Source organism: Kribbella jiaozuonensis, assembly GCF_005233875.1.
Lineage (GTDB): Bacteria > Actinomycetota > Actinomycetes > Propionibacteriales > Kribbellaceae > Kribbella > Kribbella jiaozuonensis.
The window spans coordinates 453,699-565,596 of sequence record NZ_SZPZ01000002.1; the positions used below are offsets into that span (position 1 = coordinate 453,699).

At 68.2% G+C, this 111,898-nt stretch carries 116 protein-coding genes (2 of these 116 only partly in view); 63 read left to right on the top strand and 53 right to left on the bottom strand.

Going from position 1 to position 111,898, the window contains the following annotated elements; genetic code table 11:
• Nucleotides 1-1,337: the 5' portion of an HNH endonuclease gene (locus FDA38_RS43410; protein ID WP_137254419.1), read on the bottom strand. The gene continues 298 nt to the left of window position 1, outside the view; only the first 1,337 of its 1,635 coding nucleotides appear in the window; it begins with the start codon at nt 1,335-1,337; its stop codon lies beyond the left edge, outside the window.
• A 48-nt stretch (nt 1,338-1,385) separates the two neighbouring features.
• Entirely contained in the window at nt 1,386-2,225 is an 840-nt protein-coding gene (locus tag FDA38_RS13725) for an alpha/beta fold hydrolase (RefSeq protein ID WP_137254420.1), read from the bottom strand.
• Between the two features lie 40 nt (nt 2,226-2,265).
• Here FDA38_RS13725 and FDA38_RS13730 point away from each other — a divergent pair, with 40 nt between their 5' ends.
• Complete coding sequence (locus FDA38_RS13730) at nt 2,266-2,730, top strand: MarR family winged helix-turn-helix transcriptional regulator (protein ID WP_202877677.1); 465 nt, start codon at nt 2,266-2,268, stop codon at nt 2,728-2,730.
• Between the two features lie 51 nt (nt 2,731-2,781).
• Here the strand turns inward: FDA38_RS13730 and qcrB are convergent, their stop codons facing one another.
• Genes qcrB through ctaE form a run of 4 tightly spaced genes read right to left on the bottom strand, consistent with a single transcriptional unit; the run spans nt 2,782 to nt 7,074 of the window.
• Nucleotides 2,782-4,455 (bottom strand): cytochrome bc1 complex cytochrome b subunit, encoded by a 1,674-nt coding sequence (gene qcrB / locus FDA38_RS13735; protein ID WP_137254421.1) that lies wholly within the window; start codon nt 4,453-4,455, stop codon nt 2,782-2,784.
• On the bottom strand, nt 4,452-5,501 hold the full coding sequence (gene qcrA / locus FDA38_RS13740; protein ID WP_137254422.1) for a cytochrome bc1 complex Rieske iron-sulfur subunit: 1,050 nt from the start codon (nt 5,499-5,501) through the stop codon (nt 4,452-4,454). Before qcrA ends, qcrB begins: the two co-directional genes overlap by 4 nt.
• On the bottom strand, nt 5,498-6,364 hold the full coding sequence (qcrC, locus tag FDA38_RS13745; RefSeq protein WP_137254423.1) for a cytochrome bc1 complex diheme cytochrome c subunit: 867 nt from the start codon (nt 6,362-6,364) through the stop codon (nt 5,498-5,500). The genes qcrA and qcrC overlap by 4 nt, the downstream gene beginning before the upstream one ends.
• Entirely contained in the window at nt 6,361-7,074 is a 714-nt protein-coding gene (gene ctaE / locus FDA38_RS13750) for an aa3-type cytochrome oxidase subunit III (RefSeq protein WP_202877678.1), read from the bottom strand. Before ctaE ends, qcrC begins: the two co-directional genes overlap by 4 nt.
• A gap of 31 nt (nt 7,075-7,105) precedes the next feature.
• Here ctaE and FDA38_RS13755 point away from each other — a divergent pair, with 31 nt between their 5' ends.
• From FDA38_RS13755 to trpD, 3 genes are read left to right on the top strand one after another with little or no spacing between them, the layout of a single operon-like run.
• Nucleotides 7,106-8,023, top strand: a complete 918-nt coding sequence (locus FDA38_RS13755; protein ID WP_137254425.1) for a cytochrome c oxidase assembly protein — start codon at nt 7,106-7,108, stop codon at nt 8,021-8,023.
• A gap of 45 nt (nt 8,024-8,068) precedes the next feature.
• Entirely contained in the window at nt 8,069-8,488 is a 420-nt protein-coding gene (locus FDA38_RS13760; RefSeq protein WP_137254426.1) for an Rv3143 family two-component system response regulator, read from the top strand.
• Between the two features lie 3 nt (nt 8,489-8,491).
• Nucleotides 8,492-9,532: an anthranilate phosphoribosyltransferase gene (gene trpD / locus FDA38_RS13765; RefSeq protein WP_137254427.1), complete on the top strand. Its 1,041-nt coding sequence runs from the start codon at nt 8,492-8,494 to the stop codon at nt 9,530-9,532.
• Nucleotides 9,533-9,574: 42 nt separating this feature from the next.
• Here trpD and FDA38_RS13770 read toward each other — a convergent pair whose 3' ends face one another.
• Nucleotides 9,575-10,570 carry a hypothetical protein gene (locus tag FDA38_RS13770; protein ID WP_233714702.1) on the bottom strand — a complete coding sequence of 332 codons (996 nt, stop codon included), beginning with the start codon at nt 10,568-10,570 and terminating at the stop codon, nt 9,575-9,577.
• A 39-nt stretch (nt 10,571-10,609) separates the two neighbouring features.
• Between FDA38_RS13770 and FDA38_RS13775 the strand changes: the two genes are divergently transcribed.
• Nucleotides 10,610-11,083, top strand: coding sequence for a hypothetical protein (locus FDA38_RS13775; protein WP_137254428.1), 474 nt, complete (start codon nt 10,610-10,612; stop codon nt 11,081-11,083).
• Nucleotides 11,084-11,303: 220 nt separating this feature from the next.
• Here the strand turns inward: FDA38_RS13775 and FDA38_RS43415 are convergent, their stop codons facing one another.
• The 3 genes from FDA38_RS43415 to FDA38_RS13790 all read right to left on the bottom strand — a co-directional run bounded on the left by FDA38_RS43415 (nt 11,304) and on the right by FDA38_RS13790 (nt 15,166).
• Complete coding sequence (locus tag FDA38_RS43415; RefSeq protein WP_137254429.1) at nt 11,304-13,925, bottom strand: DUF2510 domain-containing protein; 2,622 nt, start codon at nt 13,923-13,925, stop codon at nt 11,304-11,306.
• A 142-nt stretch (nt 13,926-14,067) separates the two neighbouring features.
• On the bottom strand, nt 14,068-14,355 hold the full coding sequence (locus FDA38_RS13785; RefSeq protein ID WP_137254430.1) for an Lrp/AsnC family transcriptional regulator: 288 nt from the start codon (nt 14,353-14,355) through the stop codon (nt 14,068-14,070).
• 25 nt (nt 14,356-14,380) lie between these two features.
• Entirely contained in the window at nt 14,381-15,166 is a 786-nt protein-coding gene (locus FDA38_RS13790) for a helix-turn-helix transcriptional regulator (RefSeq protein WP_137254431.1), read from the bottom strand.
• An 84-nt stretch (nt 15,167-15,250) separates the two neighbouring features.
• On the opposite strand from FDA38_RS13790, the gene FDA38_RS13795 reads away from it, so the two are divergent.
• The gene (locus FDA38_RS13795; protein ID WP_137254432.1) at nt 15,251-15,661 is read left to right on the top strand and encodes a hypothetical protein; all 411 of its coding nucleotides are present in this window, start codon (nt 15,251-15,253) and stop codon (nt 15,659-15,661) included.
• On the opposite strand, the gene FDA38_RS13800 is transcribed toward FDA38_RS13795, so the two are convergent.
• The gene (locus FDA38_RS13800) at nt 15,658-17,451 is read right to left on the bottom strand and encodes a DEDD exonuclease domain-containing protein (protein ID WP_137254433.1); all 1,794 of its coding nucleotides are present in this window, start codon (nt 17,449-17,451) and stop codon (nt 15,658-15,660) included. The genes FDA38_RS13795 and FDA38_RS13800 overlap by 4 nt on opposite strands.
• A 180-nt stretch (nt 17,452-17,631) precedes the next feature.
• Between FDA38_RS13800 and FDA38_RS13805 the strand changes: the two genes are divergently transcribed.
• The 6 genes from FDA38_RS13805 (at nt 17,632) to FDA38_RS13830 (ending at nt 24,475) form a co-directional block, all read left to right on the top strand.
• Nucleotides 17,632-18,939, top strand: a complete 1,308-nt coding sequence (locus FDA38_RS13805; protein WP_137254434.1) for an NYN domain-containing protein — start codon at nt 17,632-17,634, stop codon at nt 18,937-18,939.
• A gap of 81 nt (nt 18,940-19,020) precedes the next feature.
• Nucleotides 19,021-19,278, top strand: coding sequence for a hypothetical protein (locus FDA38_RS13810; RefSeq protein WP_137254435.1), 258 nt, complete (start codon nt 19,021-19,023; stop codon nt 19,276-19,278).
• 214 nt (nt 19,279-19,492) lie between these two features.
• Nucleotides 19,493-20,548 carry a C40 family peptidase gene (locus FDA38_RS13815; protein ID WP_137254436.1) on the top strand — a complete coding sequence of 352 codons (1,056 nt, stop codon included), beginning with the start codon at nt 19,493-19,495 and terminating at the stop codon, nt 20,546-20,548.
• A gap of 84 nt (nt 20,549-20,632) precedes the next feature.
• Nucleotides 20,633-22,123, top strand: a complete 1,491-nt coding sequence (locus FDA38_RS13820) for a hypothetical protein (RefSeq protein ID WP_137254437.1) — start codon at nt 20,633-20,635, stop codon at nt 22,121-22,123.
• A complete protein-coding gene (locus tag FDA38_RS13825; RefSeq protein ID WP_137254438.1) occupies nt 22,116-23,360 on the top strand; it encodes a M48 family metallopeptidase in 1,245 nt (414 codons plus the stop codon). The genes FDA38_RS13820 and FDA38_RS13825 overlap by 8 nt, the downstream gene beginning before the upstream one ends.
• A complete protein-coding gene (locus FDA38_RS13830) occupies nt 23,357-24,475 on the top strand; it encodes a glycosyltransferase family 4 protein (RefSeq protein WP_137254439.1) in 1,119 nt (372 codons plus the stop codon). The genes FDA38_RS13825 and FDA38_RS13830 overlap by 4 nt, the downstream gene beginning before the upstream one ends.
• Here FDA38_RS13830 and FDA38_RS13835 read toward each other — a convergent pair.
• Entirely contained in the window at nt 24,472-25,395 is a 924-nt protein-coding gene (locus FDA38_RS13835; protein ID WP_137254440.1) for a TolB family protein, read from the bottom strand. The genes FDA38_RS13830 and FDA38_RS13835 overlap by 4 nt on opposite strands.
• A gap of 1 nt (nt 25,396) precedes the next feature.
• Nucleotides 25,397-27,331: an alpha/beta fold hydrolase gene (locus tag FDA38_RS13840; RefSeq protein ID WP_137254441.1), complete on the bottom strand. Its 1,935-nt coding sequence runs from the start codon at nt 27,329-27,331 to the stop codon at nt 25,397-25,399.
• A 149-nt stretch (nt 27,332-27,480) separates the two neighbouring features.
• Here FDA38_RS13840 and FDA38_RS13845 point away from each other — a divergent pair, with 149 nt between their 5' ends.
• The 4 genes from FDA38_RS13845 (at nt 27,481) to FDA38_RS13860 (ending at nt 31,590) form a co-directional block, all read left to right on the top strand.
• Entirely contained in the window at nt 27,481-27,846 is a 366-nt protein-coding gene (locus tag FDA38_RS13845; RefSeq protein ID WP_137254442.1) for a response regulator, read from the top strand.
• A complete protein-coding gene (locus FDA38_RS13850) occupies nt 27,843-29,588 on the top strand; it encodes a sensor histidine kinase (RefSeq protein ID WP_137254443.1) in 1,746 nt (581 codons plus the stop codon). The genes FDA38_RS13845 and FDA38_RS13850 overlap by 4 nt, the downstream gene beginning before the upstream one ends.
• Nucleotides 29,576-30,223: a response regulator transcription factor gene (locus FDA38_RS13855; RefSeq protein ID WP_137254444.1), complete on the top strand. Its 648-nt coding sequence runs from the start codon at nt 29,576-29,578 to the stop codon at nt 30,221-30,223. The genes FDA38_RS13850 and FDA38_RS13855 overlap by 13 nt, the downstream gene beginning before the upstream one ends.
• A 215-nt stretch (nt 30,224-30,438) precedes the next feature.
• Nucleotides 30,439-31,590 (top strand): alanine--tRNA ligase-related protein, encoded by a 1,152-nt coding sequence (locus FDA38_RS13860; RefSeq protein ID WP_137254445.1) that lies wholly within the window; start codon nt 30,439-30,441, stop codon nt 31,588-31,590.
• On the opposite strand, the gene FDA38_RS13865 is transcribed toward FDA38_RS13860, so the two are convergent.
• The 3 genes from FDA38_RS13865 to FDA38_RS13875 are packed head-to-tail and all read right to left on the bottom strand — an operon-like array spanning nt 31,583 to nt 34,275.
• Nucleotides 31,583-32,554: an EamA family transporter gene (locus FDA38_RS13865; protein WP_233714703.1), complete on the bottom strand. Its 972-nt coding sequence runs from the start codon at nt 32,552-32,554 to the stop codon at nt 31,583-31,585. The two genes, FDA38_RS13860 and FDA38_RS13865, sit on opposite strands and share 8 nt — an antisense overlap.
• A gap of 45 nt (nt 32,555-32,599) precedes the next feature.
• The gene (locus FDA38_RS13870; protein ID WP_137254447.1) at nt 32,600-33,271 is read right to left on the bottom strand and encodes a hypothetical protein; all 672 of its coding nucleotides are present in this window, start codon (nt 33,269-33,271) and stop codon (nt 32,600-32,602) included.
• 26 nt (nt 33,272-33,297) lie between these two features.
• Nucleotides 33,298-34,275 carry a DUF5937 family protein gene (locus FDA38_RS13875; protein ID WP_170989727.1) on the bottom strand — a complete coding sequence of 326 codons (978 nt, stop codon included), beginning with the start codon at nt 34,273-34,275 and terminating at the stop codon, nt 33,298-33,300.
• Nucleotides 34,276-34,342: 67 nt separating this feature from the next.
• Here FDA38_RS13875 and FDA38_RS13880 point away from each other — a divergent pair, with 67 nt between their 5' ends.
• Entirely contained in the window at nt 34,343-35,545 is a 1,203-nt protein-coding gene (locus tag FDA38_RS13880) for an MFS transporter (protein WP_233714704.1), read from the top strand.
• Here the strand turns inward: FDA38_RS13880 and FDA38_RS13885 are convergent.
• The gene (locus FDA38_RS13885; protein WP_137254449.1) at nt 35,505-36,254 is read right to left on the bottom strand and encodes an SDR family oxidoreductase; all 750 of its coding nucleotides are present in this window, start codon (nt 36,252-36,254) and stop codon (nt 35,505-35,507) included. The genes FDA38_RS13880 and FDA38_RS13885 overlap by 41 nt on opposite strands.
• Nucleotides 36,255-36,324: 70 nt before the next feature.
• Between FDA38_RS13885 and FDA38_RS13890 the strand changes: the two genes are divergently transcribed.
• Nucleotides 36,325-37,209: a LysR family transcriptional regulator gene (locus FDA38_RS13890; RefSeq protein WP_137254450.1), complete on the top strand. Its 885-nt coding sequence runs from the start codon at nt 36,325-36,327 to the stop codon at nt 37,207-37,209.
• Here FDA38_RS13890 and FDA38_RS13895 read toward each other — a convergent pair.
• Complete coding sequence (locus FDA38_RS13895) at nt 37,175-38,149, bottom strand: LacI family DNA-binding transcriptional regulator (protein ID WP_137254451.1); 975 nt, start codon at nt 38,147-38,149, stop codon at nt 37,175-37,177. The genes FDA38_RS13890 and FDA38_RS13895 overlap by 35 nt on opposite strands.
• Before the next feature lie 10 nt (nt 38,150-38,159).
• On the bottom strand, nt 38,160-39,878 hold the full coding sequence (locus tag FDA38_RS42205; RefSeq protein ID WP_170989728.1) for a glycoside hydrolase family 36 protein: 1,719 nt from the start codon (nt 39,876-39,878) through the stop codon (nt 38,160-38,162).
• A 102-nt stretch (nt 39,879-39,980) separates the two neighbouring features.
• Here FDA38_RS42205 and FDA38_RS42210 point away from each other — a divergent pair, with 102 nt between their 5' ends.
• From FDA38_RS42210 to FDA38_RS13920, 4 genes are read left to right on the top strand one after another with little or no spacing between them, the layout of a single operon-like run.
• Nucleotides 39,981-41,186: a hypothetical protein gene (locus tag FDA38_RS42210; protein ID WP_170989729.1), complete on the top strand. Its 1,206-nt coding sequence runs from the start codon at nt 39,981-39,983 to the stop codon at nt 41,184-41,186.
• A complete protein-coding gene (locus FDA38_RS13910; RefSeq protein ID WP_137254454.1) occupies nt 41,183-42,421 on the top strand; it encodes an extracellular solute-binding protein in 1,239 nt (412 codons plus the stop codon). The genes FDA38_RS42210 and FDA38_RS13910 overlap by 4 nt, the downstream gene beginning before the upstream one ends.
• Nucleotides 42,418-43,458: a carbohydrate ABC transporter permease gene (locus FDA38_RS13915; protein ID WP_202877679.1), complete on the top strand. Its 1,041-nt coding sequence runs from the start codon at nt 42,418-42,420 to the stop codon at nt 43,456-43,458. The genes FDA38_RS13910 and FDA38_RS13915 overlap by 4 nt, the downstream gene beginning before the upstream one ends.
• Entirely contained in the window at nt 43,455-44,327 is an 873-nt protein-coding gene (locus tag FDA38_RS13920; protein WP_137254455.1) for a carbohydrate ABC transporter permease, read from the top strand. The genes FDA38_RS13915 and FDA38_RS13920 overlap by 4 nt, the downstream gene beginning before the upstream one ends.
• On the opposite strand, the gene FDA38_RS13925 is transcribed toward FDA38_RS13920, so the two are convergent.
• The 6 genes from FDA38_RS13925 to FDA38_RS13950 form a co-directional block, all read right to left on the bottom strand.
• Complete coding sequence (locus FDA38_RS13925; protein WP_137254456.1) at nt 44,311-44,700, bottom strand: STAS domain-containing protein; 390 nt, start codon at nt 44,698-44,700, stop codon at nt 44,311-44,313. The two genes, FDA38_RS13920 and FDA38_RS13925, sit on opposite strands and share 17 nt — an antisense overlap.
• Nucleotides 44,701-44,735: 35 nt before the next feature.
• Nucleotides 44,736-45,368, bottom strand: coding sequence for a response regulator (locus tag FDA38_RS13930; protein WP_137254457.1), 633 nt, complete (start codon nt 45,366-45,368; stop codon nt 44,736-44,738).
• On the bottom strand, nt 45,361-46,605 hold the full coding sequence (locus tag FDA38_RS13935; RefSeq protein ID WP_233714705.1) for a sensor histidine kinase: 1,245 nt from the start codon (nt 46,603-46,605) through the stop codon (nt 45,361-45,363). Before FDA38_RS13935 ends, FDA38_RS13930 begins: the two co-directional genes overlap by 8 nt.
• A gap of 25 nt (nt 46,606-46,630) precedes the next feature.
• The gene (locus tag FDA38_RS13940) at nt 46,631-47,401 is read right to left on the bottom strand and encodes an ABC transporter permease (RefSeq protein ID WP_137254459.1); all 771 of its coding nucleotides are present in this window, start codon (nt 47,399-47,401) and stop codon (nt 46,631-46,633) included.
• Complete coding sequence (locus tag FDA38_RS13945) at nt 47,398-48,312, bottom strand: ABC transporter ATP-binding protein (protein WP_137254460.1); 915 nt, start codon at nt 48,310-48,312, stop codon at nt 47,398-47,400. The genes FDA38_RS13940 and FDA38_RS13945 overlap by 4 nt, the downstream gene beginning before the upstream one ends.
• A 98-nt stretch (nt 48,313-48,410) precedes the next feature.
• Complete coding sequence (locus FDA38_RS13950; protein ID WP_137254461.1) at nt 48,411-50,201, bottom strand: AMP-dependent synthetase/ligase; 1,791 nt, start codon at nt 50,199-50,201, stop codon at nt 48,411-48,413.
• 109 nt (nt 50,202-50,310) lie between these two features.
• On the opposite strand from FDA38_RS13950, the gene FDA38_RS42215 reads away from it, so the two are divergent.
• The 7 genes from FDA38_RS42215 (at nt 50,311) to FDA38_RS13985 (ending at nt 55,839) form a co-directional block, all read left to right on the top strand.
• Nucleotides 50,311-50,754, top strand: coding sequence for a polyketide cyclase / dehydrase and lipid transport (locus FDA38_RS42215; RefSeq protein ID WP_170989730.1), 444 nt, complete (start codon nt 50,311-50,313; stop codon nt 50,752-50,754).
• 4 nt (nt 50,755-50,758) lie between these two features.
• Complete coding sequence (locus FDA38_RS13960; protein WP_137254462.1) at nt 50,759-51,190, top strand: SRPBCC family protein; 432 nt, start codon at nt 50,759-50,761, stop codon at nt 51,188-51,190.
• 4 nt (nt 51,191-51,194) lie between these two features.
• A complete protein-coding gene (locus FDA38_RS13965) occupies nt 51,195-52,532 on the top strand; it encodes an ArsA family ATPase (RefSeq protein WP_137254463.1) in 1,338 nt (445 codons plus the stop codon).
• Entirely contained in the window at nt 52,529-52,909 is a 381-nt protein-coding gene (locus FDA38_RS13970) for a hypothetical protein (protein WP_137254464.1), read from the top strand. The genes FDA38_RS13965 and FDA38_RS13970 overlap by 4 nt, the downstream gene beginning before the upstream one ends.
• Nucleotides 52,900-53,871, top strand: a complete 972-nt coding sequence (locus tag FDA38_RS13975) for an ROK family glucokinase (protein ID WP_137254465.1) — start codon at nt 52,900-52,902, stop codon at nt 53,869-53,871. Before FDA38_RS13970 ends, FDA38_RS13975 begins: the two co-directional genes overlap by 10 nt.
• Before the next feature lie 136 nt (nt 53,872-54,007).
• Complete coding sequence (locus FDA38_RS13980) at nt 54,008-55,150, top strand: ROK family glucokinase (protein ID WP_137254466.1); 1,143 nt, start codon at nt 54,008-54,010, stop codon at nt 55,148-55,150.
• Nucleotides 55,147-55,839 (top strand): endonuclease/exonuclease/phosphatase family protein, encoded by a 693-nt coding sequence (locus tag FDA38_RS13985; protein WP_137254467.1) that lies wholly within the window; start codon nt 55,147-55,149, stop codon nt 55,837-55,839. Before FDA38_RS13980 ends, FDA38_RS13985 begins: the two co-directional genes overlap by 4 nt.
• Here FDA38_RS13985 and FDA38_RS13990 read toward each other — a convergent pair.
• Genes FDA38_RS13990 through FDA38_RS14010 form a run of 5 tightly spaced genes read right to left on the bottom strand, consistent with a single transcriptional unit; the run spans nt 55,826 to nt 59,783 of the window.
• A complete protein-coding gene (locus FDA38_RS13990; protein WP_137254468.1) occupies nt 55,826-56,569 on the bottom strand; it encodes an enoyl-CoA hydratase-related protein in 744 nt (247 codons plus the stop codon). The two genes, FDA38_RS13985 and FDA38_RS13990, sit on opposite strands and share 14 nt — an antisense overlap.
• A 17-nt stretch (nt 56,570-56,586) precedes the next feature.
• Nucleotides 56,587-57,009 (bottom strand): YybH family protein, encoded by a 423-nt coding sequence (locus FDA38_RS13995; protein ID WP_137254469.1) that lies wholly within the window; start codon nt 57,007-57,009, stop codon nt 56,587-56,589.
• A gap of 25 nt (nt 57,010-57,034) precedes the next feature.
• Nucleotides 57,035-58,264, bottom strand: coding sequence for an ornithine cyclodeaminase, nickel-pincer nucleotide-dependent (locus tag FDA38_RS14000; RefSeq protein ID WP_137254470.1), 1,230 nt, complete (start codon nt 58,262-58,264; stop codon nt 57,035-57,037).
• A gap of 51 nt (nt 58,265-58,315) precedes the next feature.
• On the bottom strand, nt 58,316-59,020 hold the full coding sequence (locus tag FDA38_RS14005; RefSeq protein WP_137254471.1) for a hypothetical protein: 705 nt from the start codon (nt 59,018-59,020) through the stop codon (nt 58,316-58,318).
• Nucleotides 59,013-59,783, bottom strand: a complete 771-nt coding sequence (locus FDA38_RS14010; protein WP_233714706.1) for an alpha/beta hydrolase — start codon at nt 59,781-59,783, stop codon at nt 59,013-59,015. The genes FDA38_RS14005 and FDA38_RS14010 overlap by 8 nt, the downstream gene beginning before the upstream one ends.
• A 323-nt stretch (nt 59,784-60,106) precedes the next feature.
• Here FDA38_RS14010 and FDA38_RS14015 point away from each other — a divergent pair, with 323 nt between their 5' ends.
• The 6 genes from FDA38_RS14015 (at nt 60,107) to FDA38_RS14040 (ending at nt 66,675) form a co-directional block, all read left to right on the top strand.
• On the top strand, nt 60,107-60,871 hold the full coding sequence (locus FDA38_RS14015) for a lysophospholipid acyltransferase family protein (RefSeq protein WP_137254473.1): 765 nt from the start codon (nt 60,107-60,109) through the stop codon (nt 60,869-60,871).
• Between the two features lie 36 nt (nt 60,872-60,907).
• On the top strand, nt 60,908-61,300 hold the full coding sequence (locus FDA38_RS14020) for a DUF2237 family protein (protein ID WP_137254474.1): 393 nt from the start codon (nt 60,908-60,910) through the stop codon (nt 61,298-61,300).
• 43 nt (nt 61,301-61,343) lie between these two features.
• The gene (locus FDA38_RS14025) at nt 61,344-62,717 is read left to right on the top strand and encodes a class II 3-deoxy-7-phosphoheptulonate synthase (RefSeq protein ID WP_233714707.1); all 1,374 of its coding nucleotides are present in this window, start codon (nt 61,344-61,346) and stop codon (nt 62,715-62,717) included.
• A complete protein-coding gene (locus FDA38_RS14030; RefSeq protein WP_137254475.1) occupies nt 62,714-63,736 on the top strand; it encodes a threonine aldolase family protein in 1,023 nt (340 codons plus the stop codon). Before FDA38_RS14025 ends, FDA38_RS14030 begins: the two co-directional genes overlap by 4 nt.
• Before the next feature lie 111 nt (nt 63,737-63,847).
• Nucleotides 63,848-64,825 (top strand): ribose-phosphate diphosphokinase, encoded by a 978-nt coding sequence (locus FDA38_RS14035; RefSeq protein ID WP_137254476.1) that lies wholly within the window; start codon nt 63,848-63,850, stop codon nt 64,823-64,825.
• Between the two features lie 614 nt (nt 64,826-65,439).
• Nucleotides 65,440-66,675 (top strand): hypothetical protein, encoded by a 1,236-nt coding sequence (locus FDA38_RS14040; protein ID WP_137254477.1) that lies wholly within the window; start codon nt 65,440-65,442, stop codon nt 66,673-66,675.
• A gap of 213 nt (nt 66,676-66,888) precedes the next feature.
• On the opposite strand, the gene FDA38_RS42220 is transcribed toward FDA38_RS14040, so the two are convergent.
• Complete coding sequence (locus tag FDA38_RS42220) at nt 66,889-67,026, bottom strand: hypothetical protein (RefSeq protein WP_170989731.1); 138 nt, start codon at nt 67,024-67,026, stop codon at nt 66,889-66,891.
• 36 nt (nt 67,027-67,062) lie between these two features.
• Entirely contained in the window at nt 67,063-67,203 is a 141-nt protein-coding gene (locus FDA38_RS42225; RefSeq protein WP_170989732.1) for a hypothetical protein, read from the bottom strand.
• Between FDA38_RS42225 and FDA38_RS14045 the strand changes: the two genes are divergently transcribed.
• Nucleotides 67,202-68,128: a hypothetical protein gene (locus tag FDA38_RS14045; RefSeq protein WP_137254478.1), complete on the top strand. Its 927-nt coding sequence runs from the start codon at nt 67,202-67,204 to the stop codon at nt 68,126-68,128. The two genes, FDA38_RS42225 and FDA38_RS14045, sit on opposite strands and share 2 nt — an antisense overlap.
• A gap of 160 nt (nt 68,129-68,288) precedes the next feature.
• On the opposite strand, the gene FDA38_RS14050 is transcribed toward FDA38_RS14045, so the two are convergent.
• Both FDA38_RS14050 and FDA38_RS14055 read right to left on the bottom strand, forming a co-directional pair.
• The gene (locus FDA38_RS14050) at nt 68,289-71,744 is read right to left on the bottom strand and encodes a ricin-type beta-trefoil lectin domain protein (RefSeq protein ID WP_137254479.1); all 3,456 of its coding nucleotides are present in this window, start codon (nt 71,742-71,744) and stop codon (nt 68,289-68,291) included.
• Nucleotides 71,745-71,776: 32 nt separating this feature from the next.
• Complete coding sequence (locus tag FDA38_RS14055; protein ID WP_137254480.1) at nt 71,777-71,959, bottom strand: hypothetical protein; 183 nt, start codon at nt 71,957-71,959, stop codon at nt 71,777-71,779.
• Between the two features lie 219 nt (nt 71,960-72,178).
• On the opposite strand from FDA38_RS14055, the gene FDA38_RS14060 reads away from it, so the two are divergent.
• The 5 genes from FDA38_RS14060 to FDA38_RS14080 are packed head-to-tail and all read left to right on the top strand — an operon-like array spanning nt 72,179 to nt 77,432.
• Nucleotides 72,179-73,489 carry an ABC transporter substrate-binding protein gene (locus tag FDA38_RS14060; RefSeq protein WP_137254481.1) on the top strand — a complete coding sequence of 437 codons (1,311 nt, stop codon included), beginning with the start codon at nt 72,179-72,181 and terminating at the stop codon, nt 73,487-73,489.
• Between the two features lie 10 nt (nt 73,490-73,499).
• Nucleotides 73,500-74,390 (top strand): carbohydrate ABC transporter permease, encoded by an 891-nt coding sequence (locus FDA38_RS14065; RefSeq protein ID WP_137254482.1) that lies wholly within the window; start codon nt 73,500-73,502, stop codon nt 74,388-74,390.
• Complete coding sequence (locus tag FDA38_RS14070) at nt 74,387-75,226, top strand: carbohydrate ABC transporter permease (protein WP_137254483.1); 840 nt, start codon at nt 74,387-74,389, stop codon at nt 75,224-75,226. Before FDA38_RS14065 ends, FDA38_RS14070 begins: the two co-directional genes overlap by 4 nt.
• 24 nt (nt 75,227-75,250) lie before the next feature.
• Nucleotides 75,251-76,372 (top strand): glycoside hydrolase family 172 protein, encoded by a 1,122-nt coding sequence (locus FDA38_RS14075; RefSeq protein ID WP_137254484.1) that lies wholly within the window; start codon nt 75,251-75,253, stop codon nt 76,370-76,372.
• Nucleotide 76,373: 1 nt separating this feature from the next.
• Nucleotides 76,374-77,432 carry a LacI family DNA-binding transcriptional regulator gene (locus FDA38_RS14080; protein WP_170989733.1) on the top strand — a complete coding sequence of 353 codons (1,059 nt, stop codon included), beginning with the start codon at nt 76,374-76,376 and terminating at the stop codon, nt 77,430-77,432.
• A 93-nt stretch (nt 77,433-77,525) separates the two neighbouring features.
• Here FDA38_RS14080 and FDA38_RS42230 read toward each other — a convergent pair whose 3' ends face one another.
• Both FDA38_RS42230 and FDA38_RS14085 read right to left on the bottom strand, forming a co-directional pair.
• On the bottom strand, nt 77,526-77,696 hold the full coding sequence (locus tag FDA38_RS42230) for a hypothetical protein (protein ID WP_170989734.1): 171 nt from the start codon (nt 77,694-77,696) through the stop codon (nt 77,526-77,528).
• 123 nt (nt 77,697-77,819) lie between these two features.
• The gene (locus FDA38_RS14085) at nt 77,820-78,362 is read right to left on the bottom strand and encodes an ankyrin repeat domain-containing protein (RefSeq protein WP_170989735.1); all 543 of its coding nucleotides are present in this window, start codon (nt 78,360-78,362) and stop codon (nt 77,820-77,822) included.
• A gap of 368 nt (nt 78,363-78,730) precedes the next feature.
• Here FDA38_RS14085 and FDA38_RS14090 point away from each other — a divergent pair, with 368 nt between their 5' ends.
• The 5 genes from FDA38_RS14090 to FDA38_RS14110 all read left to right on the top strand — a co-directional run bounded on the left by FDA38_RS14090 (nt 78,731) and on the right by FDA38_RS14110 (nt 81,370).
• Nucleotides 78,731-79,153 carry an ester cyclase gene (locus FDA38_RS14090; protein ID WP_137254486.1) on the top strand — a complete coding sequence of 141 codons (423 nt, stop codon included), beginning with the start codon at nt 78,731-78,733 and terminating at the stop codon, nt 79,151-79,153.
• 2 nt (nt 79,154-79,155) lie between these two features.
• Nucleotides 79,156-79,626, top strand: coding sequence for a DUF1772 domain-containing protein (locus tag FDA38_RS14095; protein WP_137254487.1), 471 nt, complete (start codon nt 79,156-79,158; stop codon nt 79,624-79,626).
• A 40-nt stretch (nt 79,627-79,666) separates the two neighbouring features.
• On the top strand, nt 79,667-79,984 hold the full coding sequence (locus FDA38_RS14100) for an NIPSNAP family protein (protein WP_137254488.1): 318 nt from the start codon (nt 79,667-79,669) through the stop codon (nt 79,982-79,984).
• Between the two features lie 58 nt (nt 79,985-80,042).
• Nucleotides 80,043-80,552 (top strand): hypothetical protein, encoded by a 510-nt coding sequence (locus FDA38_RS14105; RefSeq protein ID WP_137254489.1) that lies wholly within the window; start codon nt 80,043-80,045, stop codon nt 80,550-80,552.
• A 278-nt stretch (nt 80,553-80,830) separates the two neighbouring features.
• Entirely contained in the window at nt 80,831-81,370 is a 540-nt protein-coding gene (locus FDA38_RS14110) for a VOC family protein (protein WP_233714708.1), read from the top strand.
• A gap of 47 nt (nt 81,371-81,417) precedes the next feature.
• Here the strand turns inward: FDA38_RS14110 and FDA38_RS14115 are convergent, their stop codons facing one another.
• Nucleotides 81,418-81,807 carry a hypothetical protein gene (locus tag FDA38_RS14115; protein WP_137254491.1) on the bottom strand — a complete coding sequence of 130 codons (390 nt, stop codon included), beginning with the start codon at nt 81,805-81,807 and terminating at the stop codon, nt 81,418-81,420.
• A 59-nt stretch (nt 81,808-81,866) separates the two neighbouring features.
• Between FDA38_RS14115 and FDA38_RS14120 the strand changes: the two genes are divergently transcribed.
• Both FDA38_RS14120 and FDA38_RS14125 read left to right on the top strand, forming a co-directional pair.
• On the top strand, nt 81,867-82,775 hold the full coding sequence (locus tag FDA38_RS14120) for an aminoglycoside phosphotransferase family protein (RefSeq protein WP_137254492.1): 909 nt from the start codon (nt 81,867-81,869) through the stop codon (nt 82,773-82,775).
• Nucleotides 82,776-82,845: 70 nt separating this feature from the next.
• A complete protein-coding gene (locus FDA38_RS14125) occupies nt 82,846-83,322 on the top strand; it encodes a cupin domain-containing protein (protein ID WP_137254493.1) in 477 nt (158 codons plus the stop codon).
• Here the strand turns inward: FDA38_RS14125 and FDA38_RS14130 are convergent.
• Entirely contained in the window at nt 83,319-84,101 is a 783-nt protein-coding gene (locus tag FDA38_RS14130; protein WP_137254494.1) for an alpha/beta hydrolase, read from the bottom strand. The genes FDA38_RS14125 and FDA38_RS14130 overlap by 4 nt on opposite strands.
• A gap of 285 nt (nt 84,102-84,386) precedes the next feature.
• Here FDA38_RS14130 and FDA38_RS14135 point away from each other — a divergent pair, with 285 nt between their 5' ends.
• Nucleotides 84,387-85,508, top strand: a complete 1,122-nt coding sequence (locus FDA38_RS14135) for a Gfo/Idh/MocA family protein (protein WP_137254495.1) — start codon at nt 84,387-84,389, stop codon at nt 85,506-85,508.
• A 107-nt stretch (nt 85,509-85,615) separates the two neighbouring features.
• On the top strand, nt 85,616-86,140 hold the full coding sequence (locus tag FDA38_RS14140) for a hypothetical protein (protein WP_137254496.1): 525 nt from the start codon (nt 85,616-85,618) through the stop codon (nt 86,138-86,140).
• 1 nt (nt 86,141) lies between these two features.
• Here the strand turns inward: FDA38_RS14140 and FDA38_RS14145 are convergent, their stop codons facing one another.
• Genes FDA38_RS14145 through FDA38_RS14155 form a run of 3 tightly spaced genes read right to left on the bottom strand, consistent with a single transcriptional unit; the run spans nt 86,142 to nt 88,386 of the window.
• The gene (locus tag FDA38_RS14145; protein WP_137254497.1) at nt 86,142-86,630 is read right to left on the bottom strand and encodes an SRPBCC domain-containing protein; all 489 of its coding nucleotides are present in this window, start codon (nt 86,628-86,630) and stop codon (nt 86,142-86,144) included.
• Nucleotides 86,631-86,663: 33 nt separating this feature from the next.
• Nucleotides 86,664-87,905, bottom strand: coding sequence for a hypothetical protein (locus FDA38_RS14150; protein WP_137254498.1), 1,242 nt, complete (start codon nt 87,903-87,905; stop codon nt 86,664-86,666).
• A complete protein-coding gene (locus FDA38_RS14155) occupies nt 87,895-88,386 on the bottom strand; it encodes a SigE family RNA polymerase sigma factor (RefSeq protein WP_170989736.1) in 492 nt (163 codons plus the stop codon). The genes FDA38_RS14150 and FDA38_RS14155 overlap by 11 nt, the downstream gene beginning before the upstream one ends.
• Before the next feature lie 133 nt (nt 88,387-88,519).
• On the opposite strand from FDA38_RS14155, the gene FDA38_RS14160 reads away from it, so the two are divergent.
• On the top strand, nt 88,520-89,590 hold the full coding sequence (locus FDA38_RS14160) for a glycoside hydrolase family 172 protein (protein ID WP_137254500.1): 1,071 nt from the start codon (nt 88,520-88,522) through the stop codon (nt 89,588-89,590).
• Here FDA38_RS14160 and FDA38_RS14165 read toward each other — a convergent pair.
• From FDA38_RS14165 to thiO, 5 genes are all read right to left on the bottom strand, one after another.
• The gene (locus tag FDA38_RS14165; RefSeq protein WP_137254501.1) at nt 89,587-90,789 is read right to left on the bottom strand and encodes a glycoside hydrolase family 15 protein; all 1,203 of its coding nucleotides are present in this window, start codon (nt 90,787-90,789) and stop codon (nt 89,587-89,589) included. The two genes, FDA38_RS14160 and FDA38_RS14165, sit on opposite strands and share 4 nt — an antisense overlap.
• Nucleotides 90,790-90,802: 13 nt before the next feature.
• Entirely contained in the window at nt 90,803-91,684 is an 882-nt protein-coding gene (locus FDA38_RS14170; protein WP_233714709.1) for a DMT family transporter, read from the bottom strand.
• A gap of 45 nt (nt 91,685-91,729) precedes the next feature.
• A complete protein-coding gene (pknB, locus tag FDA38_RS14175; RefSeq protein WP_137254503.1) occupies nt 91,730-93,691 on the bottom strand; it encodes a Stk1 family PASTA domain-containing Ser/Thr kinase in 1,962 nt (653 codons plus the stop codon).
• 72 nt (nt 93,692-93,763) lie between these two features.
• Entirely contained in the window at nt 93,764-94,723 is a 960-nt protein-coding gene (locus FDA38_RS14180; RefSeq protein ID WP_233714710.1) for a LysM peptidoglycan-binding domain-containing protein, read from the bottom strand.
• Between the two features lie 169 nt (nt 94,724-94,892).
• Nucleotides 94,893-96,020 carry a glycine oxidase ThiO gene (thiO, locus tag FDA38_RS14185; protein ID WP_137254505.1) on the bottom strand — a complete coding sequence of 376 codons (1,128 nt, stop codon included), beginning with the start codon at nt 96,018-96,020 and terminating at the stop codon, nt 94,893-94,895.
• 43 nt (nt 96,021-96,063) lie between these two features.
• Here thiO and thiE point away from each other — a divergent pair, with 43 nt between their 5' ends.
• From thiE to FDA38_RS14200, 3 genes are read left to right on the top strand one after another with little or no spacing between them, the layout of a single operon-like run.
• Entirely contained in the window at nt 96,064-96,702 is a 639-nt protein-coding gene (gene thiE / locus FDA38_RS14190) for a thiamine phosphate synthase (protein ID WP_202877681.1), read from the top strand.
• Complete coding sequence (locus FDA38_RS14195; RefSeq protein ID WP_202877682.1) at nt 96,699-97,124, top strand: ribonuclease domain-containing protein; 426 nt, start codon at nt 96,699-96,701, stop codon at nt 97,122-97,124. Before thiE ends, FDA38_RS14195 begins: the two co-directional genes overlap by 4 nt.
• Nucleotides 97,121-97,555 carry a barstar family protein gene (locus FDA38_RS14200; protein ID WP_137254507.1) on the top strand — a complete coding sequence of 145 codons (435 nt, stop codon included), beginning with the start codon at nt 97,121-97,123 and terminating at the stop codon, nt 97,553-97,555. The genes FDA38_RS14195 and FDA38_RS14200 overlap by 4 nt, the downstream gene beginning before the upstream one ends.
• Here FDA38_RS14200 and FDA38_RS14205 read toward each other — a convergent pair.
• Nucleotides 97,538-97,891, bottom strand: a complete 354-nt coding sequence (locus FDA38_RS14205) for a DUF4180 domain-containing protein (protein WP_137254508.1) — start codon at nt 97,889-97,891, stop codon at nt 97,538-97,540. The genes FDA38_RS14200 and FDA38_RS14205 overlap by 18 nt on opposite strands.
• A 76-nt stretch (nt 97,892-97,967) precedes the next feature.
• Here FDA38_RS14205 and FDA38_RS14210 point away from each other — a divergent pair, with 76 nt between their 5' ends.
• Complete coding sequence (locus FDA38_RS14210) at nt 97,968-98,387, top strand: helix-turn-helix domain-containing protein (protein WP_137254509.1); 420 nt, start codon at nt 97,968-97,970, stop codon at nt 98,385-98,387.
• 5 nt (nt 98,388-98,392) lie between these two features.
• Here FDA38_RS14210 and FDA38_RS14215 read toward each other — a convergent pair whose 3' ends face one another.
• The gene (locus tag FDA38_RS14215) at nt 98,393-99,463 is read right to left on the bottom strand and encodes a polyprenyl synthetase family protein (RefSeq protein WP_137254510.1); all 1,071 of its coding nucleotides are present in this window, start codon (nt 99,461-99,463) and stop codon (nt 98,393-98,395) included.
• A 58-nt stretch (nt 99,464-99,521) separates the two neighbouring features.
• On the opposite strand from FDA38_RS14215, the gene metF reads away from it, so the two are divergent.
• On the top strand, nt 99,522-100,439 hold the full coding sequence (gene metF, locus FDA38_RS14220) for a methylenetetrahydrofolate reductase [NAD(P)H] (RefSeq protein WP_137254511.1): 918 nt from the start codon (nt 99,522-99,524) through the stop codon (nt 100,437-100,439).
• Between the two features lie 4 nt (nt 100,440-100,443).
• Nucleotides 100,444-100,974, top strand: coding sequence for a SixA phosphatase family protein (locus FDA38_RS14225; RefSeq protein WP_137254512.1), 531 nt, complete (start codon nt 100,444-100,446; stop codon nt 100,972-100,974).
• Here FDA38_RS14225 and FDA38_RS14230 read toward each other — a convergent pair.
• The 3 genes from FDA38_RS14230 to FDA38_RS14240 form a co-directional block, all read right to left on the bottom strand.
• Nucleotides 100,971-103,193, bottom strand: a complete 2,223-nt coding sequence (locus tag FDA38_RS14230; RefSeq protein ID WP_137254513.1) for a HelD family protein — start codon at nt 103,191-103,193, stop codon at nt 100,971-100,973. The genes FDA38_RS14225 and FDA38_RS14230 overlap by 4 nt on opposite strands.
• A 91-nt stretch (nt 103,194-103,284) precedes the next feature.
• A complete protein-coding gene (locus FDA38_RS14235) occupies nt 103,285-104,640 on the bottom strand; it encodes a phytoene desaturase family protein (protein ID WP_233714711.1) in 1,356 nt (451 codons plus the stop codon).
• Nucleotides 104,592-105,203: a DUF4126 domain-containing protein gene (locus FDA38_RS14240; RefSeq protein WP_137254515.1), complete on the bottom strand. Its 612-nt coding sequence runs from the start codon at nt 105,201-105,203 to the stop codon at nt 104,592-104,594. Before FDA38_RS14240 ends, FDA38_RS14235 begins: the two co-directional genes overlap by 49 nt.
• A 173-nt stretch (nt 105,204-105,376) precedes the next feature.
• Between FDA38_RS14240 and FDA38_RS14245 the strand changes: the two genes are divergently transcribed.
• Together FDA38_RS14245 and FDA38_RS14250 are read left to right on the top strand one after the other, a co-directional pair.
• Entirely contained in the window at nt 105,377-107,308 is a 1,932-nt protein-coding gene (locus FDA38_RS14245) for an N-acetylmuramoyl-L-alanine amidase (RefSeq protein ID WP_137254516.1), read from the top strand.
• A gap of 10 nt (nt 107,309-107,318) precedes the next feature.
• Nucleotides 107,319-108,062, top strand: a complete 744-nt coding sequence (locus FDA38_RS14250) for a nucleotidyltransferase domain-containing protein (RefSeq protein ID WP_137254517.1) — start codon at nt 107,319-107,321, stop codon at nt 108,060-108,062.
• On the opposite strand, the gene FDA38_RS14255 is transcribed toward FDA38_RS14250, so the two are convergent.
• Both FDA38_RS14255 and FDA38_RS14260 read right to left on the bottom strand, forming a co-directional pair.
• Nucleotides 108,049-108,519, bottom strand: a complete 471-nt coding sequence (locus tag FDA38_RS14255; RefSeq protein WP_137254518.1) for a YbaK/EbsC family protein — start codon at nt 108,517-108,519, stop codon at nt 108,049-108,051. The genes FDA38_RS14250 and FDA38_RS14255 overlap by 14 nt on opposite strands.
• Nucleotides 108,520-108,541: 22 nt before the next feature.
• Nucleotides 108,542-109,111 (bottom strand): DM13 domain-containing protein, encoded by a 570-nt coding sequence (locus tag FDA38_RS14260; protein WP_137254519.1) that lies wholly within the window; start codon nt 109,109-109,111, stop codon nt 108,542-108,544.
• Between the two features lie 358 nt (nt 109,112-109,469).
• On the opposite strand from FDA38_RS14260, the gene FDA38_RS14265 reads away from it, so the two are divergent.
• The 4 genes from FDA38_RS14265 to FDA38_RS14280 form a co-directional block, all read left to right on the top strand.
• Complete coding sequence (locus tag FDA38_RS14265; protein ID WP_137254520.1) at nt 109,470-110,003, top strand: DUF6504 family protein; 534 nt, start codon at nt 109,470-109,472, stop codon at nt 110,001-110,003.
• Entirely contained in the window at nt 110,000-110,473 is a 474-nt protein-coding gene (locus tag FDA38_RS14270; RefSeq protein WP_137254521.1) for an SAV_6107 family HEPN domain-containing protein, read from the top strand. The genes FDA38_RS14265 and FDA38_RS14270 overlap by 4 nt, the downstream gene beginning before the upstream one ends.
• Before the next feature lie 47 nt (nt 110,474-110,520).
• Nucleotides 110,521-110,769: a hypothetical protein gene (locus tag FDA38_RS14275; protein WP_137254522.1), complete on the top strand. Its 249-nt coding sequence runs from the start codon at nt 110,521-110,523 to the stop codon at nt 110,767-110,769.
• 71 nt (nt 110,770-110,840) lie between these two features.
• A protein-coding gene (locus FDA38_RS14280; RefSeq protein ID WP_202877683.1) for a DUF480 domain-containing protein crosses the window boundary here: on the top strand, nt 110,841-111,898 show its 5' portion. The gene runs 154 nt beyond the window's last position; 1,058 of the gene's 1,212 nt are visible here — the first part of the coding sequence; the start codon lies at nt 110,841-110,843; its stop codon lies beyond the right edge, outside the window.

Below are 111,898 nucleotides of genomic sequence, written 5' to 3' on the forward strand. Positions count from 1 at the left end.
CGGTGATCGGTCGGGCGGAGGGCAGGTCGCCGTTCGCCGGGGTGGTCGGCTCGGCGGGGGGCAGGTTGGTGTCTGTTGGGGTGGTCAGCTTGCCGGGGGTCGGGCCGTCGGGTGGGTGGGGGATCGGCCCAGGTGGGGCGGATGACGTGCACGGTGTCGTCAGCGATGGTGACGGTCCAGTGGCCGTGGTGCAGGTCGACGTGGTGGCGGCGGCACAGGAGCACGAGGTTCGAGATCTTGGTCTCGCCGCCGTCGACCCAGGAGATCAGATGATGGGCGTCGCACATGATCGGTGGTGCGCCGCAGATTACGCAGCCTCTGTCGCGCGCGTTGAGAGCGCGGCGCATCGCGCGGGTGACGAGCCGCTCGGAGCGGCCGACGTCCAACGGTTCCGAGTGCGACCCGAGCACCAACGGGATGATCTTCGCGTCGCAGGCGAGGCGCCGGACGGTCGCGGCCGACAGCCCGTCGCCGTACACCAGTTGTCCGCTCGCGTCGGCGGTCGCCGCTTTCAGATCTTCGAAATCGATGGTTATCGTCACCTGCGGCTTGGCCGTCGACTGCTCTGCCTCGACCGCTCCGGCCGCGGCGCCGAGGGCAGCGGTCAGCGCGTCGGCCTGGCGCTTGTCGCGGGAGCGGGGATCGGGTTCGCCGTCGACGGTCTTGTGTGGGCGGGCGCCGGCGTGGATCAAGGCGCGGAGCAGTTCGGCGTTCTCATTGGCGAGGTACCCGCGGAACTTCACCCCGCGATCCGCGGGCGTCAAGGTCAGCGACTCGCGCCCGTACGCCTCGAGTTCCTCCGGCTCGGGGCCATCGGTGTCGAGGATGTCCCGCATCTGGTTGCCCGCCCGACGCAGCTCACCCGGTGACAGGTGTGCGGCCAGCTTCACCAGCTCCCGCTCGGCGGTGTCACGATCGTCGATCGGGACGTGAGCCGGCACCCGCTCCAGCGCCGAGACGATCGCGTCCGCCTGAGCAGGCCTCAGCAGCCATCCGTCAGCGTCAGGATTAGAGTGGGCGGCAGAGTCGGCGGCAGGTGCATCGGATAACGCGCCGGTCCGATCGAGGGCGGCGGACACAGCCGGGTACTTCGGCAGCGCCTGCGCGAGACGAACCGTACGGCGGGCCGTCGGCGGGTCCAGGCGATAGCGGAAGCGCAGGAGCTCCGCGGTGTCCCGAGCGCCGAGCTCGGCGGCGTACCCGGTGCTCTCGACTGTGGCGACAACACTCAACCTGTAGGACTCCAGACGGGCGATCTCGGCATCCACCGCGTCGAGAGTCGACAGCAGTTCGCCGCCGCTCATCGACCACGCCGGCCGCTCGCCCAGGAGTTCCATACGTCGACCCTAGGCGGCTCTGTCGACGATCCGCGAACCAGAATCCCCTTATTCTGTGGGCAATTCGTGGGCCCACGCAGTCAACAGTCCAGCAACCACCTCCTCCGCGTGGAGGGACGGCAGCGAGTGGTGGGTCGCGGTCTCGAGCTGTACGACGGTGGCCGCCGGGCTGACCGTGGTGACGCGACGGGTGAGCCGGGCCGGGTCCTGGCTCTTGCTGCGGCCTGCCACGAACACCAGTGGAGCGATCGTTCGCAGTTGGTCGTCCGTGGGGCGTTTGGTGCGGACGAACGGCGTAGAGGGCTCCTCGGCGGCCAGACCTGCCAGCTCGAGGACCTGAGGGTCGACGGGGAGGCCTTGGGTTTCCCAGCGGAGGAAGGAGATGCTGCGGGCTCGGGAGGGGCGTACGAGGCTCGGCAGCGCTCGGAGGATGTAGGGGAGACGCAGGCCGGTGTAGCAGTCGGTCGGGTCGAGGAGGGCCAGGCGGGTGACGCGGTCCGGGTGGGCGATGGCGTAGGTCAGGGCGATCCAGGCGCCGTACGAGTGACCGCAGAAGGCGGCGCGGTCGATGGTGAGGCCGTCCAGGACGTTCGACAGCCAGGTGTGGAGATCCGCGGGTGTCTTGGGGGTGCGGCCGGTGTTGGTGGTGCGGCCGGCGTCGACGATGAGGTCGGGGGCGTAGACGCGGTACTGGCGGGCTAGGTGGGGCGCGACGGTGAACCAGACGGGGGAGGTTGCGCTGTGGCCGGGGAGGAGTACGACGGGTGGGGCGTCCGTGGGGCCGCAGGCGTTGATGTGGGTGGTGCCGAACTCGTCGGTCAGTTCGAGTTGCTCTACCGGAACGTCCCAGCGGGTGAGGAGAGCGTCGTACGCGTCCTGGAAGGTCATGGTGTCGAGAATAGCTCACTCAGTGAGGTAAATTGAGGGCATGCGTGAAGGAGTGATGCCGGCTGACCCCGAGCGGGCGGCCGCACTGGAGTTGGTGCATCGGTTGCGGGACGTCGCGCTCAGGTGGGAGCTCGCGATCGGGGAGTTCGCCAGGACGACCGGGTTGCACGCCACCGACGTACGCGCGCTGGTGAGCCTCCTGGACGCCGAGCGGGCCGGGGAGGAGGCCACGCCCAGCTGGCTCGCTCAGCAGCTCGGAATGACCTCTCAGGCGACGACAGCGGTCATCCACCGCCTGGAGGCCGCCGGGCACGTCGAACGGCTCAGAAGCCGCACAGACGGCCGCAGCGCCCGCCTCCACGTCTCGGACAGCGCCGTCGACCTCGGCTGGCAGTTCTTCGGCCCGCTCCTCGACCGCATGATCGCCACCACGCAGACCCTCGACCCCGACCAGCAGAAGCTGGTGAAGGTCTACCTGACCGCGGTGTCAGACGCGCTGGGGTAAACGAAGAAGGGCCCCGGCGAGTGCCAGGGCCCTTCTTCGTTCGGTACGACGTCAGCTGCGGTCGCTGGTGACCTCGCGGTAGGTCTCCGTGTCTTCCGTCAACTCGTGGATCTCGTCGGCGTCGTGCGCGTGCTCGTGCGCCTCTTCGAGCTCCTGTGCGGTCGGCTTCTGCACCGCGTCGGCGAAGTAGAACCGGGACAGCGCTGCGCGGACCTTGTGCAGCGCCCGCCGCGGTGCGCGGACACCGTTCTCGTCGGTCTCCGGACCGATCTCGTACGGCACGACCCGGTCCCGCGCGGTGAGCGAGTACGCCTCGTACGTCGAGATCGGCTGGTGCTTCTCGGTGTACTTGCCCTCGGGCGAGCGCACGATCACACCGGTCTCGAGGCCGTGGGTCAGGCGGGCGTGGTCGGCCCGCTGGAGCGAGATCGCCCAGCGGCGCGCCACCCAGAAGGCCAGGATCGGCCCCAGGATCACCGCGAACCGCAGGAACCAGGTCACGTTGTTCAGCGAGACACCGAAGTGGGTCGCGATCAGGTCGTTACCGCCACCGATCCACAGCAGGGCATAGAAGGTGATGAATGCGACGCCGACACCGGTCCGGGTCGGGACGTCCCGCGGCCGGTCCAGCAGGTGGTGCTCGCGCTTGTCACCGGTGATCCAGCCTTCGATGAACGGGTACAGCGCGACCAGCGTGACGAACGCGGGTGGAATGATCAGCGCCGGGATGAGCAGGTTCCAACCCAGCGTGATACCCCAGAAATGCGACTCGAAGCCGGGGAATATTCGCACCGCGCCTTCCAGCCAGCCCATGTACCAGTCGGGCTGCGAGCCTGCCGTCACCTCGGCCGGGTTGTACGGCCCGTAGAGCCAGACCGGGTTGATCTGCATCACTGCGCCCATCAGCGCGGTGATGCCGAAGACCACGAAGAAGAAGCCGCCGGCCTTGGCCGTGTACACCGGGAACAGCGGGTAGCCGACCACGTTCTTCTGCGTCCGGCCGGGGCCGGCGTACTGCGTGTGCTTGTGGTACACGACCAGGAACAGGTGGGCCGTGACGAGGCCCAGGATGATTCCCGGTATCAGCAGCACGTGGACGATGAAGAATCTCGAGACGAAGTCGTCGCCCGGGAACTCACCGCCGAAGATGAAGAAGTTCATGTACGTGCCGACCACGGGTGACGCCTGGATCATGCCGTTGGTGATCCGCAGACCGGTGCCGGACAGCAGGTCGTCGGGCAGGCCGTAGCCGATGAAGCCCTCGACGATGCCGAGGAACAGCATGCCGAAGCCGATCAGCCAGTTCAGCTCACGCGGCTTGCGGAACGCGCCGGTGAAGAACATCCGGAGCAGGTGCACCATCATCGCGGCGATGAACAGCACGGCCGCCCAGTGGTGGATCTGCCGGACCAGCAGACCGCCGCGGACGTCGAAGGTGATGTCCAGCGTCGAGGCGTAGGCCTCCGACATGTGCAGACCCTTGAGCAGGCTGTACGAGCCGTTGTACTGGACCTCGGCCATCGACGGCTTGAACCAGAAGGTCAGGAACGTGCCGGTCAGGATCAGGATGATGAAGCTGTAGAGCGCGATCTCGCCCAGCATGAACGACCAGTGGTCGGGGAAGACCTTGCGCAGGTTCTTCTTCCCGATCTTCGCGATGCCGAGGCGATCGTCGACCCACTTGACCGGGCCGGGGAACTCTGTGTTTGTCGACACTGTTGTCACCCTCGTTCGAAGAAGCTCGGGCCGACCGGCTCTTGGAAGCCGCTCTGCGCAACCAGATAACCCTCGCTGTCCACTGCCAACGGTAGCTGAGGCAGCGGCCGGGCCGCAGGACCGAAGACGACCTTGGCGCTGTCGGACAGGTCGAAGGTCGACTGGTGACACGGGCAGAGCACGTGGTGCGTGGTCTGCTCGTACAGCGAGATCGGGCAGCCGACGTGGGTGCAGATCTTCGAGTAGCAGAGGATGCCGTCGACGCCCCAGTTCTCCCGGCCGGGCTTGGTGCGGATCTCGCTCGGCTTGATCCGGACCACGATCACCGCGGCCTTGGCCTTGGCGTTCTGGTACTCGGTCGCGTTCTCCTCCTGCAGCGGGGCCAGGTTGGCCGGCGCCGCGTTGACCAGCTGGCCGACGATCAGGTCGGACGGCTTGATCGGGCGGTCGGTGACGTCGTTGACGACCCGGATGCCCTTCGCCCAGATGGTGTTGTAGAGCGCCCGGCCCGGCAGCGGGCCGAGGTCGCGGAGGAACACGATGGCCGGCAGTCCGAGCACGCCCAGCGCACCGATCAGCGAGTTGCGGATCATCTTGCGCCGGCCGAAGCCCGACTCGGCCGTGCCCTGCTTGAACGCCTCGGTGATCTCGGCGATCTGCTCGGGCGAGGAGTGCGCCGCGTGCCGGTCCTCGGAGATCTCCTCGTCGACCATCAGCTTCTTGGCCCACTGGATCGCGCCGGCGCCGATCAGGAACAGCGCCAGGCCGATGCACAGGCCCATGACCATGTTGTTCGCGTTGCCGGACAGCGGCCCGAAGACGAGCTCGGAGTCCCGCGGAATCGCGAAGTACGCCACGCAGGCCCCGAGCACCAGCACGGTGGCCAGGCCGAACATCGCCGAGACCTGCCGCTCGACGCGGTCGGCGGCCTTCGGGTCGATGTCGGTGATCCGCGGCTCGTGCGGCTCCAGGCCCGGGTCCGGAATCGGCTCCGCCACCTCGAGAGCGGTGCCGTGTTCCTCCTCCGGCTTCACCGGCAGATTGTCGTTACTCATTTGGCCTTCGCTCCCTTGGCCTTGACGCCCTTGGCGCCGATCCAGACCGCTACGCACACCAGCAGACCGATGCCGACGAACCAGCCCCACAGACCTTCGGAGACCGGGCCGAGCCGGCCGAGGCCGAAGCCGCCCGGGTCCTTCTGCGCCTGCAGTGCCTTCAGGTACGCGATGATGTCGCGCTTGTCCTCGGGCTGCATCACCTGGTCGGAGAAGACCGGCATCTGCTGCGGGCCGGTCAGCATGGCCTCGTAGATGTGCTTCTCACTGACGCCCATCAGCGACGGCGCGTACTTGCCGTTCGGCAGTGCGCCGCCGCGACCGGCGAAGTTGTGGCACGCCGTGCAGTTGGTACGGAACAGCTCGCCGCCACGGGTGATCTGCTCGTCGGTGGCCTTGCTCACGTCGTACGAGTCCTGCGCCGGGACCGCGGGGCCGGGGGCCAGCGAAGCGATGTACGCCGCCAGCGCCTCGATCTCCTCCTGCGTGTACGCCGGGCTCTTGCGCGGGATCTGCGCACCCGGCTGCATCGCCGGCATCCGGCCGGTACCGACCTGGAAGTCGACCGCGGCGGCGCCGACGCCGATCAGCGACGGGCCGGCCATCTTGCCCGCGCCGTTCCCGCCGCCCTCGGCGTTCAGGCCGTGGCAGCTGGAGCAGCCGACCGCGAAGAGCTTCTTGCCCTCCTCGATCTGCTGGGACTGGGCCGAGTTGTCCGCCACCGCGTTGTCAGGGGCGAAGGCGGCGTACGCCGAACCCACTGCCAGGAGGCCGAACAGGAGCACGACGAGGCCGGCGGACCGGTGCCGTCGTCGCGCGGAGAGAAAGCGCGCCGGTGACAAGGAAGGTCTCTTCTCACTCATTTGAGCAGGTAGATGGTCGCGAACAGGGCGATCCAGACCACGTCGACGAAGTGCCAGTAGTACGACACGACGATCGCCGAGACGGCCTGTTCGTGGGTGAACTTTCGAGCCATGTACGTCCTGGCCAGGACGAACACGAAGGCGATGAGGCCGCCGGTCACGTGCAGCGCGTGGAAACCGGTGGCCAGGTAGAACACCGAGCCGTAGGCGGTGGACGAGATCGTCAGACCCTCGTGCACCAGGCCGGTGTACTCGGTCACCTGGCCGGCGACGAAGACCGCGCCCATCAGGTACGTGAGGATGAACCACTCACGCATGCCCCAGTTCCGCGGGTTCGCCAGCGAGCCGACCCGGCCCACCTTGCCGTGCTCGGCGGCGAACACGCCGGCCTGGCAGGTGAACGACGAGGCGACCAGGATGAACGTGTTCACCGAGGCGAACGGGACGTCCAGGAGGTGCGTCGACACCTGCCACAGCGTCTCCGTACCCGGAGCGGCGGCGGCGGTCGTCACCGACCGGATCGTGAAGTACGCCGCGAACAGGGCGGCGAAGAACATCAGTTCGCTCGAGAGCCAGACGATCGTGCCGACACTGACCATGCTGGGACGGTCGTGGTGTCCGTGTTCACGAGACGCTGGGAGCGCGGTTGCAGTGGCCACGCGGTCATTATGTCGGTCCTCGCGTTCAGCGCTACGACCACCCCCGTGCATGTCGTGAACCGGGTGTTCCTACTGTTGAAGCGTGCTTCCCCTCCACGCCACGCCCGGCGACCAGATCGAGCCGTTGACACCGGTCCGGTTGCTGACGGCATGGACCTTCGAGCCGGTGTTACTCGGCGTGATCATCGTCCTCGGCGGGTTCTATCTGTACGGCGTCCACAAGCTGCGCAAACGCGGTGACAAATGGTCCCGGGCGCGCACGTTCTCGTTCGTCGGGCTCGGGCTGGGAAGTGCCGTGATCGCCACCCAGTCGGCGCTCGGCACCTACGACACGGTCCTGATCAGCGTGCACATGGTTCAGCACATGATCCTGTCGATGCTGACGCCGCTGATGATGGCGCTCGGCGCACCGATCACGCTGGCGCTCCGGACGCTGCCGCCGCGGCCCCGGAAGTGGTTGCTCTCCGTGTTGCACTCACGGATCGCCAAGGTGCTCTGCTTCCCGTTGATCGGCTTCACGCTGTTCGTCCTCAGCCCGTGGGCGCTCTACTTCAGCGGCTGGTACGACGCGACGCTGCACTCCGCCGTACTGCACGACCTGTTGCACCTGCACTTCATCCTGGTGGGGTCGCTGTTCTTCTGGCCGCTGCTCGGGCTCGACCCGGTGCCCGGCCGGGTGATCTACCCGTTCCGGTTGATGCTGACGTTCCTGACGCTGCCGTTCCACGCGTTTCTCGGCATCACGATCATGTCGGCCAGCAAGCTGATCGCCGAGGACTGGTACACCAGCTTCGGCCGGTCCTGGCCGCCGTCGCCGCTGCGGGACCAGTACATCGCCGGCGGTCTGTTGTGGGGTTCGGGTGACCTCGTCGGCGTGGTGTTCTTCGCCGTACTGTTCGTCCAGTGGGTGCGGGAGTCGCAGCGTGAGGCACGCCGTGAGGACCGGCGCCTGGACCGGTTGGAGGAACAGGCTCGCCGGGCCGAACAGTCGCCCCGGTAGCATTCCGGGTGTCCAGTCTTCTTTGAACAAGCTTGGGATGGATCGATGAGTTCAGAGCGTCCGCTGAAGGTGCTGCTCTACAGCGACGACCGTACGACGCGGGAGTCCGTCCGGCTGGCCCTCGGCAAGCGTCCGGCGGCTGATCTGCCCGAGCTCGAGTACGTCGAGTGCGCGACCGAGCCGGCGGTGATCAAGACCATGGACAAGGGCGGGATCGACCTCGCCATCCTCGACGGCGAAGCGGTGCCGGCCGGCGGAATGGGGATCGCCCGGCAGCTGAAGGACGAGATCTTCCAGTGCCCGCCGATCCTGGTCCTCACCGGCCGTCCGCAGGACGCGTGGCTGGCGACGTGGTCGCGGGCCGAGGGCGCGGTCTCGCACCCGATCGACCCGGTCCGGATGGCCGAGGTCACCGCGGATCTGCTGCGCCAGCGCCTGGCCAAGCTGCCCGCCACGACTGCCTGAGTCATGGCCGCCTACACCTGGCCACAGGTGCTCGGGCCGCTGTTGCGGCATGAGGACCTGGAGGCCTCCGCCACTGCATGGGCGATGGAGCAGATCCTGTCGGGCGCGGCGACGCCGGCGCAGCTGGCCGGGTTCGTGATCGCGCTGCGGTCCAAGGGCGAGACGGTCACCGAGGTCGAGGGCCTGGTCGCGACCATGCGCGACTTCGCCACCCGGATCAGCGTCTCCGGCCGGACGCTCGACGTCGTCGGCACCGGCGGTGATCAAGCCCACACGGTGAACATCAGCACGATGTCGGCGATCGTCGCGGCCGGCGCCGGGGCGAAGGTCGTCAAGCACGGCAACCGCGCGGCCTCGTCCGCGTGCGGTGCTGCCGACGTACTCGAGGAGCTGGGGATCCCGCTCGACCTCACCGGGCCGCAGGTGGCCGAGGTGGGGGAGCAGGTCGGGATCACGTTCTGCTTCGCGGCGGCGTTCCACCCGGCCCTGCGCAACGCGGCGGTGCCGCGGCGGGAGCTCGGCGTACCGACGACGTTCAATCTGCTGGGCCCGCTGGCGAATCCGGGCGATCCGTCGGCGCAGGCGGTCGGGGTCGCGGACGGGCGGGTGGCCGGGCTGATGGCCGGCGTACTCGCGCGGCGCGGGATCGACGCGCTCGTGTTCCACGGCGACGACGGGCTGGACGAGCTGACCACGCGGACGACGTCGCAGGTGTGGGTCGTCGGTGGCGGGAAGGTCGAGGGGCCGGTCACGCTGGATCCGCGTGAGCTGGGGATCGAGCCGGTGTCGGCGGATGCGTTGCGGGGCGCGGACGCGACGTACAACGCGAAGGTCGTGCGCGGGCTGGTCGACGGTGAGCCGGGGGCCGTGCGGGACGTCGTACTGCTGAACGCCGGGGCCGCGCTGGCGGCGTACACGCCGGAAGAGGGTTCGGTGACGGCGCGGATCCGGGCCGGGATGGACCGGGCCGCCGAGGCGATCGACTCCGGGGCCGCGAAGGACGTGCTGGACCGGTGGATCGCTGCCTGCGCTTCGGTGCGCTGAGTTTTTGGAAGGGCCGGCGGGGGTGACCCGCCGGCCCTTTCGTTATTTGTTGATCGCGATCTGGCTGACCTTGTAGCGCCAGACGTTCTGCCAGGCGGGGGTCGAGCCGGCGATGTCGGCGATCGCCACGTCCGCCGTACCGTCGCCGCGGTCGATCACGGCGATCATCACGGTCGAGTAGGTCTCGGTCAGCTTCGGCACCTTGACGACGACCTTGGCGACGATCTCGTGGCCCGGGTGGCCGTTGACCGTGATCGCCTTGTGGGTCGTGCCCTTCATCACCTGGGCGTTCTTGTCGTACAGGGCGACGATCGCGCGGGAGCCGATCTGTACGGCGGCCTCCTTCAGGCCGGCCGCGGTGTTCTTGTACGGAATGTCCGGCGGGAGCTGGCCGAAGGCGGTGTAGTTGCCCCAGGACGCGCCCTTGCCGTCGTAGTTCTTGTGCACGGTCAGCCAGATCGCGGCGCCGCCCCACAGGCCGGTGGTCTCGCCGTAGTTGCCCCAGGCCGAGCTCATGATCGGCATCGTGTCGTTGTTCGAGGCAACCATCACGGTGCCGAGCACCTTGCCGTACGGCGTCGGCGTCTCGGACGGCTTCACCGACGGGCTGACGGTGTCGATCGGCGTACCACCTGAGGGCAGGGCGACCGGGCTGACGGCGTCCGCCTTCGACCAGATCCAACCCACGCTCAGGCCGGTGGTGGCAAGAGCGGCGACGACCAGCACGATCGCACCGATCATCCGGGCCCGCCCACTGATCCCGGGCAGGCCGCCGATCCTGACGTCGCCGTTGCCGCCGGGCAGCCGCCCGCCGTCGCCGCTCCCGCCGGGCAGCCGCCCGCCGGTGCCGATCACGCCGTACGTATTACTCGCGCCGACGGGGTGCGTGCCGGCGGCGGCGTGCGAGCCGGCGGCGTGTGCTCCGGCGCCTTGCCCGGTCGCACGCGAGATCGTCTGCCCGAGCGACGGTTGTCCGGTGGCGCCGGGCTGCTGCGGCGGCCCGGCGTGCTGTCCGTGCTGAGGCCCAGTTGCCTGCATCTGCCACCCGGCCTGCCGAGGCCCACGCGACGGCGCACCTTGCGGCGGCCCCCACATCTGCCCACCCTGCGGCTGCCCAGGCTGCGGCTGGCCGAGGGGTGGCTGCTGCGGACCGGCTTGTCCCGGCGGGCGCTGGCCCGGTTGCGGTTGCCCGGGTTGCGGCTGCTGCGGACCGGCTTGTGCCGGTGGGCGCTGGCCCGGTTGCGGTTGCCCGGCTTGTGGTTGAGCGAGGGATGGCTGCTGGGGGCCGGCTTGTGCTGGTGGGCGCTGGCCTGGTTGCGGTTGCCCGGCATGGGCCGGACCAGCGTGTCCTGGACCCGGCTGACCCGACCACGGCGGTTGCCCGCCCGGGCCTGGCTGACCTGGCTGACCTGGCTGACCTGTGGGCTGGGGGTCGCGGGGTGGGGCGGCGTGTTGTGGGCGGGTGTGCTGTGGGTTGGGTTGCTGGGGAGCTGGCTGTTGGGGCGGTTGGACGCCCCACATCTGGCCGCCCGGCTGCGGTTGGCCGGGTAGTTGCCAGCCTGGGTTTGCGGGGGCCGCGTGTTGCGGGCGGGCCGGCGGCGGGGGTGGTGGAGCGGGGGCGGGGGACTGGCCGAAGAGGGCATCCCCGGAGTCGGACGGGCTCTCCGGGGTGTTCTGCGCAGGCTGGACCCACGGGTTGGCGGAGTCGCCGGATGTGGGTACTGCGGGCGGCCCGCCGTCGCCGGTTTGGGACGGGGTCTGGTCTTCGTTCTCAGCCAACGTTGATTCCCTTGTAGGCCTGGCTCTCGGCCGCCTTCAGATCTGGGCGGTTGTTGGGGATGCCGCTGATGTAGGCGACCGCCGTTCCGTCACCGAGGTCGAAAACGGCCACCGTCAGCGTAAGCACTCGATCGGTCACTGCCGCCGACTTCGCGGTCACGGTTTGCTGGTAGAACCAGCCCGACTTGTTCGTCCGCTTCACCGCGCCGTTCGCGACCGTCCGGTACGTCGCCGGGATCGACCCGTACATGCTCGTCCGCAGCTGCCCCGACAGGGTCGCCGCGGTCGCCTTCGGGTCGCCGTTGAAGCCCGACCCGGTCCCGAGGCCGCCGACGAAGATGTCCGCGGTCCAGTCGTCGGCGCCGCTGACGTTCTCCTGCAGGACGATGTGCTGGCCGCTGGAGTTGAGGAGCTGCTGGACCAGGCGCTTGCGGTCCGACCACGGCGGGTTCCGGCGCGGGAACGAGATCGCGTCCGACGAGATCCGTCCGATGCCCTCGTGCAGCTTCGGGTTCTTGGACTGGCCCGGCTTGGTGCTGCTCTGGTTCGTCGGCGTGCCGGTCGACTGTGTCGGCGTACCGGTCGGGTTCGGGTCGGCCTTCTTGTCGTCGCCTCCGCCGGTGATCAGCACCACCGCGAGAACGATCAGCAGCACCAGCGCGACCCCGCCGCCGAGAATCAACGGCAGCTTGGCACCGGACCGGCCGCCACCACCGCCGGAGCCCTTCGACTTCTTGCTCCCGACGCCGGTGCTCAGGTCGGTCTGCCCGCCCCAGGCCTCGTTCTCGTCCTCACCCCAGGCGCGCTGGGTCTGCTGCTCGCCCCAAGCCTGCTGTACTCCGCCTTGCGGGCCTCCGCCTTGCTGGCCGGCGTTCTGCTGAACACCCCACGGCTGCTCGCCCTGCCCGTTGCCCCACGGCTGCCCGCCGTTCTGCTGCACGGGTGCGGAGTGCTGCTGGCCTTCGCCCCAGCTCGGGTCGTTGCCCCAGCCGTTGCTCGCCTGCTGGTCGCCGTTCTGCTGTACGGGCCAGCTCTGCCCACCCCACTGCTGATCGCCGACCTGACCGTTCTGCGTCTCGGCGGTCGCCTGCGGACCCCAAGGCCCGGACTCCTGTACTGCGTGCTGGTCGCCTACAGCCCAGCCGTTGTCCGCCGGCGGCGCGTCATTCCCCGCCGAACCCCAACCCTGCTCAGCACCCCAGCCCTGCCCCTGCTCAGCCTGACCGGCTCCCCAGCCTTCACCCTGCTCAGCCTGACCGGCTCCGGTTTCCCAGCCCTGAGCCTGCTCGGCCTGACCGGCTCCGGTTCCCCAGCCCTGGGCCTGCTCGGCCTGGCCGGCTCCCCAGGGCTGGTTCTGTTCCGGCTCCTGTTCTGCGGGCTGCTGCTGTGTCGGCTGGTCGCCCCAGAGCTGGACCGGCACGGGCTGTTCCTGCGTCGCGTCGTCCGCGTCCGGCATGGTCCACAGCGGCGCAGCGGGATGGTCCGGTGTCTGCAGGTCCTCTTCGTCGCTGGCCTCGACACCCCACGACGGCTGATCGCTCGTCTGCTGGTCGTCCTGATCGCCCGCCTGGCTGCCCCAGTCCGGCTGCAACTGCGCTGCGACCTCGGCTGCGTCCGCCGCCTGAACCTCGGGGTCCTCGCTCACGTCAGCAGCCGGCATGCCCGGCTGGACGTCCTCCTTCGGCGTCGGCGCGAACCTCGGCTGCTCGGTGAAGCTGACGTCCGACCAGCCATCAGTCGGCTCAACAACCGCCTCGCTGGTCTCGCTCGGCGAGGGCGCGAGCTTCAACGTCCAGCTGCCGGCCGGTGCATCGGCCTGCGCAGCTGGTACGTCGGTCGGTACGTCGGCGGCCGCCGTACCCTCATCCGCCGCGAGCTCCTCCTCGGTCACCTCGCGCTGGGTCCAATGCTCCGGGGGAGCGGGCGCGATCTCCGGCGCACCCCACGTCGCCTGGGCCCGCTCAGCCGCGCTCGGCCCGGGATCCTGGGCAGGCTCGTCCGGAGTCACCGCGCGTAGACGCGGTCCACCGTTCGCCTGCGTGGCGTCGTTGGTCGGTTCGAGGTCCCAGAGCTGCGGGGTAGGCGTCGGCTGCCACCAGCCGCCGGGATCCGCCTGCCCGTCCGGAGACTCCTGCTGTGGCTGCTGCGCAGGCTCCTGCACAGACCGCAGACCAGGCCCACCCGTCTCAGCCCCAACAGACTCCCGCCGAACCGGCTCCTGCCGACCCGACTCCCGCCGATCCGGCTCCCGCTGGAGCGGGTCCTGTCGAACCAGGCCACGCTGGACTGGCTCCTGTCGAGCCGACTCCCGCTGGACCGGCTCCTGCCGAGCCGACTCGCGCCGAGCAGGCTCCCGCTGGACCGGCTCCTGCCGAACCGGCTCCTGTCGAAGCGGCTCACGCTGGACCGGCTCAGGCTGAGCCGACTCCCGCCGAGCCGACTCCCGCTGGACCGGCTCCTGACGAGCTGGCTCCTGGCGGAGCGGGTCCGAGTGGTCGGCAGTTTCCTCCTGCTCGATCTCGGTTTGGTTGGTCCACTTCTCCCCGTTCCAGAAGCGGATGGTGTTCGGCTGGCCGGTGGGGTCGGGGTACCAGCCGGCGGGCGGATTGCTCATCCGCGTCCTCGCTCGGCGGTCGGCGCGAACGGACGACGCGCAAACGCACGAAGTACGCCGTTGTCGGCACGGAACTGGCCCCGGACGTTCATGTGTTCACCGTAACTTCAGCTCGTGTCAGTCGGACCGATCGGAGCGGTGCTCAGACACCGTCCTCTTCGCCGAGGCTGAAGGCCGCCTCCAGGTCGTGGCTGGAGTACGCGCGGAACGCGATGTGCGTCTCGGTGCTGAGTACGCCGGGCACCCGGTTCACGTGCTCGGGGATGACCGTGGCCAGGTCGTCGTGCCGCGCGACCCGGACCAGCGCGATCAGGTCGAGCCCGCCGGTGACGGAGTACACCTCGCTGACGCCCTCGATCGCTGCCGCCTGCTCGGCGACCTCCGGGATCCGTGCGACGTCGGCCTTGATGAACACGATCGCGGTGACCATGCCGTCCTCTCCTCGGTACTCACATCTAGACCCGCTGAAGCATAGTGCGATCGAGGCCCCGCAACGCTCTCGCCGTCGGTTCGTCCGCGGGCAGGAACGCCTCCATCCGCAGTTCCGACACCGTCACATCGATCGCCGTACCGAACCTGGTCAGCGTGGTGACGAGATGCAGGTCACCGTCGGGCGAGCGGAGCTGGAGCGGTACGGCGAAACCCAGGTGGTCCGGAGCCGGCCGAGGCGGGATCACCGCGATGAGCTCCTGGATCAGAGCATCCGACGACGGCGACGGGTACTGCGCGGCCTCGCGGGTCAGCGCATCGATGACGTGCCAGGACCATTGCGCGAAGTTGACGATCCGTGGAGCCAGGCCGGCCGGATCCAGCAGCAGCCGGGGGAGGTTGACCGGTGCCGTCAGCAGATGCTCCGCAACGCCGGCCGTGAGGACGTCGAAGGCGTGGTTGGCGAGGACCAGGTTGCCGATGCGGTCGACGACGACGGCCGGATACGGCCGATGGCCCTCGAGGATCGCGGCCAGCGCGGTCCGGACCGCCTCGAGTCCAGGCGCGTCGTACGGCGTCTCGTCGTACGCCGGAGCGTATCCGCCGGCGAGCAGCAATGCGTTCCGCTCGCGCAGCGGGACCTGGAGCGACTCAGCCAGCCGGATAACCATCTCCCGCCCCGGCGCCGACCGACCGCTCTCGATGAAGCTGACGTGCCGCTGCGTCGTCCCCGCGCGGATCGCCAACTCGAGCTGACTCACCCGCCGACGAGTCCGCCACAACCGTAGCCCTGCGGACAACTCTGATCCCATGCTGCAGTTCTAACCCACGCCACCGACAATCCATACCCAGCAGGGAATTGTCGGCGCACAACCCCTCCCGGCAAGGTCGTAGCCATGACCAGCAAAGACCTTGCAACCCGCTATGTAGCAGTTTGGAACGAGCCCGACGCCGACACCCGACGGAAGGCGATCGAAGACCTGTGGACCGAGGACGGCGTACACCTTCTCGAGCCGCCGGAAGAGATCGCGAAGCGCGCCGAGGAGATCGGCGTCACCGCGTCCCTGGAAGCCCGCGGCCACGAGGAGCTCGTACGCCGGGTCACCCGCGCGTACGACGAGTTCGTCGCGCCCGGCCAGTACGAATTCGTCCCGCACGGCGAGCCGGCCGCGCTCCGCGATCTGGTGAAGCTGCGCTGGGCGATGGTCCCGGCCGGCGGGGGAGAGGCGCTTGCCATCGGCATCGATCTCCTCCTGCTCGCCCCCGACGGCCGGATCCGCACCGACTACCAGTTCATCGAGGTCTAACCAACCCGCGCCGGACCCAACGGCCGCATGTGCCGGCGGCGTTCGGTCGGGTGGTGGTGGGCGTCGGAGTGGGAGTTGTCGAGGCGGGTGAGGTGGCGGCCGGCGCCGCTGACCGGGCAGGTCCAGGTGCCGTCCATCTCGACCAGGCGGATGCCGGGGAGCTCGAGCCAGCGCAGGATCAGCTCGATCTCCTCCGGTGACGCCGCCGCCACCGGGCCGATGCCGGGCAGCACCGTCTCGGCCGACGCCCTGAGCATCTCCAGATGCGGCCGCGGGTCCGTGCCGCGCGGCGTGAAACCGGCCGCTGCGAGCCGGCCGCGCCGGATCACGTGCAGTTCCCAGCCGCCGTCCTCGGTCCGCCGGGCCGCGCAGATCTCGGCGCATCCGGTGACCGACGCCATCCGCTGCATCCGCGCCGAGCTCCGCACGAACGCGCTCAACCGATCCCGATGTACGGCGGCATCCTCGAACCGCTCGTCCGCCGACAACAGATCGATCCGCCGGTCCAGTGCCTCGACCACCGGCGTCGGATCCACGGTCAGCGCCGTCCGTAGCCCGGCCACGAACTCGCCGTACGAATCCATCGAGATCCGCCCGTCGCACGGCGCGACACACCGGCCCATCTCGGCCAGCACACACGGCGACAACGAAGGGTGCTTCGACATCCGCGCGGTGCACTGCCGGATCGGGAACGCCTCGTGCAGCGCGGCCATCGCCCGCTCGGCCGTCTTCCGCGAGCTGAACGGCCCGAGGTACCCGGCGTCGTCGTCGCGCACCTGTTTGACCAGCGACAGGCGTGGAAACGGCTCGACCGTGACCTTCAGCCAATGCTGCCGCTCGGGGAACTTCGACCGCCGGTTGTACCGCGGCTTGTGCTCCGCGATCAGCCGCAGCTCGCGTACCTCGGCCTCCAGCGGAGTACCGCACTCGATCCCGCGGACGCCGGTCGCGATACCGACCATCTCGCCGATCCGGTTACGCGTCTCGGAGGCGGTGAAGTACGACCGGACGCGGGTGCGCAGGTCCTTGGACTTCCCGACGTACAGCACCTCGCCGCGGTCGTCGGTGAACAGGTACACACCCGGTGCGTGCGGCAACGTTTCGGCCAGGTGGCGCTTGGCCCGGACGGCCGGCGCGACCCGGGACGAGTACGTCTGCAGGTCCTCCAACGTTTGCACGCCCAACGACCCGACCCGCTCGAACAGCCCGTGCAGTACGTCGACGGTCGCCCGCGCGTCGGACAGCGCCCGGTGGTTCGGCGTCGTCATGGTGCGGAAGAGTTTCGCCAATGTCCCGAGCTTGCAGTTCGGCGCCTCGTCCGGGGTGATCACGCGCCGCGCCAGCAGCGCGGTGTCGACGACGGCGAAGTCGGGCCAGTCGTACCCGTGCACGAGGCTCTCGTGTTTCAGGAAGCCCATGTCGAACGGCGCGTTGTGCGCGACCATCACGCACCCGTGCGCGAACTCCAGGAACGCGGGCAGCACCGACTCGATCCGCGGTGACGTGGCAACCATCGAGTTCGTGATGCCGGTGAGTACGGCGATGAACGGCGGGATCGTCTCCGATGGGTTGACCAACGTCTGGAACTCGCCGACGACCTCACCGGCCCGCACCTTCACCGCGCCGATCTCGGTGATGCCGCCCTCGCCGGGCGGATTCCCCGTCGTCTCGAGGTCGACCACGCAGAACGTGATGTCGCGCAGCGGAGTACCCAGGTCGTCGAAACTGTGCTGCACACCGCGGATCGGCATCGTCGAATCCGTGGCCTGCGCATGCCCTGGGCTGGTCATGGTCACGACGCTAAGAGCCGCCACCGACAATTCCGCAGGTGACACGCCTGCGAGTCGACTAGGCTCTCTGTATGCGTACACAGGCGATCACTGCGAATCAGGGCCACACGCCCGTTCGCTGTGGTCTGCGTCACTGGAGCATCAGCTGCCAGGTAGTCGTTCCAGCCGGACTGCGGACCGGTGACTGAGGCCGGCACCGCCGCGAGCTCCGCCGCTACGACTTTGCCTGAACCGGTCCGGCAACGCGTCCTGACCCTCGCCGCACATGCCCTCGGCCAGCTCCCCGCAACCGACATCCCGGCCCCGCTGCGCCGGTTCGCCAGCTTCGCGCCGGCGAAACGGGCCAAGCTGTCCGCCTCGGTGCTCGGTCCGATCCTCGAGACCGACGACCACTTCCGCAAACTGACGGCCTTCGAGGTACGGCGGGAGCACCCGGAGCTCGGCGACGCCGTGGCCGATGGCGTACCGATCCCGGCGGCCGACCCGGTCGAGGTCGCCGCCCTCGCGTACCTGCTGCGACCCGACGACTGGGAGCAACACATCGCAGCGGCCGCCCAGGTCCCGGTGGAGAACCCGCGCGCCGACGAGGAAGCCGTCCACCGGCTCGCCGACCAGCTGGATCAGGCCCGCACCGAGACCCGTCAGGTCCGCGAACGCCTTCGTGAACAGGTCAACGAGCTCAAGGCCGAGAACGTCACGCTTCGCCGCAAGCTGAACGACGCGCGGCAGAAGATCACCGGTCTGCAGACCGATCTCGAGCAACGCACCAAGGAGGCCGAGACCGCCGACGAACGCGTCGACGCCGCCCGCGCCGACGTTGAGCGGGACCTGCGCAAGCTGCGGACCCGGATCACTGAGCTGGAAGCGATCGAGCACGCGGCCCGCCGTACTGCGGGACAGGAGCGGGAGCTCGCGTCGACACGCACCCGCCTACTGCTCGACACGTTGCTGGAGGCAGCGAGTGGATTGCGTCGTGAGCTGGCCCTGCCACCCGGGGGAGAGTTCCGCCCAGCGGACACAGTGGCCGGTTCAGAGCCCGAGGCGGCTCCGGTCGGACGTACTGCGCCTGAGGACGACCCGGCGCTGTTCGATGAACTGTTGGCGTTGCCGCAGGTGCATCTGATCATCGACGGCTACAACGTGACGAAGACCGCATGGCCGAACTCGCCACTGCATTCGCAACGTCAGCGACTCGTCACTGCGCTTGGTGCGCTGGTCGCACAACGTCGTGTCGAGATCACCGTGGTCTTCGACGGCGCCGAACTCTCGGGCCCTGTGCAACTGAATCCACCACGCGGTGTGCGGGTGCGGTTCAGTCCGGCCGGTGTGATCGCCGATGACGTGATCCGGCAACTGGTCCGGGCCGAGCCGCCGGGCCGCCCGGTCGTTGTCGTCTCCACCGACCGCGAAGTTGCCGACAGCATCATCAAACTCGGCGCCCGCGCACTCTCCGCGAGCAGTCTGATTTCACGCATCGCACGCACCTGACGACGAAAACTGTCGGCGGGGTTCTCTAGCGTCCTTCTCAGCCGGATGCAAGTCCGGGTGCTTCCCCACTTGGAGGATGTTGTGCTGATCGACTGCGACGCCTGTGTGATGAAGGGTCCGGGCTGCCAGGACTGCGTGGTGACGGTGGTGCTCGGGTTCGCTGCGGAGCGCTCCGGAAGTCTTCGCATCGACGACGACGAGATGGCCGCGCTGGACGCACTGGCCGATTCCGGTCTGGTGCCACCGTTACGCCTAGTACACGCCGTCAGCAGTGTCGAGCTCGATGCTGCTGCTCAAACCCCTTCCGATGAAGGCGAAACGATCGTTGGGTCGGGATGATCCTTCGTTAATTTTGGATCAAACCCGAGGGGCGAATTGCACTGGTCACGAAACGGTCACTACTGTTACGTCTCGTTGCCTCAGGGTGTCGGCCGCTCCGGCCGACCGGGCAGCGGTAAGCCGAGGGAGTGATCCGGCGGATCCGCGGACATCATGTCCGCGCCGAGCCTGGTCAACGGGGACGGCGCGAGCAGAGGAAGGGACCGACCGGGCTGTGTCCATCGGACGCATCAACCGCACCAAGGGAATCGCCCTCGCCGCCATCACCAGCACCGCTGTCGCTGCGGGCGTGATCCTGATCCAGGGAGCGGCCAGCGCCGACCCCGCGCCCACCCTGGACGAGGCGAAGAAGCAGGTCGCCGAGCTCCAGCACCAGGCCGAGGTGTCCGGTGAGTCGGCCAACGACCTCCGTGGGCAGATCAGCGCCTCCGCCGCGCGCGTGAAGGCCTTGCAGGCCGCGATCGCCAAGCAGCAGGGCCAGGTCGACGGTGTGAAGCGGCAGATCGGATCCCTCGCGGTCGCCGGGTACCAGACCTCTGGCATCTCCACCACGGCGCAGCTGCTGCTCTCGACCAACCCGGACCAGTTCCTCAGCCAGGCGTCCACCGCCCAGGCCTTCGCCGGCCAGCAGAACTCCGCGCTGCGTCGCTACCAGGTCGCGCAGGGCAAGCTCACCGACCTGCAGGCCAGCGAGCAGACCGAGCTGTCCGCGTTGCAGTCCGTGCAGGCGAAGCAGGACGCGTTCAAGAAGCAGCTGCAGACCAACCTCGACAACGCCGAGAAGGTGCTCGACAAGCTCAGCGCCGCCGACCGTAAGCGGATCGAGGAAGAGAACGCCAAGGCGGCGGAGAAGGCGCGCAGCGAGCGCCCGACCCGCAGTGGCGACCGGGAGAGCACGGACCTGCCGAACGTGCCGGCCAGCGGCCGTGCGGCGATCGCGGTCAACGCCGCTCTTTCCCAGCTCGGCGACCCGTACGTGTGGGGTGCCGACGGCCCGAGCTCCTACGACTGCTCCGGCCTGATGATGTACGCGTGGGGCAAGGCCGGCGTCTCGCTGTCGCACTCCTCGAAGGCGCAGACCGGCGAGGGCCGCCACGTCAGCAAGTCCGACCTGATGCCGGGCGACCTGATCTTCTACTACTCCCCGGTCAGCCACGTCGCGATGTACCTCGGCAACGGCCGGATCGTGCACGCACCGCGTCCGGGTAAGAGCGTCGAGATCGCCCCGATGGACGAGATGCCGTACAACTCCGCGGTGCGCCCGGGCTGACCTGCGCCCTTGACATACTCTGCGGCTCCGGGGATCCCTCCCCGGAGCCGATTCATTTGATGACGTAATGTCGGAGGAGGCCGGGTGTCCCGCCTGACTGGGGCAGGTGAGCAGCAGCGAAGGGCCGAGGTGATCGACGATCAGGGCGATACGGTGCCGCTGCCAGTGATCCCGTCAGCCGGTGACCCACGGGAGCCGAGTGACCACCGCCAGCAGCCGCTCGCCCGGGCCAGCGACGAGAGCCGGCCGCCGTTCACGCCGATCCTGAAGAAGGTCGCTCTCGGTGTCGCCGTCTGCCTCGTCGCCGGAGCCGGGTACGCCGGTCTCCGCCAGGTCGCCAACGCACCCGCCGACCCCAACGGTTCGCCGGCGCACTCGCATCCGGCCACCTCGGCGACGCCGGACCAGGCCGAGTCGGGCGTACAGCGTGCTGTCGCAGGCGAGGCCGTCCTGCAGAAGATGACCGACGCGGTCGAGAACGACAACCGCACCGAGTTCCTCGACACCATCGACCCGAAGGCCCCGGACTTCCGCGGCAGCGCCCGGACGATCTTCTCGAACCTGACCACCCTCCCGATCAGCACGTTCCAGTTGCGCTACGTGAGCGACGATCCCGGCGCGCTGACGCCGGACCGGCAGACCCAGCTCGGCGGCACCCAGTCCTGGCTGGCCCAGGTCGAGGTCTCCTGGCAACTCTCCGGGTACGACGTGAAGCCGGCCCGCGAGACTCTTCCGGTGACGTTCGTCACCCGCGACGGGACGACGTACGCCGCATCGTTCTCGGAGCGGTTCGCGGCCGGGCAGCGACGGCCGGTCTGGGCGCTCGGCCAGGTCGAGGTGGCCAAGGGCAAGCACAGCCTCGTGGTCAGCCTCGACTCGGAGGCGGAAGCGAAGAGCTACGTATCGGTCGCCGACAAGGCGGTCGACTCGGTGAGCAAGGTCTGGGGCAAGAACTGGCGGCAGAAGGTGATCATCTACCTGCCCGCCAAACAGTCCCAGATGGAAGGCATCCTCGGCGCCCAGCCGAACACGTACACCCAGATCGCCGCGGTCACGTTCGCCGAGCTCGACTCGCCCGCTGTCGGCGCGCCGGTGCGGATCGTGGCGAACCCGAAGCTGTTCGAGGAGCTCGGCAAGCAGGGACGCCGGATCGTGCTGACACACGAGACCACTCACGTCGCGTCGACCGCGACTGCTTCGCCGGTGCCGTTGTGGCTGGCGGAAGGGTTCGCGGACTACGTGGCGTTCACCGCCGTACCTGTGCAGGACGAGTCGGCGGCGAAGGAGCTGTTCAAGGCGGTCCGGGCCGGGAAGGTGCCGACCACCTTGCCGACGCCCGAGGCGTTCGCGGCGTCGGCGACCGAGCTGCCGCAGGCCTACGAGTCGGCGTGGCTCGCGTGCCGGCTGATCGCCGAGCGTGAAGGACAGGCCAAGCTGGTCAAGTTCTACCGGGCCGTGCACGCGTCGAAGAGCTCGACCGGTCTCGCGGACGCGTTCAAGTCGGTGCTGGGGATGACCGAGGCAGAGTTCGTCGCCGAGTGGCAGAAGTACCTCGAGAGGCTTGCTGGTGCCTGAACCGGCCGGCCGGTCGGCTCCCTGGATCGCTTGCGGCGTACTCGCCGTCGCGCTGGTCTTCACCATCGCCGTCACCACCCCGTGGCACCTGATCGATCTGCCGAAACCCGATGCCGCGCTGGACTTCACGACGGCCGAGATCGCCCGCCAGAACGCGTTCCGGCACGAGATCCTGCCGTGGTCGACGGCGTCCTGGATCATCTCGATCGTCGTTCCGCTCGTCATCGGCTTCAGCCCGCTCGGCCGACGGCTGTACGACGCCGTGCACGTCCGGCTGTGGTTCATCGCCGTACCGCTGACGGTCGCGGGCGTCGTCCTGATCACGAGTCTGCTCACCGTCCCGACCGACGTGTTCGCGGAGCGGGTCAGTCTCAAGTACGGGCTGTCGGTGGAGAACTGGCGGTTGTGGGTGTGGGACCGCGGCGTCAACTGGGCCATCACGTCACTCGGGCTCGCGGTGGTCGCCGTTGTCCTGATCGCGTTCGCGAAGATCTGGCGGCAGGGCTGGTGGTTGCCTGGGGCAATCGCCGCGGCGTTGCTCGTGCTCGGTGTCTCGTTCGCGTACCCGGTGCTGATCGAGCCGCGGTTCAACCACTTCACGTCGATGCCGGCCGGTGCCCAGCGCAACGAGTTCCTCGACCTGGCCAAGCAGGACGGCGTACCGGTGAAGGACGTCCTGGTCGCGGACGCGTCGAAGCGGACAACCGCCTTGAACGCGTATGTGTCCGGCTTCGGCTCGACCCGTCGGCTGGTCGTCTACGACACGCTGCTCAAGGACACCTCGCCGGCGCAGGTCCGGCTCGTGGTCGCGCACGAGCTCGGTCACGCGGCCGAGGACGACGTACTGCACGGGACGCTGATCGGCGTGCTCGGCACGGCGTTCGGCATCACGCTGCTGTACCTGTTGCTGGGGACGCGGATGGCCGATCCGCGCCGGGTCGCGTTCCTCGTCGCGCTGATCGCCGCCGGTACGACGCTGGCGAGTCCGGTGCAGAATCTGGTCAGCCGGAAGATCGAGGCCCGCGCGGACTACCACTCGCTCCGGCTGACGAACGATCCGCAGAACTTCGTCGCGATGCAGCACGACCTGGCCGTGCAGAACATCTCCGGTCTCGACCCGAGCCGCTGGCGGTACTGGATGTTCGCCGACCACCCGACCCCGCCGGAGCGGATCGCGATGGGACGCGCCTGGGGCACCGAGAACAGTGACCCGGTCCCGCCGCTGGTCAAGCGATGACCGTCCTGGTCGTCACCAACGACTTCCCGCCGCGCCAGGGCGGGATCGAGACCTTCGTCCGGTCTCTGTGCGACGAGCTTCCGGACGTGGTCGTCTACACGTCCCACGAGCAGGGCGACACGGCGTACGACGCCACGCTGCCGTTCCCGGTGATCCGCGACCGTACGTCGATGTTGTTGCCCACGGCACGTACGACGAAGCGGGCCGTGGAGCTGATGCGGACCTACGACGCGGACCGGGTGCTGTTCGGCGCGGCCGCCCCGCTCGGGTTGATGGGGTCTGCGCTGCGCAAGGCGGGGGCGCGGCGGATCGTGGCGATGACGCACGGGCACGAGACGTGGTGGGCCGGCGTACCGGGCGCTCGGCAGGCGTTGCGGCGGATCGGGGACGCGGCCGACACGCTCACCACGGTGTCGTCGTGGTGCGAGGAGCAGATCAAACCTGCGCTCTCACCAGCTGCTGCTGCTCGGGTTCGCAGGCTGACGCCGGGAGTCGACACGCACCGGTTCGCCCCGGACTGTGGGGGAGAGCAGGTGCGCAAAGGGCTGCGGCTGGAAGGCGTTCCGGTTGTCGTGTGCGTCTCGCGGCTGATCCGGCGAAAGGGCCAGGACACGCTGATCCGCGCGTGGCCACGCGTCCAGGAGTCGGCACCAGGCGCCACGCTGCTACTCGTCGGCGGCGGGCCGGACCGCGACTACCTCGAGGAACTGGCGGCGTCGACCGGAGTGTCGGAGTCGGTGGTGTTCACCGGTCCGGTCCCGTGGCCCGACATCCCGCCGTACATCGACGCTGCTGATGTCTTCGCGATGCCCTGCCGCACAAGGCGATTCGGGCTCGAGCCGGAGGCGCTGGGGATCGTGACGCTGGAGGCCTCGGCGACCGGGAAGCCGGTGATCGTGGGGGATTCCGGGGGCGCAGCTGACACGGTCCGGCACGGCGGGACGGGCTATCTGGTCGACCCGTACAATCCGGTGCCAACCGCCGTACGGATCACTGAGCTGCTCACCGAGCCGGCCCGCGCCCGCGCGATGGGCGAGGCCGGTCGGGAGTGGGTACGGCGCGATTGGTCGTGGGCCCGCAGCGGCGACGGCTTGCGGAACCTCCTCGAGGTCTAGAAACCCCAGTCGGCGAACGGTTCGAAGGCCGGCGTGTTCGTGATCCGCTGCAGGTGGGTTCCGTCCTTGCGGGTGGTGTAGATGTCCTCCTGCTGGTCGATCGTCAACGACAGCACGATTCTGGTTCCGTCCGGCGACCATCCGGGCGCGAAGGCGTGGTAGGCCTTACCGCCGGTGTCGAGGGTGATCGGACTCAGCTTGCCGTCGCGGAGCCGGATCAGGGACAGCCCTCCTTCCGCGGTCGCGAACAGGATCGAGCGACCGTCGGGCGACCACCGGGCTGTCGCCAGTTCGTGGCCTTGCGCAAGACCGTACGGCGTGAGCTGGCGCAGGTGGTGCCCATCGGTGTCCACCACGAACAGCGCGGTGTCCTCACCCCGGAACCGAACGATCACGGCCCTGTCTCCGTCGGGTGAGTAGTCACCGGCGACGTCGGACGCGCCGTACGGGTTCGTCGTCAGCCGGATCGGATGACCGCCGTCCGACGAGCGGATGCTGAACACGCCAGGCTTCTCGCCGCCGAATCCACAGAGGATCCGCTTGCCGTCCGGCGACCAAGCACCGCAGAGCATGTCGTCCGGCGCGCCTGGTGGTTCGAGCATCCGGAAGCCGGATCCGTCCGGCCGCACGGTCGCGGGCCGGAACGGCAACAGCTCGCCGGCGGCGTCGAACCGCAGCAGGTTCGAGATGAGCAACTTACTGCCGTCGGGTGACCACCGCGCCGATCCGAAGTCCTCGACGAGCTCCGGAATCACCACCCTCCGGACGCCCGAACCGTCCGCACGGGCCACGAACAGATTCGAGCCGCCGGAGTCGAGTTGCCGGCTGAACACGATCCGGCCGCCGTTGCCGGCGGACGGGGCGGCTGAACCGCACAGGGCCAGCATCAACGAGATCGAGAGTGCCAGTGCGCGCTTCATCTCAGTATCCGGGGAGTTCGAAGGTCTGGGTGCGGTTGTTCTGGCGCAGGGTCACCGTGACGGTCCCGCCGAGGTGGGTGAAGGCGCCACGGACGGTTGCGGTTGCCGTCGTGCCGGCCGGAGTGCGTACGGTGAACGTGCCGTCGATGCCGTCCGGGGTCCAGGTGGTCGAGCCGGAGACTGAGACATCGCGCGTGAACCGCGCCGCGTCGTAGACGAACGGTCGCTCCGAGCTGTCGTCGTACGTCACGGTTCCACCGCGGAGTCCGCCTGCCACGAGGCCGGAGATCGAGGCGATGTGCTGGAGGCCGTCCATGACGGTCTCCGCGGTGACGGTGGCGAGTCGGCGTACGTCGGTCGTGGCGGGTGGACCGGCTGTCTGCCGGGCCGGAGGTGCGGCCGCTGCCGTCAGCGGGAAGCTGCCGGGCATCCACCAGCCCGCGGGCGGGGTCCGGGCACACGACGTATCGCCGACGGCCAGGGTCTGGATGAACCGCTGCAGCAGGACGGTCCCGCACGAGCCCGTGAACCAGGTCGCATGCCCGACCGCCGCCAGCTCGACGTACGTCGACCCGACGAGGACCCGGGACGCGATCCGGCCGGCCTCCGGCGTGACACCGGCGTCGTATTCGCCGGTCACGATCAGAGCCGGTACGCCGCGAACCTTCGTACCGCTGGGGTAGCTCGGCCGGTCCTCCCAGCTCGACGCGATGCACGGCAGCGGCTGGAAGCCCAGATAGCCTTCGTGATCCCAGGCACTCTTGGAGATCGGTCCGTAGCGCGCCGGCTCGGCCGCGAAGGCTGCGGCGTACTGCTGGAGTCGCCGCGCCGGGCTCGCGTCCTTGTCCCACTGCACAGGCTGGTCGACGCACATCCGGGCGAGCGCGTGGCCGTTGGAGAACTCCCGTGGATCGCCGGCATCGAAGCCGTTCGCCGGGTCGACGTCCGCCGCCAGCCGCAGCAGCGGAACGGCATCACCGCGCTGTAGCGCCACTGCGGCCTGGGTGATCTCTCCCGGACCGACGAAGCTGCCGCCGTTGAACGGCATGATGGCAGTCGCGAGCAGGTTCTCGGTCACGGTGATCCGGTGCGGGACGCCGTGCGAGTCGACGCCGACACCGCTGACCGGCGTACGGCGCAGCCGGTCCGCCAGCCAGGCCAGCGAAGCGGCCGGGTCCGGGTTGGCCGCCGAGCAGGCCGGGGAGCGGCCGCAGACGGCGTTCACGAGAGCGGGGTAGTGCTTCGGCTGGTAGGCGTAGAAGGGATCGGTGTCGACGGTCAGCGCCGGTGCGCCGAGGGAGATCGACCGGACGTTCTGCTTCCAGCGCGTCGCGTAGGTGACCATGTCGTTGGCGGCGTACGACGCCCCGACCAGATCGATGTCGCCGTACGCCAGCGCGCGCCGGACCTGCTCGAGGTCGTCGGCCACATCCGTTGTGCTGTAGAGATTCGCGGCATCGCCGAGCTGGTCGTGGCACTTGGCCGCCGAGGCGTAGAACGGCCCGCCGTGCTGCCAGTCGGGGCAGTCGATCGCCGCGGACAGACCGACGCCACGCTGGTCGACGAAGACCAGATCGCGGGTCTCGGCGACCGTCGACAACAGGTCGACGTACCCATATTTGTCGGACAGGCTGATCGACGCCCCGGGACCGCCCAAGGTGATGAACACCGCGCCGGCCGGTGCGGCGGTGGGACCGGTGTGTGGGAAGACCTCGACATGCAGCGGCACCGTGCGGCCGTCGGGATGCCGGCGGTCGAGTGGGACCGGCAGCGTGCCGCAGCGGAACGCCGGATCGTCCGCGCACGGACTGAGCTCGAGTCGATCGGTGCGAAGTGGTGTGGATACGGCGGGCTGGGTGCCCGTGGCAAGAAGCGCGATACAAGCTGTCAGCGACAGCACCACGGAGCGGACGCGACGTCTTCTGATGATCGGCATGGCTGGATCCCCCTCCCGCACGGGGCGTACCCCCGCCTGCCGGCCAGCCAATCAGCCGGCGCGTGGATGCCGCATCGGGGCGGCCACCGGACCGCGATTGAGGGCTGGCCCTGATTGACGAGCGGTCCGGCGGGCCCGACGATGTGGGGATGGGGGCGGCGCGGTTCCTCATCGTGGACGACCATGTCCTGTTCCGGAGCTCGGCCCGCCGGATGCTGGAGTCGCAGGGTTTCGTCGTGATCGGCGAATCCGGTGACGGCAGATCGGCGATCACGGCTGTTCGCACGCTGCGACCCGACGTGGTGCTGCTCGACGTCCAGTTGCCGGATATGAACGGGTTCGAGGTCGCCCGGCAGTTGGCCGAGGAGCCGGACGCCCCGGCGGTGATCCTGACCTCGATCCGGGACGCGTCCGACTACCGCACCCGCCTGACCGGAACGCCGGCGCGCGGCTTCATCCCGAAGGCCGAGCTGTCGGAGTCGAGAATCACTGCCCTGCTTGCGAGGGCACCGTGAATCGGCGACTTGTAGCGGTGCTGGTGGCACTCGCCGGAGCCGTCGTCTGCCTGCAGTTGTGGCGGGTCGGACAGGCCGGGTGGCAGTGGGGTCTGCTGCCCTGGCTGTACCTGGTGGCCGGTTTGATCGCGTGGGACCGGCAGCCGCGCAACCGCACCGGCATCCTGCTCATCCTTACCGGCGTCGCCTACCTGATGTTCCTGTTCGAGGGTGCACACGTCCCGCTGGTCTGGACGATCGGTGTTGCGTTCGAGGGGGCCTACCTGCCGGCCCTGGTCGCGCTGCTGCTGTCATTCCCCAGCGGTCGGCTCACCCGTCGGTGGGAGCAGTTGGCCGTCCTTGCGGCCGTTCTGGCCATGCTGTGCTGGACGACGATCCCGATCCTCGGCACCGATGCGTCCGACTTCGACTGTTCGGCCTGCCCGCCCGACCTCAACCTGCTCCACGCAGGCCCGGGCGTCGTCAGCCTGCTCGACCGGATCTACGCCGCGTTCCCGGCACGCGTGTACTTCATGGTGCCGATATTCCTCGGTCTCGCGGTGGTCTGCGTGGTCAGGTGGTGGCGAGCGAGCCGTCCGCTGCGGCGGATCTCGGGTCCCGTACTGGTTGCCGCCGTACCCCTTCTGCTGGCGCTGAGCGCGCAGATCATCGCCAACCACCTGAAGCTCTACGACACCCATCCGGAGATCAGCCAGGCGATCAACCAGGTGGCGGTGTACGCCGGGCTCGTCCATCCCGTGGCGATCCTGGTGGGGCTGTCACTCGGGTGGGCGCGGCAGGCGCGGATCGGCGAGCTCGTGACGGAGCTCGCCGAGCACTCCGGGCTGGACCTGGTCGAGCGCACGATGGCGCGCGTACTGGGGGATCCCTGCCTGGCCATCGGTCGCTGGGACACGGGGAGTCAGCGCTATCGCACCTCGACCGGCGCCGCCCTGGATCTCCCGGGCGCCGGATCGACCCGGTCGACGACGTACCTCGAGCACGACGGCCGCCCGATGGTTGCCGTGGTTCACGATCGCGCGTTGCTGGACGGCGGCGACCTGCTGAACTCGGCCGGGGCAGTGGTGCGGATGGCGGTCGACAACGATCGGCTGCGGACCGAGCTGAGCGCCCAGCTGGCGGAGGTCCGCGCGTCCCGGTCCAGGATTGTGGTTGCCGCAGACAACGAACGTCGCCGGCTCGAGCGGGACCTGCACGACGGCGCGCAGCAGCGGCTGGTGTCGTTGGCGCTGGACGCGCGGACGGCGGCGGCGAAGCTTGCGGCCGGCGACGATCCGGCCGTCGCGGACTCGGTGGCGGCGATCGCGGACGGGTTGACCACGGCACTGGCCGAGCTGCGCGAGCTGGCCCGCGGAATCCATCCGTCGATCCTGGTCGACGAAGGGCTGGTCCCGGCGCTGCGGTCGTTGAGCGAACGGTCCGCGGTGCACGTCCGCCTGCTCGCCGTACCGCCCGAACGGTTCGAGCCGGCCGTCGAGGCGGTCGCGTACTTCGTCATCTCCGAGGCGCTCGCCAATGCCGCCAAACACGCTTCGGCCGAGGAGGTATCGGTCGCCGTACGCCGGGTGGACGGGCGGCTGCTGGTGGAGATCCGTGACGACGGGAAAGGCGGTGCCGACCCGGAGGGATCAGGGCTGCGGGGTCTGGCCGACCGGGTCGCCGCCGTCGACGGTCAGCTCCACGTCGACAGCCCGCCGGGCCTCGGCACCTGCATCTGCGCGGAGATCCCATGCGTGTCGTGATCGCCGAGGACTCGCTGCTCTTCCGCGAGGGGATGGCGCGACTGCTCACCGAGGCCGGGTTCGAGGTGGTCGGCCAGGCCGGGGATGCCGATGAGCTGCGGATCCTGGTCGACCGGCACCGGCCGGACGTGGCGATCGTCGACATCCGGATGCCGCCCGGGTACGGCAAGGAGGGGCTGACCGCGGCGCAGGAGATCCGCGCCCAGCACCCGGGCACGGCCGTTCTCGTGCTGTCGCAGTACGTCGAACCGCAGTACGCGCTGACCCTGCTGTCCAGCGGTGCCACCGGGACCGGCTACCTGCTCAAGGACCGGGTGGTCCAGCTGACCGACTTCACCGATGCGGTACGCCGGATCGGCCGCGGCGACCTGGTCATCGATCCGGCCGTGGTCGAGCAGCTCCTCGGCCGGCCGCGCAGCCCGGTCGAACGGCTGTCAGAGCGCGAACGTGACGTCCTCGAACTGATGGCTCAGGGCCGGTCGAACCAGTCGATCACCGACTCGCTGGTGCTCAGCCCGAAGACCGTCGAGGCACATGTCCGCTCGATCTTCCACAAGTTCGGGCTGCCGCCGGGGCTCGACGACCATCGCCGGGTCAGGGCCGTCCTGATGTTCTTGCGTGCTTCCGACGCCTGAGGGAATTACTGGACAGCTGATGCGTTGAATCGTGTACTGTGAGCCACATGCACCGGATGTTCCGACTTGCCGCAGCCGTACGAGCTTTCTGCTCTCCGGCTGCCGCTGCCTGACATCTTCGAAACTCCCACCGGCGACCGGAAACGGTTCGCCGGTGTTGTTGTTTCTGCTTCCCGGTGGTCTGGTTCCGGTCCGATCTGACAAGGACCAAGGACATGACCATCAGCAGGACTTTCATCGACTTCTTCATCGACCGCGACCACGTCCCGACGACCGGGTCCACGCTCATCCCGCGGCTGGGCGATCCGGTGCTGTTCACGACCTCGGGGATGCATCCACTCACGCCGTACCTGGAAGGCGAGCCTCATCCGCTGGGGCGCAGACTCGTGGGCATCCAGCGATGCCTGCGAACCACCGATCTCGACGAGGTGGGTGATCCGACCCACCTGACCGTGTTCGAGATGCTGGGCTCGTGGTCGCTCGGCGACTACGGGAGCAGCGAGACGCTCAGGTGGGGGTACGAGCTGCTCACCACCCGCTTCGGCCTCGATCCGCGGCGGATGTACGTGACCGTGTTCGGCGGTGACGAGCAGGTGCCGCTGGACCAGGAATCGCTGCGGACCTGGCAGGAGCTCGGCCTGCCGATCGAGCTGACCACCGAGGACAACTGGTGGTCGAACGGCCCGACCGGTCCGTGCGGCCCGGACTCGGAGATCTTCGTCTGGACCGGCGACGGCGATCCGGAGGGTACGCCGACCACCGACGACCGCTGGGTCGAGGTGTGGAACCACGTGATGATGCGCTACCGCCGCCTCGACGACGGCTCGCTCGAGCCGCTCAAGCAGCAGAACATCGACACCGGTCTCGGCCTCGAGCGGCTGACGATGCTGCTCGAGGGCAAGCGCTCGGTGTACGAGACCTCGCTGTTCGAGCCGTGGCTGCGGACGATCCCGAAGCTGTGGAAGCTCGACGAGCGGTCGCAGCGGATCGTGATCGACCACCTGCGGTCCAGCATCGTGATCGTCGGCGACGGCGTGCACCCGTCGAACACCGGCCGCGGGTACGTGCTGCGCCGGCTGATCCGCCGGATGCTGACCACGCTGTGGCGCGACGACGACTCACGCTCGCTGTCCGATGTGCCGATCGAACTGTTCGAGCACACGCTGAACCACTTCCACCAGGGCGAGACGGTGACGCTGATCCGGCGGATCCTGATCGACGAGGAGATCCGGTTCAGCAACCTGCTCGACCGCGGCCGGAAGGTGCTCAGCCACGAGCGCTTCCACAAGTCACTCGACGACACCGACTACGAGTACCTGCACGAGACCCATGGCCTGCCACGGGAGCTGGTGGACTCGCTCAGATGACGGGATCCAGTACGTCGGTGCGGGGAGTATCGGAATCCGGGATCTCCGGGGAAGCGACCTTCCCGACCGACGACTGGGCCACGAACGCGCCGACGAGCACGATCACGCCGCCGATGATCTGGTTGGTCCGAAGCGTCTCGCCGAGGAGGATCAGCGCGAAGATGCACGCCGCGACAACCTCGACGTACGCGACCGCGCCGGCAATCGCTGCGGACAGGCGCTGTACGGCGGCCGCGCCGGCGAGGTAGGCGACGACCGTACTCACCAGGATCAGCCAGGCCGCCATCACCCAGCCGGGTGCGTGCCGGTGGCCGATCGCGATCGTGTCGACGAGCACGTGCCACGGCGTACCCCACGGGGCGGCGACGAAGGTGAGTACGACGGCACCGACGACACTGCCGGCCGCAGTCATCACCAGCGGATCCGCGGCACCGGTCAGCTTGTCGATCAGAATGAAGTACGTCGCCTGGCACGCGGCCGCACCGAGTCCGGCGAGCAGGCCGATCGGGTCGATCTGCAGCCCGGTCCAGATCTCGGCCACCGTCGCGAGACCGACGACCGCGATGCTGACGCCGATCGCGGCCGACCGCGGTACGGCGACCTTCTGCCCGAACTTCAGCCAGGCGACCACCAGGATCGGGCCGGAGAACTCGAGCATCAGCGCGACCCCGACCGGCAGCCGGCTCGCCGCGATGAAGAACAGCGTCTGGCAGCCGGCGATCCCGGTCAGGCCGTAGAGCACGAGCGCCTTCCAGGACGCCCGCGCCGCACGGAGTCCGGCGCGGCCGCGGAACGCCAGCACGAGCGGGACGAGCACGACGGCGGCGCCGAGGATGCGCAGCCAGGCCGCCTGCTGCGGTGTGAACCCGGCCCCGATCAGCGCCTTGGCGAACGGTCCCGAGCCGCCGAACGTGATCGCGGAGAAGATCGCGAACCCCAACCCCACCGACTTCGTGCTGTACATGGGCATAACGGTCTCATGCTCATTACAGAACTGTCGAGGGAGATCTCACAGGACGTTCACCGCGCGGGCCGCGACCACCGCGATGGTCAGCAACGAGATCAGCGACTGGGCGCCCATCAGCGTTTTGGTGCGCGCGGTCAGCGGCATCGTGTCGGTCGGGCTGAACGCGGTCGCCGCGGTGAGCGATACGAACAGGTAGTCGGTGAATCCGGGCAGCCAGCGCTCCCAGCCGGGCAGATCGACGGTCAACTGCGGGAACAGCAGGTCGACCCGCTCCTCCTTGCGCTGGTGCTCGGGCGCCCGCGCGAACGGCCCGCCGCGGTCGACCTCCCAGTACCAGATCGCGAACGCGACGACGTTGGTCACCCAGATCACGACTGCGCCCTTCACCAGCACGTCACCGTTGTTGGCGGAGCCATGGTTCAGGAAATAGATCAGGCCGCCCAGGTACACCGCGTTGGTGACCACCAGCAGGCTGATGAGCACGAGGGCGACCCAGCGGAGCCAGGGCTCATCCCTGGACAGGTGGAACGGGTTCATCCACACCAGCGGCAGCAGGAGCAGCAGCCCTAGGCCCGGCAACAGCCATTGCGGCAGCACGTTGATCTGCGTCGGCACCAGCACCTGCAGGATCAGCGCCGCGCAGACCGCCAGTGTCGCCGGCCAGCGCCGGATGTGCTTCATGGTCGGCGCTGGAGGTTTCTGAACCTTGTCCACCCCCGCATTCTGTCCCCGAAGCCGCACTATCCGACGGAGGCGTCGACGACGGCCTGTCCCACCTCGGTCCGCCGGTAGTGGACCTGATGGCCGGTGCGACGACGTGTGGCCAGCCCGGCGTCGTACAGCGCGGAGAGGTGTTCGGCGACTGTGGCGAGGGCGAGGTCGTACTGGGCGGCGAGTGCGCTCGTGGTGGCCGGCGGGTCGAGTGCGATGAGCAGAGTGGCGCGGGTGCGGCCCAGGAGGCGGGCGAGGGCGTCCGGGGGAGCGGGTGCGTCGGACCAGAGGCGAGCGGCGCCGCGCGCGGGGTAGACGAGGGTCGGGTGGTACGCCGGGTCCGCGACGATCACGAGGTGCGGCCAGGCGAAGACGCCGGGGACCAGCAGGAGGCCCTGCCCGGTGAGGTCGCGGCCCTCGAACCGGTACCGGGTGAGGATCAGCCGATCGTCCTCCCAGATCAGCGTCGGGTGCAGGTCGTCGAAAAGGCCGGCCAGTCCGCCGTCCGTGAGTTGCTGACCGCGGTACGCGATGTCGTCCTCGAGGACGCGGCTGATCAGCGGCCAGTCAGGTTTGATCAGCGTCTCCCAGGCGCTCTCGATCTCGTCCGCGAGCCGCTCCCGGGTGCCGGCCAGGTCGGTCAGCATCTTCTCGATCTCAGGTGCGCCCGGGTTCTTCTGCTCGTCCCGTGAGCGGACCAGCTCGCTCCGTACCCGCTCGAGCGGGGTGCTCCGTACGCGGGCGACCTCGGTCGCGAACTTCGCCCTCGATGCCTTGGGCGGTGGGGTGAGGAAGTCGGGCGTGAACCCGACGCGCGGCTGGACGGCCTTCAGCCCACGCAGATCGAGCTTGCTCGCGGCGTCCTGCCGGGCCGCGATCCAGTCGGCGTACAGCGGCCGGTGCTTCGCCCCGTGCAGCACTCGTACGGCGGACATCGTCTCCCACAGCGGCGACGCCCCGAACCGGCAGCGCAGTGCGTCGGCCTGCGTGAACCGCAGCGCCGTCATGGGCATGAACTTTCGGCCACAACCAAAACTCTACGCCCGGGTCCCGATCATCGTGCACCCTCTCGGCGTGAGGTCCTACGGAGCTGTCCTGCGCGTTCCCGGCATGCGTGCGGTGTTCGGTGCGCACGCGGTGTCGATGCTCGGAACCGTTGCCGCGCAGGTCGCGTTGTCGATCCTGGTCTTCGAGCGCACCGGATCACCGTTGCTGTCGGCACTCGTCCTGGCGTGCTCGTTCCTGCCGTACGCCGTCGGTGGCGTGCTGCTGTCGTCGGTCGCGGATCGCTTCCCGGCGCGGCGGGTGCTGGTGGTGTGCGATCTGCTCAGCGCGGCCTGCATCGCCGCCATGCTCGTGCCAGGCATGCCGGTGGCGGGGCTGCTCGGGTTGTTGCTCGGGACCGGGATCATCGCGCCGCTGTTCGCCGGTGCGCGGGCGGCGAGCCTGGCCCACCTGCTGTCGCCGGACCTGTTCCCGATCGGCAGGTCGTTGCTGCGGGCAATTAGTCAGGTCGCGGTACTGAGCGGCTTCGCGCTGGGTGGGATCGCGGTCGCGCTGGTCGGTGCGAACTGGTTGCTCGCGCTGGATGCGGTCAGCTTCGTCGCGTCGGCGGTCCTGATCGGCGCGGGTACGCCGTACACGCCGCCGGGGGAGCGGAAGAGCAACACGGTCCGTGACTCGTGGTCCGGGCTGCAGCTGCTGTTCGGCCACAGGAAGCTTCGCTACCTGATCCTGCTGACCTGGGTGGCCCCGGCGTTCTCCTCGGTCCCGGATGGACTGGCCGTTGCCTACACCGCTCAGGTCGGCACTGCCGCTGCGGCCGCCAGCGTGCTGTTCACTGGCTACGCGGTCGGCTCTGTGCTCGGCGAGCTCGTCGTCGCGCGGTTTCCCCCTTCCGCGCGGCGACGGCTCGTCGTCCCGTTCCTGGTCACCAGTCAGCTCCCCGCGATCGCGTTCCTGGCCGAGCCGGGCGTGCCGGTCGCCGCCGTACTGCTGGCGATCGCCGGCGCCGGCTACGCGTTCAACCAGGGCATCGACCCGCTGATCCTGCAGTCGGTCGAGCCGTCGTACCGCGGCCGCCTGTTCACCGTCCAGACCAGCGGCCTGATGGCGATCCAGGGCGTCAGCATCGCCCTGGCCGGCGTGGTCGGCTCGTTCCTCGCCCCCAACCTCACCATCGCCTGTGCAGGCATCCTCGGTACGGCGACCACGCTGCTGATAGCCCGTCAGGCCCTCACCACGGAGCCACGTCGCCCAGTGAGCCAGGTCCTCTGAAGACGCCGGTCGGGCCGTCTGCGGGCAGTGTCGCGAGGGCGACGGGTACGGCTGCTCCGTCTGTCACGGTGCGCTCGCCGCGGGGGACGGAGGCTTGGGAATTGAGGTCGGTCGGGACGAGGCCGGGGGTTGCGGCGTTCACCTTGATGCCGTCGGCGCGGAGGGCGCTGGCGTAGACCAGGGTGAGGGCGTTGAGGGCGGCCTTCGACGAGCTGTAGGCGAGCAGGCCTTGGGTGGCGAGGCGGCCGTCGAGTTCGGAGAGGAGGTTGACGGAGCCGAGGCCGCTGGACATGTTCACGATCCGGGCGTTCGGCGATTGTCGGAGCAGCGGTACGAACGCGTGGATTGCGGAGACGACTCCGAACACGTTCACGTCGTACGCCGTGCGTACCTGGTCGGCGGTGATGTCGGCGACCGACGTACCCCATTCGGCCACGATGCCGGCGTTGTTCACCAGCACGTCGAGCCGGCCGGAGTCTGCCTCGACCTGTTTCGCGGCGGCGTCGACCGACTCCACATCCGTCACGTCGAGCTGCACGAACCGTACGTCGAGACCCTCGTCCTTGAGCTCCGCCGCGGCGGCCGAGCCCAGCTCCGCGTTCCGTGCCGCCAGGTACACCGTGAGTCCGCGCAGGCCGAGTTGCCGGACGATCTCGCGGCCGATTCCTTTGTTTCCGCCCGTCACCAGGGCGACTTCGTTCTGATTCATGTCCCCAGTCCAGCGCGGAACCACCGCCGCGGACCAACACCGATCAGGTGGTCCGCCATACCCTGGAGGTATGCCGGAACCAGAGATCCGCGAACTGCGCTACTTCCGCGCGGTCGCCGAGGACCTGAACATCACCCGCGCCGCCGAGCGACTCGGCATCGCCCAGCCGCCGCTGTCGCGGGCGATGCGCCAGCTCGAGCACCGGCTCGGCGTCGACCTGTTCGACCGGTCGGGGACGCGGCTCGAGCTGACGTCGGCGGGGGAGACCTTGCTGAAGGAGTCGGGGCCGGTGCTGGATGCGTTGGATTCCGCCGTACGGCGGACGCAGCGGGCCGGGGCTGTTACCGGGGGACTAGTGGTGACGGCCAAGCCTGGCGTCGCGACGGAGTTGCTGCATCGGATCGTCGCGGAGCTGCGGGATGAGCTGCCGGGGGTGCAGGTCGTGGTGAGTGGGTTCGGCGAGCAGGCGGACATGGTGCGGAACGGGCGGGCGGATGTGGCGCTGGTCAGCCGGCCGTTCGATGACCACGGACTCGAGTTGGAGGAGCTATACACCGAGCCTCGAGTGGCTGCGTTGCCTGCGGGGCATGAGCTGGCCGAGCGTGAGGTCTTGCGCGCCGAGGATCTGGCCGGGATCCCGGCGCCGCGATGGAGCCGGGCCAATGTTGCCGAGCGCAACTACTGGTCGGCGCGCCCGGACGATCCGGTCGACGGACCGATCGTGCAGGACTCCTCGCAGTTGCTGGAGGTCGTCGCCTTCGGCCAGGCCGTCGCGCTGGTCCCGCAGTCGATGTCCGAACGCAACATCCGCCCAGACGTCGTCTACCGCCCGGTCACCGACGTCGAGGTCTACCGGATGTACGTCGTCTGGCCGGCCGGCAGCCGCTCGCAACAGCTGGCCCGCTTCGTCGAAGCCGCAATCAAGCACTCGAGCGGACGACCAGAGGGGCTGTGACGAGTCGGCCGGGCGCGTCCGGTTCGTCGCTGATCTCGTGTAGGGCGCGGTCGAAGAGGCAGGTTGCGATGTCTCGTAGCGGGATTCGGGCTGTTGTCAGTGGGGTGTCGAGCATGCTGGCGAAGGGGAAGTCGTTGAAGCCGGTGACTGCTACGTCCTCGCCGACGGTGATTCCGCGCCGCTGCAGTGACCGCATCGCCACGACCGCGAACGCGTCGTTGTCGGCGACGAAAACGTCCGGCGCCGCGGACTCCTCGACGTACGCCGCAACCGCCTCGAGCGTCCCGAACGAGCGCACCACCGTCGACGGGAACTCGCGGACGAACCCGGCCTGCCGCTGGTGCACCCACGGCAATGAGCTGTCCGTCGCGAGATAGACCGCCCGCTTCCGACCGGTCGATCGCAGATGTTGTGCGATTCCGGCCATCGACGTCTCGTTGTCGACGTCGACCCAGCACTGCCGTTGCGTCGGCCCGGTCCGCCCGAAGGCGACGAACGGGAACCGCCGCTGGCTGAGGAACTCGATCCGTTCGTCGTGCGGCATCGTCTCGAGTACGACGATCGCATCCACCTGCCGAGCCGCGATCAGCTTCTCGTACAGCGCGATCTCGGTCGCGTTCTCAGCGGGCGTGGCCACATGCACGCCGTACCCGGACAACGCGGCCGCCTTCACCAGACCACCGAGCAACCCGTGCAGGAATCCGCCGAGACCAGGGTTCTCCTCGTCCTCGAAGTACAGCGGGAGCCCGATCACCTGACTGCGTCCGGACGACAGCGCACGGGCCGCGTGGTTCGGGATGTACCCGAGCTCCTCGATCGCGGCGCGCACGGTCCGAACGGTCGGCTCGCTGACCCGGTGCGGTGCGTTCAACACATTCGACACCGTCATCGCCGACACCCCGGCAAGCTTCGCCACATCGGCAACGGTCGTTCGCTTCAATCCATCCCCCTCAGATCCGTACGATCCTGGCCACCCCGCCGACCGGTACGTCGATCGCCCACAGCCCCGCCGGCGTCGTCGTACTGCGAGACACCTCACCACCGGCGCAGTCCGACACTACGAGCTCGACCGGCCGGTCCTCGGCACCCTCGACGTAGATCCTGCCGTCGGCGCCACCGTTCACGACCAGCGTGCACGGATCCGATACCCGCACGACGGGGTTCGCGAACACAGCAACAATCGTCTCGGCAGCACCGACGGCCCGCACCTGCGTATAGCGCGCATCCGCGCGAGACGGCAGCAGTACGCCGTGCAGCAGCACGTCGGCGTGATCGCGCATGAACCCGAGCCAATGCCGCACCACCTGCTCGTGCTCCGGCGACAACGCGTCGAGCTCCATCGACACCTGCGGCGTACTGAACAAGGCGCCGATGAACTGCTGCGCAACATTCTCCGCAGACGCTTTCGGATGCCACAGCAGCATGTCCGAATGCACCGCGCGATCACCGGCCAGCAGCCGGCAGTCGACCGTGCGGACGCGATTCTCCACCGGGTCGAGCGCGCAGTCGCCGGCCCGCAAGAACGTGCCGAACTGCCACAGCCGAGGGTGCACGTAGTCCTGCCGGAACTCGATCAGTACGTCGGCCCGCAGCCGCCGCAGCTCATCCGTCACCGCCTGCAGGAACCGCTCCACACCCTCGTCGACCGACTCGCAATCGCTACCCGGCGCCGGCGGAACGTCGTCCCGCGCCCACGAATCGATGAAGTCCAGCTTGAGCCCGTCAACGCCCCAGTCCCGCGCAGGCCGCACGCAACACTCGACAAGGTGCTCCCGGACCTCCGGATAGCGCGGGTCAAGTACCGCGGTCACCTCGCCGTCCGCGAATCCAAGCGTGCGGTCCTTCAACCGATCCCAAGCCTTCGAGTGCACCCCGATCAACGGCGGCGCGAGCCACAGCACATACCGCTGGCCGAGCTCGTGCACCCGCCGTACGTGCGCTGCCATGTCGGGGAACGTCTGGCTGGTCGGCTCCCAGTCACCGCAGTACGCATACCCGCGCCGGGTGTCGTCGGTCTGCCAACCGTCGTCGACGATCACCGCGGTGCAGCCGTACGCCGTACCGGCGCGGGCGTGCCGCTCGACGGACTCGGCCGACACGTGCTGGTGATCGCTGTACCAGGTCGAGTACATCGCGGTCCGCGCAACGTCGGGCACCCGGGCGATCCGGTCGGCCAGCTCGGCGGTCCACTCGTCCGACACACCTCGCAGCGCCTCGGCGAAGTGCTGCGTCCGGGTGTCGATCCGCAAGGCGAAGGACTCGCCCTCCACGTCGGTCACGGTCAACTCGAAGAGCTGCTCGGCCGTCTCCTCGTTCACTCCGACGGCGAAGTCGCAGTCGCGGACGTTCGACGACAACGAGACCGTGACGATGGCCCTGTCCTGTGCGTCGACGAGCGTCGCGGCGGGTGCCGAGCGGACCGAGCGCACGTCGCGGTGCGAGCCCCAGTCGGTCGGCAGGTTGCGCCGCGAGTCCTGCGTCGGCCGCCACAGCGTGACCGCCTCCTCGGCCGGCCACGTCCACCGCAACGTCACCGAGCCGTCGGACCGCACGTCGTACGACTGCAGTCCGGGCGTTGCGACCGGTCGCGGGGTGATCGTGCCCGTGCCCGTGAGGGTGCCGGTCCGGGTGGTCCGGCCGTCGGGGGAGCGGAGGTCGAAAGTCGTCACGCCCTGGACTATAGCGGTAAAACGCGACCCCAAGAAGGTATTGACGGAATTGGCCGTCGTCTCTAGTTTTAGCGCTAATATCCGATTCTCCGAGGAGTCGCCGTGCTGACCCTGACGTCCAGCAGCGCCTACGTCGAGGAGGCCTTCGCGTGGGCCCAGAAGCGCGCGCTGGCCTGGGTGCAGACCGGCCCCGGCAACCTGCCGTCGTACTGGGCCGGCTACCCGTCCCGGCCGATGTTCTACTCGCGCGACGTCTGCCACCAGGCGGCCGGCGCGCACCTGCTCGGGCTGGACGCGGAGAACTTCGCGATGTTCCGCCACTTCGCCCGCTCGGCGACGCCGGCGCGGAAGTGGTTCCCGATCTGGGCCTTCCACTTCGACGGGCGGATCGCCGCCCTCGACTATCACAACGACGAGCATTTCGTCCGGGAGATCCCCGCGGTGTTCGACCTGACCTACCGGGCGCTGGAGCAGTACGACTGGACCGGTGACCGCCGCTGGATCGACGACCCCGACCTGGCGGCGTACTACCGGCACAGCGTCGGCGAGTTCGTCGAGGCACATGACGCCGACGGCGACGGCATCCCCGAGGCCGGTGGTACGGCGGACATCTTCCTCGGCACCGCCACCTACAACGAGCGCGAGGCGCCGCTGTTCGTCGCGGGCGACGGCCTCGCCACGCAGTACGCCGTACTCCGCAAGCTCGGCCGTCACGCCGAGGCCGACCGGATCCGCGCAACGTATGGCGAGTGGTGGAACGGCGACCACTTCGCCCGCGGCATCACCAAGGACGGACTCGACTTCGACTGGGGACTCGAATCGCACACGCTGGTCCCGTTGTTCGGGCTGAGCGGCGACGAACGTTTCCTCGACTACCTCGAGGCGCAGATGGAGTCCCATCCGCCGCTCAATATCGAGTCGTTCAGCTACTGGCCCGAGTTCCTGTTCAAGTACGGCCGGGACGAATCCGCCTGGCGCTGGACCAAGCATCTGATCGACAGCCGTGACGACTACCCGGAGATCTCGTTCACCGTCGTCGAGCACCTGGTCGCCGGGCTGCTCGGTCTACGACCCGACGCCCCGAACGCGGCCCTGACCGTCGGATCCCATCTGCCCGCCGAGATCGACGTACTCACCGCCGACCACGTCCGGGTCGGCGACTGGGACCTGCGCATCAGCCAGGAAGGCCGCCACACGACCGACGTCACCGTGCACAGCGGACCGGGTCCGCTCGCGGTGACCGTCGGCTCCGAGACCCACTCCCTCGAACCGGGTCAATCCGCCCGGGTGACCAAGGACCCCTCATGAAGAAACTGTTGCCCACCGCAATCGCCATCCTCCTCGCCGCCGGTTGCGCGACCGGCAATGCGCCGGCCTCGAACAAAGACACCGGGAACGCCGAGATCAGCTTCTCGTTCTGGGGCACGAACTCCGAAGCCGCGTCGCTGAAGGCGATCGCCGCCGCCTTCGAGAAGGCGAACCCGGGCACCAAGGTGACCACGAACTGGATCCAGTCCGACTACGAGCAGAAGCTGCAGACCTCGATCGCGGCCGGCACCCAGTCGACGGTGATGGAGATCAGCAACACCAGCCTGGCCGGGTTCGCGCCCAGCTTCGCCGAGCAGACCGTTGACCCCGGCAAGTACGTGCAGCCGAACATCTCGTCCGCGATGCAGTACCAGGACAAGTACTACGCGATGCCGTTCGCGGCCAAGCCCAAGGTGATGGCGATCAACACCGACGCGTTCAAGGCCGCCGGCGTACCGTTGCCCAGCGCAACCACTCCGCTGAGCCTCGACGAGTTCAAGACGATCGCCGCCAAGTTGTCGCACGGCGACGGCAAGGCCCGCGTCTACGGCTCGAGCAACCTCTGGTACCGCGGCTGGTTGACCGCGGCCGGCGGCAGCTACTACAACGACGACGCGACCGAGTGCACCTTCGGCGACGGCACCGGCGTACAGACCGCGCAGTACGTCGTCGACATGCAGAAGAACCGGTACGCACCGACGTCGACCGATATCCAGGGACAGGACCAGGCGCAGTGGTTCGCGGCCGGGCGGCTGGCGACGTTCAGCGACTTCGGGCCGTGGACGGTCGCCGACTTCGCGAAGATCAGCAAGCCGAACTGGACGCTGGTCCCGGTACCGGGCAAGGGATTCCCGATGGAGGTCGACGGGCTCGGTATCGCGAAGAACGCGAGCGGCAAGCAGCTCGAGACCGCCAAGAAGTTCGTCGAGTTCGCCAGTACGCAGCAGGTAGCTCAGGACCAGCTGATCCAGGGCAACACGGCGCTCGGCGTACCGATCATCGCGGCCTCGACGCCGACGCTGGAGAAGGTGCTACCGGCCGAACGTAACCTGGCCGCGTTCACCACCGCGCTCAAGTCGGGCATCGTCGGCGTCTCGGTCGCCAAGGAGGCGCAGATCTCCGGTGACGCCGACAAGGGCATGACCAGCTACACCGCGCTCGGCACCGGCAAGGACGACGTCGCGAAGATCCTGCCGCAGCTCGCCGGCAAGTGCACGCAGGCCCTGAAGAAGTGAATCCCACCGTCGGCTGGATCCGTGACCTGGCGGCGTCCTGGGGTGTTCCCAGCGCCCTCGTGCCGCTGGTCCCGTTCCTGCTCCTGCTGATCGTCCTGTACGCCGTCATCGGACTGGCGGCGTACGGGGCGCGGCGGCGCTGGCCGCGGGCCGACAAGACGATCGCGTTCTGGCTGTTCGTCTCACCGTGGCTGATCGGGTTCTGCCTGTTCACGCTCGGGCCGATGGCGTCGTCGGTCTACGTCAGCCTGACGTCGTGGGACCTGATCACGCCACCGCAGTTCGTTGGACTCGCCAACTACACGGAGGCCTTCCAGGATCCGCAGGTCGCGCAGGCGCTGAAGGTGACCTTGCTGTACGCCGTGATCAGCGTGCCGCTGCAGACCGTGCTGGCGTTCCTGGTCGCGTTGCTGCTGAACACGGAACTGCCTGGCATGCGGTTCTTCCGGACGGTCTGGTACCTGCCTTCGCTCGTCTCGGGTGTCGCGCAGATGGTGCTGTTCCTGTGGGTGTTCAACCCGCAGTACGGGCTGGCGAACGACGTACTCGCACATTTCGGCATCCAGGGACCGGGCTGGTTCAACGACTCGTCGTGGGCGCTGCCGACGGTGATCCTGATGAGTCTGTGGACGGTCGGCGGCGCGATGGTGATCTACCTGGCAGGGCTGAAGGACGTGCCGACGAACCTGTACGAGGCGGCGGCGCTGGACGGCGCCGGGCCGGTGCGGCAGTTCTGGCACGTGACGCTGCCGCAGTTGTCGCCGATCATCCTGTTCAACGCGCTGACCGGCATCATCGGCTCGCTGCAGATCTTCACCCAGGGCTTCATCGCGAACGGCGGCCCCAAGGACTCGCTGCTGTTCTTCGTCTACTACCTCTACGACAACGCGTTCCAGAACTTCCGGATGGGCTATGCGTCCGCGCTGGCGTGGATCCTGTTCGTCGTGATCCTCGCGCTGACCGCGGTCACGCTGCGCGGGAGCGCGTTCGCCGTGTACTACGAGACTGAACTCGGCCGGAAGCGGAGGCGTCGATGACTGCACTCGCAGAACCCTTGGTCGTGCGTGCGGACCGGCCGTTCTGGCGCCGCAACGTCACGCTTACCGTCGTCCTGTACGTCGTACTCGCGCTCGGGTCGCTGGTGTTCGTGTACCCGTTCCTGTGGATGATCGCGACGTCGCTGCGATCGCTGGCCGGAGTGGGGAGTTCGGGCGCGAGCGTCGTACCGCACGAGTTTTTGTGGAGTAACTACACCCGCGCGGTGACGTCGTTCCCGTTCTGGCGGTACGCCTTGAACTCGGTGCTGACCACGCTGATCCCGATCATCGGGACAGTGTTCTCGTGCTCGCTGGCCGGGTTCGCGTTCGCGCGACTGCGGGTGCGGTTCGCCGGGGTGCTGTTCGCGGTCGTACTCGCGACGATGCTGCTGCCGGGGGAGGTGACGATGGTGCCGCAGTTCATGCTGTTCAACAACCTCGGCATGGTCGACACGCTGTACCCGCTGATCCTGCCGGCGTTCTTCGGTTCGCCGTTCTACATCTTCCTGTTCCGCCAGTTCTTCGCCCGGATGCCGTCCGAGCTGGCCGACGCGGCGGTCGTCGACGGCTGCGGCTGGTTCAAGACCTTCTGGCTGGTCTACCTACCACTGGCGCGGCCCGCGGTCGTAGCCGTCTCGATCCTGCTCTTCATGGGCTACTGGAACAACTTCCTCGGCCCCGCCATCTACATCAACTCCGACCAATGGAAAACCTTGCCCCTGGCCCTGGCCGGCTTCCAATCCGTCAACGGCACCGACACCCCGTTGCTCATGGCAACATCAGTCCTGATCACGATCCCGTGCCTACTCATCTTCTTCATCGCCCAGAAGCAGATCACCAACGGCATCACGTTCAGCGGTGGTAAGTAGCTCCTACTGCTGCTGGGCGGTACGACGGGAGGGCGTCGGCGAGGGTGGGGTAGTGGTCCAGAGGGCGGGTGGAGTGGGTGGCTCGGATCAGGTCGGCGAGCCATTGGGCGGCGCCGGAGGCTCGGAGCCAGCCGCCGTTTTCGATGGCTAGTTGGTGGGCGTCGGCGAGGACGTCGAGGCCGGCTGCTTCCATCGCGGTGACGCGGCGGAGGTCGACGACGAGGCGGGGGAGTTTGGTGGTGATCACATGGCGGAGTTCGTCGGCGAAAGTCGACAGCGCGCTGACCTCGACCGGGCCGGCGACCCGGACGATCGCGCACTCACCGACGGCACTCCAGTTACAGGCAAAGGGGCGGTTCACATCGGGTTTCATGTCATGACCTGTACCCCGCGGCTAACGTCCCGGAGTCAGTCCCGGCCGAGGATGCCCTGCTCGTACCCCTTGGCCACCGCCGCGGCCCGATCGGTGACGCCCAGCTTCGTGAAGACGTGGCTGAGATGGGTCTTCACCGTCGCCTCGCTGATGAACAGCTCCCGAGCGATATCGCGATTCGGCGTACCCTTCGCGACCAGCTCCAAAACCTGCCGTTCGCGTGCGGCCAGCGGGCTCGGCGCCGGCGTACGGACAGCCGTGACGAGCCGGGAGGCGACCGCGGGGGAGAGCACCGTCCGACCCTCGGCCGCTTGGCGTACGGCGTTGAACAGGTCGTCCTGCGGCGCGTCCTTGAGCAGGTAACCGGTCGCGCCCGCTTCGATCGCGGGCAGCGTGTCGGTGTCGGTGTCCCAGGTGGTCAGGACCAGAACCTTCGACCGGATGCCACGCCGGGTCAGCTCGGTGATCGCGTCGAGCCCACCACCGCCGGGCATCCGCAGGTCCATCAGGACGACGTCCGGGTTGAGGTCCGCGGCCAGCTCGACCGCCTCCACGCCGTTCGACGCCTCGCCGAGCACGGTGAAGCCGGGCGCCGATTCGAACATGCCGCGCAGGCCGTTGCGAACCACCGGGTGATCGTCGACGAGGAGCAGCGAGATGTCAGGCATGGGGCACCAACGGTACGCGAGCCGACACCGCCGTACCGAAGCCTGGTTCGGCCTCGACGGTGAGCGATCCGGCGATGCGTTCGGCCCGGGCCCGCATGCCGTCGAGGCCGAAGCCGCCGGTGTTGGTGCGGGCGGGTAGCGACATCGGGTCGAAACCCTTGCCGTCGTCGCGGACGTCCAATGTGACCTCGCTGTCCATGAAGCTGAGCGTGACTCCGACCCGGGTGGCAGCCGCGTGTTTCGCGACGTTCGCCAGGGCCTCCTGGGTGATGCGCAGGATCGTCGCCGAGATCTCCCCGTGCAGATGCTGCGGCGTCCCGGTCACCGTGAACTCTGCACGTACGGCGCTGCGCTCGGCCCACTGGTCGACGATCTTCCGCAGTGCTTCGGGCAGCCCGTCGTTCGACAGGCCGACCGGGGCGAGGTTGTGGACCGAACGCCGCGCCTCGCCCAGGCTGTGCCGGGCCAGGTCGGTCGCGAGGCTGACGTGGTCCTTGACGATCGCCGGGTCGGAGGTGTTCGCGACGACCTGGAGCTGGGCGATGATGCCGGTCAGCCCCTGCGCGATCGTGTCGTGGATCTCCGCGGCCAGCCGGCGACGTTCGTCGGCGATGCCTGCCTCGCGGGCCTGGACGAGAAGCTGCGCCTGCAACGCCGCGTTCTCCTCGTGAGCCTGCTGGAGCTCCGCGATGGTGGCGGCCCGGGACCGCGACCGAGCCTCCTCCTGGTCGGCGAAATGTTTGACCACCGTCAGCAGCAGGTTGTTCGCGATCAACAGGCCCGCGAACACCAGCCACCGGGCCGTGTCGTGCACCGGGATGCCGCTGGCCTGGGCTGCGGAGATCGGGATGGAGCAGGCGAACAGGGCGAACCGGCGCGCCCGCCGCCAGGGGATCCGTTCGTCGGCGTCGTAGTACCCCGACACCGCGTAGAACGCGAAGAAGCCGTTCAGGATGGTGAGCGCGAAGCCGATCGCCCAACGCAGCACGTAGTACGCGAATGACACCCGGCTCGGATCCGGGTGGCGCCGGGCGATCCACGTCCAGGACAGCTCCACGACGAGAGCCGACCCCACCAGCGCCCCGGCCAGGACCCGTTCGTGGTCGAACGGCGTGATCAGGCCGGCCGTCATCACAGCCAGGAAGGTGCCGAGGGCGAGCAGGAAGTACGGCGCGCAACGGCGGAAGACTTCCTGCCGCCGCTCGAGGTCGCCTGCTTCCTCTACTCCCACAGTCACGCTCCCAGTTTGCATTACGGGCCGATCATTCCCAGCGGAACCACTTGGCGGCGGCTGCGGACAGAAGCACTGCCCAGGCGGCCAGAACGCCGAGGTGGGACCAGGATGGCCAGTCACCGGCCGCTGCCTGGCCGAGTGCGCGAGCCGCTGCACCGAAGGGAGTCAGCTCGACGATCTGACGCAGTACGTGCGGCATGGACTGCACGGGCAGCCAGACGCCCGCGCAGAACATGCTCGGGAAGAACACTGCCGAGCCGATCGCGGTGGCGATCTTCGCGGTGGGGGCGAGTGCGGACACCAGAGCTCCGAGCGCGAAGGCCGCGGCTGCCGCGAGGAGCAGCGCCAGCGCATAGCCGGCCGCCTGTTTCGGCAACTGGACATCGAACGCGATCCGGCCGAACGCCAGGCAGACCAGCGCCGACACGATCGCGGCCGAGCCGTTCAGCCCCATCTGCGCGGTCAGCAGCGCGGACGGCTTGACCGGGGTCGCCGACATCCGGCGCAGGATGCCGCGCTCGCGGTACCCGGTGATGATCGGCGGCATCGTCTGCAGGCCGGTCACGATCAGCGCGACCAGGACGAGGATCGGTACGTACAGGTCGATGATCCGCAGCCCGCCGAGGCCGGCGTCGGCCTTCCGGAACGACGGGATGCTTCCCAGGATCACCAGCAGCAGCGGCGGGAAGCCGAGGATCCAGAACAAGGTCCCGGGCTCCCGGCGGAACAGCCGGGCCTCGGCACGCAGTACGGCGGCCCTCGGCGAGGTGCTGCGAACGGTCGGGGCGATGGCGCTCATGAGTTGGCTCCTGTCAGATCAAGGAAGGCGTCGTCGAGGGTGGCGTCGGTGACGCGAAGCTGGTGGGCGGTGATGCGGTGGCGGGCGAGTAGCGACAGCACGGCGGTCACGGTCTCGTCGGTGCCGCCGAGCGTGATCCGGCCGTCCTTCTGCTCGACGGACGCGAGCGCCGGCAGCGCGGCCAGGTCCACGTCGTCGACCGGAGCCGACGGGGTGAACGAGATGACGGTCGATCCCGCCGTACGGCTGATCAGACCCTGGGGTGTGTCGAGCGCGGTGATCTTGCCCTTGTCGATGACCGCGATCCGGTCGCACAGCCGCTGCGCCTCTTCCATGAAGTGCGTGACCAGGAGGACGGTGACGCCGCGGGCGCGGACGTCCTCGACGACCTCCCACGTGTCGCGCCGGGCCCGCGGGTCCAGGCCGGTGGTCAGCTCGTCGAGTACGACGACCCGCGGGTTGCCGATCAGCGCGAGCGCGATGAACAGCCGCTGCTTCTGGCCGCCGCTGAGTACGCCGAAGCGCGAGGTCAGCTGATCGGTCAGGCCGAGGCGCTCGGCCAGCGGGCGCCAGTCGGCCGGGTTCGGGTACAAGGCGGCGTACAGCTCGAGGGCCTCGCGGACGGTGAGCTTGGCCTGCAGCTCGCTCTCCTGGAGCTGCGCGCCGAGCACCTGGGTGACGGCCGCGTGGTCGGCGACCGGGTCGAGCCCGGCAACCCGGACCAGGCCGCTGTCGGGGACGCGCAGTCCCTCGACGCATTCGACCGTGGTGGTCTTGCCGGCGCCGTTCGGGCCGAGGATCCCGAAGATCTCGCCCTCGTCGACGGTGAAGGACAGGTCGTCGACGACGGCGCGGCCGCCGTACGACTTACGCAGGTTGCCGACTTCGACGATCGGCCTGTTCGTGGTCATGCATCGAGCTTCGCCGAACGACCACCCCACCGGCATCGCCCATCAAGCTCAACCCGAGATCATCCAAATGGCTGACCCCGCCCTACAACCGCAGTGGACTACTTCGTGTACAGGGCCTCGACGTCGGTGCCGTGTTTTTCCATCACGATGTGGCGGCGGAGGGAGAGCTTGAGGGACAGTTCGCCGGTTTCCTGGGTCCAGTCGGTTGGCAGGATCGAGAACTTCTTGATTGCCTCGGCGTGGGAGACGGACGCGTTGGCCTCGTCGATCGCCTTCTGGATCTCGGCGATCAGGTCCGCGTCCTGGGTCAGCGCGGCCGGGTCGGTCGGCTTCCCGCGCTCGGTTGCCCACGGCACGATGTTCTCCGGGTCGATCGTGATCAGCGCGGCGATGAACGGCTTGCCGTCGCCGACCACCATGCACTGGCTGACCAGCGGGTGCAGCCGGATCTGGTCCTCGAGCAGTGTCGGCGCGACGTTCTTGCCGCCGGCCGTCACCAGGATCTCCTTCTTCCGGCCGGTGATCCTGATGAACCCGTCGACGTCGAACTCGCCCAGGTCACCGGTGTGGAACCAACCGTCGGCGTCGATCGCAGCAGCGGTCGCCTCGTCGTTCTTCCAGTAGCCCTGCATCACCTGGCCGCCCTTGAACAGCAGCTCCCCGTCGTCCGCGACGGCGACCGTCACACCAGGAAGCGGCCGGCCGACGGTACCGATGCGGATGTCGTCCGGCAGGTTCACCGAAACGGCCGCTGTGGTCTCGGTCAGGCCGTAGCCCTCCAGGACCGGTACGCCGATACCGCGGAAGAAGTGGCCGAGCTTGTCGCCCAGAGGTGCGCCACCGGAGACGGCGTACTGCACCTGGCCGCCGAGGACGGCCCGCAGCTTGCCGTAGACCAGCCGGTCGAACAGCATGTGCTTGGCCTTCAGCCCGAACGACGCGCCGCCCTTGTCCTGCGCCTGCGAGTACGCGATCGCGGTGTCCGCGGCTGCGTCGAAGATCTTGCCCTTGCCCTCGGAGTGCGCCTTCTGGCTGGCCGTGTTGAACACCTTCTCGAACACCCGCGGCACGCTCAGGATGAACGTCGGCTTGAACGCGCCGAGGTCCTCGACCAGGTTCTTCACGTCGGCGCTGTGGCCGACCTTGACCCGCTTCATCACGCAGCCGACCTGGATGATCCGGGCGAACACGTGTGCCAGCGGCAGGAACAGCAGTGTGCTCGCGCCGGTGGTGTCGAAGAGGCCGTCGAGGATCTTCACCGCCGGGCCGAGCTCGTCGATGAAGTTCGAGTGGCTGATCTTGCAGCCCTTCGGGCGTCCCGTCGTACCGGAGGTGTAGATCAGCGTGGCCAGGTCGGAGGCCGTGACCGCGGAGCGGCGCTTGTCGAACTCGGCGTCACTGATGTCCTGGCCGAGCGCGGTGAGCTGGTCGACGGCGCCGGCCTCGATCTGCCAGACCTCCTGCAGGGCAGGGGCCTCGGCCCGGGCGGACTCGACGACCGCGCCGTGGGTGGCGTTCTCGACGACGGCGACGACCGCCTCGGAGTCGGTCAGGATCCACTGGATCTGCGAGGGGGAGGAGGTTTCGTAGATCGGCACCGTGACCGAGCCGATGCTCCAGATCGCGTAGTCGATCAGGGTCCACTCGTACCGCGTCGGGCTGAGCAGGGCGACCCGCTCGCCGGGCTTCACGCCGGCCGCCATCAGGCCCTTCGCGACGCCGATCACCTGCTGGGCGAACTCGGCCGCGGTCACGTCCTGCCAGCCGCCGCCCGCGACCCGGCGGCTGAACACCGCGGTGTCGGGATGGGACGACGCGTTCGCCCACACCGGGTCGCTCAAGCTCCCGCTGGCGGGTTCGGTCACAGCAGGAACGGTGTACTCACGCATCCGCGTCGTCTCCTCAGTCGGTCACGAATTGTCGACTTCCGGCGCACGCTACAGTCACCTACCCACAAGTAGCCACCTTTATGTGACCCAAGGAACTAGGTTCGAAGGCATGCCCACGCTCGACATCAGTTGCGACGACCTGGTCGTTGCTGATCCAGCCTACGTCGCCGAGCGACTCGGAGCGGACACCCTCTGGCGCGAGTGGTGGCCGGACCTGACCCTGACCCCGTCCGAGCGACGCGGTGCGGAGGGGGTCCGCTGGGCCGTCACCGGCTCGGCCGTCGGTACGGCGGAGTGGTGGCTGGAACCGGTCCGCGACGGCGTCGTCGTGCACTGGTACCTCCGGGTCGACCCGGCCCGCCCGGTCCGCGGCCGTGCCCTCGAACGACTCAAGGAGCGGTACGTCGCGTCGTACCGCGAGCACCTGTGGCGGTTCAAGGACGAAGTCGAAGCGGGCCGCGCGGCGGGCGAACGACGTACCTCGTCCGATCCCGCGATAGTCTCCGTTGAGGACCCCGAGACCGACACTGAGAACCGACCGGCGAAGAGGTGAATCGATGGCGGAACAGACCACCTCGACCATCCAGATGAACGCGAGCCCCAAAGAAATCATGGCGGTGATCGCGGACTTCGCGGCGTACCCCGAGTGGGCCGACTCGATGCGGGAGACCGAGGTGCTGTCCACCGACGAGGCCGGCCGGCCGAACAAGGTGCGTTTCAAGGTCGACGCCGGTGCGATCTCGGACGAGTACACGCTGGCCTACGTCTGGTCCCGCAACGAGGTGACCTGGACGCTGGTCGAGGCGAAGATGGTCAAGGGTATGGACGGCGCCTACGTCCTCAAGGATCTGGGTGCGGAGGGGACCGAGGTGACGTACCGGCTGGCTGTCGACGTGGCGATCCCGATGATCGGGATGCTCAAGCGGAAGGCCGAGAAGGTCATCATCGACACCGCCCTGAAGGGCCTCAAGAAGCGCGTCGAGTCCTGATCCAGTGACTCGGGTTCTGCTGTATACGGGTAAAGGCGGGGTCGGCAAGACGACCTCTGCGGCGGGTACCGCCACGCTCGCCGCACTGCGCGGGCTGCGGACGCTGGTGCTGTCGACGGATGCCGCGCACTCGCTGTCGGACGCGTTCGACTCCGAGGTCGGCCCGGAGCCGACGGAGATCGACGATCTGCTGTTCGTCCAGCAGATCGACGCGCAGCGCAAGTTCGAGCGGTCCTGGGGCGACATCCAGAACTACCTGCGGTCGGTGCTGCACATGATCGGCGTCGACCCGATCGAGGCCGAGGAGCTGACCGTGCTGCCCGGCGCCGCCGAGGTGCTCGCGCTGCTCGAGGTGCGCGACCACGTCCGGTCCGGGCGCTGGGACGTGATCGTCGTCGACTGCGCGCCGACCGCGGAGACGCTCCGGCTGCTTGGTCTGCCCGAGGCGCTGAACTGGTATCTCGACCGGATCTTCAACGCCGAGCGCAAGATGATGCGGACGTTCCGGCCCTTCATCAACCGCGGGGCAGGTCTGAGCCGCGGGTCGAGCCTGCCGGTCCCGGACGACAACGTCTTCGACGCGTTGCGGCGGCTGCAGAGCGACCTGTCGGACATCCGCACGCTGCTGGCCGGCCCGGACGCGTCGGTGCGGCTGGTGCTGACGCCGGAGGCGGTCGTGGTCGCGGAGGCGCGGCGGTCGCTCACCAGGCTCTCGCTGTACGGGTACCGCGTGGACGGTGTCGTGGCGAACCGGGTCTTCCCGGCGGCCGGTGCGGATACCTGGCGGCGGCAGTGGGTCGCTGCACAGCGCGGGATCCTGGAAGAGGTCGCGGACTCGTTCCGGCCGTTGCCGATCTGGGAATCGCCGTACCGGGTCTGTGAGCCGGTCGGGGTCGAGGAGCTGGCCGCGTTCGCGGTGGAGATGTACGGCGGGGACGACCCGTTCGCGCGCGCCACCGACGAGACGTCGCTGTGGGTGGATCGGCATATCGACACCGACGGGCGGACGTACACGCTGACCATGCCGTTGCCCTTGGCATCGGCCAGCGAGCTGGAGCTGGCGCGGCACGGGGACGAGCTGATCATCACCGTCGGGTCGTACCGTCGGGTGCTGCCGCTGCCGGCCGCGCTGGCGCGTGGAGTGGTCGCGGGTGCGCGGCTCGACGAGGGACGGCTGCAGGTACGGTTCGCGCCGCGGGAGACCGCGCGGCCGGTCGCGCCGTCGGAGGTGCCCAGCGGGTCGGGTCCGTTGGAGTCGGCGCAAGAGCTGGCGCAGGGCCTGACGGCGGAGTACCACGAGCAGCTGGCCCGTCGTACGGCGGCGATCGGAGAAGGCTTGTGAGTAAGGAGCCCGTCGGCTCGGTTGCTGAGGAGGCGGCCAAGCTGTTCGCGGTACTGCAGGACGCCGCGGGTGCTACTCCTCAGGACGATGAGAAGCACGAGCACAAGCTGGGGCCCGACTGCGTGTGGTGTCCGGTGTGTCAGCTGATCCACCGGGTGCGGAACACCAGCCCGGAGACGATCGAGCAGCTGTCGACGGCCGCCGCGCATGTGCTGGGCTCGTTGAGATCTCTGCTGGAGGCCGCCGCGGACGCGGCCCGGCAGGCGCGGGAGGACGCAGCGTCGCGACCGAAGAGCCCTGCGCAGCCCGAGGAGAAACCGGCCCCGCCCAAGGTGGACCGGATCGACGTGAGTGAGGACCCCGAACCATGGGACTGACCATCGGCATCGATGTCGGCGGTACGAAGATCGCGGCCGGCGTGGTCGACGAGAACGGCATGATCGGGGCCCGGACGCATCGCGACACCCCGGCGGACTCCGTCGACGGGACCGCGACGGCGATCTGCGACGCGGCGGCCGAGCTGATCGCCGGGCACGAGGTGGAGGCGGTCGGGATCGGCGCCGCCGGGTTCGTCTCGTCGGACCGGTCGACCGTGTTGTTCGCGCCGAACCTGGCCTGGCGGAACGAGCCGCTCGGCGCGCGGGTCTCGGAGACGCTGAAGATCCCGGTGGTCGTGGAGAACGACGCGAACGCGGCGGCGTGGGGTGAGTTCGCGTTCGGCGCGGCGAAGCACGTCGAGCACATGCTCTGCATCACGGTCGGCACCGGGATCGGTGGCGCTGTGGTCAGCGACGGCGAGATGCTGCGTGGCGCCCACGGCGTCGCGGCCGAGCTCGGCCACATGCGCGTCGTACCCGGTGGGCATCGGTGCGGGTGCGGGTCGCGCGGGTGCCTGGAGCAGTACGCGTCCGGGCGGGCGCTGGTGCGTGAGGGGCGGGCTCAGGCCGAGTCCGGTTCGATCGCGGCGGCGCAGATGCTGAGCGTGTGCGGGATCACCGACCCGGCGGAGCTGACCGGGCCGATGATCACCGAGGCGGCGATGGCGGGCGACCCGTGCGCGGTGGAGCTGCTCGAGGACCTCGGCCGGTGGCTCGGCGAGGGGCTGGCGAGCCTCGCGACGATGTTCGACCCGACCCTGATCGTGATCGGCGGCGGCGTGAGCGCGGCGAAGGACCTGCTGATGAAGTCCGCCGAGGTCGCCTTCGAGAAGGTCCTCCCGGCCAAGTCCAACCGCCCCCACCCCACCTTCACCCTCGCCGAACTGGGCAACGACGCCGGCCTCATCGGCGCCGCCGACCTCGCCCGCCGCCCGGCCCCGATCCCGGAGAGAACCAGGTGACCGCCGCGGCGCCTGGGCGCCCTCCGTCCTCTTCTCCCGCCCGCCGCGAAGCGGCGGGCGGGCATGTTGTTCCGGCGACTCTGGATAATGGAGGTAGTCCGGCGGGGGTCGGGGGTACGGCGAGGAGGGTCGTGCAGTGGCTCTGACGCAGGCTTTGACGATCGGGATCGATATCGGCGGGACCAAGGTCGCCGCCGGGGTGGTCGACCCCGAGGGCAACATCCTGGACCGGGTCCGGCGGGACACGCCGACCAAGGATCCGCGGGAGACCGAGGACGCGATCGCCGAGATCGTCCACGACCTCGAGTCGCGCCACGACGTGATCGCGGTCGGTATCGGCGCGGCCGGATTCGTCGACGGCACCCGCTCGTCGGTCCTGTTCGCCCCGCATCTCGCCTGGCGGCACGAGCCGCTGCGTGACGCGGTCGAGCGGCGCCTCGGCGTACCGGTCGTCGTCGAGAACGACGCGAACGCGGCCGCCTGGTCCGAGTGGCGCTTCGGCGGCGGACAGGGCGAGAGCCACCTGGTCTGCGTCACGCTCGGCACCGGCATCGGCGGCGCGATCCTGAACGACGGCTCCTTGCAGCGCGGCAAGTTCGGCATCGCCGGCGAGTTCGGCCACATGCAGGTCGTCCCCGGCGGCCACCGCTGCGAGTGCGGCAACCGCGGCTGCTGGGAGCAGTACGCGTCCGGCAACGCGCTCACCCGCGAGGCCCGCGAGCTGGCGATGTCCGGCTCGCCCGTCGCGCACAACCTGCTGCGTGCGGCCGGCGGCGACCCGCGCAAGATCAACGGCCCGATGGTGACCGAGCTGGCGAAGGACGGCGACCCGGTCGCGGTCGAGCTGCTCGAGGACGTCGGCCGCTGGCTCGGCATCGGCCTGGCCAACCTGGCCGCCGCGCTCGACCCCGGCACGTTCGTCATCGGCGGCGGCGTGTCCGACGCCGGCGAGCTGCTGCTGGCGCCGGCCCGCGAGGCGTTCAAGCGCACCCTGACCGGCCGCGGCTTCCGCCCGGAGGCCCGGATCGTCCGCGCGGTCCTCGGCCCGGAGGCGGGTCTCGTCGGTGCGGCCGACCTGGCTCGCGAAGAGGCGACCTGGCTGCGCCGCGTCCGCGTCAAGACGACCGCGGTGACGGCCAAGACGGCCGCCGCCCGTGGACGCTCCACCCGCCTGGAGCGGGCCGCGCGGAAGTCGGCGGCCCGGCGTACCGGAATGCGCGCCGCGCCCGCCGAGGCCGAGCTGCACCCAGCCGACCTGAACGGCGACAACGAGGGATGACCGGCCGCACCTTGCGGGTGCTGTCGTACAACGTGCACCGCTGGGGCGACGACCGTACGGCGCTCGCACGGGTGGTGAAGGCTTGCGCGCCGGACGTGATGCTGGTGCAGGAGGCCCCGACCTGGTTCGGCACCCGGCGCAAGCGACGCGCGATGGCGGCGACCTTCGGCCTGCGGTACGTCGCGGCCTCGGCCCGCAACGCGATCCTGGTTGCCGACGGCATCGACCTGACCGGCATCCGCGGCCGCCGGATCTGGCGCCCGTTCGTCCGCCGCCGCCTGAACTTCATCGCCACCCAGCTCCCCGGCGGCGCAGTCGGCGGAGTACTCGTCCTGGGCTCGACCCGGCTAGCGGTCGTCGTCTGCCACCTCGGCCTCCACCCCCGCGGCCGGATCCACGAGATAACCCAGGTCCTGACCCTCTGCCGCTCCTTCGGTACGCCGTACCTGCTCGCCGGCGACATCAACGAAGAACCCGACGGCCCCGTCTGGAAACTCCTGGCCGAGGAAGGCCTCCTGGACCTCGACGCCGGCCCGACCTTCAGCTCGACCACGCCCCACAAACGCATCGACGCCGCCGTACTCTCCCCCCAGCTCAAAGGCCGCCTACGCCACCTCCCCGCCACCAAGCCGGACCTGGCGGCCGCCACCGACCACCTCCCGCTGCTGGTGGAACTCAGCGGCGGTTGAGGAAGTCGAGCATCGCCTGCTGGGCCGCGGACGAGCCGAAGAGGCTGGCCGACAGCTCCGCGAGATCCTTGCCGCGGGCATCGATGTCGACGAGGAGGTCGCGGTTGAGCAGCTTCTTCGTCTCCTGCAAACCCTGCGGCACGCCCTTCAGCACCGCCTCGAGCACCGCGCCGACCGCCGCGTCCAGGTCGTCGTCCGGCACCGTCAGCGTCAGCAGCCCGAACCGCGCCGCCTCGAGCGCGTCGAAACCGCTGCCTGTCAGGAACGTGTACGCCGCCGCGCGATCGGTCAGCCGCGGAAGGACGGTCAGCGAAATCGTCGCCGCCGCAAGCCCCAGCCGTACTTCGGTCAGCGCGAACGTCGCGCTCTCCCCGGCGACGCTGATGTCGGACGCCGCGACGATCCCGATCCCACCCGCGCGCACCGCGCCCGCCACCCGCGCGATCACCGGCTTCGGGTTCGCGACGATCGCCCGCTGTACGTCGACCATCCGCTGCGCCCCGACGCCCATCCCGATCGTCGTCGCCTCGGACAGATCGGCGCCCGAGCAGAACACATCCAGCGCCGACCGAACCACGATCACCCGCACCTCGTCGTCGGCCCCCGCCGCCTCCAGGTGCTCCAGCAACTCACCCGTCAACTGCTGCGACAGCGCGTTCTTGTTGTGCGGCGAGTCGAGCGTGATCGTCGCAACGCCGTCGGCCACTTGCAGGTGCACGAGTTCGGTCATGGCGCCATCCAACACCGTCACGGACCGGAGGGGGAGGCCTTCGGGTTGAGGGGATCGGCGTGCCGGTGCGTGATCTTCCACTCACCGGCCTCGGCGCGGAACACCATCGTGGCCCGCAGGACGTGCGGAACGGGCTCGGGTTGGGTGATGTGATGCACCGTGCAGCGCTCGATCGCGACCGTGTACGCCGTGTCCGCGCCGACGTGCTTCTCGAGGTACTCGAACTCGACCTTCGCGCCGCTGTCCCGGAACTGTGACGACGCCCACTCGTACCGCGGCCCGATCTGCGAAAAGCCCACCTCGTGCCCGCCGAACCCGCCGAAGATCGAGGTCTGCTCACTGTGCGACACCAGCGGCATCCACAGCGACGGGTCCCCGTTGATGAAGGCGGTGTTGGCCTCCTCGAACCGGCGCAGGAACGATTCGAAGTCTTCAATCACCGAGCCAGTCTCACCCTCGACAGGGTCACTTGCTCTCGGCGTACTCCGGTGACAGCTCGCGGGCGAGGTGCTCGATGAACAGGCCGACGTCCGTGACGATCCCACGCGCCTGCGACGAACCGCGATCGGCGAGCTTGGTCACCGTCGCCGGGTTGATGTCCACGCAGGTCAGCGGGATCGACGCGGGCAGGATGTTGCCGGTGGCAACCGAGTGCAGCATGGTCGCGGCCATCAGGCAGTACCCGACGCCGTCCAGCTCGGCCCGCATCGCGCGCTGCCCCTCGAGTACGTCGGTGTAGACGTCCGGCAGCGGCCCGTCGTCGCGCACCGACCCGACCAGCACGAACTTGCCGCCCGTCCGGACCAGCGCGTGCATCACGCCCGAGGTGAGGACGCCCTGGTCGACCGCGGCCTTGATCGACCCCGCCTTGCGGATCGTGTTGATCGCGCGGATGTGGTGCTCGTGCCCGTGCTCCACACCCCGCCCGCGGGCGAGGTCGACGCCGAGCGACGTCCCGTACAGCGACGACTCGATGTCGTGCGTCGCGAGCGCGTTGCCGGCGAACAGCACATCGACGTACCCGGCCTCGACGATCGCGACCATGGCCGGCGCGGCGCCGGTGTGGACGATGCCGGGGCCGCCGACCCAGAGCACCTTCTGCCCGTTGGCCTTCGCCTCGCGCATCCCGTCCGCGACCTGCTTCACCAGCACCCGCTGGGGCTTCTCCGACGACACGTCCGACTCCATGAAGCCGAACCCGTCCTCGGTGCTCGTCGCGATCGGGGGAGTGACCCGCACGCCCTGCGCGCTGGTGATGATCCTCATGCCTGCGCGTACGTCGGACATCGGGATCGTCCGGACCGCGTCACCCTCGACGAGCAGACCGCAGTCCATCTCCGGGTTCTGCACCGCGACCCAGTGGCCGCCGAGCCGCACGCTGGTGGGGAGGTTCGTGGTGGAGTAGAACCCGTCGGGGAACACGCCGTCGGTGGTCACCTCGGTGATGTCCGGCGTACCCGGGTCGACCAGGTTGGCGCCCTTGGTCTGGATCCGCATCAGCAGCCGCTGCAGCGACTCCTCGTCGTCCGCGCCGACGGTCATCCGGACCGTGGACGGGTCGTCCTTGTCGTAGCCGAGGTCGAACTTGTCCAGCGTGTACTCACCGCCGTACCCGCGGATGTCGTCGAGGACGCGGGACAGCAGCCCGGAGTCCATCAGGTGGCCGGTGATCTCGACGGTCTCGGTGACCTGCACGGGTGCCCTCCCTCGCGATTCGTCGGATTGTCCGACGATCCGCACTCTAACTCAGACGACCGCCCCGTCGTCGCCGCCGTCTCCAGGAGGGAGACGGTCCTTCATCCGGAAGACGAGCGTCAGGAAGCCGCCGATGAAGCCGGCGACCGCGAGCGTGGTGATCCGGCCGGTGCCGAAGTCGAGGACCGCGGCCGCGATCAGCAGCAGTGGTCCGCCGAGCAGGCCGAGCCAGGCGAGCCGGGTGATCCAGTCCAGCCGCGGGCCACGGGGCGGCTCCGGCGGTACGAAATGGTCGTGCGGGTCGTCGTCCTTGCGCTTCGGCTTGACGTCCTCCTCGTCGGCCGCGGGCGTCTCCTCGACGGTGAGCCCGGTCGGTACGTCGATCAGCGGCTCGTACTTGTCGTCGACGTCCTCGCTGGCCGGCCATCGCGGGACCGGGTCCTCGCCGCCGTCGTGACCCGGCGCGGACGGCTGGCTGAACTGCTGGACCAGCGACTCCCACTCCGCGTCCTCGGTACTGCGGTCGATCAACGGGCGGGCCTCGTCCACCGCGGCGGCGTCGACGAAGATCTCGTCGTACCCGACCGGAATGCGGACCGGTTCCTCGGCCTCTTCCGGCGTCCGGGCCTCGCTCTGGTTCTCGCAGTACGCCGCGATCCCGGCCGCGGCGAGCGCGTCCAGCACCGGCTGCGCGACCAACGGGTCGATCCCCCCGAGCGACGTGTACGACGCTGCTGTCAGTCCGTTGTCACGCATCACTGTTACCGCTCAGCCGCCTGATGAAGGCTGATGTGTCCGCGAAGATCCGCGGTGCGTCGTTGTCCAGGGTTGCCACGTGATAGCTGTCCTCGAGCAGGGTCTCGGTCACGTCGCGGGACGAGATCGAGGACAGCACCGTCCGCCCCGAGCTCGGCTCCACCACATGATCGACAGTACTGCGGAACAGCAGCACCGGCTGAGTGACTTCGGCCAAATCGTCGCGGGTGACCTTCCACAGCTGCGACAGCGAATGCAGCGCACGCAACGGCATCTTGTCGTACGCGCCCTCGTCCATGTCCGGCTTCTTGATGTCGTTGGAGATACCGGGGAACGACGGCACCAGCCTGGCCAGCACCGGTAGGAGCACCAGCCGCTTGTCGTCGGTGCGCACCGACGGGTTGATCAGGACCAGACCGGAAACGTCCGCTCCGTGCTTCTCGGCCAGCCGCAGGACGAGGCAGCCGCCCATCGACAGTCCGATCAGGAAGACGTGGTCGTGCTCCTTGCGCAAGCGCTGCAGCTCGTTGTCGAGTACGGCGTACCAGTCGGGCCAGCCGGTCTTGTTCATCTCCTGCCAGCTGGTCCCGTGACCGGGCAGGCGCGGTACGGCGACGCCGTACCCCTCGGTGGCGAGATGTTCGGCGAAGGGCCGCATCGACTTCGGCGAACCGGTGAACCCGTGGCTGAGCAGGACTCCGACGGCCGCGTTCGCCCCGGTCCCGGGACTGCGAAACTCCTCCGCGTGGGCTTGCACTGGCACGCTCGACTCCTCGCCGGTCCGTTCCTCACAGACGCCCCAGCCGAAGACGGCCGGAGCGCCCCTCAATCGTCGCATCTGGGCTGCGTCCAGTCTGCATCCAGGTGACAACACGGTGAGCAACACCCGGATTCCTGGCGGTGACATTGCCTGAGGGGGAAGCTGGAACGTAGTGTCCGCACCGAACGGTCGGCGCGCCGAAGATGTCGCCTGGCCGCCACCGGTGGGCACTGGTGCCGGACGAGGGTACGGCCGACGATGGTTCGGTGAGCGTTGTCGGGTGATGCGAGTCGGGTGTGTCGGGCGAGCGACGGAGGTCGAGGCGGATGCTGTACCTGTTCCTGAGACGGTTCATTGTCGCGCCATTGATCAAGCTGCTCTTCCGGCCCAAGGTGACCGGCCTGGAGCACGTGCCGACCGACGGCCCGGCACTGCTGGTCAGCAACCACCTGGCGTTCTGCGACTCGATCTTCCTGCCGGTCTCGGTACCGCGGCAGATCGTCTTCCCGGCCAAGTCGGAGTACTTCACCGGCCCCGGCCTGAAGGGCAAGCTGGTCGCCACGTTCTTCCGGTCGGTGGGCCAGATCCCGATCGACCGGTCCGGCGGGCGCGCCTCGTTGGCGGCGCTGAACACCGGTCTGAGCATCCTCGAGAAGGGCGGCCTGTTCGGGATCTACCCGGAGGGCACCCGTTCGCCTGACGGCCGGCTGTACAAGGGCAAGACCGGCGTCGCCCGGATGGCGATCGTGGCCGGCGTCCCGGTGATCCCGGTCGCGATGATCGACACCGAGAAGCTGCAGCCCGCGGGCCGGATGCGGCCGAACCTGTTCTACCGGGAGAAGGGCAAGCTGCTGCCGCGGCTGGTCCGCCCGGGCGTCGCGTTCGGCAAGCCGATGGACTTCTCCCGCTACGAGGGCATGGAGCGGGACCGCTTCGTCCTCCGCTCGGTCACCGACGAGATCATGTACGCGCTGATGGAGCTGTCCGGCCAGGAGTACGTCGACATGTACGCAGACAAGGCCAAAGAGCTGATCAAGGCCGGCGAATCGGTCGACGAGCACCTGCGTCTCGGCGACACCAAGGCCAGCTGACCCGGTTCGGGCCCCGTTCCGGGCGAGGATGTCGCCATGGACAGCGACCTGAACGTGCTCGGCGGACCGCTGGAGGAGTGCGGGACCGACCCGGTCACCGGCTTCTACCGCGACGGCTGCTGCACGAGCGGCCCCGAAGACCTCGGCAGCCACACCGTGTGCGCGGTGATGACCGCGGACTTCCTCGCCCACCAGGCCTCGGTCGGGAACGACCTGATCACACCCCGCCCCGAGTACAACTTCCCCGGTCTCGAGCCGGGCGACCGCTGGTGCGTGGTCGCCGCCCGCTGGTTGCAGGCGTACCACGCCGGCGCCGCGGCTCCCGTCGTACTGGCGTCCACTCATGCCCGGACGCTCGACACGATCCCGCTCACGGCGCTGCGCGAGCACGCTGTCGACGTACCCGCCGATCCGGGCTCGTTGACCTGAGACGGTCACCGTCGGTTCTGGGCCCTGGCCTAGAGTTGGCCTCATGCAATTTGCGACGTTGACGGCCGGTGGAGTGCCGGGGGTTCCGAGTCTGGACGAGCTGCGGGGGCTGAAGCCGCTGCAGCAGCCCGAGTGGCCGGACGAGGCCGTGCTCGACCAGGTGATCTCCGAACTCCGGACCCTGCCGCCGCTGGTGTTCGCCGGTGAGTGCGACGACCTGACCACGAAGATCGGCGCGGTGGCCCGCGGCGAGGCGTTCATCCTGCAGGGTGGCGACTGCGCGGAGACGTTCGCCGGCGTGACCGCGGAGAACATCCGGGCCAAGCTCCGGGTGCTCCTGCAGATGTCGGTCGTCCTGCAGTACGCCGCGAGTGTGCCGGTGGTGAAGATCGGCCGGATCGCCGGGCAGTACGCGAAGCCGCGTTCGTCCGGTGAGGAGACGCGGGACGGCGTGACGCTTCCGTCGTACCGCGGCGACGCCGTCAACGGCTTCGACTTCACGCCCGAGTCGCGGATCCCGGATCCCAACCGCCTGCGCGGGGTCTACAACGCGGCTGCAGCCACCCTGAACCTGACCCGCGCGTTCACCACCGGTGGGTATGCCGACCTGCACCAGGTGCATGCCTGGAACACGGACTTCGTGAAGTCGTCCCCGGTCGGGCGGCGCTACGAGCAGTTGGCATCCGAGATCGAGCGCGCCCTCGCCTTCATGCGGGCCTGCGGTGCGACGTCGGACGAGTTCCGGACGGTCGACTTCTACGCGTCGCACGAGGCGCTGATCCTCGAGTACGAGCACGCGCTGACCCGGATCGACTCGCGGACCGAGCAGCCGTACGACGTGTCCGGCCACCTGCTCTGGGTGGGGGAGCGGACACGTCAGCTGGACGGCGCACACGTCGAGTTCCTCGCGTCGCTGTCGAACCCGCTCGGCGTCAAGATCGGGCCGACCACGACCCCGGAGTACATCCGGGCGTTGATCGACAAGCTGAACCCGAAGGGGATCGAGGGGCGGCTCACGTTCATCACCCGGATGGGTGCGGGCAAGATCCGCTCGGCGCTGCCGCCGCTGCTGGAGGCGGTCCGCGATCACGGCTCGCCGATCGCGTGGGTGAGCGACCCGATGCACGGCAACACGTACGAGACGCCGAACGGGTACAAGACCCGGAACTTCGACGACGTGATGGACGAGGTGCAGGGCTTCTTCGACGCGCACGAGCAGGTCGGGACGTGGCCGGGCGGCGTACACATGGAGCTCACCGGCGACGACGTGACCGAGTGCCTCGGCGGCGGCGAGGAGCTGGTCGCGGAGGACCTCGTGAACCGGTACGAGACGGCCTGCGACCCGCGGTTGAACCGGCACCAGTCGCTGGAGCTGGCGTTCCTGGTCGCGGAGCGGCTGCGGGGCGCGAAGGCATGATCGATCTTCGATCGGACACCGTCACCCGTCCGTCGGCGGAGATGCTGGCCGCGATGACGTCGGCTCCTGTGGGCGACGACGTGTACGGCGAGGATCCGACCGTCAACGCCTTGGAAGAGCAGGTCGCGGGCATGCTCGGGCACGAGGCCGGCCTGTTCACCGTCACCGGCTCGCTGGCGAACATGCTGGGCGTCCAGGCGCTGGTGCCGCGCGGCGGCGAGGTCCTCTGCGAGGCGAGCGCGCATATCGTCCGGGCCGAACTCGGCTCGCACGCGGCCGTCAACGGTGTGACGACGCGGACCTGGAGCGCGCCGGCCGGGCAGATCGACCTCGACCAGATCCGTGCATTGATCGCCGCCGACCTCGGTCCGTACTTCGTCCGGACGTCGGCGGTCTCGGTCGAGAACACGCACAACTTCGGCGGCGGCGCGATCCAGCACGGGTACGACGCCCTCGCCGACGAACTCGACGCCCACGACCTCCCGCTGCACCTCGACGGCGCCCGGCTGTGGAACGCGTCCGTGGCGTCTGGGGTGCCGGTTGCTGCGTATGCGTCGCGGGCTGCGGCCGCCAGCGTCTGCCTGTCCAAGGGGTTGGGGGCTCCCGTCGGCTCCGTATTGGTCGGCTCCACGGAGCTGATTCGCGAGGCACGGGTCTGGCGCAAGCGCCTCGGCGGCGGCTGGCGGCAGGCCGGCGTACTGGCCGCTGCGGGACTGTACGCCGTCGCGCACAACGTCGAGCGGCTCGCCGAGGACCATGCCAACGCGCGGGCGATCGCCGACGTACTCGCGGATGCCGCGCCGGGCTCGGTGAAGCCGGACCAGGTCGAGACGAACATCGTGGTCGCCGACCTGGCCGCCACCGGTCGCACGGTCGCGGAGGTTGTTGCCGCTGCGAAGGAGGCCGGCGCACTCGTCGGTGGTGTCGGCGCGACGCAACTCCGGGTCGTCACGCACCTCGACGCGTCAGCTGAGGACTGCCGGGCGGCGGCGGAAGTCCTGGCCCGCATCGTCAGCTGATTTGTTGAGCTTTCCGCTCGATGCCGTCGCTGCCCTGCGCCCTCGGCGATCTCGGGCCGGATGCGCCAGGTAGGCTGACGTTGTCTGGGTTGCAGCGTTTCGGGGAGAGCCGTGCGAGAGATCGTCGTGTTCAGCGGAAGTGCCCACACCGTGTTGGCGGAGCAGATCTGTAGGGATCTCGGCGTACCGCTCTCACCGGTCGAGATCCATCGTTTCAGCAACGACTGCCTGCAGGTCCAACTCCAGGCGAACTGTCGGCAACGCGACGTCTACATCGTGCAACCACTGGTGCCGCCGACGCAGGAGCACCTGATGGAGCTGCTGCTGATGATCGACGCCGCCCGCGGCGCGTCGGCTCAGCAGATCACCGCAGTCATCCCGCACTACGCGTACGCGCGCTCCGACAAGAAGGACGCGTCCCGCATCTCGATCGGCGGCCGCCTGGTCGCGGACATGCTGACCACCGCCGGCGCGAATCGCGTGCTGACGATGGCGTTGCACGCGCCGCAGGTCCACGGCTTCTTCTCCGTACCGGTCGACCACCTGACCGCGATCGGCGTACTCGCCGACCACTTCCGCGGCCGCGACCTGAGCGACACCGTCGTCGTCAGCCCCGACCTGGGCAACGCGAAAACCGCCACCCAGTTCGCCCGCCTGCTCGGCACCCCCGTCGCCGCCGGCAGCAAGCAGCGCCTGGCCGACGACCGGGTCGTCATCGACGCGATCGTCGGCGACGTAAGCGGCAAGCGCGCCATCATCCTCGACGACGAGATCGCCACCGGCGGCTCGATCATCGAACTCCTCGACCGCCTCAAAGACCTGGGCTGCACCCAAGCCGCCGTCGCCTGCACCCACGGCCTCTTCGCCGGCCCCGCCGTAGAACGCCTCCGCTCCCACCCCTCCATCACCGAAGTCATCAGCACCGACACCGTCCCCCGCCCCAACGGCTTCCCCGAACTACAGATCACCTCAGTAGCCGGCCTCTTCGCCGAAGCCATCAAACGAATCCACGACGGCGAATCAGTAAGCAGCCTCTTCGACGGCGTAGACCCCACCCACGCCCCACCCCAACCCAAACTCCCGTTCTAATCCCCGGGATCTGAGGCTGATTGGGGAACTGGGACCGCCCCCGCGTGCTCCCGCAGGCGCTTCCTTCGTCGCTCCGCTCCTCAGCGCACCTGCTCCACACGCACCCACCCACCCCCCGGCTACCGCCGGTGCATCCCTTCCGGCTATCGCCGGACGTGGCGGGCTATCGCCCGCGACCGACTACCAGGCCGGGCCCCGCCCAATCGAACCGCGCTCACTGGAACCGCGGACGCCATCCACCCGACCCTACGATCGAATCGATGGGTGCTGGTCGGTCTCAAACAGATTCTGATTCAAATGATTGAGTACGGATCGAATGCTTGGGCAATTGTTTCTAGGTGGTGCGAATACGTTGGCCAGAGTCACAATTCTATTACCTGAAAGAATCCGGTAACGACACGCTGACACAACGCGATACAACCGGCAGGGAGCCGTGGTCACGGTTTGTGGGCCAGGTATCAGGGGCTGTAGGGGGCGTGGCAAGCGTGGGGGATCATGCGACTGACGGCCGGATCATGCCGGGAGCGCGGTACCCGGGGCAGGGCGGGACGGTACCGGAACATGTAGTCGGACGAAGGGGGATCGTAGAGTCTCTGCGACATTTTCTTCGTCCGATGAGATGGATCTTCAACGTCTTCGCCTACCTGGTGAACCCCGCACCTCGAGCCACGAGACGTGCGCGCCGCACTCTGGAACACTGGTATCGGGCCTGGCCCAGGTTCGAGCATGCCTTCGCAATCAAGTACCCGGACAGCGATCGTCACGCGGTCAAGGATCATTACCTACAGTGCGCGCGGCAGGTGGCGGATGATCTGGTACGTCGCCAAGCGCGGACTGCAAGGAGCGCAGGACTTGCGGCGCTCGCGCTGATCGCAGCGGGCGGCCTGCCGATGGCGTTCGGCGACAGAACACACCCGTCCTATCTCGTCCTCGGCTCGACTTGGCTCTCAGTAGCCTCGTGCGTTATCTGTGCGGCGCTTGCACTCGGGGCGCTGCCATCATTCGCTGCGGTGGCCGCGGTATTGGCCGCTCTCTTCGGGCTTGCCGGTATCAGCGGAATGCTCCTGCTACCAGGGGGAGCAGGTATCGATGACCTGTCCACCCTCCTCTTGGGAGCCGACCGCGGCTCTGCGGCGGTGCTACTCATCTTCTTCGGGTTCTACGGCTATTTGGTCGGTGCAATCTTTGTGCTCGGATTGTTTTTGATCTCGGTCATGAATCGCCGTGCTGAGATGCGGATGCCCCATGTCTACACCTTGCACGAACTTGTACGGGTCGTGGACTTTCTGTCTCGACCGGAGCCGTTCATCAGCCACCGGCGACGCTGTGCGATCGTCAAGGCCTTGCATCGCGCGTCACGTCTCACACGGTCAGGCTTGCCGGGTTCAATCGCGCTGCCGAGTCCGGCGCAGCGAGCCATCTTCAGTGCGCGATGCCAGGGCGCCGCCGACTCACTCGAGTCGATGGAGATCTGGGTTGCGCTGCCTAAGGCGGATACAGCTGCACAGCTGTCAGCGATCTCTGTCGGCGTCGGTGTCGTGCTCTTGTCCGGGAACTATGACGAACTTCCAGAGTTGCACTTGCCGCCGCTCACAGGCGCCGAACGCCTGATGGTGGCAAGTCAGATCGCCAAGTCTCTACTCATCGGCGCCATTCCTCTGCTCGTGGTTGTCGCTTTACGTTGGTTCGGAATCGACGTTGACGGCGCGTTGGGCAGCGGACTGACCTTCTTCTGCATCGCCTGGTTCGCCGTGACATCACTGTCGTTGTTGGACCCTCTGTTCAGTCAGAAGCTGGCCATGGTGCGTGAGGTGATGGCCACCATCAGAACCCGGGCGGACGAGAAGTAGTTGTCGCACAGCCGTCGAAGCCCTGCTTCGAGAAGTTGCCCTCGGCGGCATGCACGACGGATGATTTCGCCGCCGAGGACAGTTGGCGGCTTGCCGGAGCTGAACAAGAGCGCCAGCCTCGCCGAGATCGCCGCCGGACTGCGAACCTGTGCTGGCAGTATGCGCGGGGCCGGGCGACCTGGCCTAGAGCGACGACCGGGGCGGGGACGTCCTTCATTTACGCCAGGCTGCGACGAGTTCCGCTAGGGCTTGTACGAGATGGGTGAGTCGCTGGGCCGGCTCGTCGCGTTTCGATGTGAGTACGTACGCCAGAACCACGAGGCCGGCGGCGCCAAGTACGGCTTCGGTCATTCGAGTGCTCCTGTCGGCCTAGATCGAGTGGAGATCTCATGACGCACGTCCGAGTAGCCCGGACGCCAGCAGGGCGGTGGCCTGCGCCGTCCGGTGGCGGACAGCCGTGTCCGAACCGTCCGGCGGGCGTCCAGACGTACGCCGGACGATGATGATCGTGGCTACCGTGATTGCCATGACTGACGAACAAGCGAGCAGCACGGCCGGATCGCCGACATTCGAGGATCTCGCCAAGGTCGCGACGACTGCCGACCTGGCTCGTTGCCTTCAGCGCCTTCATCGCGCGAAGGGACAGCCGTCGCTTCGCGAATTGGAGAACTGGGGTCTCGGCCACGGGAGGCCACTTCGGAAGAGCACGCTTAGCGACGCACTGACGGGAAAGCAGCGCCCGAGCCAACAGCTTATGTTGAACTTTCTCCACGCGTTGGAGGTTCGGGACGAGCAGGCTGTCGCACCGTGGCTCGAAGCGCTGGAAAGAACTCCGACTGCCACGAGCCGCCCAAGAAGCTACGCCGAGCGAGACCTTGGGTCGGTACCCGCCCACAGGTTCTTCGTCGAGTTTGACAATGTCGACGAGATCTCAAGGTTGATCAAGAACTCGAAAGAACAGGTTTGGCTGCTGGGCACGACGCTGTCGATGCACGTGCCCTACCTGGAGGAGCCGCTTCGTCGCGCGATCTCGGAAGGTCGCAACGTTCGGATAATGCTGATCAGACCTGGTGGGGCAGCGATGCAGATGTCCGTCCTTCGCGCGGGACCAGACGGACTCGGGATGCAGGAGCAAGAGGAACGTCTGAGCACTAGTCTGGCGATCCTCCGGCGGCTCGCCACCCTTGGCACGCGCCTCGAGGTGCGGCTGATCGACTACCTCGCGCCGTACACGCTGTACGGGTACGACCCGGGTCTGGAAGAGGGCATGATCGAGATGCGATTGGGGTCGTTTCACGGTCAGCACCATCTTCGGCCGACCTTCCGGATCGAGCGCATGCGCGATCCAGCGTGGTTCGAGTACTTCTACGAGCAGTTCGTATCTATGTGGACCGTGGCTGAGCCATACGACCTCGAGGTCGAAGGCAGCGCCCTCAGGGCAAGGGCTCAGTGACTCGTTGAGTCACACCGATTCGCGCCGCCTCCGTTCGGGAAGTGCTCGTCTTTGGCGCGAGCGGTGCAACCGACCACGCCCAGGACGGCAGCGCCACAAACAGGGCGCGGGGACTTGGGTCGGCAAGGTCGTCTCGGGGTGATTGAGGCGGGTAGGCACTTCAGGATGGGCCTGTCCAGGTTTGGTTGGGGCCGCCTACGCAGTCCCAGATGATGAGCTGGTGGCCGTTGGTGGTGTTGCCGGAGTCTAGGTCCAGGCAGCGGTCGGTGGTGATGTTTCGGAGTTGGCCCGTTGACCAACGGGTCCATTGCTGATCGGGGTTGTTCGGTGTGCAGGGTGCTGTCGTTAGTCCGGATCCGTTGCCCGATGAGGTGGGTTGCAGGCAGGTTCCGGATGAGGTGAGGGTTCCGTCGGCGTGCAGGGTCCAGGTCTGGTTGGCCAGACCGGTGCAGATCCAGATCTGCACCTTGTTCGTCGCGACGTCGCGATCCGCGCAGGACGACGTTGTGCCCCAGGTGAGTGCTCCGGTCGCGGTCGTGTAGTTGGGGCCGACCCAGCTCTGGTTGCGGGTTCCGACGCAGTCGTAGATCTGCAGCCGGCGGCCGTTGGTGAAGTCTGCTTCAGGCAGGTTCAAACACCGCCCGGAGGCCTGGTTGATCAGTGAGCCGAAGTTGCCTTGGCGCCACTTCTGGTTGCCGCCGCCTGAGCAGGCCGCGACGTTCACCAAGGTCAGGTTCGTCGTCTGGCCGGACGGTACCTCGAGGCAGACACCTCCTGTTTTCAGTTCTCCGAAGCTGCCGAGACTCCACGTCTGGTTGGAGTTCGCCAGGCAGGACCACAGCTGTACGTTGTCGCTGGCAACATCGCGATCGACGCAGAGATCCTGTCGCGTGGTCGATGCAACGGCGCCGGCGGGAGCCGTGCCAGCGGGGCCGGGTGTCCAGGTCGAGCCGATGGGGGAGAAGCTGAGCGAGGTGAGTGTGACTGCACCACCGACGGCGTAGAGGTGAAGCCCGAGGCTTGCGGGGTTGGAGTCGAAGGCGACGTTGTCGCTCACGACGGTCTTGCCGGTATTGCCGAAGACCTCCAGTTGTCCACGGTCGACGAGGAGTCTGATCGTGACCTGGTTCGAGATCGGCGGCATCGATACGCCGTATAGGGTCTGCGCCGCAACGCCGTACGCGACAGTGCGATCGCTCGATCCGTCCGACCGCGCGTGCAGGCGGAACCCGAACTCCGACGCGGTGACGCCGGTGAGGTCGAACTGTGCGCTGAGCTCGTAGGTGTCGGCCGAGATGCCGCTGAGCGGATCGGTCGCCGGATTCGTCATGATCGTGCGCGTTCCCCAGGTCTGCGTGGACGTCCGGATGGTGGAGATCTCGCTGACCGGATTGCGGGTGAGGCGGATGCCCTCCGGATACGTCTTCAGGGCGAGCTCGACCGGGAAGGATGCGTTGCCGATCCAGGTCACACCGGCGTTGCTCGGCTGCCAGCCCAGCTGGACGATGCGGCCGTTCGGCAACTGGTTGAAGGTCTGGGGCGCATACCAGGTGGACGGCGGGAAGGCGGCGCCGGAGACTCCCTGTTCCATCCGCTGCGGGGTCGCCCAGCCCGCGACGAACAGTCCGTTCGCATCGAGCGAGCCGATGACGTACTCGCCGCTCGCATCCTGAAGGACCCACTTCGAAGCGTTGGAGTCCCCGTCGACCGGTAGCTGGTAGAGGTCGGGACACTCGACGAACCAGCCGGCCGAGTAGGCGCCGCGATAGGTCCAGTCGAGCAGATTCGTCGAAGTGTAGAAGGCGGCGCCGGTCCCGGCCCGGAACGTGACGAGTTCCGAGCGGTTGTGCTGCGGGTCCCACTGCACCTTCGGGTCGCGGCTCTCGACCGGATCGGTGATGACCTTCGCGCCGCCGTTGTACATCTGGAAGGTCTTCGCCCCGTCGGTCGAGTACGCGATGCTGACGCCGTCGGTATTCGTGAACAACAGGATCGGGTCGTCGGACCCGACCTTCAGGCCGGTCACGTTGTTCACATCGACCCAGCCCGATCCCGACCAGAGGTTACCGGTGTGCACACCCGGTTCGAGGGTGATCGGTTGCTGCGTCCAATGGACCAGGTCCGTACTAGTCGCGTGTCCCCAGTGCACCGCGGCGTCCCAGCCGAGTCCGTGGGGATTGTGCTGGAAGAACAGGTGGTAAACGCCGCGGTAGTAGAGCGGAGCGTTGATGTCGTTCATGAATCCGTTCTGCGGGCTGAAGTGGAACTGGCCGCGGAACGGCTCGGTGTAGTCGGTGGCGGCGTACGGGTACTCCGGATAGTCCGATGATGAGCCGGCCACGGCGGCCGGGAGCGCCGTGAGACAGCTGAGCGTGAGGACCCAGGCCAGGAACGACGCGATCCGGATCATGGGGGCCCGGAACCCGTACGTCGATCCGCTCAGCGCCTGGAACTCCGCCGTACTGCCGCAGTCGAGGACCTTTGTGTTGACGGTCGATCCGTCGAGCACGACGGTGTGTACGGCGACGTTCGCGGCCGTGTGGTTGGTTGCGACGTAGTTGTTGCTGCCCGACTTCACCAGGACGATCGTCGGGGTCGCTCCGGACGGCGTGATGTTGCCTGCCGGGACGTCGTACGAGAAGTGGTTCCCGACCACGGTGTTGCCGCTGCCGTTGATCTGCACCAGCCCGAAGAGGTCGTCGAGCCCGTTGTTGTAGCCGGTCATCGCGGGGAACGATTCGGGGACGCGGAGGAAGTGGTTCGACCCGATCAGGTTGTTGTGGCAGGCGCCTTCGCACTGGATCATCCCCGGATAGAAGGCGTGCAGGCGGTTCGCGCTGATGTTGTTGTTCGTGCAGTTCTTCAGGTGCACCGAGCTCTTGCCGCGGGGAAAGATGTTGTTCCCGGACACGATCAGGCCGAAGTGGTTCTCGGCGAAGATCGAGAAGCCGACGTAGCCGGCGCCGATCATGTTGCCGCTGACCATGCTGGCCTGACCGGAGCTGATCAGCTCGATGCAGTTGCCGTTCTCGCAGAGGAAGTTGTCCTGGATGTGCAGCGCGTCGGCATCGGTGATGACGATTCCGTGCTCCAGGTAGACCATTCCCAGGCCGCGGATCCGCAGCGAGTCGGTGGCGGTGGTCGACCGGATCCCGTACTTGCCGTTGAGGTAGCTGTTCTGGTTCGGGGTGAACGAGACGCCGTCCAGGCAGAAGTCCAGCAGTTCGATCGAGCTGAGCCGGGGGAGGCCAGTGCGGCTGATCAGGATGGCTTCGGCGTTCCCGTCGGTGTTCTCGACCCGGATCCGGCTGCCGCCCGGCCAGATCTCGTGCCAGCTGGAGGTGTCGCCGGCGTTGTACCGGATGCTCGACGAGGTGAAGCCGTGGCCGGATCCCTTGATCTGCAGGTAGCTGATGTCGATCACGATCCGGGTCTTGAGCGAGTAGTCACCCGGCGGGATGTAGATCACCGCGCCCGGCTTGGAGGCCTGGGTGGGCTGGTTCGTCTTGATGTCGGCGATGATGCTGTTCACGATCGCGCCGATGTCGGTGTACGCGGTCGTCGACGGGCTGCCGGGGATGGTCCAGGTGGTGACGTCGTAGATCGTCGAGGGCATCGTCTTCCCTTTCGTAGTGAGAGCTGGAGTGCTCAGAGGACGCCGAGGAGCGTGTTGTGCGGTCGCGGCGCCGGGTCTGCGGCGAGGTCTGTGGCGACGGCCGCGGCCGCCGGCGTACTCGGCAGTCGGAGGTAGCCGGCGACGCTCACGGCGGCCGCGGCTGCGAGGAAGACCCGGCGCGACAGGCCTGCGCCGGGAGGGGTGGGGGAGTTCACGGCGGCTCCTTCTCGAGGTTGCCAAAAGGTTTTGGCAGAGCGGAATTGATCCGAAGGTAGGACTGCGTCCAGGCGGCGGCAAGATCGTCGCCGGTGGCAAAAGTTTTGGCAGCTGTTTGGCTCGATTTTGGCGTTGACCGACCGACGCCGGCGGGCAAACACTGCTGCCAAGACGTTTTGCCAAAACGTTTAATCACAAGCTTGGAACGGAGTCGGAGTATGAAGCTTCGCAGCACGAGCGGTCGTCTCCGGACCGCGCTGGCCGGGATCGCCGTTGCGACGAGCGTGATCCTGGCCATCGCCGGATGCGGTGCCGGTGGAAGCTCGGCAGGTGCCAGCGGCAAGCTCACAGTCCTGGTGGAGGGTGGCGGGAAGGCCGAGCTCCAGCCGATCGCCGATCTCTACCAGAAGGAGACCGGTACGACGGTCGAGTTGGTCGAACTGCCGTACGACGGTCTGTACGACCGGATCCAGACCGAGCTCGGCTCGGGCAAGACGTCGTTCGACGTCGCCGCGCTCGACGCCATCTGGCTGAGCGCCTTCTCGGCCGGCGTCTCGCCGCTCGACGATCTGTTCACCGACGACGTGAAGCGCGATCTGTTCCCGGGCCTGGTGACCGAGGCACAGGTCGGCGGGTCGTACGTCGGGATGCCGGTCTGGACGAACTCCGAGATCCTCTACTACCGGACCGACCTGTTCGGCGACCCGAAGGAGAAGGCGGCGTTCCAGGCGAAGTACGGGTATCCGCTCGTGCCGCCGACCACGTGGAAGCAGTACAAGGACGTCGCCGAATTCTTCACCCGCGACACGAACCACGACGGCCAGACCGATCTGTACGGCACCGATGTGAAGGGCGCGGTCGAGACGGAGTGGCTGGCCACGGTTTCGCAGACCGGCGAGAAGACGATGGTTCTCGATCCGAAGAGCGGCGACGTCACCATCGACGACGCCGATCACCTGGCAGCGTTGAACTTCTACACCAGCTTGTTGCCTTATGCCCCACCCGGCGCGGCGCAGCTCGACTGGGCCGGCGCCCAGAACCTCTTCTACCAGGGAAAGCTCGCGATGATGCGCTTCTGGGGTCATGCCTATACCCAGACCCCGGCCAACGCCGCGGTCAAAGGCAAGCTCGGCGTTGCTCCGATGATCGCGGGACCGGGCGGTATCGCCGGCGTACCGGGCGCCTGGTACCTCTCGGTGCCTAAGGCAACCGAAAAGCAGGCCGAGGCCAAGAAGTTCATCGCCTTCGCCTACGCGCACAACGACCTGTCGATCAAGACGTCGTTGGGCCTGGTCGCTCGGATCTCGGCGTTCGAGTCGCAGGCCGGTGTCGCTGGGCACGAGAACTACCCGGCCATCCTGACGACGCTGAAGTCTCCCGCGACGATCGCGCGGCCGGCCACACCGAAGTGGCAGCAGATCGTGACCTCGGTGCTCACGCCGATGCTGCAGAAGGCGGTTGCCAAGGGCGCGGACAACGCGGCGTTGCTGAAACAGGCGAAGGCTCAGATCCAAGCGATCGTCAAGTAGGGACACCTCTGTGCGCCTCACCGACCGCCGGTTCGCACTCGTACTGATCGCACCGGCCGCATTGTTCCTCGCCGCGTTCGTGGCGTGGCCACTGCTCAGATTCGTCTCGAACGCGTTCTACGAGATCTCGCCGATGGCCGGCGGCCCACGGAAGTTCGTGGGCTTCGAGAACTTCGCGACCGCGTTCGACTCGCCGGCATTCCAGGGAGCGGCGCTGCGGACGATCGTCTACACGTTCATCGTGGTCGCACTCGAATTCACCTTCGGGCTTGCTGTGGCATTGGTCTTCGCGGCGCTCGGCAGCCGGTCGGCGGTGTTCCGGACCGTCTTCATGTACCCGCTGATGGTCGCCCCGGTGGTAGCCGGCCTGCTGTGGCGATTCCTGCTCATCGACAACTTCGGCATTCTCAACGAGCTGCTACGCCGGATCGGGCTGCTGCACAGTACGGACCAGATCGCCTGGCTGAGCAACCCGAAGATCGCACTGTTCTCGGTGGCGCTGCCGGACATCTGGCTGACGACGTCGTTCATCACGCTGGTGCTCTTCGCGGGACTGCAGAACGTGCCAGGTGACGTTATCGAGGCCGCTCGCATCGACGGCGTACGGTTCCCGACGCTGCTGTTCCGGATCATCCTGCCGCTGCTGCGACCGGTGATCGCCGTGGCGCTGATCGTCCGCGGTATCGATGCGGCCCGCGCGTTCGACATCATCCTGATCCAGACCAACGGCGGGCCTCAGGACAGTACGACGACGCTGAGCCTGCTGATCTACCTCACGATGACGCGCAACGGGGATCCCGGTCTGGCCAGCGCGATGGGCACCGTCTATCTGATCGGGATGCTCGCGGTCGCCACGGTCGCGATCTTCGCCATCTGGCGACCCGGGAGTGATCAGGCATGAACGGCCTCGAGACCCGTCGCCGTCCGACACGCGTCATCCTGTGGGGCGCGCTGGCCGCGGTACTGGTGCTGTACGGATTCCCGTTCGTCTACCTGCTGCTGACGTCGTTCAAGACGCCGCTCGACGCGATCGCCGTACCGCCCCAGGTGTTGCCGTCGCAGTGGACGCTCGACAACTACGTCACCGCGCTCAGCAAGGAAGGCGTCGTACCGGCGCTGATCAACAGCGTCGCAACCGCAGTGCTCAGTACTGCGTTCTCACTCGCGCTCGGCGTGCCCGCGGCGTACGCGATCACTCGCTACCGAACGCCGAGCGGGCGCGTCTTCGTGGTCGCGGCGCTGGTCACCCGGATGGTGCCGACGATCGCGATCGGGGCGCCGCTGGTCGAGACGATGCGGCGGCTCGGCATCTCCGACACCACGATCGGGTTGGCGATCGCCCACACCACGATCTCGCTGCCGCTGTCGATCTGGCTGATGTCGAGCTTCTTCGAGGCGGTCCCGGTCGAGCTGGAAGAAGCCGCCAAAGTCGACGGCAGCGATCGGCTGCAGGCGTTCCAGCACGTGGTACTGCCGGTCGTATCGGGGGGCCTGGCAGTGACGGCGATCTTCGCGTTCCTCGCGTCCTGGAACGAGTTCCTGTTCGCATTGCTGCTCACGTCGGTGCGGGCCCAGACCACACCGATCGTGATCGCGAACTTCCAGACCCAGTTCGGCCTCGACTGGGGCGGGATGACCGCGCTCTCGGCGGTGTACTCCGTCCCCGTCATCCTGCTCACCCTCGCCCTCCAGCGGCACATCGTCGCCGGCCTGACCCTCGGCGCCGTCAAGGGCTGACGCCACCAAACCACCGGAGAAGATATGGAATTCTGGCAACCCAACAGCCCGCTCGGCGGCCTGGCGCATGTGAAGTCCGGCCGGTCGCGGCGGGAGTCGAGCTGGGACCGCAGCGGCGGCAACCGGGACTTCGCGGTGGTACCGGCGGGGGAGACCTTCGTGATCGCCGACATCAGCGGGGCGGGACGGATCGAGCACATCTGGCTGACCACGCGGTGCTACTCGGAGAAGTACCTGCGCAAGCTCGTCATCGAGATGTTCTGGGACGGCGAGGAGAACCCGAGCGTACGCGCGCCGCTCGGCGACTTCTTCGGTGTCGGCCACGCGGTCGCGAAGCACTACATCTCCCTTCCGCTGAACGCCGTGTTCGGTCCGCGGCGAGGTCCCAAGGGGCCGTTCGCGGCCGCGATGAACAGCTACTTCCCGATGCCGTTCGGCAGTCACGCGCGGATCCAGATCCGCAACGAGAGCGACCAGCCGATCGAGAACCTCTTCTATTACGTCGACTACGAACTCAGCGAGCAGCCGATCCCGGACGACGTCGCCCGGTTCCACGCGTACTACCGGCAGGAGAAGCCGACGACCGCCGTACGGCACACCTCCGAGCTCGAGAACCCGGCGCCGTGGGACCTGCCGGGGACGAACCTGACCGGGGACGACAACTACGTGATCCTCGATGCGACCGGCACGGGGCATTACGTTGGCTGCGTGCTCAGCATCGACAACTTCGACGCCTCCAACCAGGTGTTCACCTGGCCGGGCGAGGGCGACGACATGTTCTTCATCGACGGGGAGGTCTGGCCGCCCTCCTTGCACGGGACCGGTACGGAGGACTACTTCGGTGCCGCCTGGGGATTTCCCAGTGGCGAGTACGCCGGTCCGTACCACGGCATCACGCTGGGTGCGAGCCCGCAGGAGCACTTCGGGCTGTGGAGCATGTTCCGCTGGCACATCGAGGACCCGGTCCGGTTCGAGAAGAGCCTGCGGGTGTCGATCGAGCACGGGCACGCCAACGATCAGGGGAACGACTACTCGAGCGTCGCCTACTGGTACCAGCTGGGCGATCACGCGCCGCATGCCGAACTGCCACCGGTCGAGGAGCGGCTACCGCGACGATGGCCGGAACACGGCCTTTGGGACGAGTGAGATGCCCGACGAGAATGTGATCGTGCCAAAGGTGGGGATCCGGGATGTCGCGCGTGCGGCGGGTGTCTCCGTCACGACCGTTTCGCACGTACTGAACGACACTCCGCACACGCGAACGAGTGAGGCGACCCGGGACCGCGTGCGATCGGTCGCCCGAGACCTCGGGTACACGCCGAACCGGCTCGCCCGCGGGCTGCGGACCCGCGCGTCGGACATGATCGGCCTGCTCACCGAGGAGATCGCGACCACCCCGCACGCCGGCCGGATCATCCTCGGCGCCCAGGAGGAGGCGAGTCGGCACAACCTCACGCTCGCGATCATCAACTCCCACCTCGACGCCGGCGCGGACGCCCGCCGCGCCGACGCCCGGGCACTGATCGAGCGTCAGGTGGACGGCATCATCTACGCCACGGTCTTCCACCACGAGGTGTCGGTGCCGCGCGAGCTGCGCGCGGTGCCGGCCGTGTTGATAGGAGCCCTGGACCGACAAGGCGTCGTACCCGCCGTACTGCCGGACGAGGCCAGCGGGGCGGCCGATCTCGTTGCCCTGCTGGCCGACGCCGGGCATCGGCGGATCGCGTTCGCGGACTCGAGTATCGAGGTTCCGGCCACTCAGGGGCGCCTGGTCGGCTACCTCCGCGGTCTCGAGCAGGCAGGTATCCCGCGGGACGACCGACTGATCACCTCGGGTGTGTCGGAGGCCGGCGGCGGATACACAGCCAGCCTCGAACTGCTCGATCGAGACGATCGGCCGACAGCAATCTTCTGTTACAACGACCGGATGGCGATGGGCGCCTACCGCGCGGTCCAGGAGCTCGGCCTGCGAGTTCCCGATGACGTGTCGATCGTGGGCTTCGATGACCAGGCGCCCATCGCGGCCAGTGTCTACCCGGCGCTCACCACCGTCGCCCTGCCGCATTACGAGATGGGCGCCTGGGCGGTGGGCACCTTGACCCGGCTCATCCAGAGCAGCAGTACCTCGTGGTACCGCTCGACGCACCCGACCTGGCTACCCTGCCCGGTGGTCGTCCGCGAGTCGGTTGCCCAGCGCAACCATTGACTCGCGGACGACCTCAGCTGGACCTCACTCTGGACAACGCGACCTGCACCACGTCTCCGCACTGGAGCATCGCCAGCCGCGGAGGCGTCGACGCTAGCGGCGGCGGCCCCAGCGGCCGGCGCCGATGCCTGCCAGGTGGAGGGCGATGCAGAGGAGGCCGGCCATCAGCAGGGTTTGGGGGGTGAAGGCGTCGCTGACGCGGGCGTTGGCCCAGTCGAGGATGAGGGCCAGGCCGAAGATGACGGCGGCGATGATGGCGAACATGATTGCTCCTTCTGGCGAGCGGGCGGAAGTAACTTTCATGTACCCATGCGCTATCGCGGATAGACCGTTTCGCGGAGGCTGTGGAGGGTATGGTCGGCCGTTTGAATTTCGCGGATGCTGCGGTCAGCGCTCGGCTTTGTTGAGGAGCGTGATGATGAGCTGCTGTTCGGCTTTTGCTTCGTCTGATCCGGTTCCGCCGCGGCCTGTTGTGAGGTGGGCTAGGTCGGAGGGGGTTGAGCCGTGGTTGTTGGCGAGGTTGGGGTTGGCGCCGGAGCGGACGAGTTGGTCTACGGCGGCTGAGCAGCGGTTGCGGACGGCTCGGTGGAGGGGAGTGACGCCGCCTAGCGCGACTGCGTTCGGGTCGGCGCCGGCTTTGATGAGGTAGGCGATGACGGCTTGCTGAGCGGTTGGGTTCCAGTTCGGTGAGCCGGGTGCGCCGATGGTTGCCGCGTGCAACGGTTGGGCGCCGCGGCGGTTTCGGGCGTTGATGTCGGCGCCGCGCGCGATCAGGTCTCGGGCGAGGTCGACGTCGTACGCGAAGGCTGCGGCGTGTAGGGCGGTGTCGCCTTCATAGAGCTGGGCGTGGCACTGGCCGATGAAGAACTCGTCGGGGCGTGCCAGCCGCGCCGTTACCAGCGACGGTGCGGCGTCGAGTGATGCCGTCACGGTCTGACGATCGCCTGCTGCGATGGCTGTCAGCAAGGTGGGAAGGTCTTTGACGTCGGCCATATGGCACGTTACCTCCCGCTCACCGAACCCGTCCGCTCTCGCGGTGAGGAGGCCAACAGGCGGCCCGCGGATGACGTTCGGCTGGGACTGTGGATCAGCTCCGTCAGGTTGACGTAGCCGCCCTCAAGGCGGCGCGCGACCCCGGTGCGGTCAGCGCACGGCCGCGGTGTCGCCGACCGTTGGGGTGGAGCAGCCCGTGCAGTCACCTAGCGGCGCTAGATATCCTAGCGTTGCTATTGACTGAAGTGATGAGGACCGCTAGCGTTGCTAGGGCTAGCAGTGCTAACCACTTTGAGGACACGGAAATGACTGCACCTGAACGACAGCTCGTCGACCTGTACGTCGAGATGCTGAACACTCACGCCCCGGACCTGGTGGACCGGTTCGTTGCTGAGGAGTACGTCAACCACAACGACTTTGTCAGTGATGGGCGCGAGGCCAATCGGCAGTTCTGGACTGCCTTCTTCGTTGGGCTGCCCGACGTGGAGGTCACGATGGAGGACCTGATCGTGTCCGGTGATCGGGTCGTGGGTCGCTTCGTCTACCGGGGTACCAACACCGGGGACTTCCTGGGCATCCCGGCCAGTGGCAAACCCGTTGAGATGCGCAGCATCGATATCTGGCGCGTCGAGGACGGCATGTTCGTCGAGCACTGGGACGAGCTGAACCTGATGCAGATGTTCCAGCAGATCGGGGCGCTGCCGTCGCTTGGCGGTCCGGAGGCCTAGGCATGACTTTGCTCTCGCAGTTCGCCGCGCTCTTGGCGATCGTCAGTACGGGGATCGTCTACGGCACCGATGCATTCTGCGCGCTGGTCCAACGGTCCGCGCTCGCGCGAGTCGATGACAGCACCCTCACCGCGGTGATGGGCAACGTGCACCGGTTTGGCGACCGGCGAATGCCTGTCCCGGGAATCGTCGGGGTCATCGCCGCCGCGACCGCATCCGTGCTCGCTGCGGCGGTCGGCCGTCCTGCCGGATCAGCGGCCGCCGGCGTGGCGTTTCTGTTGCTGGTGGTGTGGGTGCTCCTTTACCTGCGGATCAGCGCGCCTATCAACCGCAGACTCATCGCGGCCGCTGACGCCAACGAAACTCCCGCGAACGCTCGCACCCTGCAACGGGACTGGGATCGCATCATCGTCCCGAGAGCCGTCCTGCAAGGCGTGGCCGTCCTCGCCCTCGGCGTCAGCCTCATCAGCTGAACCAACCGTCGCAGGCAATACCGAAAGGATTCTGACGATCGTGTACCAGCTCAGGATTTACACGCTGCGCACGGCCGAAGCGCTCCGCGAGTACGCGACCGTGCACTGGCCGCGGCACATCCCGAGCCTGCGTGAGTTCGGCGTTACAACGCACGGCATCTGGACCGATCACAACGCCGGCGCGCATCGCCTGATCGCCCTCATCGCGTACGCCGATGGTGCCGAGCCCGCCGACGTCACCGCGGCGTACATGGCGAGCCCTGAGTTCGCGGCGGACATGCAGGGCTTTGACACCAGCAACATCCTCAACGTCGAGGAACTGCTACTCGACCCGACCGCCACCTCGCCGCTGTCCTGACTTCGCGTCATCGCCATCTTGCTCGCGTACTAGTCAGATGGGCTCGTATCGTCAGGTTGTGGCGGGTTGGGAGAGTCTGCGGGTGGATCTGCGGCGGCTGCACGAGGAGGCGCCGGAAGCGCTCGTCGTGCTGCCGGACCCGGACAGTGAGCGGCGTGAGCGGCCGATTCGTATCGACTTGGCGGCGTGGGCGACGGACATTGCTGCCGAGCTGAAGGCTGAGTACGGCGACCTTGTGGAGCTGCGGGTTGGGGCCATGACGTTTCCGGCTAAGCAGCTGTGGGTGAACGAGTACTCGCGCCAGTTGCGCGGAGCACCCGCTGAGCGTGCGGGGCTCGACGTACGTGCTGCGACTCCGTTGTCGGTTCGGACCGGGCGGTCGCCGCGCAAGGACGTACTGGTGACGAATCGGACGGACCATGAGCAGGTGCTGCTCACGATGGGCGAGCTGGGGTCGAGGGTGACCGATGGTTCGGGCAACGTGGTCGGCATGTTCGTCGGACCGCAGCCGCTGCCGCGGGTGGGGTTCCGGTTGGGGCTCATGGGAGCCGGCTTGTGCCTGTGCTGATTGGGACGGCTTCCGTCATTCCTGAACTGGGGTATGCGGTTCCGCCGGGGGAGTGGAGTCTGGTTGTGTCGTTGCAGACCGATGAGGGCCTCATGGTGTCGGTGCCGTTAACGATGACCATTACGCCGTAGCGACGTTGGGAGTTGGCCTTGAGTGAGCAGGGGTGGCAGGGGTTTCTTGATGCGGAGGGTGGGGGCGACTGGGTGGTTCTGCATGGCGGGGCGGTCGCGGTGTTTCGGGTGGCGTCGATGGTTGAGGGGGCTCGGTTGGCTGGGGCGGTGGCAGAGGTGCCTGGGATGGAGGGCGCGTTGCTGACGCTGGCTGATGGGCAGCTCAGTGTGCGGTTGACGCGTGGGGTGTTTCGGTTGGAGGAGCGGCATGTTGAGGTGGCTCGGGCGGTGTCGGCGGTGGCTCGAGCGCATGGTGTGACGGCTGATCGGAGCTTGGTACAGGAGGTGTCGTTTGCTGTTGCGGCCCGGCCTGATGCGATTGATGTCGGGTTCTGGCGGGCGGTGCTCGGGTACGACGCGTTGGCCGACGACAACGGGGTTGACCCGCTTGGTCATGGGTCGACTTTCTGGATGCAGGATCTTGATCCGCGGAAGACACTGCGGCACGCGATGCATGTTGATGTGTCGGTTGCTCGCGAACAGGCTGAGGAACGGTTGGCAGCTGCTCTGGCTGCTGGTGGTCGGATCGTCGACGAATCCAGCGCGCCGGGCGCATGGATCCTCGCCGATCGCGCGGGAAACAAGGTCTGCATCGCAGCCTGGCCGGATGGCGCCCCAGGCCTGTTCTGGAGCGCTGAACCTTCCTGAAGGCGCACCGGTGCCGCTGGCGAAGGGTGGTGCGGCGTGAACGGCGGCTAGAGGCGGCGTGGGTGGTGGCCTACGAAGACGTGGTCTTGGCCTGTGCAGGGGACGACGTTGGCGGTGGTTGTAGGGACCGAGCCTCCGCCTACGGACACCTCGTCGCCTACGTGGGCGATTGTCTGGCCGGTTGGGTCTAGGAGGGCGGGTTTGTTGTCGCGGATTGCGATGGTTGTGCCTACGGGCCAGGCGACGTCGACCAGATGTTCGGCGGGGACGATGCCGAGCTTGTCATCGAGGCGACTGACCTGGACGCGGACGACGAGGCAGTTTGTGGCGGGGTCGATGTCGAGGGTTCCGATCAGCTGAGCGAGGAGTTCCTCGAGTAGGAATGTGTGTTGGACTGTCACGCCCGGCAGTCGGGCGTCGGCGTTGGGCTCGGTCATCGAGCACCTCCAGAGGAATCGACCGGCTTCAGTATTGCTTGGCGGCTAGCCTCGGAGGAATGAGATGGCTGGCGGACGGGTCTGCGGGGGCGGTTGTCGAGGCGTTAAGGGAGGTTGGACTTGGCGATCTCCCGGTTGTGGTGAGGGAATCGGTCGGCGGTGATCCCACGTGGTGGTCGGCTAGCGCGGTTGTGGGTGGGCGGTACGTCGTGAAGTTCGCGTGGTCGGAGCCCGCTGCGTTGCGGCTGGCGCATGAGATCGACGTACTGGACGCCTTGGGACGGGAGCCGGCGGTTTCGTATCTACCAGAGGTTGTTGCCAGTAGCACCGATCCGTTGTTGTTGGTGACTGCATTGGCGCCGGGTGAGTCGTTGTTCGAGATTGTGGATTCCGTTGACCGGGACGAGGCTGGTCGACAGCTCGCCCAGTTCATGGCGGAGTTGCATGAAGCGGGCGAGCGCCTGCCTGAGGCGCCGGATGCGTCGTTGCAGCCGGCAACGACAGCCGTCTTGCGCGAGCAGTTTCCGAAGTGGGCTCGGGCGGATCAGTGTGCTGAGGTCATCAGGTGGTGCGACTGGGCGGCCGACGTACTGCGGTCGCCTGGTCCGCAGGTCCTGGTGCACGGCGACCTGCACGGCGGGAACCAGCTGTGGGACGGCGGGAAGCTCCGTGCCGTTGTGGATTTCGAGACCGCTGGCCTCGCTGATGCGGAGTACGACCTGCGGACGTTCCCCGGCCCTGGCATGGGTCCCGGCGTTGAGTTGCTGACGGCCACCATGCGTCACTATGCGCAGATCACCGGGCGGGAGCTGTCGGTTGAGCGGGTGATGGCGTGGCACTTGCGTACGGCGCTGGGCGACGCGCTGTGGCGCAGCGAAGCCGGAGTACCGCTGCCGGATCACCGAACCGCGGCAGAGTGGGTCGACGATCTCGCGGATCGATTTACTGCGCTGGGCATCTCGTGCTGAGCTGACCCACAACTTCTTGCCCAGGTCGCCGAGGAGTGGCCTACTGGGACTCAGGAGCGGGGGAGGCGTCATGTCTACATCTATCAAGCCCTTTGCTGCGCGGGCCGACGACGGAGTGAGGCTGGCGACGCCCACCAAGGGGTCGATCGTCATCATGGCGGATACGTTGCAGACCAACGGTTCGCTGACGGTGATGGAGTTGGAGGTCCATCCGTACGACGGGCCGGCGGCGCACACTCATTTGCGCGAGGACGAGGTGTGGTACGTCCTCGACGGCGACTTCCGGTTCAAGGCGGGCGACGAGATGCTGCGGGCCACGACCGGCGGGATGGCGTTCGGGCCGCGTGGGGTGCCGCACGCCTTCCAGAACGTCGGCGAAACCGTGGGACGGCTGCTGATCATCACCACGCCGTCGGGGGTCGAGCGGTTCTTCGAGCAGACCGACAAGATGTCGCGACCGGTGGATCCCGAGGAGCTGGCGGCGATCGGGCATGCCAACTGGATCGAGTTCGGCGGGCCGCCGCTCTCGGTGTCCGATCCGCTTTAGGCCTTGGCGGTCAGGTTGTTCGCGGCGAGCCAGGTGTCGATGTGGGACATCGTGGTCTTGAGGATCTCGCCGAAGAGGATCATGTGGTCGGCGTTGGTGAGTTCTTGGTAGGTGGCGTTCTGGTACTTCGAGGCGGTGGTGCGGCAGACCGCCGGCGCGACGGTGCGGTCCTGGGCGCCGCCGAAGATGAGGACGGGGCCGGTGATCGCGGCGTAGTCGACGCGGGATGCTTTGCGGCGGTCTAGTTGGGGGAAGGCCATTTCGCAGTACGCGCGGCCTGATTCGGTGACGAGGTCGGCGAAGAGGGCGCGGGAGTCTTCCTCGGTCTGCGTGATGCGGCCGCCTACGTGGAACTTTTCCCAGGTGGGGTAGAGCGGTTTGGCCCAGGGGCGGGGCTGGAGGTAGTGGCTCAGGAAGAGGCGGCTCATGGATGGGTACATGGCGAAGATGCCGGCGGCCGGGGCTGGGCAGACGCCGATGAGGCCGGCGTGGTTGGTCCGCGCGGCGACTAGCTGGGCGAGGAGGCCGCCGAGGGAGTGGCCGAGGATGAGGGGTGGGGAGTCGAGGGACTCGCAGAGGTCGACCAGGTCATCGGCGTAGTCGGTGAGGCTGAGGGTGGCGATGTGGGGCGAGCCTTCGAGCAGGGGGAGTTCGTGGTGGCGGAGGGTGGGCGTGTGGACTGTGAACCCACGGTCTTCGAACGCGGCCCGGGCCTCGTGGAAGTGGCTGCCGCGACCCCAGGTCCCGTGGATGAGAACAACATGCTCGACATCGCTCATGCGGCTGAAGCTATCGGACGGGGGCGCGGGAGGTAGGCATGCTGGTGCGTGTCACTGGATCTGTGCAGGTCGTACGAGGTGCACAGGTTTTGGCGAGGTGAGACGACGATCCGCCTGGTCGAGCACAGGTGTCGGTAGCGCGAGAGGGTTGCCGCGGCGGGAGCTTGCTGGTTCGACGGTAGGCGGACGGGATGCTCCGGGCGATAAGCCCGGGGGTGGGTGGGTGCGGCGCGGAGCACGGCGACGAAGGAGCCGCGCGTAGCACCGCGTGGGACGATTTATTCCATGGCTGACTCGGTGCGGATGGGTGTGGTGGGGGCGGGGAGTATTTCGGTGCGGGGGATTTTGCCGCATTTGGCGCAGGCGGATTTGGTGGGGCGGGTGACGTTGGCTGCCGTGTGTGATCCGGTGGTGGGGCGGGCGGAGGCTGCGGCGGAGAAGTTTGGGGTGGAGCGGGGGTTTACGGAGTACGAAGAGTTGTTGGCTCGGGGTGATGTGGATGCGGTGACGATTGCTTCGCCGATCGGGTTGCATTACGAGCAGGGGAAGCTCGCGTTGCAGGCCGGCAAGCATGTGCACTTCAACAAGACGATGACGCTGACCGTTGCCGAGGCCACCGAGTTGATCGAGCTTGCCGCCGCCAACGATCTGCGGATTGTTGCCTCGCCGGGGGAGATGCTTCGTCCGCATCACATCCGCACCCGCGAACTCATCGCCGAAGGTGCGATCGGCACGTTGTCCTGGGTCAGCTGCGGCGCCTCGTTCGGCACGTATCACGAGAACGAATCCGTCCGCGGCGGCGACGACGTACTGAGCAACATCGACCCGTCGTGGTACTTCCGCAAGCCCGGCGGTGGACCGATGTACGACATGACGGTCTACGCCCTGCACACCGTCACCGGCATCCTCGGTACGGCGAAGCGCGTGACGGCGATGTCCGGCGTACGGATCCCCGTCCGCACCAGCGGCGGCGTCGACGTACAGACCGATGCCGACGACAACACCATCGTGCTGATCGACTTCGGCGACAACGTGTACTGCGTCGCGACCGGCACCGCGGCGGGACCGATCCGCGGCGGCTTCGGCGGCGCGTACTACGGGACCGGAGGGACGATCGACGGGCTGCTGCTCAACGGCGAACCGTTCGACTTCCCCAACCGCAACCCGGCCGAGCTCGCGCCCCGCGGCCCGGGGAACCAGGCGCTGCTTCCGCATGTCGTCGGTGCGCACCGCGATATCGAGGAGCAGCACGTGTACGAGGACGTCATGCAGCTCGTCGACTGGGTCCGCGACGGCACGCCCTCCATCGTCACCGCCGAGCACGCCCGCCACGTCATCGACATCATCGAGTCCGCCTACCGCGCGGCCGCCACCGGCCAGACCCAAGACCTCACCACCACCTTCTGACATGGTGGAGGTCTCACCGCGCCTTCGACGACGGATTCAGTTAGGCCCGGACCGCCGCGGGTGAGTGGTTGCGGAGCGTCGAACGGTGAGCGTCTATCGTCTGCGGCATGCAATCTCTGTCTCCACGGGCGCAGGCGCTCGGTGCGGCCGTGCTCTGCCTGGTGTTGGCCGTCGCGGCCGGGCTCGCGGTGGACAGTCGGCTCGACCGGCACTGGATCCTGCGCGGGCTCACGGTCTTCCTCGCCATCTGCTGTGCGGCGCTGCTGCTGACCGATCAGAGCCGCCGGCTCCGGCAGATCATCACGGCGATCGGGCTGGCGATGTTCGGGCTGATCATCCCCTGGTCGCAGACGACGTGGTCCAAGCCGCCGGAGATCGAGTTCGCCCTGCAGGTCGCGACCGACGCCAAGAACGCGGCCGAGAAGGCCTCCAGCAGCAGCGTCACGGTCGCGAACGTGAAGACCGCGGCCGAGGCGCGCGGTGGCGCCATCGGCTCCTTCCCGACCGAGAAGAGCCCGCAGGTGCACGGCGCGGACGCATACCCGGTCATCGTCCGCGCCAAGCGCGACCAGGGCCGCCCCTGGGCCTGCGTCTCGTTCACCGGCCTCACCGCCAAGGTCCGCCCCTGCTGACCTAGCCCCCGGCGGCCAACTCCTCGGCCCGATCCAACGGATTCCACGTCACCGGCCGCCCGCCGAGCTGAGCCTCGACGACCTCCAGCCCCGCTTCCCAACCAGCAGCAGCTGGACCCGCAGCCGAGGCGTCGGACAGCACATTCGTGAACACCAGCCGACTGCCTTCCGGCGTGCCGGTGATCTCCCACGTGAGGATCTCACCGGCCCACTCGTACTCGAGCACCGACGGCGGCTCGTTCCGCAGCATCCGGCCCGTCGAGCCCTCGCTCATCCCGTACCGCCGCCGCTGCTCCTCAGTCACTCCGAAGAACAACGAGCTCCCGACCGGCACGTCCAGCTCGACCACACCCGGGAACCAAGCGGCCAGCTGCCCAGGATCCGTGATCGCCCGCCACACCTTCTCCGGCGGATGCGGCAACAACCGCACGAACCTGATCGCCACGCGCCCGTCCTCAGTCCCGAACACCGTCCCGCGCCGACCGTCCATACTCTCAATATAACTCATCAGGCATATAACCGCTCAGGGGATCGAGGTTGCCGCGTCGAACCAGCTGGCTGGGTTGTCGGGGGAGTTGGTCAGCCGTAGGTTCTCGGCGATGCTGCGGAGTTCGTCGAGCGACGGTTTCGGGGCCAGGCTGCGGATCGTGATCGCGACCCCGTTGCCCTCGAGTCGTACGGCGTCGTGGACCGGCACCGCGTTCTTGGTCTCCGATGTCGCCAGTCCGGTGGCGTAGGCGTAGTACGCATTGATCCCGTGGATGATCGCGACCGGCTTCGCGTACCGGCTCATGCTGTTCCAGAACTTGCCGGTGGAGTACCGGATCTCGATGTCGTCGCCGACCTGCGGTTGGTAGGCCAGGTTGCCTTCGGGACAGACCTTCGGCGGAGGGCTCTTGAAGGCCGTCGAGCAGTTCGACGGCGGCTTGCGATAGCCCGTGCCCGGATTTCCGTCGCTGAACATCACGGTGAAATCCTCACCGGACCCCTCGACGTTCCCCTTCGCCGGCGAATAGGTGATCCGCCGTGCAGAGAGTCCGTCGGGCAGTTCGTTCGCGACGAACGGCGAGCCGAGCTCCTGCCGACCCGACAGCGACCCGGCAATGGTCGACGCCACCCTGACGTCGGGATCGAACGGGCCGTCGATCGTCGGGATCTTCACCGTACCGAGCCGGCGCTGCGACTCGCAGGTGAGCAGCGCCCATAACCCTTCGGCCGGTTGCCAGACCAGAGACTTCAGCGTGTCGCCGAAGAGCGGGAACCGATAGCCCTGCGGTCCGGGCGGGAACGGCGCCGTCCTGGTCGACGCCACGATCCGGACCTGATGTCCGCCGACTGTGACCGTCGGGCTGACCGGCGGGATCCGGCCCGGATCGAAATCGCCGTTGCGATGCACCTGGAGCTGGCAGAACGTCGGCCACGGCGTTCCGTTCACCACCTGCAACTCAGAGTCCTGCCGGTTCGGGCCATAGACCTGGGTGGTCGCATAGACGTCCTTCGGCAGGCTCAGTCCGACCCACCTGGCCCAGGCCGAGCTCCTGGTTTCCTGGTCCGCCGAGCCGTCGCCTGACACGAACAAACGCGGCGTGAGGACAGCCGCGACAGCAGCGGTCGCAGTGGCCGCTGCTGTGACGACGATGAGCGCAGTACGGCGACGTGCGGCACGCGGGCGGCCGCGCTCGAGTACTTGCCGGATCTCGTCGGGGTGCGGCGCTGTGTCGGCCAGGTGGTCGAAGGCGTCTCGCAGGTCTTCCTCAGTACGCATGATGCTTTTCCTCCGCCATGCTGGTGAACTGAATGCGCAAGGTCGCCAGGGCACGTGACGCGTGGGCGCGCACGGTGCCCGGCGAGCAGTCCATGGTTTCGGCGATCTCGTTGTCGGTCAGGCCGCCGTAGTACCGCAGTACGAGGACTGCCCGTTGCCGCCGTGGGAGCTTGGCCAACTCGCCGACCAGTTGGTCGCGGTCGGCTGTGCGTTCGGCGTGGTCTGGGCTGCTGCCTGTCTCGACCTCGTCGCTCGGCACGTACCGGGACCACTTCCGGCGCCAGGACAGGTATTCGTTGACCACCATCCGGCGCAGGTACGCGTCCGGGTGGTCCAGGCCGCCGATTCGGTCCCACTTGCGCTGGGCCTTGATCGCGACGTCCTGTACGACGTCCTCGGCCAGGTACGGCGTACCGCACAGCACGGTCGCGAACCGCAGCAGCGGTGGCAGACCGGTCCGGGTCCACTCGTCGAACGTCACCGCGCCTCCTCGGCTGCCGGCCAGTCGGATGTCCGGCCTACACCAGTACAAACGACGGTATGCGCCGATCTGCTGAGTCCAGGTCGCGGGCAATCGATTTCTCAGATCCGCGATGACCGCTAGGGTCGCGGGTATGACTCTTGGGAATCTCACCGGTATCAGTGCGCTCGCCGAGGTCGAGTCGCGCTCCATCAGTGCGGAGAACCCGACCGGGGAGCCCGGTCAGGGTGGGCGGCGGACCGAGGGGACCGGTGCGCACGCGGCCCGGGATCTCGGCCAGGGCTGGAAGGTCTCGCCGTCGATCGAGATCGGCCCGGGCGAGACCGCGACGCTGGCCGACATCGCCGGCTCCGGCTGCGTCACCCACATTTGGCTCACCACGCACGTCGACCACTGGCGCCGGTTGGTACTGCGGGGCTTCTGGGACGGCGACACCGCACCCGCGATCGAGACTCCGGTCGGCGACTTCTTCTGCTCCGGCTGGGGCAAGTTCGCCCAGGTGAGCTCGCTCCCGGTCGCGGTGAACCCGAACGGCGGTTTCAACTGCTACTGGGAGATGCCGTTCAAGGAGCATGCCACGTTCACGCTGGAGAACACGCACGACGAGAAGGTGGTCGTGTACTTCCAGGTGGACTATTGGCTCGGCGCAGTACCCGACAAGTCGGCGTACCTGCATGCGCAGTGGCGACGGAGCAATCCGCTCGAGTCGAAGACCGTCCACACGCTGCTGGACGGTGTCGAGGGCCCCGGTCACTACGTCGGCACCTACCTGGCCTGGGGCGTCAACAGCACTGGCTGGTGGGGCGAGGGCGAGGTGAAGTTCTACCTGGACGGTGACGACGAGTTCCCGACCATCTGCGGCACAGGGACCGAGGACTACTTCGGCGGCGCCTGGAACTTCGACGTACCTCACCTGGGCGGCTACACCGAGTTCAGTACGCCGTACCTCGGTATGCCGCAGGTGATCCGCCCGGACGGGCAGTACCAGAGCCAGCAACGCTTCGGCATGTACCGCTTCCACCTGTCGGACCCGATCCGCTTCAAGGAGAAGCTGCGCGTCGACGTACAGGCTCTCGGCTGGCGCTCCGGCGGCCGCTACCTGCCGCTCCAGGACGACATCTCCTCGACCGCGTTCTTCTACTCCGGCAGGACGAGTACGACGCGACCGGACGCGCCGACGCATGACGTGATGGAGATCTGCTAGGGCGTCGGCAACGGGTTCTGCAGAGCTGTGTCGGCGAGCACCACCAGCGCCGCGGTCCATGCGAGTGGTGCCTCGCCGGCCGGCTCCAGATCCCGGTTCACCTTCTCCGGCAACGCGCCGCTACTGGTCCGATGCTGGTCGAGCCATTTCAACAAGGTCTCAGCAGACGCGCGATCCCCTCGGGCGGCGGCGCTCAACGCGAACAACGCCGTCTGAGGCGTCCAGGACACCCCATCCGCACGCCACGACTCGCCGGGCGTCACGCCGCCGTTCGGCTGTGTGAGTACGGCGTGCGCACGATCGATCGCCGTCGACACAGCGTCGCGGGCCGGGGCGAACGGCGGACCGAGCACGGTCACGATCGCGTCCGCGCCGCCGCCGACACCGATCGGTTCGACACCCGGCTCGACGAAGCTGGTCGCGACCGCCGGGGTGCGCGGATAGTCCGGCCCGAAGCCCCGATCCGTTGCCGCCGACAACTTGTCCAGCCCCGACTGCCAGCGCGCGGCCTCGGCCGGATGCCCTTGCTCCGTAGCAATCCGCACAGCTGAACGCAGTCCGGTCAGCAGCGGCGCGACCGTGCCGAGCGTCACCTTCTTCTCGGGTCGCTCCCAGTAGTCGGACGACGGACCAGGGAGACCGTCCGGACCCAACTCACCAACGATCTGGTCGGCAGACTCGCTGACGAGATCCCAGTACCGATCACCGGAGCGGCAGAACCAGGTCGCCCACAGGACCCACCCGGATCCGTCCAGTTGAGCCGGGCGACCGTCGGCGACCTTGCCGCCGGACTCTGTGTAGCGCGCCTCCCACCTGCCGGTCGACGGGCGGATGCGGTCGAGGAACGACAGCACCTTGAGCGCCTCGTCGTACTGGCCGATTGCGCACCGGGCGACCGCGACGAACGACGCGTCCCGCGGCCACACGTACCGCCACGGGCCGTCCCAGCCGGCCAGCAGCGCGCCGTTCGGGAGAGTGAGCCCGTCGAGATCGGCGAGTGCGTGCCGGACAAGGTCGTCATACTCCCCGCTGCCGAGTGCGGAGTCGGCGTGCGTCGCCGATCGGCCGGGGATCCCGTCGGCGACCAGGCGGGGTTGCGGGTTGCGGATCAGGTTGCTGGTCGTGCCGGCGGCCAGGATCGCGAGCAGGACGGCGATCACGACGTACGGAAACCACCGGTGCCGGCCGCCCTCCCGCATGGTCCCCTCCCGTCTACTGAGCCAGGTGCTGCACTTCCGCCTCGAACTTACGCCGCGGCGCCAGCTCGACCAGATACATGGCCGACACCACCAGCGCTCCGCCCACCAGCATCCGCCACGTGAGGCTGTCGGAGCCGAACAGTACTGCGAACGTCGAGGCGAACACTGGCTCCATTGTCATCGCAATCGCGGCCCGCGTGGGTGTGAGGTGCGCCTGCGCCCACGTCTGCACGATCAGCGCGAGCGCACCCGCGACCAACGCCATGTAGACCACGCTGACCCAGTCGCGGCCGTTGCTCGGCACCGAGAACCCGCCGGGCACCGCTCCGATCGCGCAGACACACGTGATGACGATCATCTGCAGCGCCGACAGCCCGAACGCGTTCTTCGGGGTCGACCACGCGCCCAGCCCGATGATGTGCAGCGCATAGAGTCCGGCGGACGCCAGCGTCAGCAGCTCGCCGGTCCCCAGGCTCAGCCCGCGCAGCGACAGTACGCCGAGGCCGACCGTGGCGAGGATCACGGCGAACCAGGCCCAGCGGCCGATCTTGTGCCGCAGGATGACCGCGCCGAGCAGCGGGGTGAAGACGACGTACATGCCGGTGACGAAGCCGGAGACACTCGCCGACGTGTGCCGCAGGCCCTCGGTCTGCACGAGCTGGGCGATGCCGTAGGTGATGCCGAGGGCAACGGCTCGCCCGCGGTCCAGGCGGCTCAACTTCGAGATCGCCGGCGGATGGATCAGCACCAACGCGACCGACGCGATCAGGAATCGCAACGCCAGGTAATCGGCGACGTCCATCCTGGTGAGCAGGTCCTTGGTCAGGAAGAACGTCGACCCCCACGCCGCCGCGACCGCGAGCAGGGCGAGTACGGCGATACGCGGGTGGTTCACGCCGCACATCACATCAGAAGCCTTCAGCAGAAGGCAAAACGCGCGTCAGAGCACGGTGATGATGATCGTGCTGCCCGGCTGGGCCTTCTTGCCGGCGCCCGGGTTCTGCGCGGCGACGATGTTCAGCCCGAGGTTGAACGGCGCCTTCTGCACGGTCACCTTGAAGCCCGCGTCGGTGAGGATCTTCTGCGCGTCCGCGGTGCTCTTCCGCTTGACGTCCGGTACGTCGACCAGCGGCGGGCCGAGCGAGACCACCATCGTGACCTTGTCCTTGGCGAACAACGTGCCGCTGTTCGGGGTCTGGCTGATCACGTTGCCCTCGGCGACCTTCTCGTCGTACTGCGTCGTGCGGCCGACGGTGAAGCCGAGTTTGCGGAGCGCCTTGCTCGCGTCGTGGTAGGACTTGCCGGTCCAGTCGGGCACGGTGATGGGCCGTTTGCCCTTACTGACTGCGAAGTTGATCGCGGTGCCGGGCTTCACGACCGTGTTGAACCGCGGGCTGATCGCCATCACCCGGCCCTGCGGCACGGTCTCGCTGTACTGCTCGATGATCTGCCCGGTGATCAACTTGATCGGCGACAGCGCCTGCTGGGCTGCGTCCAGCTGCAGACCGACGAGCTGCGGCACCCGATAGCGCTCCGGGCCCTTCGAAACAGTGAGACCGATATCACCGTTCTTCCGGATCCGATCGCCTGCTGCGGGGTCGGTCCCCATGACCGCACCCAGGGGCACGTCCTCGGAGTAGTCCTGGTTGTCCAGGCTGGTGTGCAGGCCCGACTTCTCCGCTTCCGCTGCTGCGGCGGCGGGCGCCATACTCACCAGGTTGGGCGTGGTCGTGTAGCGGTGGATGCCGTAGTACCAGGCCGCTGTACCGATGGCGATCGCTGCGGCCAGAATCACAATCAGTGCGATCGGGCCGCGGCTCCTGCGCTGCGGCTGCTGCTGATGTGGCGGCGCGGTTGGTGGCTTGGCCGGAGCGCCGGTCGGACGCCCACGATCCACCGGTACGACGATGGTGTCGTGGCGGAGCGGCTCAATTTCCACCTCTCCACGTGTGTAGCCGTCGTCGTACCCGCTGTCCTGCCGGATCTGCTGGATCGGCACGGTGAGATCGCCGGTCAGCTCCGGGTCGTCGGGCAGCCCTTCCTCGAGCGCGCTGCGCACCCGGTGCACCTGGCGGCTGAACACGCGGGCGTCGGTCGGCCGCAGATCCCGGTCGCGCGCGGTCGCACGCTGCACGAGAGCATCGACGTACGGCGGGATGGTCGGCACCTCGAGCGATGGAGCTGGTACGTCGGCGTGGACGTGGGCGTACGCGACCTGGATGGGCGTGTCGCCGGAGTGGGGCTTGTTGCCGGTCAGCAGCTCGTACAGGAGGATGCCGGCCGAGTACACGTCCGAGCGAGCGTCTGCACTGCCGTCGGTGACCAGCTCGGGCGCCAGGTACGACACTGTGCCCATCAGCAGGCCCTGCGTGGCGGTGTTGCCGCTGGCGCTGACCGCGCGGGCCAGGCCGAAGTCGGCGACCTTTACTGCGCCCTTGTCGGAGATCAGTACGTTCTCGGGCTTGATGTCGCGGTGCACGATGCCGGCGTCGTGAGCGGCCGACAGCGCGGACAGGACCGGGGTGAGTAGGTCCAGTGCGCGGGCGGGGGAGAGCGGTGCCTGCTCGCGGATGACGTCACGCAGCGTGCGGCCGGGGACGTACTCCATCGCCAGGAACAGCGTGCCGTTGTCGTCGCCCTGGTCGAAGACGGCGACGACGTTCGGGTTCGAGAGGCGGGCGGCGGCCCGGGCCTCGGCCACGAACCGGCGGGCGAACTGGGCGTCGTCACCGAGACCGTCGTGCATCACCTTGAGCGCGACGGTCCGGTCCAGCCGGGTGTCGAGGGCCCGGTAGACGGTCGCCATCCCGCCCTTCGCGACACGCGCATCCACGCGGTACCGGCCGTCGAGCACTCGCCCGACGAGGCGGTCGCTGACCTGCGTGTCCACGTCGTCCGTCACTTGCGGTGAGCCGCCTCTCCAAACGTTCTGCTCAGAGAGTGTAGATAACGCCTCAGCGTCACCGGGCCAGGCTCACCGCAGAGGGTCCCACCCGCGCTCGAGTTGAGCCTTGATCCGGAGGACGTTCTGGACGTACAGCTTGGTGTCCGGATACACACCGTTCTTCTTCACGCCGCCCAGGCCCTGGTAGTAGCCGGCGACCGCGAGGTCGAGGCGGGCCGCGCCGGTGAGGCGGCTCAGCAGGACGACTCCGGCGGTGACGTTGTCCTGCGGCTTGAGCAGGTCGAGCCTGCGTCCGACGATGCTCGAGGCGAACTTGCCGGTCGACGGGATCACCTGCATCGCGCCGACGGCGTTCGCGGGGGACACGACTCGCTGCTTCCAGCCGGACTCCTGCCAGCTCACCGCGAGCGCGAGCTGCGGGTCGACGCCGTACCGCTTCGAGGTCGTCACGATCAGTGACCGCATCTGCGTGCGGGTCGGCAGCTTGCGCTTCTTCAGGATCGCCCGGTTGCGGTTGGCCTGCGCGACGATGTGGTCGGCGTACGTGCGGCCGGCGAACGTGTTGTCGGTCCGCGCCTTCGTCTTCGCCTTCTTCGGGTGCAGCTTCACCGGGACCTGCAGCGACTTGCCGGCGTAGATGCGGTCGCCGGAGTGCAGGCCGTTCGCCGCGAGCAGGTTGGCCTGGGAGCACTTGAACCGCTTCGCGATCTTCGAGACGGTGTCGCCGCGCTTGACGACGTACGTCACCCGGCCGAGCTGGGAGCGCTTGGCCGGCTGCGCCGTCCGCGCGGTCGAGCCCTTGGCGGGGACTTTCAGGACCTCGCCGGCATAGATCGCGTTGCCGTTGCCCGGCAACTGGTTCAGCGCGACCAGCGTCCTGACCGACGTGCCGTACCGGCCGGCGATGTGGCTGAGGGTGTCACCCTCCTTGACCTTGTACGCGCCGAAACCGGGTGAGCCGGCGGTGATCACGGCCGCGGTCAGGACTGGTACGGCGAGCCCGCTCAGCACCCGTAGGACCTTGTGCATGGCAACCATCTCCCCGTGTGACGTCCTGTTGACCGTAAGCGCTGGTACAGATGTGACAACAGGGGGCCATGGGGTACGTGTTACGCCTGTAATGCAATGTTTACAATTCAAGCCTGAACTACATTGTTGTCGTTCACAAGCATTCCGGTTGCTTCCGGCAACTGTGGAATCAGTGACCGAACCGGCTGGCGAGGAAGGGTTTTGCGAGATCCGGCAGGGTTCCGGTGCGGACGGTGTCGGCCAGGATCTGCGCGGTGACCGGCGTCAGCAGGACACCGTTCCGGTAGTGGCCGGTTGCCCAGAGCAACCGATCCAGGCCGGACGGGCCGAGGATCGGTGCGTTGTCGGGAGTCGCGGGACGGAGACCTGCGATCGCCTCCACCAGCTCGAGCTCGTCGATGATCGGCAGGACGGTCCGTGCGTCACGCAGCAGTGCGAACACGCCGCCCGCCAGCACACGGGTGTCGTAGCCGAGCTCGGTAGTGGTCGCGCCAACGACCAGTTCGCCGCCCGGACGCGGCACCAGGTAGACGGAGAAGCCGCGCGCAGTCGCTCGCACGGTGTGCTGCAACGCAGGACGGTACGCCTCCGGCACGCGCAGCCGCAGTACCTCACCCTTCACCGGACGCACCGGCGGACGCAGTTCCTCGGGTACGCCGTCCAGCTGCGACGACCACGGTCCCGTCGCAGCGATCACGTGATCTGCATGGACGGTCTCGCCGTTCTCAAGCAGTACGCCGATGGCCGTCGTGCCGGCCGTGATCACGCGAGACACGCGCTGGCGGATGAGCTGGACGCCGGAGAGGTCGACGGCGCGCAGCAGAGTGGCGACTGCTTGCCTGTTGTCGACGGAGTGGTCGCCGGGGACCCAGACGCCACCGGAGACGCCGGTAGCGAGGAGTGGTTCGCGTCGGCGGGCGTCGCGACCGGACAGCTCTTCCACGTCGAGTCCGAGCCGCCGCTGGTAGTCGGCGAGCCTGCGGAGCGCGGCTGCGTCGTCGACGTCGTACGCGACCGACAGCGTGCCGGTCCGGTGCAGGCCCGCGGGTTGTCCGGTCAGCTCTTCCAGTTCCTGCGCGAACGCGGGCCAGGCGTTCACCGACGCCAGGTTGAGGGCGAGCAGCTCGTCCTCGCCGTACTCGACCTCGGTGACCGGTGCGAGCATGCCGGCGGCGACGTTGGAGGTCTGGGCACCTGGTGTCGGATCACACACCGCCACCTGGACACCGTCAGCTGCCAGTCGCCACGCGGTCGCCAGACCTATCAGTCCGGCGCCGATCACCACCACGTCAGGCATGCCACAGAGCCTACGGCTGCGTAGGCATGGCAGGCTTTGGGGTGTGACTGACCACACCGAACGGCTCGACGACGCCCGGCTCTACCTGTGTACGGATGCCCGCGAGAAGCAGGGTGATCTCGAGCAGTTCCTGGACGCCGCGCTGGCCGGCGGCGTGGACATCGTGCAGCTCCGGCAGAAGGAGATGGAGGCTGCCGACGAGCTGGCTGCGCTGGAGGTGTTCGCCGACGCGTGCAAGCGGCACGGCAAGTTGCTGGGAGTCAACGACCGCGCTGACATCGCGTTCGCGGCGGGAGCCGACGTACTGCACCTGGGACAGCGTGACCTGCCGGTGCACGCCGCTCGGGCGATCACCGGACCCGGGCCGACTATCGGGCGGTCGACGCACACGTTCAGCCAGGTGAACGCCGCGGTGGCCGAGCAGGGGTCGGACTACTTCTGTGTCGGCCCGACGTGGGAGACGCCGACCAAGCCGGGGCGTCAGGCCGCCGGTCTGGAGCTGGTGTCGTACGCCGCGGGTCGCCGTCAGTCGAAGCCGTGGTTCGCGATCGGCGGGATCGATCTGGAGCGGCTGGACGACGTACTGGAAGCCGGTGCGACGCGAGTGGTCGTCGTACGCGCGATCACCGATGCAGACGACCCGGGGGAGGCGGCCGCCGAGTTCAGTCGGAGGCTGCGGTGATCAACAACCCGAAGGCCGCGCGGATCGTCGCGGTCGTGGTGATCGCCATGCTGGTGATCACCCTGGCGGCATCGCTGTTCGGATGCTCGGCGGATACGAAGGCCTCGAACAGCGTCGATCCGGAGAGCGGTCTGAAGATCGTCGCGGTGGCCGACCTGCCGAAGGAGGCGCAGGACACGCTGAAGCTGATCGACCAGGGCGGACCGTACCCGTACAGCCGTGACGGTGTCGTGTTCGGGAACCTGGAGAAGATCCTGCCGAAGCACGACCGCGGCTACTACCACGAGTACACCGTGAAGACGCCGGGCGAGAAGGACCGTGGTGCCCGCCGGATCGTGACCGGTAACGCTCAGGAGCGTTACTACACGGACGACCACTACAAGTCCTTCCGCCGCATCGCGGAAGACGGGGGAACTTCATGACCGATCTGCACGCGCTGCTGACGGACGGGCTGCGTCCGGGCGTCTACCGCTGGCCATCACCCGCGACTGCCGACCAGGTACGCCGTGATGCTGCCGCCGCCGGGTTCGGATTCGTTCTGCTCGACACCGGCGAGATCCACGACAAGACAGGGTTCCTGGACCTGTGTGCGACTGCGTTCGACCTGCCGCGCTGGTTCGGCCGTAACTGGGACGCGCTGGCCGACTCGCTCAGCGACCGGTCGACCGGAGAGCCCGAGGTCGTGCTGTGGTCCGGTCTGCGGCACCTGCTCGAGCACGACCATGACACCGTCGACGTAGCCCTGCAGATCTTCGAAGAGGACACCACGAACTCCGGTCAGCTCCGGGTCCTCATTCACGAGAAGGCCGGCGCCGAAGCGCCGGACCTGCTGGCGTCACTGCCGATCCTTTAGCCGCTCGGCCAGTTCGTCGAGATCGTCGGCGAACAACAGATTGCGGCCGCGGTTGCTCTCCCGGACCCAGTCGGCCAGCGGTTTGCTCGCTGCGACCCGCGCCGAGATGTCGCCGACGACCGCAAGCCCCATCTGGTACGAGACGAACTTCTGCGTGATCGCACCGGCCCGCCCGGTCCGCAGTTCGAAGAACTCGTCACCGAGCTGCTCCGGCGTGAACGCGATCCACTCGGCATGGTGTGCGTAGTACGCGTCGACGATCAGCTGCACGGCGTCGCCCTCGGTGGCGATGGCCGTGTCACTGACGAACACCTTCACACCGGCAAGCTCAACCATGTGCTCCAAAATACTCTATCTGTCCCTACCTAGCCATTTATAGGGAATTCTAAGGAACTTGCCATAGTCTAGGGAGATGGCGCAGGAGCTGTACTCGGTCGAGCAGGTGGCGAATCGGCTGGGGCTGCACGTCCGCACGATCCGGAACTACGTCCGCGACGGCCGGCTGAAGGCTGTGCGGATCGGCAAGCAGTACCGCATCACCCGCGAGGATCTCGAGGAATTCACCGGCGCACCCACCGCCGTGGTCGACATCGATCGGTCCGCGCGGCACGTCGAGGCGTCGAGCATCGTCCACATCGACGCCGTCGACCGCGCCACCGCGGACCGCATCACCACGCACATCCTCGGCGCGCTGAACCAGCCCGAGGCGGTCAACCTGAAGGCCGAAACCATCTACGACGAGGACCGGGCCGTCCTCAAGGTCATCGTCCTCGGCAACCTTCCGGCCACCGCCGACCTGCTCCGGCTGATTAACCTGATGGCCGAGCAGTAGGGCAGCTATACCTCGCGCGAGGTCGCCGCGATCGCCAAGTCTGTCAGGGCTTTCCGGCTCGCGTCGTCGGCGAGCGGCGCTTCGTCCAGAGCGTCGAGCGCGTCTTCGGTGCGGTTGGTGATCAGGTCTTCGCAGGCCTGCACGGCGCGGGAGTCCTGGAGGATCTCGCGGAGCAACTGGATCTCGTCGTCGTCCAGATCCGGCCGTCCGAACAACCGGTCGAACTCCGACAGTTGAACCTCCGACGCATGGTCGATCGCGTAGGCGATCAGGACCGTCCGCTTGCCTTCGCGCAGATCGTCGCCGGCCGGCTTCCCGGTGATCGCCGGATCACCGAACACTCCGAGCAGATCGTCCCGCAGTTGGAACGCCTCACCCAACGGCAACCCATAGCCCGACAATGACGAGATCAACCGCGAGTCGGCGCCGGCCAGTGCGGCGCCCACGTGCAGCGGCCGCTCGATCGTGTACGTCGCGGACTTGTACCGCAGTACTCGCAGCGCCAGATCCATGTCCGATTCGCCGCTCGCCTGCGCGAGGAGATCGAGGTACTGCCCGGCCGTCACCTCGACCCGTACGGCGTCGAAGTACTTCTCCGCGCGGGCCAGCGCCGCCGCGTCGAACCCGGAGGTGTGCAGCAATTCGTCGGCCCAGATCAGGCACAGATCCCCGAGCAGGATCGCCGCCCCGATCCCGAAGCTGACCGGATCGCCGCCGTGGCCGCTCTTCTCGGCCCGCTCCCGCTGCAGCGCCTCGAACCGGCGATGAGCAGCCGGCGCACCCCGGCGTACGTCGGAGGAATCCATTACATCGTCGTGGACGAGCGCGCTGACGTGCAGCATCTCCAGGCTCGCCGCAGCGGTCAGGATCGGCTGCGCCGGATCACCGCCCGCAGCCCGGAAACCCCAGTAGCAGAAGGACGGACGCAGCCGCTTGCCACCACTCGTCGCGTCCCGCGCGGCCTGCACCTGCTCGGTCAGCTCCGGCCCGAGCGCCGCCAGCCGCTCCTCCTGCCGGTCGAGGAACCCGCTCAACGCCTGCTGGATCCCGCCCGGAATGTCCACATCACCATCCACGTCTCGGAGCGTAGTCGGTGGGCAGACAGCGCTGACCACCGCGGGTAACCTGTGCGGCATGGCGAACGGTCTTCCTTCGACGCGGCCCGGCGGCCCGCCGACCATCCGTGAACTGCTCGCGTCCGGAGACCGGTCCTTCTCGTTCGAGTTCTTCCCACCGAAGACGCCCGAGGCCGAGGAGGTGTTGTGGCGGTCGATCCGTGAGATCGAGCAGCTGCACCCGACTTTCGTCTCGATCACGTACGGCGCCGGCGGGACCACCCGCGACGGCACGATCCGGGTCACCGAGCGGGTCGCCCAGGACACCTCGCTGACCCCGCTCGGTCACCTCACCTGCGTGTCGCACTCGCGCGACGAACTGCGCTCGGTGATCGGCGCGTACGCCGGAGCCGGCGTCCGCAACATGCTCGCGCTCCGCGGCGACCCGCCCGGCGGGCCGAACCAGCCGTGGGTCGCGCACCCCGAGGGCCTCAACCACGCGGTCGAGCTGGTCGAGCTGATCCGTGAGCTCGGCGACTTCAGCGTCGGTGTCGCAGCGTTCCCGGACAAACACCCGGAGGCGACCTCGCTCGAGGCGGACGCCCAGGTGCTCGCCGCCAAGGCGCAGGCCGGTGCCGACTATGCGATCACCCAGATGTTCTTCGGCGCCGACGACTACTTCCGGCTGGTCGACCGCTCCGCCGCGCTGGGCTGCGAGATGCCGGTGCTGCCGGGCATCATGCCGGTCACCAACATCAAGCAGATCCAGCGGATGGCCGAGCTCACCGGGATGGCGCTGCCCGACGCCGTCACCTCACGGCTGCTCGCCGTCGAGGACGAGCCGACGGCGGTGCGCGAGGTCGGGATCGAGATCGCGACCGAGCTCTGCGAGCGCCTGCTGGCCGGCGGCGCGCCCGGCATTCATTTCATCACGCTGAACAGATCGACAGCGACCCGACAGGTCTTCCGCAACCTCAGCTCCACCGTCGTATCCTGACGCAATGGCTGACCCGTCGGACCTGCTGATCGACCGCACTCTCGTCCTGCTCCGGCACGCCAAGGCGGTGGAGCCCGACTCGATGCCGGATCTGGAGCGTCCGCTCGCCGACCGCGGCCGCGCCGACGCCGGTGCGGCCGGCCGGCATCTTGTTGCCCAGGGCATCGAAGCGGACCTGGTCCTGTGCTCGCCGTCCAAGCGCACCCGCGAGACCTGGAAGTACGTCGCGGACGCCGGCGTCACCGCGGCCGACGTCTGGTACGACAAGCGGATCTACAGCGCCGACGCGGAAGGACTCCTCGATGTCATCCACGAGGCCCCGGCCGAGGCACGCACAGTGATCGTCGTCGGCCACGCGCCGGGCGTCCCGTGGCTGGCCGACGAGCTGGCGCTGGACGGCACCAGCCCCGAGCGCGTCGAGCTCACGCAGAAGTACCCGACCTCCGGCCTCGCGATCCTGCACCTGACCTGCCGCTGGTCGGACCTCGCGGCCAACGAGGCCGACCTCGTGCAGTACGTCGTACCTCGGGGCTAATTGTTGTGAGGTAGCCAGTGCGTGGTGCTGTTGACCGTGATCAAGCGTTGGGTTGCGCGGGTCAGCACGACGTACAGCGCCCGCACGCCGCCTAGCGTGTCGCTGACGATGCGGTCCGGCTCGACGACCACGACCGCGTCGTACTCGAGGCCCTTGGACTCCAGCGGGCTGAGTGCGACGACCCGTGGATCGCCCAGCTCGGCGAGCACCTGGTCGACGGCGGGGCGCAGCTTGGGCGGCACGATGACGCCGACTGTGCCCTCGACCAGCTGCAGTAGCTCGGCTGCCGCGTCGCCTGCGGCCTCCGAGACCTTGCCGTCGTCGAAGATCCGGTGCTCCGGCTCCACTCCGGTACTGCGGACCGCGTTGGGCAGGTCTGCGTCCGGGATGGACTGCTTGATCACCTCACCGGCGAACGAGTAGATCTCGGCCGAGTTCCGGTAGTTGGTGGACAGCCGGAACGAGTGCCGCTGGAGGTGCGAGAGCATCGAGTCCATCGCGGCGCGGGCCTCGTCCGGGTCCGGCCAGGAGCTCTGCGCCGGGTCGCCGACGATTGTCCAGCTGGCCTGCGGCCCGCGCCGGGTGACCATCCGCCACTGCATGGGGGAGAGGTCCTGCGCCTCGTCCACCAGCACGTGCGCATACTCCTCCGGCTCCTCCGCCTCCCGCGCCGCAGCGGCCCGGGCCCGGCGCTCGGAGCTGGTCAGCACCTCGTTGACGCCGTCGGTGAGCCCCTCCAGCCAGTCGAAGTCCTCATCGGTGTTCTCCTGCACCGGCGGGCGACCGAGGAACGCACTCAGCTCATCCAGCAGCGCGACGTCGGCGATGGTGAACTCATCCGTCGTACGGATACCTCTCGCGAGTGCGTCGATCTCTGCAGGCGTCAGGTCGTTCCGGGCCCAGCGCTGCAGCCGGCGTGGGTCACCGAGCCAGCGCAGTACCGCCTCCGGGGTCACCACCGGCCACCACTGGCTGAAGAACGTCCGGAACGCCGAAGTGTCGGCCACGCGGTCGCCAAACGTCTCACGGTCTCCGAGCAGCCCGTTGCGCAGGTCCTCCGGGAACCGCTGCCACAGTGCGGCGATCAGGCCCTTCCGCGCCTCGGTGGCCGCCTTGTTGCGGGCAGTCCGGCGCAGGGCGTTCCGGCGTACGTTGTCGAGTTGGTTGGCGTCCAGCTCGACCGTGGCGCCACCGAGGAACACGCGCAGGTTGGTCGGCGCGTTCGGCACCCGATCGCGGGCGGCGCGCGACAGGATCGCGCGCATCCGCAGCGAGCCCTTGATAGCCGCCACATCGGCGTCATCGACCGCGGTCGCCTTCACACCGTCGACCAGCTCGCCGACTGCGCGCAGCGAGACGGTGTTCTCACCAAGGCTCGGCAGTACGCGCTCGATGTAGGCCATGAACGCAGCGGATGGTCCGACGACGAGTACGCCGCCACGCTCGAAGCGCCTGCGGTCGCTGTAGAGCAGGTACGCCGCCCGGTGCAGCGCGACCACCGTCTTGCCGGTGCCCGGTCCACCACCGATCACGGTGACGCCGCGAGCTGGTGCCCGGATCGCCTCATCCTGCTCGGCCTGGATGGTGGCGACGATGTCGCGCATCGTGTGGCCACGGGCCCGGGACAGCGAGGCCATCAGCGCGCCCTCACCCATCACCGGCAGGTCCTCAGGCGCGCGCTCCGGCGCCAGCAGGTCGTCCTCGAGCCCGACGATCCGCGGGCCCTTGTTCCGCAGTACGCGACGCCGGACGACCTTCAGCCGGTCCGTCGCGGTGGCCCGGTAGAACGGCTCGGCCGCGGGCGCTCGCCAGTCGATCACCAGCGGCTCGTACTCCGCGTCGCGGACTCCGATCCGGCCGACGTACAGCTTGTCCAGGTCGGCCGCGCTCGTCGCGGGCGGCTCGTCGTCCCCGCGGTCGGAGTCGAGCCGGCCGAAGACCAGGCCCTCGTGCTCCGCGTCCAGCTCGGCGATCCGGCGGGCAGCCGCAAAGACGAGCACGTCCCGCTCGTACAGGCCGGTCTGCTCCTCGTCGCGGACCCGGCCGACGTTCTGCGCCTGGCCACGCTGGTGGCCCTCGACCGCGATCCGGGACGCGGACCGCGCAGCCTCGTCGACCCGGCCGTAAACCCGGTCGATGTGTTGCTGCTCAGCCGCCAGCTCCGCCCGCTCCACGCTGTCAAAGTTGTCGTGATCGGCCGATGTGGGGGTTTGATCCACCGAGGTCCTCTCTACCGCCGGGCACCACCCCGACTCAGAACACAGGAACAACCAATCTTAGTTTGTTCCCCTGTCCAACCCCACCGCGGCCTCAGGCCTTCCCGATGGCGTCGGCCACAATCGCCGCGCCGAGGGTGGTGGCGGGCACGCCGGAGCCCGGGTGCGCGCCCGCGCCGACGCAGTACAGACCCTTCACCGGGGACACGTTCGAGGCGCGGCGGCGGGCGGTCCGGTAGCCCTCCCAGGCCACTCCAGCCCACCAGGACGGCGACGTCTGCCGCGAGACCACGTTGTCCCGGACGGGCAGCCCGCGCGCGACCAGTAGGTCCAGTACGTCGTCGGTGGGGTAGCCGTGGACCAGTACCGACCAGGCCTGGTGGCCGGCAGGCGCCGTACCGCCGGTGCGGACGACGACCGTCGGCGTCCCGTGCAGCACGGTCTCGAACGGCAGCTCCGGTACGGGCTCCTTCAGGCCGAGGTGGACGACGTACGCCGCCTGGGCCTGGTGCGTCGCGAGGATCCGTTTGCGGACCTTCTTGGCAGCCGGATCGATCACAAAGCTCTCGTAGAGCACCCGCGGGTCGACGTCGCTCACCACGACGTCGGCCGGGAGCTCCGTGCCGTCAGTGAGCCGTACGCCGGTCACTGCGCCGCCGGTCGTCGTCACCGCGACCACCTCGGCGCTGGTGTGGACCGTAACCTTCCGCTCGCTCGCCCGCTGCACCAGAGCATCGGCCAGTGCGCCGAAGCCGCCTGCGATCGTCCAGCGGCCGAAGGTGCGTTCCAGGTACGACCACACGCCGACGTAGCCGGGTGTGAGGGTCGCGTCCGAACCGCCTTGGGCTGCGAAGTGCCGCAGTACCGCGCGGGCCCGTTCGTCGCTCAGCTCTCGCCGTGCGACCTTCTCCAGGGACTGCCAGGGCTTGAGGGCGCGGATCGTCTTGATGGGCAACCTGTCCTCGAGCGGTGGCTCGAGTGAGGTCTTACGCAGGATCTGCCAGGTGTCGCCGTACGAATCGACCAGAGCGGTCCACTGCTCGGCTACAGCCGCACCTGCGAGGTCCGTCCAGGCCTCCTCCTGCAGGCCGCGGTCGCTGATCGGCAGGTCGAGCACGGAGCCGTCGGTGAACATGTGGCGGCGTGGCTCGGTCACCGGGTCCAGCTGGACCAGACTCTCGATCGGACGGCCGCTCTTGCGGAACAGATCGCGCAGCGCGGCCGGCAGCGTCGTACTGGCTGCTCCGGCGTCCCAGACGAAGCCGTCTGCTTCGACCCGGCCGAGCACTCCGCCGAGATGCTCGTTCTGCTCGCAGATGGTGACCTGGTGGCCCAGCTTGGCGAGCCGCACTGCACTGGCGAGACCGGCCAGCCCGGCCCCGACGACAATCACATTGGCCATCAGGCAGCACTGCTCCCAGTTGCAGGGGTAGTTCGTCTCTCTCGCCACGCCTTGAACCTGCGATACCCGCGTCGGATGAACCGGAACGCGAAGTACACGCCGATCAGTCCGAGGATCAGGAAGATGCTGGCGACGATCAGCGCGGCTTCCGGGTGGAACGCGGCCAGCGACACCACACCGGCCACGGCGACGTCCTCACCGGACGAGGCGGCGATGTTGGTGACCGGCTCGGGGGAGGTGTTGATCGCCAGCCGCAGACTGGCCTTCACGGTGTGCGAGAGCAGCGCCACCAGCCCACCGGTCGTGGCGATGATCGCCTGGTGCAGGGTGCTCGCCTGACCGGACAGCATGGCGGCCAGGATCGCGCCGATCGTCGGCCGGATCACCGTCGAGATCGCGTCCCACGCGGAGTCGACGTACGGAATCTTGTCGGCGACGAACTCGAACGCGAACAGAACACCCGCTGCGATCAGCACCGGGGTCGTGGTCAGCGCGTGCGGTACGTCGTCGGCACCGGCGAACCGGCCCAGCAGACCGAGAATCAGCACGCAGACATAGGCATTCACGCCACTGGCCCAGCCAGTCGTGACCGCCAGCGGCAGCGCTTCCAATGTCCTGCTCCGTAACCCTCAGTGGCCGTATGTCCCGACACACGTTTTCGTCAGTATCGAACCCTCGGACGCGAGTTTTGGTTAACCGTTGACATCCGCGTCGCCTCGACCCACAGTGACTAGGCTGCCAGTCTCTGTGACCGGCACCCGCCCGAAGGGTTCAGGAGAACATCATGCTGCGTCGTCCGAAGATTCTTGCCGCACTCGCTGCGGTAGCGCTGCCGGCCGCCCTGGTCGGCGTGTCGTTGGGAGGTCCACCCGCAGAGGCGTCACAACCGTCTGCGAAGCCCGCACCGTCCGCCGTCGCCGCCACGGCGTACAGCGCGGCCGCTGCGAAGTACGGCGTACCGGAGTCGGTCCTGCTGGCCGTCTCGTACGCCGAGTCGCGCTGGGACGACCACGCCGGCGCGCCGAGCACCTCAGGTGGCTACGGCCCGATGCACCTCACCTCGCTGGGGGCGTCCGAGGTGGCCGACCTGTCCGGCAAGCAGAAGGTCGCGACGGCCGAGTCGCTGCAGACGCTGAAGAAGGCGTCCGCGCTGACCGGGCTGGACGCGTCCTCGCTGCGTACCGACGTCACCGCGAACATCAACGGCGGCGCCGCGGTGCTGGCGTCGTACCAGAAGTCGCTCGGCCTGCCGGTCGGAGCGACCACCTCACCGGCCGAGTGGTACGGCGCGGTCGCGTCGTACGCCGAGGCCGGCGACAAGGTCGGCGCTGCCGGATTCGCCGACGACGTCTACTCGATCATGGCCAAGGGTGCGGCACGTACGACGAACACCGGCCAGCAGATCGTGATGCCGGCCGTCGCCGTCAAGCCGGACAAGGCACAGGTCGGCAAGCTGTCGCTGCCGGCCGGCGTACAGCCGTCGAAGTCGGACGTGGAGTGCCCGCCGACGCTCGGCTGTGAGTGGCTGCCGGCGCCGTACTCGACCTTCGGGACGGCCGGCGACTACGGCAACCACGACCTCGCCAAACGGCCGAAGACCGGCAAGATCGACTACATCGTCATCCACGACACCGAGGGCACCTGGCAGGGCGTGCTGAACCTGGTCCAGGACCCGACGTACGTGAGCTGGAACTACACCATGCGGTCGTCCGACGGACACACCTGGCAGCACGTGAAGGCCAAGGACGTCGCCTGGCACGCCGGCAACTGGTACGTGAACATGCACAGCATCGGTATCGAGCACGAGGGCTTCGCACCGCAGGGCGCCACCTGGTTCACCGAGTCGCTGTACCGCAACTCGGCCAAGCTGGTGAAGTACCTGTCCGCGAAGAACAACATCCCGCTCGACCGGGCGCACATCATCGGCCACGACCAGGTGCCGGGCACGGTCCCGTCGACGGTCGCCGGCATGCACTGGGACCCGGGACCGTACTGGGACTGGGAGCACTACTTCGACCTGCTCGGTGCGCCGATCTACGGGCACAAGGTCTTCCCGGTCCGCGCCGGTTCGATCGTGACGATCAAGCCGGGCTTCGCGAACAACGTTCAGGTTGTCTCCAACTGCGACGCTCCGAACACCACCTGCACGCCGCAGGGCACCAACTTCGTGTACCTGCGCCAGTCGCCGGACGACAACGCCCCGCTGGTCAAGGACATCGGCCTGCACCCGAACGGGATCGACGGCACCACTGACGTGTCGGACATGGGCTCCCGGGCGGCAGCGGGTTCGCAGTACGTCGTGGCGCAGCGCCAGGGCGACTGGGTGGCCGTGTGGTACCTCGGCGCGCTGGGCTGGTTCAAGAGCCCGGCCAACGCACCGGATGCCTTCGCCAAGCCCGGTCTGGTCGTGAAGCCGAAGGCCGGTAAGACGTCGGTGCCGGTGTACGGGCGTGCGTACCCGGAGCAGGCGGCGTACCCGACCGGCATCCCGTACCAGACGGTGACGCCGCTGCAGTACTCGATCGGCGCCGGTCAGTCGTACCCGGTCGGCGACCTGAACATCGAGACCGACTACTACCGCGCCGTCACCTTGGACGGCCAGCCGCCGACCGACCATGTCCAGGTCCTCGGCAAGGACAGGTACTACGAGATCTGGTTCGGCCACCGGATGGCCTACGTCCGGGCTGCCGACGTAGACGTCCGCCCAGCCGTCTAATCTGGACCACGTGATCGACGAAGCCGTCCAGCCTGTGCTGGACGGCTTCGTCACGTCCGTCCGCAAAGTCGCCGCCGTCGAGGCGGTCTGGCTGCACGGCTCACTGGCACTCGGGGACTACCAGTTGGGCCGCAGCGATCTCGACGTGATCGTGGTGACCTCGTCGCCGCCTCCACCTGCTGTAGCCGACGTACACAGGCAACTGATCCGCGACTTCCCGCTCGCCGCGAAGTTGCACTGCTCGTACATGACGGACCTGGCCGACCTCTCGGTGCGGCATCCGACGTTCGCGCACCAGCGGTACTTCGACCGGCCGGTGACCCCGGTGACCCGGCGGGAGCTTGCCATCGGCAACCGCACGCTGTTCGGGCCGACGCCGGCGGAGCTCTTGCCGGTTGTGAGTGACGAGGAACTGTTCGCCTTCATCCGCCGCGACCTGAACGACTTCTGGCTGCCAGCCACCCGCAAGCGGACCAACTGGTACGCCGACATCTGGGTCGACCTCAGCCTGCTCACGATCGCCCGCGCGCACGTCACCCTGGCGACCGGTGATCTGATCACCAAGCGCGCGGCGTTCGACGTCCTGCCCAATCTGGGGGCTCCCGCGGACGTCGTCGAGGACATCCGCCGGCGGCGGTACGGGCCGGAGTTCCGGATCGGGCCGTGGTGGCGGCACACCCGCGCCGGGCTCACCCGGCGGTTCGTGAGTACGGCGATTCCCGCCGTACTCGGATCGCCGCTCAGTTCACGGTGATCGGCGTGCCGTCGGTGAGCTTCAGCAGTTCGGCATACGTGGTCGGGAAGACCGAGTGGGGGATGCCGGCGGCGGCCCAGATCACGGCGTACTGCTCGAGGGCGCTGTCCACGTACGTCGGGACGCGGCCCGGGTGGCCGACGGGAGCGACGCCGCCGATCGACTGACCGGTGTGCTCCTTCACGAACTCCGGCGTGGCCCGCTTCAGCTTCGCGATGCCGAGCTCGGCGGCGACCTTCGCGGTGTCCACGCGGTGCGCGCCCGAGGTGAGGATGAGAACCGGTACGCCGTCGCCGTTGAAGATCAGGCTGTTCGCGATCGCGCCGACCTCGCAGCCGAGCTCGGCCGCCGCAGCCGCCGCGGTCGGCACCGCCTCGTCCAGGATCACGATCTCGCCGGTAGCACCTGCCGCCGCGAGCGCGTCGGCAACCTTCTGCACATTGGGATGACTGCTCACCCTCGTGAGCTTATGCGCCGTGTCACGCCGATTTCAGGTCGGCCGCCCCGAACGAGACGTTGAACCGGTCGCACCAGATCGCGACGCTGCGGAAGGTGTCGAGCCGCACGTCGGCGGGGATCGGGTAGTTCTGGTTGCCGTGGTTGCCCTTCAGGCTGCCCAGACTGCGATACGCGCCGTCGTCGAACACATGCCATCCATCCCGGCCCGGTGTCACCTCGGCGTCGCTCAGCCACACCTTGAGGTCCGGTCCGTCCGAGGTGTCGAGGTTCTCGATCCGGAGCACCCGGCCGCCGTCCGGAAGCGCGAGTACGGCGACCGTGCCGGACGTCCGGTGTTCGTGAGTGATCAGCTTCCCGGTCAGGAGAACCTTCGGTTGGGGCTTGACAACCGGCGTCGGTTTTGCCGGGTGCGCAGAAACTGTCGGTGGCGTCGTCGACGATGAAGTCGTGGAGATCGGAGCAGTGCCGGGCAGCGCCTCGTCGACGACCCTGTCGGTGAGCAGCCGCCACGGCTGGAAGAGCGGCAGCGCCACTGCCGCAACCACGACGGCTACAGCCGCCGTGGTGATTCCTACTGCCCGTCTCCGCATCGTTCGCCCTTCCGTCCTGGACTCTCCAGTCTGGCGTCCGGAGGCGTCGAGTGGCGGCGCGCCGGAATTACGGGCCGTTGACGATTGTCGGCGGGCGACGATACGCTTCCAGTGTTCGAACAGATGTTCGATTACCTCAGCTCCGGTTTCGTCGGGAGGCCGGACAGAGGTGAGCCGGACAGCTGGACGGCTCCGGTGCGGAGTTGCGGCCGCATCGGAATCCGGTGGTCCCGGCGGGCCGGGCACCGGGGTGGACCTCGACCCCCACTCCGAGCTCACCCGCCGGGCCTCCGACCAGGCCGTCGATCAAGGGCTGTTGTTCGATCAGGGGAAGTGCATACAGAGGAGGCAATGGACCATGTGGGAGTTCGACGACGCTGTCGAGGTGCACTCGGTGTTCGTGGACGGCATCGAGACCCCGGACCAGTTCCTCTGGCGCGGCCGCCTCTGGCGGGTCACCGCACTCAGGTCCCAGGCGACCGAGACCGCCGTCTGGTGGGAGCGCGGCATCATCGGCCCGGGCAGCATCCACGACCCGCGCGCCCAGCGCCCTGCGCAGTCCGACGTGTTGCCGGCCCGGATCGACGCGGCCATGGTCGCCGAGGCCTGCTCGGGAGCGCGCACCACCCGTCCCACCCGAGTCCACTCAGCCGGCGTGGCAGCGGCAGCGACCCCCCGCTCGCATGCCGCCGCCACGCTCTCCTCCGGACAGCCTGCCGCTGCGGACACGAGTCCGGCGGCGGTCGGTGTGCTGGATGCGGATTGGGGGCCGGAGCGCACGGTGTTCCGGGTCGAAGCGGGCTGCGGCCGGCACGGCCGACGTGAGTTGTTCGATCTCGCCCACGACCCGGTCTCGGGTCGTTGGCAACTGGAGAGGGTGACCGACCGATGACTGTTTCACCGGTATCGCCGGCAGCTGCCGGCGCGGCCAGCCGAGAGCTGTCCCGTGCCCGCGCCGCGCTGGCCGAGGCCACGGAGACCACTGACCACCTGATCCGCTACTCGAGCGCCCACGTGGCGGCGCTCCGGGTCGCGGCCGCGGTGCTCGCCGTCCGCGCCCGCCCGGTCCGCTCGGGCAGCCGTCGCCGGGTCCAGCGCAACGCCTGGGTGCTGCTGGCCGAGGTCGCGCCGGAGTTCGGCGAGTGGGCGACGTTCTTCGCCGCCGGCGCAGCCCAGCGTGCCGCCGCGGAGGCGGGTCTGGAGCGCGCCGTCACCACCCGCGAGGCCGACGACCTGGTCCGCGCGGTCGACACCTTCTACGGCCAGGTCGAGGCCAGCCTGCGTCTGTCCACCACCCCGGTGCTTACCGCCACCACCGATCCGCAGTCCGTTCTGACCCAACCCTGGATGCAAGCCAGCTGATCAATCCGGCGCTGAGGCGCTGAAGAGGCACTGAGGAGATCCCGACCGTGAACGAACAGCCGAGAGGCCTGGGCAAGGACCTGTGCGGTCGCGTGCACGCCCACACCGGCGCCGAGTGCTACCTGCCTGACACCCACTACCCGCGTCCTCACCACTCCTTGACCGATGAGACCTGGCATGACGGCCTGTGCACCCAGTGCGCCGGTTCCGGGATCCTGGCCGACGCACTCTGTCCGGCCTGCAACGGCACCGCGTTCGAGCCGCTGACGCTTCCGGAGACCTACCAAGCCGGCTGATCACCCATCCGCCGGTCCTCGCTGGTCCTCGCTGGTCCTCGCTGGTACCGGAGGGAACTAAGGTCAGCCACGTGAGTGACCTTCCTGTTCTGGATGCTGAGGATCAGCGGGTGCTGGGGAGCTTGCTGGAGAAGCAGGCGACCGTGCCGGCGTCGTACCCGCTCACCGCAAACGCGTTGCGGACGGCGTGCAATCAGACCAGCAACCGGGATCCGGTCGTCGACTACGACCAGGGCACCGTGGAGCGGGTCGCGCGGTCGCTGCGAGACCGCGAGCTGTTGCGGATCGTCTGGGTCGACACCGGCCGTCGGACGCTGAAGTACCACCAGACCCTCGACGAGAAGCTCGGGCTCGAGCCGGACGAGCGCGCGCTGATCACCGTACTGCTGCTGCGCGGTGCGCAGGCGCCGGGCGAGCTGCGGACGCGGACCGAGCGACTGCACAAGTTCGACGACCGGAGTGACGTCGAGGCGTGCCTGCGGCGGATGGCCACACGCCCCGAGCCGCTCGTGCGTGAGCTGGAGCGTCGCGCCGGTCAACACGACCGGCGCTGGATTCATCTCCTCGGCCCGGTGCCCGAAGAGGAAGCGGCCGCCGTGGTCGAGTCGGTCGACCGCGACACGGTCATCGCCGATGGCACCGAGGCACGTGACGCGCGGGTGCGTTCGTCGTACGACGCGGTCGCGACGGCGTACGCCGACGAGCTGCTCGACGAGCTCGACGGATTGCCGTTCGAGCGGTGGCTGCTCGACCGGATTGTTGCCCAGGCCAACGGTCAGCCGGTGGTCGAGGTCGGCTCGGGTCCCGGGCACATCACGGCGTATCTGGCCGAGCATGGCGCAGATGCCACCGGCGTCGACCTCTCGCCGGAGATGGTCGCCGAGGCGCAGCGGCGCTTCCCCGACCAAACCTTCGAGGTCGGCGATCTCCGCCGACTGGGTCGGCCACCGACCAGCTCCGGTTGGGCGGCCGTCCTCGCCTGGTACTCGCTCATCCATCTGGCCGCGTCCGAACTGCCCGACGCGATCGCGGCGCTGACCCGTCCGCTCGACCCCGGGGGTTGGCTGGTCCTCGCACTCCACGCCGGCGCGGAGGTCCGTCACGTCGAGGAGTTCCTCGGCCACGAGGT

What these genes read in the sequence shown, in the direction of transcription:
- FDA38_RS14045 (WP_137254478.1), top strand. Translation starts at nt 67,202, where the DNA reads ATGACTGACGAACAAGCGAGCAGCACGGCCGGATCGCCGACATTCGAG.
- FDA38_RS14060 (WP_137254481.1), top strand. Translation starts at nt 72,179, where the DNA reads ATGAAGCTTCGCAGCACGAGCGGTCGTCTCCGGACCGCGCTGGCCGGG.
- FDA38_RS13725 (WP_137254420.1), bottom strand. Translation starts at nt 2,225, where the DNA reads ATGACCTTCCAGGACGCGTACGACGCTCTCCTCACCCGCTGGGACGTT.
- FDA38_RS14115 (WP_137254491.1), bottom strand. Translation starts at nt 81,807, where the DNA reads ATGACCGAGCCCAACGCCGACGCCCGACTGCCGGGCGTGACAGTCCAA.
- FDA38_RS13920 (WP_137254455.1), top strand. Translation starts at nt 43,455, where the DNA reads ATGACTGCACTCGCAGAACCCTTGGTCGTGCGTGCGGACCGGCCGTTC.
- FDA38_RS14020 (WP_137254474.1), top strand. Translation starts at nt 60,908, where the DNA reads ATGGACAGCGACCTGAACGTGCTCGGCGGACCGCTGGAGGAGTGCGGG.
- FDA38_RS14030 (WP_137254475.1), top strand. Translation starts at nt 62,714, where the DNA reads ATGATCGATCTTCGATCGGACACCGTCACCCGTCCGTCGGCGGAGATG.
- FDA38_RS14135 (WP_137254495.1), top strand. Translation starts at nt 84,387, where the DNA reads ATGGCTGACTCGGTGCGGATGGGTGTGGTGGGGGCGGGGAGTATTTCG.
- FDA38_RS13855 (WP_137254444.1), top strand. Translation starts at nt 29,576, where the DNA reads ATGCGTGTCGTGATCGCCGAGGACTCGCTGCTCTTCCGCGAGGGGATG.
- FDA38_RS14180 (WP_233714710.1), bottom strand. Translation starts at nt 94,723, where the DNA reads ATGCACAAGGTCCTACGGGTGCTGAGCGGGCTCGCCGTACCAGTCCTG.
- FDA38_RS13925 (WP_137254456.1), bottom strand. Translation starts at nt 44,700, where the DNA reads ATGAAACCCGATGTGAACCGCCCCTTTGCCTGTAACTGGAGTGCCGTC.
- metF (WP_137254511.1), top strand. Translation starts at nt 99,522, where the DNA reads ATGGCGAACGGTCTTCCTTCGACGCGGCCCGGCGGCCCGCCGACCATC.
- FDA38_RS14025 (WP_233714707.1), top strand. Translation starts at nt 61,344, where the DNA reads ATGCAATTTGCGACGTTGACGGCCGGTGGAGTGCCGGGGGTTCCGAGT.
- FDA38_RS14145 (WP_137254497.1), bottom strand. Translation starts at nt 86,630, where the DNA reads ATGGACGGTCGGCGCGGGACGGTGTTCGGGACTGAGGACGGGCGCGTG.
- FDA38_RS13990 (WP_137254468.1), bottom strand. Translation starts at nt 56,569, where the DNA reads ATGACCGAACTCGTGCACCTGCAAGTGGCCGACGGCGTTGCGACGATC.
- FDA38_RS13885 (WP_137254449.1), bottom strand. Translation starts at nt 36,254, where the DNA reads ATGAATCAGAACGAAGTCGCCCTGGTGACGGGCGGAAACAAAGGAATC.
- FDA38_RS14070 (WP_137254483.1), top strand. Translation starts at nt 74,387, where the DNA reads ATGAACGGCCTCGAGACCCGTCGCCGTCCGACACGCGTCATCCTGTGG.
- FDA38_RS14160 (WP_137254500.1), top strand. Translation starts at nt 88,520, where the DNA reads ATGACTCTTGGGAATCTCACCGGTATCAGTGCGCTCGCCGAGGTCGAG.
- FDA38_RS14260 (WP_137254519.1), bottom strand. Translation starts at nt 109,111, where the DNA reads ATGCGGAGACGGGCAGTAGGAATCACCACGGCGGCTGTAGCCGTCGTG.
- FDA38_RS14130 (WP_137254494.1), bottom strand. Translation starts at nt 84,101, where the DNA reads ATGAGCGATGTCGAGCATGTTGTTCTCATCCACGGGACCTGGGGTCGC.
- FDA38_RS13950 (WP_137254461.1), bottom strand. Translation starts at nt 50,201, where the DNA reads ATGCGTGAGTACACCGTTCCTGCTGTGACCGAACCCGCCAGCGGGAGC.
- FDA38_RS14040 (WP_137254477.1), top strand. Translation starts at nt 65,440, where the DNA reads ATGAGATGGATCTTCAACGTCTTCGCCTACCTGGTGAACCCCGCACCT.
- FDA38_RS14095 (WP_137254487.1), top strand. Translation starts at nt 79,156, where the DNA reads ATGACTTTGCTCTCGCAGTTCGCCGCGCTCTTGGCGATCGTCAGTACG.
- FDA38_RS13760 (WP_137254426.1), top strand. Translation starts at nt 8,069, where the DNA reads ATGAGTTCAGAGCGTCCGCTGAAGGTGCTGCTCTACAGCGACGACCGT.
- FDA38_RS13840 (WP_137254441.1), bottom strand. Translation starts at nt 27,331, where the DNA reads ATGCCGATCATCAGAAGACGTCGCGTCCGCTCCGTGGTGCTGTCGCTG.
- FDA38_RS42220 (WP_170989731.1), bottom strand. Translation starts at nt 67,026, where the DNA reads ATGACCGAAGCCGTACTTGGCGCCGCCGGCCTCGTGGTTCTGGCGTAC.
- FDA38_RS13785 (WP_137254430.1), bottom strand. Translation starts at nt 14,355, where the DNA reads ATGGTCACCGCGATCGTGTTCATCAAGGCCGACGTCGCACGGATCCCG.
- qcrC (WP_137254423.1), bottom strand. Translation starts at nt 6,364, where the DNA reads ATGAGTGAGAAGAGACCTTCCTTGTCACCGGCGCGCTTTCTCTCCGCG.
- FDA38_RS14210 (WP_137254509.1), top strand. Translation starts at nt 97,968, where the DNA reads ATGGCGCAGGAGCTGTACTCGGTCGAGCAGGTGGCGAATCGGCTGGGG.
- thiO (WP_137254505.1), bottom strand. Translation starts at nt 96,020, where the DNA reads ATGCCTGACGTGGTGGTGATCGGCGCCGGACTGATAGGTCTGGCGACC.
- FDA38_RS14015 (WP_137254473.1), top strand. Translation starts at nt 60,107, where the DNA reads ATGCTGTACCTGTTCCTGAGACGGTTCATTGTCGCGCCATTGATCAAG.
- FDA38_RS14050 (WP_137254479.1), bottom strand. Translation starts at nt 71,744, where the DNA reads ATGCCCTCGACGATCTACGACGTCACCACCTGGACCATCCCCGGCAGC.
- FDA38_RS13845 (WP_137254442.1), top strand. Translation starts at nt 27,481, where the DNA reads ATGGGGGCGGCGCGGTTCCTCATCGTGGACGACCATGTCCTGTTCCGG.
- FDA38_RS14245 (WP_137254516.1), top strand. Translation starts at nt 105,377, where the DNA reads ATGCTGCGTCGTCCGAAGATTCTTGCCGCACTCGCTGCGGTAGCGCTG.
- FDA38_RS14075 (WP_137254484.1), top strand. Translation starts at nt 75,251, where the DNA reads ATGGAATTCTGGCAACCCAACAGCCCGCTCGGCGGCCTGGCGCATGTG.
- ctaE (WP_202877678.1), bottom strand. Translation starts at nt 7,074, where the DNA reads ATGCACGGGGGTGGTCGTAGCGCTGAACGCGAGGACCGACATAATGAC.
- FDA38_RS13795 (WP_137254432.1), top strand. Translation starts at nt 15,251, where the DNA reads ATGACCAGCAAAGACCTTGCAACCCGCTATGTAGCAGTTTGGAACGAG.
- FDA38_RS14205 (WP_137254508.1), bottom strand. Translation starts at nt 97,891, where the DNA reads ATGGTTGAGCTTGCCGGTGTGAAGGTGTTCGTCAGTGACACGGCCATC.
- FDA38_RS14270 (WP_137254521.1), top strand. Translation starts at nt 110,000, where the DNA reads ATGACTGTTTCACCGGTATCGCCGGCAGCTGCCGGCGCGGCCAGCCGA.
- FDA38_RS14165 (WP_137254501.1), bottom strand. Translation starts at nt 90,789, where the DNA reads ATGCGGGAGGGCGGCCGGCACCGGTGGTTTCCGTACGTCGTGATCGCC.
- FDA38_RS42230 (WP_170989734.1), bottom strand. Translation starts at nt 77,696, where the DNA reads ATGTTCGCCATCATCGCCGCCGTCATCTTCGGCCTGGCCCTCATCCTC.
- FDA38_RS43415 (WP_137254429.1), bottom strand. Translation starts at nt 13,925, where the DNA reads ATGAGCAATCCGCCCGCCGGCTGGTACCCCGACCCCACCGGCCAGCCG.
- FDA38_RS13865 (WP_233714703.1), bottom strand. Translation starts at nt 32,554, where the DNA reads ATGTACAGCACGAAGTCGGTGGGGTTGGGGTTCGCGATCTTCTCCGCG.
- FDA38_RS13790 (WP_137254431.1), bottom strand. Translation starts at nt 15,166, where the DNA reads ATGGGATCAGAGTTGTCCGCAGGGCTACGGTTGTGGCGGACTCGTCGG.
- FDA38_RS13835 (WP_137254440.1), bottom strand. Translation starts at nt 25,395, where the DNA reads ATGAAGCGCGCACTGGCACTCTCGATCTCGTTGATGCTGGCCCTGTGC.
- FDA38_RS13730 (WP_202877677.1), top strand. Translation starts at nt 2,266, where the DNA reads ATGCGTGAAGGAGTGATGCCGGCTGACCCCGAGCGGGCGGCCGCACTG.
- FDA38_RS13800 (WP_137254433.1), bottom strand. Translation starts at nt 17,451, where the DNA reads ATGACCAGCCCAGGGCATGCGCAGGCCACGGATTCGACGATGCCGATC.
- FDA38_RS13930 (WP_137254457.1), bottom strand. Translation starts at nt 45,368, where the DNA reads ATGCCTGACATCTCGCTGCTCCTCGTCGACGATCACCCGGTGGTTCGC.
- FDA38_RS42215 (WP_170989730.1), top strand. Translation starts at nt 50,311, where the DNA reads ATGCCCACGCTCGACATCAGTTGCGACGACCTGGTCGTTGCTGATCCA.
- qcrA (WP_137254422.1), bottom strand. Translation starts at nt 5,501, where the DNA reads ATGAGTAACGACAATCTGCCGGTGAAGCCGGAGGAGGAACACGGCACC.
- FDA38_RS42225 (WP_170989732.1), bottom strand. Translation starts at nt 67,203, where the DNA reads ATGGCAATCACGGTAGCCACGATCATCATCGTCCGGCGTACGTCTGGA.
- FDA38_RS13945 (WP_137254460.1), bottom strand. Translation starts at nt 48,312, where the DNA reads ATGACCACGAACAGGCCGATCGTCGAAGTCGGCAACCTGCGTAAGTCG.
- FDA38_RS13875 (WP_170989727.1), bottom strand. Translation starts at nt 34,275, where the DNA reads ATGACGGCGCTGCGGTTCACGCAGGCCGACGCACTGCGCTGCCGGTTC.
- FDA38_RS14150 (WP_137254498.1), bottom strand. Translation starts at nt 87,905, where the DNA reads ATGCGTACTGAGGAAGACCTGCGAGACGCCTTCGACCACCTGGCCGAC.
- FDA38_RS14125 (WP_137254493.1), top strand. Translation starts at nt 82,846, where the DNA reads ATGTCTACATCTATCAAGCCCTTTGCTGCGCGGGCCGACGACGGAGTG.
- FDA38_RS14090 (WP_137254486.1), top strand. Translation starts at nt 78,731, where the DNA reads ATGACTGCACCTGAACGACAGCTCGTCGACCTGTACGTCGAGATGCTG.
- FDA38_RS13940 (WP_137254459.1), bottom strand. Translation starts at nt 47,401, where the DNA reads ATGAGCGCCATCGCCCCGACCGTTCGCAGCACCTCGCCGAGGGCCGCC.
- FDA38_RS13830 (WP_137254439.1), top strand. Translation starts at nt 23,357, where the DNA reads ATGACCGTCCTGGTCGTCACCAACGACTTCCCGCCGCGCCAGGGCGGG.
- FDA38_RS14120 (WP_137254492.1), top strand. Translation starts at nt 81,867, where the DNA reads ATGAGATGGCTGGCGGACGGGTCTGCGGGGGCGGTTGTCGAGGCGTTA.
- trpD (WP_137254427.1), top strand. Translation starts at nt 8,492, where the DNA reads ATGGCCGCCTACACCTGGCCACAGGTGCTCGGGCCGCTGTTGCGGCAT.
- FDA38_RS13975 (WP_137254465.1), top strand. Translation starts at nt 52,900, where the DNA reads ATGGGACTGACCATCGGCATCGATGTCGGCGGTACGAAGATCGCGGCC.
- FDA38_RS13890 (WP_137254450.1), top strand. Translation starts at nt 36,325, where the DNA reads ATGCCGGAACCAGAGATCCGCGAACTGCGCTACTTCCGCGCGGTCGCC.
- FDA38_RS13960 (WP_137254462.1), top strand. Translation starts at nt 50,759, where the DNA reads ATGGCGGAACAGACCACCTCGACCATCCAGATGAACGCGAGCCCCAAA.
- FDA38_RS14080 (WP_170989733.1), top strand. Translation starts at nt 76,374, where the DNA reads ATGCCCGACGAGAATGTGATCGTGCCAAAGGTGGGGATCCGGGATGTC.
- FDA38_RS13860 (WP_137254445.1), top strand. Translation starts at nt 30,439, where the DNA reads ATGACCATCAGCAGGACTTTCATCGACTTCTTCATCGACCGCGACCAC.
- FDA38_RS13770 (WP_233714702.1), bottom strand. Translation starts at nt 10,570, where the DNA reads ATGCAGGCAACTGGGCCTCAGCACGGACAGCACGCCGGGCCGCCGCAG.
- FDA38_RS14225 (WP_137254512.1), top strand. Translation starts at nt 100,444, where the DNA reads ATGGCTGACCCGTCGGACCTGCTGATCGACCGCACTCTCGTCCTGCTC.
- FDA38_RS14005 (WP_137254471.1), bottom strand. Translation starts at nt 59,020, where the DNA reads ATGCGTGACAACGGACTGACAGCAGCGTCGTACACGTCGCTCGGGGGG.
- FDA38_RS13910 (WP_137254454.1), top strand. Translation starts at nt 41,183, where the DNA reads ATGAAGAAACTGTTGCCCACCGCAATCGCCATCCTCCTCGCCGCCGGT.
- FDA38_RS14140 (WP_137254496.1), top strand. Translation starts at nt 85,616, where the DNA reads ATGCAATCTCTGTCTCCACGGGCGCAGGCGCTCGGTGCGGCCGTGCTC.
- FDA38_RS14265 (WP_137254520.1), top strand. Translation starts at nt 109,470, where the DNA reads ATGTGGGAGTTCGACGACGCTGTCGAGGTGCACTCGGTGTTCGTGGAC.
- FDA38_RS14200 (WP_137254507.1), top strand. Translation starts at nt 97,121, where the DNA reads ATGACCGATCTGCACGCGCTGCTGACGGACGGGCTGCGTCCGGGCGTC.
- FDA38_RS13985 (WP_137254467.1), top strand. Translation starts at nt 55,147, where the DNA reads ATGACCGGCCGCACCTTGCGGGTGCTGTCGTACAACGTGCACCGCTGG.